Genomic DNA, 115343 nt, shown 5'->3' on the forward strand with positions numbered 1-115343 from the left:
CCCCGTCCTATCGCGAAAAGCCGCCTACTTCCTCGGCAAGGCGATGGCCTTGAGCAAGAGGAAGTCAGCGTCGTTCGTGATACGGACTAAAAGACCAGCTTAGCTTGCGGGACGAAATACTGGTCCATAAGATTATAATGCTGGTTCTCAGTAGTGAGTTTTAGCATGGGAGGCTTATAAACTAAATAACCAGCGGTCTCTACGGGACGAAAACTGCAGATATGCTACCAATAACCAACAATTACCGCAACACCAACTTCATCGTTTTCTTCACTGAACCCTGCGTAATCGTTGCTACATATTTTCCTCCGGCAGCGTCGAAGGATTGAGTATGTGTACCGGGCGTTAGCGTTTTATTATCTACCACTTTAATGGTTGTACCACTAGTGCCCGTGAGTTCAATAGTAACGGGTTGTGTACCGGCCACGGCGAATTCCAGCGGGTATTTACCTGTGTCGCTGTGTCGCATCAGACTCCATTCGCCGGTAGTCGGGTGTGGTTGGTAAGCGTAGAAGCCCGTCGGGTAGGAGGGGTTCTCAATACCCATTTTCTTCAGTCCCGTCTGAATTTCAGTAATGCGTTCGCCCACTTTCCAAATCAGGCCTGTCCGGTAGTTTTCCATCATCACGACGATCGGACCCTGATCAATCGCCAGATACTGATTGGAGTACCAGTTTTTCGACGCATTGTAGGCATCATAAAAACCATATTCACCAAACAGACGATTGCCGTGTTTCAGATATAAATACCGCAGTGCCTGCCAGGATTCGTAAGGCGTATACGGGAAAGCCGATAAAGCCGCCGTGGGCGTAATCGTACCGTTATCGTTGATCGGTGAGTGAGCGTCGTAGAAATTGTAATCGTCGCTGGCGGTTAGGCCCCAGTTTTCTTCGGAATACCCATACACTTTAGGAGCTTTTTCGGCACAGTACGCCCAGTTAATCAGCGTATGAGCCTGATTCATCTGCCAGTAGTTCGTATGCTGATCCTGCATCCGTCGCGGGTCCATACTCAGATACGAGTAATGGCTGAAGAAGAGCGGCCCGCCGTAGGGGAAGCCAATGTCGAGCTTATAACCCATGTACTTGTTGCTATTGGTAAAGTGATTCGACTGTTTCCAGGTGTTTTCGTAGACCTGCGGCGTAATGGCGTGCGTGGGCGAACCCAGAGCCAGCACATACGTAATCAGACATTCATTATAGCCTTCAATGGGCATATTCATGTCCCAGTTGTACTGCTTGGACCAGTGCCAGCGAAGTTTGCCATCGTGCACGTACCAGTCCCACTCGATGCCTTCCCAGAGTTTGGTAATCTGGTTACGAAGTTTCTTTTCGGCGGCAGTATTGCCGTTGAAGTATTCTCGGGCAACGAGTAGACCATTGGTTAGAAAAGCGGTTTCTACCAGATCACCGCCGTTATCTTTTTGTCCAAAAGGAACGACCCGGCCCGTGTTGCCATCAATCCAGTGCGACCAGGCTCCGTGGAAGCGGTCGGCTTTTTCCAGAAAATCGGCAATTTTTTGTACGCGGCTACGGCGGCCTCGCGGGTAATCCACTGCCGTTCGGCGGCTACGACCATTCCCATCAGGCCAAAACCCGTACCGCCCGTCGTGACGATATTGGGCGTGGCTGTACGTTCGGCAGCCATGCCCGAAATGGGATGCCCGAAATCCCAGAAGTAACGGAACGTAGCTTTTTGTACAACGTCCATGTATTCGCTCTTCTCGGAAGGCAATGTCTCAGTAGCAAGCGTTTTAGAATGAGTAGTCGGGACGGACTTGGTACAGGAAACAAACGTCAATGTACAAGCCATGACGCCTGTCAGAAGCGTGGAGTATATTCTCATAAAGCAGAAAGAGTAGGGCGGAAAAGAATACCAAATACACCTTGAAGCGAAAGAGGTAATCAGAAGAACCATTCTTTCTGATTACCTCTCGCCTTGTTTTAGTAGCCGGGGTTTTGTTTTAGCTGACCACCGCTTAAGTCGATTTGCGTTTGCGGAATGGGGAACAGATCGTGTTTAGGACTTACGTAAGGCAGACCCAGAGCCCGCAGTACTGTTGCGGCTCGTCCCTGCCGACGCAGGTCGAACATCCGGTCGTGCTCCATTGCCAATTCTACGCGGCGTTCATTCCAGATTTTCAGGCGTAAGTCACTTTGAGAGCCTGCTTGTGCCGCTTGCAGTCCGGCCCGTACCCGAACTTTATTCAAAGAAATCAGAGCATTACCCGATTGACCCAGTTCGTTAGAGGCTTCCGCGTGCATCAGCAATACTTCCGCGAAGCGTAAAATCCGCATGTTTTTGTTCGTTTGCTCATCGTTACCGTTATACGTTTCAGCTACGCGGCTTACGTACGCTTTCTTGTTGTAACGGGGGTTGGGAGCCGTAGCTAACACCTGCTGACCATCCCAAAGCACTTCACCAGGGTACATGATGGTCGCTGCTTTGCGTTTGTCACCGGGTTCGTACGCTTTTTCCAGATCCGCTGAAGGCGTATTGAAGCCCCAGCCCCACTGACCGCGTACGCCTTGGGTTGCCGAGTAATTATTGATGCCTTTGTTGGGCGTAGTACCCTGAGCTTGTACTTCAAAAATGGATTCGGCGTTGTTTTCACCAACTTCCCGCCAGATCGTTGAGTAATCGTCTACCAGGGAATATTTGCCACCGGTGATTACCGCATTGGTAAGTTCCAGTACTTTGTCCCATTTCTTCTGGTACATCGAAACTTTCGCTAGCAGAGCCTGAGCTGCTCCTTTCGTAGCCCGGCCCGTAGCAATGCTACCTTTTTCTGGCAGATTGGTTACTGCCGTGTTGAGGTCAGCCTCGATTTGAGCGTAAATGGCTTCCGCCGTAGTCCGCGTACGACCCGCCTGTAAATCGGCTTCGTTCGTTGGATTAGGAACCGTCGTAATCAAGGGTACACCCCCGAACGTACGAACCAGATTGAAGTAAAAATACGCCCGCAGGAAGGTGGCTTCACCAATCAGACGATTTTTGGAGGCTTCGTCAATCGTCAGCGTAGGCAAATACGTCAGAGCCTGGTTAGCCCGTGCGATGCCCTGATAATTGCCTTGCCAGATGTCATTAAAGGAACCACTAGTTGCCGAGAACGTAAAGCCGTCCAATTCATTTTTATCTGAACCTGAGTCCCCCGGATCACTACCTTTATCGGCGTCATCGGAAGCAATACTGGTGATACCGATCCAGGAAAAGGAGTGAATATTCCAGTCGAGCATTTTGTTGTAAATGGCCGTAACAATACCTTCAGCCGATTTTGGATCGCTGGATAAATAATCCGGCGTAAGCTCGCCCTGAGGAGCTACATCCAGGTAATCCTTACAGGCGACTCCGCTCAAAGCAAGACCCGTAAAGAGGCCAGCTCTCAGGATATATTTGTTGACTTTCATTGGAACTATATGTTTTGAGATGGGGCCAGTCGTTACCGCCTGACCCGAATCTTGTCGAATTAGAAATTAACCGTTACTCCCATCAGGAACGTACGAGGCGTGGGATACGCATCCAGTTCGATACCCGAAGACAGCGTACCCGCGGTTTGGTCGGTGCTGTTCGCGAGCGTACGACCGGGAAGCTCAGGGGTAAAGCCCGAGAACTTCTGGAACGTCACCAGGTTTTGAGCCGTCACGTACACGCGAATGCCCTGCATTTTCCAGGAATCCGTCAGCGTTTTGGGTAAGTTGTAACCCAGCGAAACGTTATTAATCCGCAGGTACGAGCCTGATTCGATGTAGTAATCAGAAGCCAGAGCTACGTCATTCGACGGACGGGGATTGTTGCTCGTCGTATTGCTGGGTGACCACCAGTTGGTGACGGAAGCTTCGATATTCTCGTTACCAAATCGTTGAGCTTTTTTACCGTTGTAAATCTGGTTGCCCAGGTTACCCGCTGCCGTAACGCTCAAATCGAAGTTGCGGTAGCTAAGACCACCCGTCAGACCAAAGAAGTATTTAGGCTGATACGAACCTTTGTATACGCGGTCGTTACCATTGATGATTCCGTTCCCATCCGTGTCCACGTAACGCAGGTCGCCCACTTTCGCTCCGGAAATGTGCGGATACGCATCCAACTCAGCCTGTGATTTGAAAATACCGTTCGTCTGGTATACGTAGAAGCTACCAATGGGTTGTCCTTCTGCCGTCTGCGTCGTGATTTGACCGTTACCTAAGCTACCGGCCTGGATAGGCAAACCACCGTTTACACGCTCAATTTTATTATTATTGATGGTGAAGTTTACGCCTACATTATAACGGAAATCACCTTTCTTCTCATTCCAGTTCAAACCAAACTCGATACCGCGGTTACGAATGTCGGCGGCGTTGGTCAGATACTGGGAATCGTTATCACCGAAGATGGCATCAATGGGTTTGTAGATCAACGCGTCTTTCGTGAGTTTGTCATAGTAGTTGACTTCCCCGGAGAGACGGTTGTTTAGTAAACCAAATTCCAGACCTAAATCTTTCTCCGTCGTTACTTCCCACCGTAGATTCAAATCCTTAATATCCTGAATCGTGTAACCCGGAGCCAGTTGACCATCAATCTGATAATCCAGGTTCGAAGACAGCGTATAGAGGAACGCGTTCGGTACAATCCGGTCGTTTCCTACCTGACCCCAGCTCGCCCGGAGTTTCAGTGCAGAGAAGAGGTTCTGACCCTTCATGAAATTCTCGTTCGCAATCTGCCAGGCCGCACCCACGGATGGGAATACGCTGGAACGATTGGACGAAGGAAACTTGCTGGATCCATCCTGACGTACGGTAGCCGTCAACAGGTACCGGTCATCGTAGTTATAGTTTACCCGACCGTAGTAGGAGAGGCGTCGCTCCAGACCCATGCTGCTTTCGTTGGTAGCGGTGGCCTGCGTACCCAGATTCAGCGTCCAGTAGTCCGGATTGTTCGGTACATTCAAACGGGAACCTCCGAGGAAGCTCGTTTTGTAGCGTTCACCCGTAACCCCAACCAAAGCATTCAAACTATGTTTTTCACCGAACGTTTTGGTATACGTCAAGGTATTATCCCATACCCAGCGAGAAGCATTATCATCGCGAAGTGTCAGCTGACTGGTATTGTTTTGCTGGTTTCCAGAAACCACGTAGATCGGGTTGTACTTGCGATTATTGAACGAACGGTTTTCCACGGCAAAGTTCGAACGGAACCGCAAATCATTCGTGATATTCCATTCCGCGAACAGTACCCCTTGCAGACGCAGACTCTTCGTATGATCGTTTGTGTAGTTGATCTGTGCCAATGGGTTAGCTACGTTGTTCCGAAGAGTGTAGCCATAACTGCCGTCTTCATTGTACACAGGCACAATCGGAGCCTGTTTGTAAGCACTGGTAAAAGCGGAGTAAGGCTTGTTTTCGTTGTCTTCCTGAGCCAGGTTTAACGAGGCTCCGACTTTAAACGACTTACTGACCTGATAGTCATTGCTAGCCCGCAAGCTCAAACGGCGGTAGCCGTTGCCTTTCAGAATACCGTCGTCGAACATATAACCACCACTCAGGAAATACGTACTTTTCTCAGAACCACCACTCAAGGAAATGTTATGGTTATGAACCAGGGCGTTACGGGTAATGGCGTTGAACCAATTTGTATTCGCCTTGATGTCGCCTGCGGTGAAAACAGGTTGCTGACCCGCCCGTACCAACGCTTCGTTTGAGAAGTCGATGTACTGCTGCGAATCGGCCATTTTCACCCGACGGGAAGCCTGACGGAAACCTACGTAACCATCGTAGGTTACTTTAACCGCTCCGCTTTGTCCACGTTTCGTCGTTACCAGGATAACGCCGTTAGCAGCTCGCATCCCATAAATAGCCGTAGCCGAAGCATCTTTCAGAACGTCCATGGAGGTAATATCCTGCGGATTGATGTTTCGAATATCATCCGTAATAACGCCGTCTACGACGTACAAAGGATCTGCACCGGCCAACAATGTACCCGTACCGCGAATCCGTACCGTCGGTACACTACCCGGTTCACCCGAAGCCGTAATTTGTACCCCAGCTAATTTACCCTGCATGGCTTGCGTAGCCGATACAACGGGCTGATTAACGATGTCCGCCGTTTTTAAGGTAGCTACTGCTCCCGTCAAGTCTTTCTTACGGGCCGTTCCGTAGCCAATCGCGACGACTTCGTTTAACGTAGAAGCATCCGATTCCAGCGTAATGGTAAGCTCTGTAGCCGCCGCAGTTACTGTTACTTCCTGCGGCTTCATTCCCACGAACGTTACGGAAAGTACATCGCCTGTATTCGCCGCAAGAGAGAATCGCCCCTCGGCGTCCGTGTTTGTACCACGCGTGGTACCCTTTATGGCGATCGTTGCTCCGGGCAACGGTTGGTTATCGTCCGCACTGGTTACTCGTCCAGTGACGCGGCGTCCCTCCTGAGCATACACTTGAGTGACGATCAGTGAAAACAACCATAGACACAGCAGATAAGCTTTCTTCATGATAAGAAATTGTATTATTTGGTGGACAAAATTAAAATATCTAAGTAGGTGTAGACAAAAAAACCACTACATCATTACCACATCATTTACAGGATAAGGCTTGTGTGTACTACATCATTCCTACATATTTGTATTAATTGTTGAAAAAATTGTGGGATTGATTTTAACGGTGAAGAAAGTGAGTACCCAGAACAGGATCGGAAGAAGCACAAGAATCGATACTCGTATAAGGTTCGTATTCGTAATAGTTTTAGTGCTTGTCAATAATTTTGCGAAAGCTCAAACGTATACCGATCAGCTACAAAAGCTATGCCTGCCTGAGGTGAGATCGTTCACTATACAGGACTATCAAGCCCAGCGACAGAACTGGAGCATTAGCCAGAGCAAGAACACCCGATTCATCTACGTTGGGAATTCGAAAGGTCTGCTGGAATACGATGGACAAACCTGGAAAAACTTCATTTTGCCGCACCGTCAGATCATTCGCTCCGTTGCTACGGCTGGCGATCGCATCTATACGGGAGCTTTACAGGAATTTGGCTATTGGCAAGCGAATAGTAAGGGCGTTCTTACGTACCATTCGCTGAATTCATTAAATAAGGACCCTCGATTTAAACAGGAAGAAATCTGGAACATTATTACTTTAGGCGAGTCAGTCTATTTCCATTCTTTTGCTTACCTGTTCCGTTATCAGCATAATCAGATAACGACTTTACCTACGCCGGGAAACGTATTTTTTGCCTACCAGGTTGACAATCGGCTCTTTGTGCAGATTATGGATAAAGGCATCTACGAATGGGTGGATGAACAATTTGTGTACTTACCGGGCAGTGACCGTCTCGCTCATGAACGGGTACGCTGTGTATTCCGATCCGGACCCAGTCAGTTACAGATTGGTACGGATCGGATGCTTTTCACTTTTGATGGCAAGGGCTTCACTATTCTGAATACCCCAGCAAGTCGTTTTCTGGCGGACAACCAGCTCAACAAAGCCATTCGGGTAGATGAGCGGACGTATGCGTATGGTTCGGTACAAAATGGGATGATTATTACCGATGAATGGGGCCGTATTCGCTACTACCTCAACCAGAAATCAGGCTTGCAGAATAATACCGTACTGGCCCTGCACGCCGACGCGGACAAAAACGTGTGGGTAGGCACGGATAATGGAATTGATGCCGTCTTGTTAAGTTCGCCCGTTCGCCATTTTCGGGATAAAGACGGGGTACTCGGAAGTGTGTACGATGCTACGCTCTATCAGGGCAAACTGTACGTAGGAACGAACCATGGCGTTTTTCAGGTCAACGAAACGGATGGAAAAACCAGTCTACAGATCGTACCCGGTAGTCAGGGGCAGGTTTGGGATCTGGAAGTAATCGACGGAACCCTGTTTTGCGGTCATAACGAAGGCACTTTCGTACTGGAAGGCTCGGGCTTTCGGCAAATTTCGAAGCTGACCGGAGGACTCGTACTTCACAAACTCCAAAAGCATCCGGATATACTTATTCAGGGCACTTATACGGATCTGGCATTGTATAAACAGGTCAACGGTCGCTGGCAGTTGAGTCACTCACTAGCGGGCGATTTTTCACTAACCGATCAAATTATAGAGCAAGATGCCAATACGCTTTTGCTGCGACGAAAGTACCGGGGAATCACCCAAATTAGACTCGCGGACGATTTGCGGACCATTCAGCATACCACACCACTCAATGGGCTGCAGGGAGCTAACCTGATTCGGGTCCAGGAAAAACCATTGGTGTGTACCGATCAGCAATCGTATTTTCTGGAAGGAACAACCTTGAAAGCCATTCCAGCCCTTGGTAAACAGGGCGTAAGAAACATTTTTCCCATCAACTCCCAGGATTATCTGGTATTACGGATCAACGGAACGCTGGCGTACTGGCGTGGAAATCAATCGATCAGGCTGTTGAATATCAAGCATGTGCAATGGGTGGAAGGCTACGAGAATGTCGTACGGCTCGATGAGCAGACGCTGCTGGTCTGCGGAGACGATGGATTTTCGATAGTACCGGTTTCCTACCTGCGGCAGGGGACGACGGAGACGCAGGCCCACCCGCTAATCCGTCAGATCAGTACTGAAAACTTCGATCAAACGCTGTATCCCGGTCAGCCTCAACCTGAGTTGCAATTCCGATACTGGCAGAACAACCTGACCATTGATTTTACGTCTACCCAATACGAGGCCGATGTCACGTACGAGTACTGGCTGGAAGGAAAAATGCCGGGCTGGACGACGTTGTCGAAAACGCACACCCTGACGACGGGGCCTTTAGACCCAGGTACGTATGTGTTGCATTTACGTTCATCCGTTTCCAGCGAAGAAACGACTCTGTCCTTTGAAATACGGCCACCCTGGTACTGGAATCGCTGGAGTCAGTTTCTATACCTGGTGTTGTTAGTCGTGGGTTTCTGGCTGGCGTATCAGTTTTATCGGCGTCGCATTCGGATGCACCAAAGCCGGATTCAACGAAAAATGCAGGTACAACTGGAAGAGGAGCAACTCCGAAACGCTCAGGTATTGGCAGAATTACGGAACGAGCAATTGCGGAAAGACGTCGAACGCAAGTCGGAAGAACTGGCAAATTCGGCCATGAACCTGCTGCAAAAAAACGAATTGCTGGAAACGATTAAGGGAGAGCTGGAAAAGTTGCGGAAAGAAATTGGTCCGGAAACCGCTGCTACACAGTACCGCTCGCTGGTACAACTCATTAATCGTAATCTAGCCGACGAACACAGCTGGGATATTTTTGAATCCAATTTCAACGACGTGCATGATTACTTTTTCAAAAAGCTGCTCGAATCGTTTCCCAATCTAACGCCTGGTGATTTGAAGTTGGCTGCGTATCTGCGAATGAATTTATCCAGCAAAGAAATTGCTCAGTTACTAAATATTACGGTTCGCAGTGTCGAGTTAAAACGGTACCGCTTACGTACCAAACTCAACTTGCAAACGGAACAGAACCTCAATGAATTTCTGATTAAACTATAAAAAGACCCGGCCTTTCGAGCCGGGTCTTTTTGTTAACGTAGTTTCAGCGTAACCAGGGTAAATACCGCAAGCAGGATACCGATGATGAAGAAACGCATGACAATCTTCGGTTCCGGTATATTGGATTTCTGGTAGTGGTGATGCAGCGGAGACATCTTGAAAAGCCGGTGCAACTGGGCGTATTCGAGTCCTCGTCGTTTTTTCTGGTACTTGAAATAACTCACCTGGAGAATGACAGAAATGGATTCGATGAGGAAAACCCCGCACAAAATCGGAATTAGCAATTCTTTACGTAACACAATGGCCAGCGTGGCAATGACGCTACCCAGCATCAAACTACCCGTATCGCCCATGAAAACCTGAGCGGGGTACGTGTTGTACCAGAGAAAGCCGACGCAGGCTCCGACAAAGGCCCCACAGAAGACCACCAGCTCGCCGGATAAAGGAATGTAGTAAATATTGAGGTACTGCGAGAAGACTTTATTTCCCGATAGATAGGCCAGAATACCTAACGTAAGACCGATGATGATGGACGAACCCGCGGCTAGCCCATCAATCCCATCCGTGATGTTGGCTCCATTGGATACGGCCGTAATAATGAAGATGACAATAACGGTGTATAGAATCCAGGTGTATTCATCGGGCAGAATGGAATCCGGAAGAATCTCCGAATAATCAATTTCGTTGTTTTTAAAGAAAGGGACGTTCGTTAGAAAATCTTTGGTATCCGTAAATTTCCGTAGTTCAGCGAAGCCCGTTGGGGTATTGATGCGAGCTTCTTCGTACACCCGGATTTTGATGTCCGGCGAATAGTGCATCGTCAGCCCAATCAACAGGCCCAGACCGATTTGTCCGACAATCTTGAAGCGACCAGGTAAGCCTTCTTTATTTTTCCGAAATACTTTAATGTAGTCATCCACGAAACCGATCAAACAGGTCCATACCGCCGAAATCAGTAAAAGGACTACGTAAATATTATCCAGCTTGGCGAATAGCAGTACCGGAATAACAATGGCCAGTAAGATAATGAAACCACCCATCGTAGGGGTACCCTTTTTCTGCATCTGTCCTTCCAGGCCCAGATCGCGGATGGTTTCGCCAATTTGCAGGCGTTGCAGGTACCAGATGATGCGTTTACCAAAAACAATACCGATAATCAAGGACGTCACTGTAGCCGCCGCCGTCCGAAACGTAAGAAACTGAAAAACCCCGGCTCCGGGAAAATTGAAGGCTTTATCCAGGTAATCGAAAAGATAGTAGAGCATACTAGGCTACAAAAATTGACAATGCGGGTACTAAGTTCTGCAAAAGCCGGGAAAAGCCGACATCTGAAATGAAAATACCCCGGCTTTAGTAAAAAGGGCACAAAAAAAGCCCGCAATTGCGGGCTTTACAAAGAAGGGGAAATGAATGATTATTCGACTTCCAGCTTCGTAATTTTATATACATTACGGTCGATAGTAAAACGACCGATGCCTTCTTCGCCAATAACGTCGAAGAGTTCAAGGGCCCGACGGGCGTTGATTTCTTCTTCAACTTGCTCTTTCACAAACCATTGCAGGAAGTTTTCGGTAGCGTAATCTTCTACGCGACGGCAAAGACTTACCAGACGGTTGATGGAATGCGTTACGTTGATCTCACTTTGCAGAGCCGTTTCAAATACACTGCGGAAGGAAGGATATTCGTGGGGAACAGCTCCTACTTCAGGTGAATAAGCCATTACACCCTGATCTGCCAGGTAATGGAAGATTTTGAGCATGTGCTCGCGTTCTTCTTCCGATTGTTTGTAGAAATATTTGGCAGAATACAGGAAACCATTCACTTCGCACCAGGAAGCCATGGCTAAATATTTAGAAGAAGCTTCTGCTTCCATTTTAATCTGAGCATTCAAGGCTAATTCAACTTCCTCTTTCAGTGAGGTACGGAGGCGTTGCAAATCTTTCATGTTAATCTTATTTTTTTAATGCGATAGTTCAAAAAAATGTGCTCGTTGCTATCGCCCGGGAATTTAGATCGTTGGTGGGCAATACTTTCTACACCACAAAAGTATAGGCTCTCGCGTAGAATGCAATACTAACGCACTGAAAAAGAGTAATTTAGAAATAATCTCAGTAGCAAAATAAATAAGGGCTCCGTGGTGTGCGTACCAGCGGAGCCCTCAGGTAGGGAAAGAATATTGTTCGTTAGTAAGAGTACGTATACAAAACTTCGTGTAACATCGAGTTGAGATTCAGCGTAAACTGCGTACCCGCCAGTAAGTCACGTAATTGTACCAGATCGCACAGCGTCAGCACCAGTTTCTGATCGGATTTGGGTGCTTCCAGTACTTCAAAATCGTATTCATCGTCGAGATTAAAAATCATCTCGTGAAGATTCACTCGTTCTGCTTTCCGACGAAACAGAACGAAATCTGCCATGCGGAATGCCATCACCTGATCAGCAAAATTGAGAACAATACGATTCGTTAGATCGCATTGGTAAGTCACTCCTTTCGAAGTACGGTACAACTCGTGAAGAGAAACGTTGAGGCTCATGGAACGGGTACGTGAAAATCTCCTCAAAGATAAAGACAGAAGGGTCATAGAAACAAATTATTTAGAATCAATAAAAATTATTTGAAAATTATTTGGAATAAATCTAAATAAACTACTTCCTTTGCAATGTCTAAGATGGACTAATGGTTAGGGGACAGCTTCATCTTAAGCACTCCATCGTTTTTTGCTCGTTGTTATTAGAAAAAAGCCTTCGTCTTGCGAGGGCTTTTTTTATGAGGAGCTATCCTCTCTTCTCTATTGCACCCCTCATTTTATTCCCTTCTTCTCCATGAAAAAAACTATCTACTCTTTCTGATGCTGCTTGGGGCATGCACAAGCCTTTGGGCACAAACGGGCCGTATTCAGGGGACTATCACGAGTTCTGACGGTAAGCCGACCAGTCAGGTAACGATTTCGCTCAAGGGTCGTTCGGCCGGAGCTACTTCCAACGAGTCAGGCCAGTATGCCATCGAAAAAGTAAAAGCTGGTACGTATACCTTACGCGTGAGTTTTGTCGGCCTGAAAAGCCAAGAGCGTGAGCTGGAAGTTCGTGAAAACGAAACCACGCAGGCCGATTTTACGCTGGTAGAGACGGCGGAGCAACTCGAAGAAGTACTGGTGAAAGGCACCAACAAGTTTGGTAATAAAGAAAGTGAATATGTAGCCCGGTTACCCATCAAGAATCTGGAGAATCCGCAGGTATATAATGTTCTTTCCAAAGAGCTTGCTACTGAGCAAATCGCCGTAGACTATAAAAACCTGTTACAAAACGTGCCCGGTGCCGGGGTTGGATTCGGTGGTGTGAACAATGGCGTTACCTACCTGATCCTACGCGGATTCTGGGTAACCAGTCAGATGCGGAATGGCATGGCTTCGCAACAAAGTGCGGGAATTGACCCCATCAATGTGGAGCGGGTAGAAGTACTGAAAGGACCCTCCGGTACGCTTTTCGGTTCCAGTCTAATTTCTTTTGGTGGGTTTTCCAATCTGGTTACGAAAAAGCCATACGCTGATTTTGGCGGTGAGATTTCCTATACGGGCGGCAGTTGGAGCTTGAATCGACTGGCTGCGGATGTCAACACGCCGCTCAATAAAGAGAAAACGGCTCTGTTCCGCCTGAATTTAGCTTCGCACAATGAAAAAAGCTTTCAGACTTACGGCTTCAATCGGAATTATACCGTTGCCCCCAGTTTGTCTTTTAAAGTTAACGATCGCCTTTCCTTACACATTGATGCCGAGTTTTTCCGGACGAACCGTACCACGCTTCCCGCGTATGCCTTTGGCAAAGCAGGATTCAAAAATATTAAGGATACGCCGCTGGGATACGACCAGGCCATCAACAGTAACGATCCGCTCCTGAAAATGGGTACGCACAACGTCTTCGCCAAGGCAGAGTACAAACTTTCGGATCAGTGGACTTCCGCCACGCAGTACGCCTACGGAAACATTCAGTACGATAATGTCAACTATATGTACCCGGCTACCTGGACGAGTGATAGTACCATTGCCCGTAGTCTTTCGGCGGCTCGGAATAGCTACACCCGCTCCATGCAGTTTCAGCAGAATTTCACGGGTGACTTTCAGATCGGCCGTTTCAAAAATCGGATGGTCGTTGGCGTTGACGCGTATTATACTGCCAGCCTGACGCAATCGTACGGGGTCATTACTTACGATGTAATCAATATTCGGAAACCGATTGTACCGATCTCCCTCTCCCGTCTGGAAAACATGGTCGCGAATGCGAACCTTACGAACACCTTCGCTGAGCAGTATCGTTACAGTGCATACGTTTCCGATGTACTGAATCTGACGGATCGCTTGATGGCGATGCTGAGCGTACGGGTCGAAAAATTCGATAACAAGGGCACTTCTGTCAACGGACAACCCGCAGCGGCAGCCGGGGTGTACAGCCAAACGGCCGTTTCTCCCAAGTTCGGTCTGGTGTATCAACCCATCAAAGAGCAACTTTCGGTGTTTGCCAACTACATGAATGGCTTTCAAAACGTAGCTCCCGTTACTCAGCCCGACAATTCAATCCTGACGCCCTTGCCGCAATACGGTAATCAGTGGGAAGTAGGGGTAAAAACGGAGGCTTTGGCCCAGAAACTTACGGCTACGGTGAGTTACTACGAAATTGATCTGAAAAATGCCATACGCACGGATCCAACGCGGCCCGGGTTTTCCATTCAGGATGGTCAGCAAAAAAGTAAAGGGGTTGAGGTAGACATCGTGGCTAATCCCTTACCCGGCTTAAATCTGATTTTGGGTTATGGACACAATGAATACAAATACATCCGGGCCAATGCCAGTCAGGAAGGCTTGAGCAATGGCTTGCCGGCCGATATTGCTAACTTCTGGGCTAGTTATAAATTCACGCAGGGAGCGGCGAAAGGATGGGGGCTAGGCATTGGCGGGAATCACGTTAGTACAATTTATCCCAATAACGTCGGTGGCGGAATCACCATACCCGCGTATACGAAGTTTGATGCGACCCTGTATTACGATCAGCCCCAATGGCGATTGGGAATTAAATGTAATAACCTGACGGACAAACGATACTGGGGACTTAACTATGATCCACAAAACCCCAGACAGTTACTCGTCAGTCTATCTTATAAGTTATAAACGGGCGTTACCACCAACGCTGAATAAAAAACCGAAAGAGATTCCTGAGCTACAGGAATCTCTTTCGGTTTATAAAGGCTGAAGGAAAAATACTTGAATCGGGACTACTTTTTCAAACCAAAGTTTTTGGAGATGCCAAAGTTTACGCCATCTCCAAAGGTTAGTTTAAAATCATTCAGGTTGCTGGACGAGTTTTTAACCTTGGCCGTACTGTAGCTCAGGTTTCCAAAACCAAAGTTCAGGGCGAATCCATTTTTCATGTTCACGCCGATCGCCGGAAAGAATACGCCCTGAAAGCCGTTGTAGCGAGTATCCGCATCCTGCTTTCCGGAGAGGTAAGTAGCATTGAATTGACCATACACAGCGAAGATGTCCGACAAAGCCCAGGCATAACGGACAAACGGACCTACGGTGAATTGAGAAGTTTTCAGATCCGCTCCACTGGCAGTGGTTGATTTCGTAGAACTCGTGCCTAAGACCAGACCACCCGTCCAGTGGTCATCCCATTGGTAACCCACGGCAGGACTAAAGTTGAACGTATTCGATTTCGCACTCGACCCACTTAATTTCTGAGATTCTAAACCTAGCGTCCCGTACACCAGCACGGTGTTTTGTTGAGCAAAGGCTCCGGCCATGCTGAAGGTTAGGAAGCATAGACTGAAAAGTACTTTTTTCATGGATAGGATTTGTAAAAGTATAGATGATTCGTTGGATAGTGATGTAAAGTAAAATGAGTATATAAGCTTAAATACTATTTGTTAGTTGAATAGTTACTAATTGTCGTCGAATGGTTATTTATACTCGTTAAAGAGATAAATACTTAGCCGAGTGAAGTAGATGCAAAAGTGACTGATGCAGTCAAAGCGTAAGAGAGGGGTAGTGGGGATAGTGATAAGCCAGCAAGCTTTTCAGGACACGCTAACGGCGATTTATATACATTGGTAAGAAAAATCTGCCCTTAGGCCATAAATCAGTTGGAGTTTCGTAAAATTCGGAACAAGTTCGCATCGTTCTCTGGTACGGGAGTTTTCCTAAAAACTCTCCAAGCATTTGTAATCTATGTCCATTTCCTGGTCTCGAACCTTTTATCTATCAGTACTAACGACGTCCTTACTGGTATTGACGCAATGCGGCGGCGGTAGCGGGAAACGTGGGAACCAGGTTTCCGAAGAAGCGACCGAACCGTCCACCGCGTCTGCTCCGGTAGCTGAAACCCCTAAGGCCGCTCCTAAAAACCTCAAAGCCAAGCTTTATTTGGAAGCCAGTGGCAGTATGTTTCCCTACGATGCGGCGGGGAGTACGGGAGAATTTGACGAAGCTCTCCAGAAACTGCTAACGGAATTTGAAACCCAGAAGTCGGGTTCGACGGAATTGTTCGTTGTCAATGATAACGTGTACCCAATGGGGGTGAGTTTCCAGCAGTTGGTGGAACAACCCAATATTTTCACGCTAACCAAAGGGAAAGGCGACTCCAAACACACTGATTTCAGCCTTATTTTTAAAACGATTCTTTCCGACCTGAAAGAAGGAGAGGTAGGCGTCCTGTTTTCGGACCTGATCTACTCGACGGAATCAACGACCGCCCAGTCGGCAACGAAAATTCTGGCGGATGTAGAAACACTCATGCAAACGACCTTTGCTCCGCAGACCAAAGGAAAGTCGCTTTTGCTGCTGAAACTCAATGGTCAATTCAAGGGTACGTACTATCCCCACAACGGCGGAGGTAAACCCTATAGTGGTTCGCGGCCGTATTACATTGCCCTGATGGCTACGAACGCCACGATGAAAGCTCTGCTGGCAGATCCTAAATTTGAGTCGCTTTCTCGCTTCTCTGAATTGCCGGGCTTCGACTCTTTCCATTATTTTACCAGTGCTACGGATAACCTTCCTTTTTATACGGTGTTATTAAAAGACGCCGAACAGGCCGGGCAATTTGAGCAAAGTCGTCAGGAACGGAAGGAGCGTTCCAACATCGTGCATACGCTCGAAAATATCAAGGCCGACCGCAAAACGCAGGGGCTGACCATTGCCTTAGGCGTCGATCTGGGCGGTTTTTATCTGCCGGAATCCTACAAGACCGATCCCAAATCCTACGAGATTGAATCGGACGAAGGCTTTAAAATTCAGAAAATTGTAGCGGAGAATGGACCCGAGGGCTATACCCACAAGTTTTTGCTCTCTACGCCGGAACCGCAGGGTGGGGGAAAACGTGAAATTACTATTCGACTCAAACGTAAATTCCCGCCCCGCTGGATTACGCAAACGCATACGCAGGACGATAGTAACCCGAATGCCGAAGCCTTTGCGGAAACCACGTTTGGTTTGCTCAACTTTACCCGGGGTATTGAAAAAGCGTACAATCCCCAAAACGCCGACACCTATTTTGCAATCAGCCTTACTTTGAATAATTAATGGAAAATCTACTGTACGACTTTTACGCTCTCTTTGTTGAGAACTCCCTGCTCAATGATTTATACGACGAAACGCTGCTGACCTCCCTGACGCTCACTATGCTGGTCTTTGTATTGGTAGGAGTAGCGATTTATTACTTCGGGATGAACAAAGTACGTTACGCCAAAGCCTCTACCTGGCTGGCCGTACTGGGCAGCAGTGCCGTACTGACCATGATCGTCGCCATTGTGACCTGCTCGCAGAAGGCGGCTCAGGAAATTCCCCGCCGGAAAGGACACCCCGAGCAGGGCCGGTTTTTCGACCAGGGCGGCAGTATCTTTTTCGGCTTTGGTTTCGAAATGCTGATCCTGGCAGCTATTCTCTTTTTCGTTCTATCGCTGGTTGTAAAAAACGTAAGTACAAACAACCGGAAAATTCCATTTTGATCAGTTTACTGTTGTCGGTTTTCTGTTTTCAGTGGTCGACTCTTGCATCGTAGAATCATTGAAAACTCTAAACCGCAGCGGCGGCCGCTGAAAACTCAAAACTGAAAACTGAAAACTCCCATGTCTCGACTCTTTTTGTTTGCGATTGGAGGTACCGGAGCCCGGGTGGTAAAGTCGCTGACGTATCTACTGGCTTCGGGCGTTAAGCTCCGTAATACCACGCAGGTGATCCCCATTCTGATGGATCCCCACGCGGAAAATAAAGACCTGAAGCGAACCAAGGAGATTCTGAATCAATACCAGAACGTACGGGCTTCGCTGCAAAATCCGCCTTCGTCGGGACTGTTTGGTACTGACATTCAAACCCTGAAACGTCAGCTGCCCAGTGCCTCCATCTCGGATTCGTTTCAGTACGAACTCAAGGGCGTAAGCGACGAAAAATACGGTAATTACATTGGCCACGACTCGCTGGATGAATCCAATCATGCCCTGGCTGATCTGCTGTTTTCCAAAGAACAGCTGGATACCAAAATGGATATTGGCTTTGTGGGAAATCCGAATATTGGTTCGGTCGTACTGAACCAGTTCCGGGAATCGGAAGAGTTCAAAGCCTTTGTCAGCTCGTTCAAAAAAGAAGATAAAGTATTCATCGTCAGTTCCATTTTTGGAGGAACCGGAGCTGCTGGTTTTCCGCTGATTCTCAAGAATATCCGTGGGTACGGTGGCTCGGACGCCAAAGATGTTCGCGAAGCCCGGATCGGAGCTGTGTCGGTTCAGCCCTACTTCGACGTGTACTCGGCTGGTGCCCAGGACAAGGCCATCGATAACGCTACCTTTATTTCCAAGACGAAAGCGGCGTTGGGTTATTATCAGAACAGCCTTTCCAACAAAGAATACCCCAAGCTCAACGCCTTGTATTACCTAGCCGAAAGCTACCGGAGCCCGTACGATTACGATCCCGGAGCGGGTGGGCAACAAAACGATGCTCACTACATCGAAATGGTAGCGGCGTTATCCGTCGTTGACTTCTGCGAACATGCCAGCGAGCTGGAGTGCACGGTACGGGACGGACAGATCATTGCCCGCAATCCACGGTACGCGGAGTTTGGTTTGGGTACGAGTAATAACCGACTGAATTTCGCGGATTTTGTGGATCGTACGCGACAGGTTATCGCTCGACCGCTGAGTCAGTTTGGCATTCTGAGCCAATACCTGAAAACCCGGGTGGAACGCGATGGTATTCTGGGCAGCAACAGTGCTCCCTGGACTAGTAAGGAAGCTCCTAAAATTGGTTCAGATTTCCGTCAGACGAAGTTCTACCGGAATCTGCACGACTTCAACGAGAACTTCCGTACCTGGCTGCTGGAGATGAACGATCACGACCGGAACGTCTTCAATAAACGAACCTTCCGCCCCTTCAATCTGGCGACGGAAGATTTAGGGAAGTTTATTCCCGGTTTCGAGCGTACCAAGAAAAACTTCTTTGGGAAAACCGTAGACGTAGAAATCGAGATGAACAAAGGGGAATTCGATGAATACCTCAATGCGGAATCAAAAGGGAAAACCTACGTCACGCCGGAAGACAAATTCCTGACGCTGATGAATACCTGTACGGATCAATTCCTGCAAAAAGAATATTCACAGCTGTCCGGAAGCTAAGACCGAAGGCATCGTCTTCATTCATTGGAACCTTACGGAGCCATGAATCGGGCATCAGCTCTTTTCATACACTCCTTCATTCATTGAACTTATGTCAGACCAGTCATTAAAACGCGAACTAAACCTGCACGACCGCTCGGCTTCGGTTGATGGGCACTGGTTTACTTCGCAACCCTATACTACCGATCTGATCGAGGCGATTCAGGACAAGGCCAAAGGCGATACGGAGAAAGATCCGACGTCCATTCCCAGTCCGTTTGCCCGCTTTGATCTGGTGAAATCTGCTTTCCGTAATCTGATTTTACGCAGTGACCTGAAAGGATCCTTGAACGACGAACGGCTGGTTTCGGCCTGTTTCGACGTGGGGGAAATCTTCTTCAATTACGATAAATTCAAGTCGCCCCGTGGCCCGATCCGAATCATTACTTGGGATCGGGAACAGGCTCTGCGTACGTTGCAAAACGGCTCGCGTAACCACCAGCGTCTGGGCAGTGCCCTGGATCTGTACCTGCGTGAAGACGCCGCCAGTTACAACTTCGGCGGCTTGCGTAAGCTGTTTATTCTACATTACCAAAGTCGCGAAGGAACGGGCGTGATTGGAGGCACTTCGCCCGCTACGCTGTTTTTTACGGCTCCGAACGCTCTGGATTTCGTGGATATTCACTTCGGAAATCACCGCGTATTTGACCGGAATAATCCCGTCCCGCTGCACGAACGCGACATTGAGTACCAGGTGTTCTGGCACGGATTGAAGCGTTTTATGCCGGGTTTCCGGGAAATGTATCCCGAAGTGTCCGAGTATCTCAGCCGCAGTCTGGAGCTGTTGCATACCCGAAATTACGACACCTGGCAGCGGATCGGAGCCAACGGCCAAAACCTGCGGGAAGAAGCCTGGAATGCCGATTTTCCGGAGCTGGAATTCGATACGAACTACACCGTTGAATTTGCTTCCACGGGACAGGGTCCCGCCTTTAAAATGCGGAAAGCGGCGTCGGGACCGGAAGTCATTCAGGGCCTGAGTCATTTCTTGATTAGTCCGACCGAAGAGCTGGACGAGTATGGCGTCAAAAAACAACGCTACACGGGCAAACCGGCTCCCATGATTCTGTCCAGGGATTTCTTCGAGCCCATTCCGTACACGCGGATTCCCTGGCGGGATACGATTGACGTAAAGCATTTTGTGTCCGAAGACTGGCGTACCAACCAGCGGCAACTGCCCGGTCAGGCGGATTTTTATCCCTACCTGACGACCAGCGATTTCCTGGAACCGCATTTGATTCGGCTGGTCTATCCCATTCATTCCCAACGGTACTTTGACGGTGGTTTGCGGAATGTACAAAAGAGCTATCTGCTACCACTGAAATCGGATTTCTTCGAGTTTTTCTCCGCTCAGGATCTGATGCGGGGTGGGGAAGTCAATATTCAGATGGAAGAACGGGCGGGCGGTTCGGTTCGCGTGACCTTACAGATTCCGCTGGGAAAATGGGACGTTGCTCAGCAAAAAGTAGTACCCACGGGCCGGACACTGAAGCTCTCCCGGATGTACTACGATGATCCGACCAAATCGCCCAACGAGGAGAAAAACGAAGGCGTCATTGCCGAGCACCAATTTGGCATGACGGTATTCCCCTTCGTCAAGATGAAACGTCCGCCGCTGGCTAATTTCAAACCCATGTACCGGGTGCATCTGGTGGATCGGGACGTGTCGGCTCAGACATTCAAGAACGAATACAAACTCAATTTCTTCGATCAGAATAACCAGCTTATTCCCGTGCCTGACAACCGGGTTCGTCCGCGGAGTCAGAAAGATATTGGTACGGGTGCTAAGTCAGAGGTTCACGTCGTAGAAGCTGATTTCGAACGAATTACGGTTGAAGTAGCGGGCCATCGCGGCGTCATTTTACCGAAATTCGAAGTACGCGAGATGAAGGACACGGTCTTTACCTTCGCCGTCGATTTCGGTACCACCAATACACACGTGGAGTTTACTACTTCCGATGATCGGCAACCGCGGCCCTTTACCATCGACGACGATGTACAGATCGCGACCCTGCATGACCCCACTTTCCCCGAGCGGGATGGGTCATTCAACGGTACGCGAGCCATACCCATTGCCGAACTGGTACCGCAGGAAATGATGCCCGAACACCTGGGTGAAGCGTATCTCTGCAAGTTTCCGCAGCGGACGGCTCTGATCGAAAACCGGCCTAATTTTTCGGGTGAAAATCTGTTCGGCTTCGGGGACTTTAATATTGGATTCCTGTACGAAAAGCGGAATATTCCCAAAGATGACTATACCATTTCAACGAATCTGAAGTGGTCCGATTTCAGTAAAAATATCAAGGCTCAGAAGCGGATTGAAGGCTTCCTGCAGTCGCTGTTGCTATTGATCCGCAATAAAGTACTCATCAACGGTGGAAACCTGGCTCATACCGAATTACTCTGGTTTTACCCCTTGAGTATGGTTGAAAACCAGCGTAATTACTTTGAAGGACTTTGGAACAAGCTGTACGCCGAAACCATCAGTCGCGAGCGGATGCCCCGGAAAGTCCCCGAAAGTATTGCCCCTTTTTACTGGTATAGCCGGGGAGGTGGTAGTAGTCAGCCCATTGATTCCAACATTTACCCGACGGCTCTGATTGATATTGGAGGAGGTACGTCCGACATCGTTATTTTCGAAGGAAACCAGCCGAATATGCTGACTTCCGTGCGTTTTGCCGGTAATGCCGTATTCGGCGACGGCTTCGCCCGGGATGGAGCGGCAGCTCGCAATGGCTTCGTCAAGAAATACGATCCGGAAGTAAGCTCGCACCTGTCGGCTAATTTCAGTAACCTGCACCGGGCTTACGAGTCGATCAAGGCGAACAACCGTTCGGAAGATATTGTGGCGTTTTATTTCTCGCTGAAAAACAACCTGGATTTACGGGAAAAAGCAGCCTACGATTTCAACGACCGGCTAGCCAATGACTCCGATCTCAAGATTGTTCCGCTAGTATTCTATACGGCTCAAATCTACCATTTGGCCCGTTTGATGAAGGCGAAAGACAAGAAGATGCCGCGGTATATTGCCTTCAGTGGAACAGGTTCTAAATTGCTCGACATTCTGACACCCCGAAACGTGGCTCTGGCCGATCTGGCTAAGCTAATTTTCGAAAAGGTATACGATGCCCCCTACCACGCCGATGGGCTTGACATTGTACGTGAACGCAATTCGCCCAAGGAATCGACTTGTAAGGGTGGTTTGAAAATGCCCGGCCTGAATTTCTCCCGTGAAGACGACGGTACGCTGGAAGCCCAGATGGACCGTATCAAAACCGTTTTGCTGGGTACGAAGGAAGATCGTATCGTGGTACGTGGCGATACGTATCAGCACATTGACGGGGAGGTACTGCAGGGCGTAGCCGATGAAGTGAAAGCGTTTGTGGATATGCTCTTTAGTCTGGAGATTTCGTTCAGTGGAAAGTTCGGTGTGAACGAGGGCCGACTGGATCAGTACAAGAACATTCTGCTGCGAAACCTACTACAAAATGTGTACAGTGGTTGGGAAATGCGTCGGGAATCACTCGAAAACCTGAACAGTCCGGTTGAAGAAACACTCTTTTTCTATCCTCTGCTGGGAGCTTTAAATCAGTTAGCCTGGGAAGCGGCCAGTTAGAGCCGTTTGGAAATTTTTATCGACGCGGGCCCGTAGTAGGGTCCGCGTTTTAACCAACCTTGAATCTTCGTATGCGTCGAGTCATCATTCTTGTTTTGTGCCTGTTCTGGACGGTTTCCGGATTTGCCCAAACGGCTTTGGCCCGTAAAGAGAGTACGTTTCAGGAAGCTGGCGGTGTGAATACCAAAGCTACCTACGCTGATTTCTTTAAAAAATTGATGGATTTTTTCCTGGACAACAAGGCTACGCCCAGTGTGGCGGCAGTGCTGCGTCAACTGGAGCCGTACCTGAGTCGGCCCCTGACTGATCAGGACAAGACGAAAGTCAATAAGATTCTTACAGAACTCGAGAACCTGAAAGAACCCGATCCGAAAACGGGCGAGAAGGTGTCGATTCTGAAAACCCGGGTGGCTCTGGGCAGTTTTGTGACGAACCTGCGGACCGAAATCATGGAATCTGAAGTCATTGATAGCGGCGATACAACCGTGGCCGATGGTACGGAAGTTATGCCCGATACGGTAGCTCAGGAGGCTCTCGACGGGGTTCCGGTCTTGCCGACGAAATCAGGCGATTCGCCCTGGATTTGGTGGATCATTTCGGGAGTGAGCATCCTGGCCGCTGCCGGACTGGGTTATTTGTACCTGGACGAGAAAAAGAAACGGGAGCGAATCGACCGGCAAATGCTCAATACTTCAAGTCAGGCGAGCCAGAGCTACATCAAAATGCAGCAACTCGAAAAGCAGGTGCCGCAGTTGATTGAAAAAATCAAAGAATACGAGAATGCACTGAAAGAGTACGACAAGGCTCTGAAAGAGGCTCAGCAGAAAAACGATAATGAACGTAACCGCTGGCTACAGGAAATGCAGAATTTGCAGGCGGCCGCTGCGAAGGAACCGGAAATTGTAAAAGAACCGGAACCCGTAGTCGTACCTTCCCAGCCGCCTCAACCACCCGTTGCTCCGGCTCCCGAAGAGCCCGAACCGATTCCGGAACCTGCTGCGGTTCCAGCTCCAGTAACTGTGGGCGGACTTGAGGTTTTCTATCTGTCGACACCCAACAAAGATGGCTCGTTCCGGGACATTCGGGGAGCACAGTTTGATCCTTCTCAGTCGCTGTATCAGGTACGTCTGACGGGCCCGCTGGATGCGGAATTTGAATTCGTGGACGATCCGGGCTTGGTCAGCGAGGCCCTGCGATATCCGGAAACGTTCCTGGATCCCGTGTGTGATTACGGGGGAGGCATTGAGTATGGAGCCCGCCGGATTATCACCGTTGCCAAAGGAAAACTAGCTAAAGCCAGTGTAGATTCGGATCGCTGGGAGTTGCAATACAAGGCAATTATTCGATTCGAAAATTAAAAGCGATGAGGGTTTGGGGTAGTTACGTGTCAGTACCTTCGGGTGCCTACACGTAACTACCCCAAAGCCTAAGTATCAAACGAAAATCCCACATGACCCAACTAATAGAAATCGTCATTATCCTCGGAATTCTGGTAGCTCAGGGCTGGGTATGGCTGGATACACGGGGTAGAATTAGTCGATTTCGCGAATTAATTCCTGAAGGTTCCGTCTTTAGCCTTCGGAGGTACCGGATACTGCGGCAGGATCTGGAACAGTTGTCCACCGCCGAAGTACTCAAACAGATCGAGAGTCTTTCGCAACGTACGCACGTCAATGATCTGCAACTCGAAGAATTGACCCGTCGGGAAGATCAACTGGTCGTACTCCTTTCCAAAGAGCTCCACGAGGTCATGCGGGCGGAAGCAGAGGTGGAGTTACAGCAGATACGCCAGGACCTCTGGAATTTCAAAACCATGAATCCGGGTCGCGAAACGCTGGAGTTGCCTCTGATTGTCTCGACGGATAAAACCGAGGGCATCGGCAAAATTCTTGAAAGCATCAATACCTACCTGATCCGCAATCGTACCTCGTTGGCGGATTTTAATTTGTTACGCGACATTACCGAACGGAATCTGGATGCGGAAGAAGAAGGCATTAATCTGACCATGCCCATTCCCCTGTACCTGGGTCTGATGGGTACCATGGCGGGTATTGTGATCGGTCTGTTTGCCATGCCAGCCGTAGGGTCAGCCAGCTTTTTACAGGGCGAAGGTGTTAATAACCTCATTGGCGGCGTGAAAATTGCCATGTTGGCGAGTTTAGCGGGTCTGCTGCTGACGGTACTTAATTCCTGGACGTTCCGCAATGCCAAAGCTACCTTGGAGAGCCGTAAACAGGGCTTTTTCTCTTTCCTCCAAACGGAGTTATTACCCATTCTTTCCGAAGGCGTGAACGCGGGCATCTTTGCGACGCTTAACCGGAGTATTCAGGACTTCAGTACCACCTTTCGGGACAATGTGCAGGAACTGAGTGGCATGGTGGATAAAAACCACGCGTCATTGATGGCCCAGCAGAAAGCATTGGATATGCTGCAAAAAGTGGATTTGAATCGGGTCGCTAGCTTTAACATTCAGGTGCTGAGTCAGTTGGACAATAGTCTGGATTCGCTGGAGAAATTCGGCTACTACCTCAATCAACTGAATGGACTGGTGGATAATACGCAGAAAATCGTCGAGCGTACGCAAAACGTCGAAGACATTTCCGTGCAGATTTCCAAAAGCCTTCAACAATCGCAGGATCTATATCTGTACCTGACGAGTCATTTCAAGCAACTGGACCAGCATGGGCAGGCCTTTAATAACAAGGTAGGGCAGTACGATGACTTGATCGATCAAAGTCTGCGGGCACTGGATCGTACCATCCACGATCAGTTGAAAAGTATTGAAGACATCAAAATTCGGGAAATCAACGCGACGGATCAGTATTTCACCCAAAATCGCGATAAACTCAGCAAGCTCGATTACCTGGAGCTGCTCGAACGTAATGCCGGACTCTACCAGAAAGAAAATGCCCAACGGCAGGAGCAGATCCGTCAGCAACTCGAAGCTTTAAGCCGTCAGCAGGGCCAAACCCTGCAACTCATCGAACGCATGGTGAAACGGATGGAAAAAGGGGCCTGGGGACGCATGTTCTCAGCGAAGAGTTAAGCTCGCTTACCCCGATTTATAACCGTCATGGAATGATCGCGGCGTAGCTGGCTAAGGGTCTCAGACGCGAAACCAATCCACCCCGATTAAAAATCGGGGCGAGCTTCTTAACGTTATTAGTCAATCAAATCATTGAAAACCAGACATACCGATTTTTTCTGGCCGAGTTATACCGATCTCATGACGAGTCTGTTCTTCGTCATGCTGGTGCTGTATGTGCTGACGGTCGCCATTCTAAAGTCAAAAGAGGAGGGGTATATCAACGATGCCCTGAAATACCAGAAAATTCAGACCATCGAGCGGGCATTGCAGGAGCTGAACGGAACCTATTTTCGCTATGATGAAAACAACAAACGGTTTCGATTGGGGGTGGACGTTAATTTTAAACCCAACCGGGCCGATATGAGCGAACTCGACGCCCGTACCCGTAGCGGCCTGCTCGAAGCGGGTAAAGTACTGTTCCGAAAAATCAAGAACGTAGCCAAAGAAAACCCAGACGTCAGTTATATGGTTGTGGTAGAAGGGAATGCCCAACGGGCAAACGATAACTGGCAGAGCAGTTTCGGGCGTCAGAATGGGTACGAACTCAGTTATCGCCGGGCCTTGGCTCTGGTGGATTTCTGGAAGCAAAACGGCATCAACTTCGATCAGTTCAAGAATTGTGAAGTGCTGATTGTAGGCAGTGGACATTTTGGGAAATCACGCGATCCCCGGAACGAAAACGCCAATCGCCGGTTTACCATACAGATCACTTCAAAAGTGGGTAAATCGCTATGAAATTTTATTGTTTACTGCTCTTACTCGGCCTGGGGCTGATGAGTTGTGCCGGTTGTTCCAAAAGTGGCAATCACCGACATAACCGTGACACGGTTCGGGTAGCCGAAGAACCGAAATCCTAGCCGACTTCGTTTGAAAAACTAGTATGGTTGCTTTTCCCAACGCCAAAATTAACCTTGGCTTATACATTACCGAAAAACGTTCGGATGGGTATCACAACCTGGAGTCCGTGTTTGTACCCGTAGGCTGGAGTGACGTGCTCGAAATTCTGCCTGCTTCGGAAACAAGCTTCCGGAGTACGGGTTTGCCGATTCCGGGCGAAGCCTCGACCAACCTGTGTCTGCGGGCCTATGAACTGCTACGACAGGATTTCGATCTGTCCCCTGTGCGAATCCACCTGCATAAAGTAGTACCCATCGGAGCCGGACTCGGTGGCGGCTCTTCCGACGCCGCGTTTACGCTCAAACTGCTCAATGCACTCTTTAATCTGAAGCTCAGTGAGGAAGCCCTCGAAGCGTACGCTCGTCCGCTGGGCAGTGATTGTGCCTTCTTCATTCGGAACGAAGCAAAATTCTGCTTTGGAAAAGGCGATGAGTTTTCAGAAATCATGCTTAATTTAGCTGGAAAGTCGATTCTATTGGTTTATCCAGACCTTCACAGTTCAACTGCCGAAGCGTACGCGGGCATTCGCCCACGGGCGGCTGAAGCTCACTGGACGCAAGTAGTACAACAACCCCTTTCTACCTGGAAAGCATCCCTAACGAATGATTTTGAGCAGTCGTTATTTCCCAAGTATCCTCAGCTTGCTCAGATCAAAGAACAGCTTTACGAAGCCGGTGCTGCTTATGCCAGTATGTCGGGGTCTGGTTCGACCGTGTATGGTATTTTTGAAGGAGAAGTACCTGAGGCTCTGTTTCCACAGCTCACCACCTGGCAGGGAAAATTTTAAGTGAGTCAACGGTTTTTAGTTGCAGCTAGGCAGTTTTGATACCGCTATTTCTTACATGCCCATGAAAGACGAACGAAAACAGCTAAAAGCCGGGGACCAAAAACGCCCATCTGAATCTATGACCTGGCTTAGTAAACGCCGCGAGCCTTTTGGATTTATGTTACGCCTGGCCATGTTCGGCAGCGTGCTGATCTTCGTTTTTGTTCTGCTGGCTTACATCCTGCGGCGACACGGGGATACGAACTGGGACAATGTCACCCTGCCCCGTATTTTCTGGCTTTCAACGGCTGTGATTCTTGCCAGTAGTGCTACCCTTCATTCGGCCAAATCAGCGTTCAGGAAAGAACATTTTCTGAATTACCGGATTATGCTCGGGCTGACGCTGGCCCTGGGCGTTAGCTTTGTGGTGCTACAAATCATTGGATGGAACGAAATGCTGCAACGGGGTATCTCCATGCAGGGAAGTCCGGCCGGTGCCTTTATCTACATGATTTCCGGATTACACGTACTGCATATTGTGGGTGGACTATTCTTTCTGGCTCGTAGCTTCTGGGAAGCCCTTCGGAATCACAAGTATTTGGACGCTTATGTTTACAGCGTCAACCCGCCCAACCAGCTGAAGCTAAACCTCATGACTTTGTACTGGCATTTCGTTGATATCCTATGGATTCTGCTTTTTGCCTTCATGGTATATAATCATCGTCGCTAGCGAGGACGAGTCCGTTGAAAATCAGGAACGGCGTAGACTGTAGAGGTGTTCGTCAACCAATACCTGATTTTTAATCATAGCTTGTTTTAAAACGGCTTCTTGCTCAAAGCCCACTTTCTCCAGTACCCGCATCGAGGCCGTGTTAAACGCAAAAACGCCCGCCCATAAGCGGTGTACCTCCGGAAACGTCTGCCAGATATGCTTCACCCACAAGTCAAGGGCCGTCGTCATGATGCCCTTTCCCCAGAAAGGTTCGCCCAGCCAGTACCCAATTTCTGCACTTACCCGGTGAATATCTTGTCCCGGAATCAGTCCTACACAGCCGGCAAAACGATCATCGACTGCGATAGCGGCATTTAGCGTCGGCTGACTGCGGCAGTAGTCAATCCAGCCCCGGGCATCTTCTGGGGTATAGGGATGCGGAAAAATATCTCGAACATTATCATAAATCGAACGGTTATTAGCTAGAAATACTAAATCCGTTTCGTCTTCGGGCAAAAGCGTTCGAATGTGAATGGTCATCGCAAGACAAAGACAGGGTGAAAATCAGGCGTAAAAATCAATTAAAAGAATAAAAGTTCGATCCTTTTTCAAAGAATAGCCCGTAATCCTATCGTTTTTATGAGTGATTTACGCTTGTTTACGCCCCTGACGCTGGGAAATTTAAGCCTGAATAATCGCATCGTTATGGCTCCCATGACGCGAAACCGGGCCAGTGTCGACCATATTCCTACCGAACACATGGCTCTATACTATGCTCAGCGGGCATCGGCGGGACTGATTATTACGGAAGGAACCAGCCCTTCCATCAACGGGGAAGGCTATGCCCGTATCCCTGGTATCTGGAACGAAGAGCAGATTTTGGGCTGGCGAAAAGTGACGGAAGCCGTACATGACCGCGGCGGGAAAATCTTCGTACAGCTCATGCATACCGGACGTATTTCGCATAGCCTGAATATGCACGAAGGAGCCTTGATTGTTGCTCCCTCGGAGGTACGGGCCAAGGGTAACATGCGTACGGATCAGGAGGGAGTACAAGCCCATCCCGTACCCTACGCCATGACCGAAGGCGAAGTGCACGATGCCGTTCTGGAGTTTGTACAGGCGGCTACCAATGCCATTACCGCCGGGTTCGACGGCGTCGAACTTCATGCAGCCAACGGGTATCTGATCGAACAGTTCATTCGCCCCACGACCAACCAACGGACAGACGCGTACGGCGGAACCACCGAGAAATACGCTCACTTCACACTGGAAATAGCCCGCCAAGTGGCGGAAGCCATCGGAAAAGACCGCGTGGGCATTCGTTTGTCGCCCTACGGCGAAATGAATGATATGCCTTATCAGCCAGAGTTTGATGAAATTTACAGGTATTTGGCTGAGCAACTGGGCGAGTATGTTACGTACATTCACCTCATTAATGCAAGCGAAGAGGAAGGATACACAGCCCTTCGGCAGTATGTGCGACAGGTTTTTCCAGGTACACTGATTCTCAATCGAGGATATACGAAAGAGGGGGCGGAGAAAGACTTGGAAACCGGAGTGGCGGATTTGATTTCATTTGGAACCCCATTTATCGCGAATCCGGATTTACCCGAACGTTTCAAGCAGGAAGCTCCGCTAGCTGAAGGCGATCCCAGTACTTTTTATTCGCCCGGTGAAAAAGGGTACACGGATTATCCGAAACTGGATGAAGAATAGCGTAGCATCCTTCGGTATAAGGAATTCTATCAAAAAGCCCCGAACCTTTTTCAGTGTTCGGGGCTTTTTCTTGACTACTGAGCCATCTGACTGGCCTGATACGCTAATTCAAGGGAACGTAAGCCGTTTTCTTCCGTACTTTTTCGCTTGGTAACGCGACCCCGCAAATAGTCCGATTGCTCGGTGAAGAAATCCCGGAGCAAATCCCCGTAGAGGTGTTGCTTATTCGTTTCATCCCCGAAATGAAGCTCTATTTTCTGGAACGCTTCAATGTCTTTATGCCGACCCCGCTGTTGCCGTTCCGGACCGCCGTAGGAGGCCGAAATATTCAGCCGGGCCCCCGGGAAGATGTCGAGTAACTGCTGGGTTTGTTCTTCGTTGACAATGCCCCGCAACGTCAGTCGGGTAGGTACCCATTCTTCGAGCGTAATATCTCCGTGCTCAAATACGATTCGTAATTCCTGACGGTCCAAGCGGCCCGGCTGCGTGAAGCCGTGGTAAAAATTAACGAGTATGTCGTTTTCGTATTTCACAATGGCTTGTACCTGTTCTTCAATACCGCTTTCGGGCCGTAAGACCCGTTGGGCGGCCACGACCGTTCCGGCTCCCAGCCAGTATTCAAATAAATCGAAAAAGTGAACGGCGTGTTCGATAAAAATACCGCCACTAATCTCCCGATTCCAGAACCAGTGGGTAGGAGCCAGGCCTTCATCGCTGGCGTAGTTTTCAAAGAAACCGTGAATGGGTTTTCCCAGTAAATTACGCTTGATGATCTGCTGAACCCGGCCAATCATGGGATTGTACCGTTGCATCAGATTGGTAATAATGACTAGACCCCGTTCTTTGGCGAGTGCCAGCATTTCCCTGCCCTGGTCGGGCGTGAGTGCCAGTGGTTTTTCACAAATGACGTGCTTGCCGTTTCGCAGACAAAGCATGGCCTGTTCATAGTGCAGGGAAGGAGGCGTAGCCAGATAAATGACATCTACATCCGTACGGGTTGCTAATTCTTCGGGTGTTTCCAGCAGATCGGCTTTAAACCGGCGAGCGGCCTGTTTTGCCTGTTCGCGGAAGGTGCCGGCAATAGCAATAAGTTGGGTATCAGGAACCTGTAAGAAGTGTTGGGTAGCAAATAGCCCAAATCCGCCCATGCCAATAACGCCGAGGCGGAGAGTTTCGTAGGGAAGCGATTGCATTGACTGGAAGGTTGTTTCAGCTTTACCACCAAAAAACCTGTACCGCTAAACTTCCGGCAGCGTCTCAATTTGTACGATGGCGTCCCGATTGAGCGGACCGTACAGATGAGGGAAGAGTTCGCCCCCGGTAGACGCTTCGTAGCGTAGAGGGGCTGAAAATCGGGTTTCGTCCAGGTGTAGTACTAATAAAGGTCGCACGCCCGCGTAATAGCGTTCCAGTACACCCGCTACCTGTTCCTGTGTACTCAGGTGAATGAACCCTTCTTCCGCAAAGGTTTCGGGGGTGTAGGGATTTGCTTCCTCTAGTGCCGACCAATAGGCTGGCTGAACAACGTGATATAACATGAGCAGTAAAGATGTAAGGCTGGATACCGAAAAAGGTACTAAACCAGCCGATTGTATAAAGTTTTATTTTTTGACGGATGACGTATAGTTTGGCATGGTATTCCTAAGTTTTTATATAACTATTCATTAATTATTATACAGCCTGGAATGCTCGCTTGACGCCTTAAGTAGTTTTTAATGATTCATTAAGCTCAGCCTAAGGCTTCATGCCTACGTTTGTTCAGCACAAAACCAGTTAGACCATGATAGTAGAACCCATTCATGTATTAGCCTGGTCAAGGCTCCGCCGTCGCAAATTACGTCATCTTCGCTTGTTACCGAATTTCGAAAATGCTCCTTTGCTTGGCATTGGTACCTTAGTCGCCGGAATTGCTTACCTGCTTATTATGGGAGGAGTCGCTTAAAGCCTTCCTGCTTTTGCTTCCTGTTTGGTCCGAACTAGACGATTATTTTATCGAAAGGACCCATTTATTTTCTGAAACGAGCCGTTGCGTTCGCGGTTATCTTCCCGTTTTGAGATGCGTATACCTGTTCTTTTGAACGGTTAAGCATGCATTCCTCGGGGAGACTGTCGTCGCTCAATGTCTGGAAAAACTGGAAGTCTATTCCTCGTTTTTCCCCAGCCCAGCCGTTTCTTCACTCCTAGGGCGGGTTTTTGTAAGGAATGCCTATGAATCTGCCACCGAACTCTATGAAACGACTTTTCATAATTTCCAATCGATTACCCATTCAGTTAGTACGGCAGGAATCAACCGTACAATTGCTGGAAAGTGCGGGTGGCTTGGCTACCGCATTAAAAAGCTATCTACAAGCTCAGGACCGCTCTTCCTTTGAACCCGAAGAAGTAGTATGGGTAGGCAATGCTGATTTTAGTCGTGAGCTTTGGGAAGAATTTCAACAGAGCAAACGTTCGACCGGAACATTTAAAATTGAGCCACTCTGGCTTGATGATGATGTGAATGATGGTTTTTACAACGGTCTTTCCAATTCAACCATCTGGCCGCTCTTCCATTATTTTCCATCATTTGCTGAATTTAAAGAACCCAATTGGCAGGCGTATCAACAGGCAAACACTGTGTTTGCGGATCGTCTGGCCGAATTATATCAACCTGACGATGTCCTATGGGTACAGGATTACCACTTGATGTTATTACCGGCCATGTTACGGGAGCGTTGCCCGGAAGCAACCATTGGTTTCTTCCTGCACATTCCTTTTCCCTCGTTTGAGGTTTACCGCATGTTGCCCAACCGCTGGCGGGAAGGGTTACTGCAGGGAATGCTGGGAGCCGACCTCATCGGATTCCATACCAACGATTACGTACAGCATTTCGAAAAATCAGTTCAACGGCTGTTAGGGATTGAAAGCAAACTACGTTTTGTTCAGATTCCCAACCGTCCGGTACGTGTTGATCTCTTTCCCATTAGTATTGACTACGATCGGTTCAACTCCTCTTATCGTCTGCCCGGAGTTGTCGCCGAGCGGGAAGCCATTCATCAGCAGTTACAGGGAAATAAACTTCTCTTTTCGGTGGATCGGCTTGACTATACGAAAGGCGTCTTGAACCGATTACAGGGATACGAGAAATTCCTGGAAAACCACCCGGAATGGCACGGTAAGATCAACTTTGTTATGGTTGTAGTACCCTCCCGTAGCGAAATCACTTCGTACGGGGAACGGAAGCAGATGATCGAAGAAAACATCGGTCGGATCAACGGGCGTTTTGCTACGGTCAGTTGGCAGCCGCTGGTCTATCAGTATCGCAGTCTTTCCTTCGAGCAACTGTGTGCCTACTACACGGCTTGCGATGTGGCATTAATCACCCCAATTCGGGATGGTATGAATCTAGTAGCCAAAGAGTTTATCGCCTCCCGCCAGGACGAACAAGGCGTATTGATTCTCAGTGAAGTAGCCGGAGCCGCCGCTGAATTAGGCGAGGCTTTACTTATTAATCCTACGGATCGGGTAGGGATGGCTTTAGCTATTGAAGAAGCCCTGTCCATGCCCGTTAAAACGCAGGCTGAGCGAATCAAACGCATGCAAACCCGTATTCGGGACTATGACGTGGTCCAGTGGGCGGATGATTTTTTAACCCAATTATTTAATGCTAAAGCCCAGCAAAACCAGTGGGAAGTACGCCTGCTGAATGTGGCATTACGCAAAGAACTTATGGATAATTATCAGAAAGCCCAAAAGCGGCTTTTATTGCTGGACTACGACGGTACGCTAGTTCCCTTCGCTAAGTTTCCCGATTTAGCCCGACCCAGTGAACGAGTGATTGAGTTGTTGAGCGAGTTGGCTAATGTACCCCAGAATCGCATTGTCATCATTAGTGGTCGGGATAAAAAGACGCTGGAAAACTGGTTCGGATCGCTCTCGATTCAACTGGTTGCCGAACACGGAGCGGCGGTACGATTGCCGGATGGAAACTGGCAGGAAAACCCGGAAGCTTTTCTGCCCGAATGGCGAAGCAATATTCAGCAGGCCATGAATCTGGCCGTACAACGTTGTCCGGGAACCTTTGTGGAAGAGAAAACGCACTCTCTAGCCTGGCATTACCGGAATACCGGAGCTGATCTGGGTTTTGCCCAGTCCCGTGAGCTCATTGATACCTTACATGGACTGACGGGCCATCAGCTACAGGTAATTGATGGAAACAAGGTCGTAGAGGTACGGGTGACGGGCGTAGATAAAGGAAGCGTTGCCAGCCGTTTAGCCTCGGATGATCAGTATGATTTTATTTTGGCCATTGGCGATGATCGTACCGATGAAGACATGTTCCGGACACTGGCCGACCGGGCCATTACTATTAAAGTAGGGCAGCAGAAAACGCTGGCTCGCTACAGTCTGCCAGATACGGGAGCTGTCTTAAGTTTCCTGCAACGCTTCACCAGTATGGACACACCGCCCAATGTAGAATTAACACCTAATCCGCATCTGGCTTCTGCTTAAGGCAGCGTCAGTGGGTAGTAAAAATGGGAAGAGCCTAGCTCTTCCCATTTTTTTGTGCTCCCACGTATCGGCTTGAGAGCCCCAGCAGCTACCTATCTAAAATCCCCGGATTGGTCGCAAATACCTATCGAAATTGTATTTTATCTGCTTTATAACTTGAAATTCTAATTAAAATTTAATTCCTTTGAAGTAGTTAATAGCCAGATTTTAGTTAAAGAGAAGTTGACAAACAGAATAATAATGCGAATGTATCTCTGTTTGATGGTATTTTTTCTACTAGGTACCTCCGCCTATGGTTTACCTTTCTGGGTGGAAAATAATTGTACTTTAGAAAGAAATACTTCTACTTTTATGGCAGACAAAGATCCGGATTGTAAGAAAAAAATCCGGTATTGGAAGAGTGACAGTACGCCAGATGACGAACACTGGGATACGAATTCCGGGGAAGAACATAGCCACCATGTTTCCGACTTCCATCACCTCGACGCTGCCCTATTAACTTCTCAGTCCCGGCGTTTCTGGCTGATTCTTCTCAAACAAGCCGGTTTATTTCAGTATTGCAGCCATTATCAATCGATTGATGGCGTTTTGATTAGTCCACCCCCGCAGTTGGACTAATTTCCTCCTTTCCATTTCTCAGCTATTTCTGGCTGGGCCAGTTGCTTATTCTTTACTGAAACCAATGGATACACAGGGTAGTCCTTGTTGTATCCCTGACCGCTATGATCGATAAAATTATCGCATTCAGCGTCCGAAGTCCGTTTACGATTGGACTTCTGGTGCTGGTAATGGCCATTTGGGGTGGCTATTCATTAAAAACACTACCCATTGACGCAGTACCTGATGTAACCAACCAGCAGGTAGATGTAATTACCAATTCTCCGAATTTATCTTCTCTCGAAATTGAACGATACATCACCACGCCCCTGGAAATGGCCATGGCCAATATTCCGGGATTGACGGAAGTGCGTTCCTATTCCAAATTTGGTTCATCCGTGGTAAAACTGATTTTCACGGATGATACGGATATCTACTGGGCTCGTCAGCAAGTCTTTGAACGCCTGACACAGGTACAGGCCGAAATTCCGGAAGGAGCCGGTACGCCCATCCTGGGACCCGTATCGACGGGTTTGGGCGAAATTTTTCAATACGTTATTCGTCCGAAAGACCTCAATAATAGTCCCTATACGCTGACCGAAATCCGTACCATTCAGGATTGGGTCGTACGGCGTAAATTACTCGGTTTGCCCGGCGTGGCCGACGTAAGTGGTTACGGAGGATACGCCAAAGAATATCAGGCTCAGATCAAAACCGACCGCATGCGGGCACTGGGCGTTACGGTAGATGAATTATACGAAGCTCTGAACAAGGGCAACAGCAATACGGGCGGTGCCTACATTGAAAAGGAAAACAAGGCATTTACCATTCGGGGTATTGGTCTGGCTGCTTCACTCGAAGATATTGCCAATGCTGTAGTGAAGAAAAACGGGAGTGTACCCATTCTGGTCAAAGACGTAGCCGATGTAGAATTTGGCCACGCTTTACGTTTTGGAGCTTTGTCCAACAACGGTGAGGGCGAGGTCGTCGGCGGTTCCATTCTGATGATGAAAGGAGCCAACGGAAACGAAGTAATTTCCCGTTTGAAGGAGCGTTTCACCGAAATTCAGAAAGAATTGCCCCCTGGACTCACCATCGAGCCTTTCCTGGATCGTTCGAAGCTGGTGAACGCCGCCATTGCAACAGTAGCAAAAAACCTCGTGGAAGGGGCCATCATCGTCATGATTGTCATTCTGATCTTCCTGGGCAACTGGCGGGCCAGTTTGCTCGCGGCTTCGGTTATTCCGCTGGCCATGCTCTTTGCTTTTATCTGGATGAAGGAATTTGGAGTGGTTGGAAACGTGATGAGTCTGGGAGCGATTGACTTTGGTTTGCTGGTCGATCCCGCGATCATTGTCGTCGAGTCCGCCGTACTTTTCCTGGCCCTACGTATGAGTAAATTCCAAGGCAAGAAAATGACTTTCGCGGATCGGCAGGAAGTTGTTATTTCGGCGGCGGCGGAAGTAAAAAAATCGGTGATTTTCGGTGGACTGATCATCCTCATCGTATACGTTCCCATTCTGACGTTGCAGGGCATCGAGGGTAAGATGTTCTCGCCCATGGCCAAAACGGTAGCCTTTGCCATCATCGGGGCCTTGTTACTGGCGGTTACCTACGTACCGATGATGTGTGCCGTCATGTTACGACCGCCGAAGTCGGCACACCACGATGGCTTCTCGGAAAAAATTGTTCAGTTCTTCCTTAAAGGACTGCGTCCCGTGGTACGGGCGGGCTTACGCGTGAAATGGGCGGTGATTCTGTTTGCCCTGGCTGTACTGACTGCCGGGATTATCGGTTTCGGGAAAATCGGGGGTGAGTTTATGCCGCAGATTCAGGAAGGCGACATGGTCGTGGATATGGATTTGCCCGTGGGTACGCCACTGACGGAATCGATTCGCCAGAGCCAGATTTTTCAGGCGGGGATTATGAAAGAATTTCCGGATGAGGTCGAAGGAGTTGTCTCAAAAATTGGTACGTCCGAAGTGAAAGTCGATCCCTTGCCGCTGGAATCGCAAGAGGTATACGTCGAACTGAAGGATAAAAAGCACTGGACCAAGGCGACCAATCAGCAGGAACTGGCGATCAAGATGAATGAGTATATGTCGCAGTTCCCCGGTCCACTCTACGCCATTTCGCAACCGATCGAAAGCCGGGTCAACGATATGATTTCCGGAGCCCGGACGCAGGTAGTGGTACAGTTATACGGAACGGACCTGGATACGCTGGTAAAGAAAACCAAGCAGATCATTCAGATCGTACGCAATGTACCCGGAGCCGTAGACGTGAAAGGGAGCAAGGTATTTGGTCTGCCGCAGTTGAATATTCACTACGACCGGCAGCGGATGGCGGTATACGGAATCAAGGTTGAACAGGTGAACCGAGCCATTCAGATGGCCTTCGGGGGAGCGACGGCGGGTGTGGTCTACGAAGATGATCGTCGTTTTGACGTAACGCTTCGACTGACGGGCGAAGACCGGACGCGTCCCGAAAACATCGAAAACCTGCTCATTAACGATCAGAATAATAACCCGATTCCATTGCGGGACATTGCCACCATCTCGGAAACCATTGGACCCTCGGAGATTGTACACGAAAATATGAAACGGGTCGTAAACCTGGGCTTCAACGTCCGGGGCCGTGACTTGCAGTCGGTGGTAAGCGACGTGATCAAACAGGTGGACGCCAAAGTAAAACTCCCCAAGGGATACGAGATCAACTACGGAGGCGACTTCGAGAACTTTGGACGGGCGAAAGACCGGCTTTCGATTGTCGTACCGATTGCCCTGCTCGTCATCTTTGGCCTGTTGTATCTGACCTTCCGCAATTTCCGCGACAGCTTCCTGATTTACGCCGTAGTACCCTTGTCGGCGGTGGGAGGGGTATTCTCACTGCTGATTCGGGACATGAACTTCAGTATTTCCGCCGGGGTTGGCTTTATCGCTCTGTTTGGGGTAGCAGTATTGAATGGAATTCTACTGGTCAGTCACTTCAACGCCCTGGGTGATGAAGGGATCGACGACCCCAACGAGCGGGTACTGAAAGGGATTGAAGAACGCTTCCGCCCGGTACTGATGACTTCGTTTGTGGCGGCACTCGGCTTTATGCCCATGGCCTTGTCAACCAGTGTAGGTTCAGAAGTACAGAAGCCCCTGGCAACGGTGGTGATTGGGGGTCTGCTGACGGCTACGGTTCTGACTCTCATTGTCTTACCGATTCTGTACGCCATGTTCGCTGGGAAGCCGAAAAAAGGTGGGTTGACGGGTGGTGTAAAAGCCAAAGCGGTACCGGTTACCACTACCATTGTTCTACTACTCGCTACGGGTCTGCTGGCTGCTACGGCCCAGATCACGCCTAACCAGGCCATTCCTACGAAACCCGAAGTAGGAGCTGTTGAAGATGTACGCGAACTAACGCTGGATCAGGCTTTGAACTTAACCAGACAACACAATCCCCAGACGCGTCTGGCCGATCTGCGAATTGAACGGGAGCAGGTACTCTTGCCCGCAACGCTCAATATTGAGCCACCCCGTATTTACACGCAGGCTCCGAGTGGCGAGAACTATCGGTTGGGTTTTTTCCAGACGATCCAGTTTCCTACCGTTTACAGCAACCAGCGAAGAGCTCAGAAACAACTGGTGAAAGTAAATCAGGCGGAAAAGAACGTGACGTTTAATGAACTCTCGTATCAGGTTCGCTCGGTTTTTAACGACATTCTGTACTACGAACGGGTGATCCAGAACTTCGAAAAGCAGGATAGTCTGCTTTCGAATTTCGTTCGGGTGACGGACGTACGCCTGAATGTCGGACAAATTTCTCGAATTGAACGCCTGAATGCCGAGTCTCAATACCGTGAAAATCAGATTTATCTGAAACAGTCGCGAGCCCGGCTTCGCGGCTCCCGTATCCAGCTCTGGATTCTGACGGGGCTGGCTCCGGATAGTACACGAAAAGTCAGAGGAGATTTTAAACGACTGAACTACGCTTCGACCATTTCAGCGTCGGATACGTCTTTTTCTTCGAACCCTCGGGTAGCGTATTTCGAAGAAAATCGCCGGTACAATGAAAAGTTACTGCAAGTTGAAAAAAGCCGGCAATTACCCGGTATTTCATTAGGCTACATGAATCAGGGCAGCAGGGAAACACCAGCGGTCTACCGTTGGGAGTTTGGTCTGACGGTACCGCTCTGGCAGTGGCAGTACCGTTCCCGTCAGGCGGGGGCCCGTAAGGATATTGAAATTGCCCAGCAACAGATTTCGCTAAGTGGCTACGAGCTACGGGGTGCTTATGATAAAGCGGCGTCGGATTACCGCACCTACCGGGAGTCGCTGGACTATTATGAAACCTTTGCCCTCAATCAGGCAGACGAAATCGTCAAAGCCGCTCAGGATAGTTACCGCCTGGGAAGCATTGGCTACTACAACTTTCTGCTGAACCTGCAGCAGGCGTTCCAGATCCGGGCTGAATACCTGGATGTTGTCCGGAACTACAATAACTCGATCATCACCATTCAATACCTGAAAGGAGAATAACCCATGAAAAAGAACTTTTTGCCCCTGTTGGCCCTGCTGGGCCTGAGTGGCTTCTTAAGTAGTTGTTCGGATAGTGACGCGGAATCCAAGGCGGAAGAAAAACCGGCCCAGGTAAGCGTAAGTGCGGATTCCTTGCAATTATCCATGAAGCAACTTGAATCAGTTAACGTTGATCTGACGGGTTTTGAAGATCGACAACTGCGTCCGGTTATCAACGCCAACGGAAAGATTAAACTGTTCCCGGATAGCAGATCCGAAGTACACAGTGAAGTGGAAGGTCATGTCGACCAGATTTACGTGCGGGAAGGCCAGTTTGTGAAGAAAGGACAACCCTTGATGAAACTGACCAGTGGAGAGTTTCTGGAGCTGAAAAATCAGTACATCACGGCGAAAAGTGAAGCCGACTTCCTGGAAATTGAATTCAAGCGGCAGGCTGAATTGCGGAAAAGTAACGTCGGTGTACTGGCTGATTATCAGGCTACGGAAGCCAAGTTGAATGCGGCCATTGGGCGGGAAAAGGCCTTCAAAGCCAAATTGGCTCTGCTGGACTTCAATGCCACTCAACTCAACGATATTCGCAAAGCCGTCGTCTCACCCGAACTCATCATTCGTGCTCCCATTAGCGGTTCGGTTTATAAAGTACACCAGAATCTGGGTAAGCTGGCGACGCCAACCGATCCGCTGGTTGATATTCTGAATACCGAACAATTACAGGCAAACGTATATGTGTACGAGAAAGACGCGGAGTTAATTCAGGTTGGGCAGAAGGTAGAATTGACCTTCCCAAACTCGGAAATTGGAGCCGTACAGGGAACCGTAGCCAGCGTAGCCCGGGCTCTGGATGCCGAAAATGGAGCAATTACGTTGTACGTGAATTTCAAACGCCCGCATACGAATGACATCATTTTCTCGGATATGAACGTTCGGGCGAAGATTGTAGGAGCCAGCGAGCGGAAAAGTTCGAATACACTGCCGCGTACGGCCATTCTGGATGACGGAGAAGGTACCTACATTTTCGGTACCAGTCAGCCACAAGCCGCCAAGATTCCTTTACGAAAACTGAAGGTAGAAATCCAGAATGAAGGCGAAGAGTATGTGCAGGTGAAAGTGCTGGAAAAGGTACCCAATACGATTAAGGTTGCGTATAAAAATATACTGGCATTGGAAGCCGAACGCAAGAAAAACGAGTAAGGATTTATGTAAGGATGTAGTAAAAAAGCGGCTCTTGTAGGGCCGCTTTTTTAGTGATTGTATCGATTTGTCCAGCAAATCAGGAGAATGAGAGGGAAGATAAGGCAATGAGAGCAATGATGATCAGCAGAAGACCAAAGAAGCCCAGTGATAAACCTGTAATCGCAAACCCACGACCTTTGTATTCAGAGCTATGACGGTTAATCTTGCTTAATCCGACAAACCCGAAAACAATAGCGACAATCGCTCCCAGTAAAAATAAAAGCCCGCTACCGATCAATAAGACGTCCAGCAAAGCCAGGAAGCCAGCGATGAAAGAGACGACAGAAATGGGTTCCGTACGCCGGGAATCAGCCGTACGCTTCGCTTTAGCGTGAAGCTTTTGAACCTTCTTCGTAACCATTTTCGTCAGTAACCGTTGACGAAACCCAACTTTCGTCTGCTGACTGGCAGAGGCCTCGGCTGATGTTACGGCATGGGCTGGGATAGAAGTTGCCAGACTGGGAACTGCTGAAAGAACAGGAATGGCCGAAGCCAGTAATTCTTTTTTAGGAATAAGCGGGATAGAGGTGGTGTCAGGCTTAGTAGCGACTTTCTTACGTTCAATGAGCGGTGGGGTAGATTTGGCGAAGTACGCGTAGTTGGTTTTTTGACACGAGGTTAACGCAACCAGACTTAGTAAAGTCAAGGTAAATAACTGTTTCATACTTGATGGACAATGGTGGATTAATTACTAACAGCGAGCGAAAATGAAAAGAATATTTTTGATTTCCTAATTGAGATTTCATCAAAAATAAAGGGAAGCGAAGCATAAGAAAAATAGCATAGTTAATCCTAATCTTTTGATCAAATTAATTCTTATACAAAGAAAAAATAGTTACAGGTAGATAATTGATAGTAAAAATTAGTTTCACTTTACTAACTATTTAAATCCTTAAAATTAATGATTTAATCTCTGAATCAGAATAAGTTAAGATGTGTAAAAACGTTCTTGTACGGATATTTATTTTGAACCTAGAATATACGTAAGTTTAACTGGGAGCGAGTATGTACTAATTAGATAGTACGTGTGCTTAATGTAGGAAGCTAAAGATAAAAATACGATGTATTCGAGTAGGAGATAAAAACAAAGCAGGCGGCCCGTAAGAGTCGCCTGCTTTGTTTTTAAGGATTTTTCTTGGTTTTGGTTGCCGTTTTGGTGGTGGTCTTCGTATCACCATTGGCTCCTTTCACAGTCGAAGTTTCTACCTTCTTGGAGACGTTTTTGCTACTTCCTTCAGAAGTTGGGCTCGTCGTTTTTTTGCTGGAAACGTGTTCCGTTTTTTTCTTCGTTACCGTTTTTTTGGTTACAACTACGGGCTGTTGAGCGAATGAACCGAAGCTAAGAGCGGTCAGTAACAGAGCAATGCTGAACGTTTTCATGGTATCAGGGTGAAAAATGAATAAAATACGAAAGCTTATTCCACAAGGGATAAAGCTATATCCGTACTCAAAATTTTTGTACCGCTGATTTACAAAACGCTTTATTTGGGGCTTTTTTAATTCCCATTTAATCTTTAGTACAGCGTCAGCATTACTTCAAGGCCTGCTTAATTTCATCCATCGTACTTCGGTATTCAGCCAGTTTCTGAGCCTTCCTGTAATACTCCCGAGCCTGATCTTGCTTGCCGGAACGATCCGCAATACGGGCGAGTCCGCAATAAGCCATGGCGTGGTAATCCTGCGTATACTGTTCGCTTATTTTGTTTTGCAGGGCTTTATGGTAATAAGAAGCAGCAGCGGCATCGTTTTTCTTTCCTTTTTCCAGAATCAATCCCAGAAAAACTTCACCCGATGATTTAAAAACCACTTGTTTTTTCTGGGCTAGTTGCTGAGCCAGTGGTTCGGCGTCAGCGTATCGGCCCGCCAGCGTAAGAGCTTCCGTGTGTCGCGTCAGGTAAACCGGATTGTTTGGATATTCTTTTAGTAAAGGCGTCGAGTAAGTCAGAGCTTTTGCTGGATTACTTTCATGTTTGATCAGGACATACACCAGATAATACGCGGCTTCCGTTTTGGTGAAAATGCCTCTCTGGTAACCCGTTTCCATCTGTTTCAACCCCAGCGTTTTATTGCCATTTTGAAAAAAGACCATGATGGGTTTTACGATGGGGTGATCCTGCGGATACTGTTCGCGGTAATAATTATAGAGGCCCGTTGAAAAGAAAAATTCCGGGTTTTGTTCCGTCAGCTTGAACCCTTTCTTCATGTAGTTATAAGTACGCTTGGCTTCCGAAGCGGCTTTCATAAACTCGCCACGGTCCGATTCCAGCATCGCCAGATAACTATGGGAGGCCAACAGAAAAAACGTCGCTTCTGTATCATGTTTATCAACGGACTTCATCTGTTCCGCCTGTTCCAGCGACTGATTCAGATACGACTGATACCGACTGGCCGCCGAAGCGTTCTCAGACACGGGCAGGTACTGCCAGTAGGTCTGAATCGCCAGTAGTAACGCATTGACCGGGTGATTCGGATATTTGGCTTTGATCTTTTGTTGCAAAGGTTCGGCTTCTTTGAATTCGAAATTGTAAATGTTTTTGAGGGCTTCAATGACTTGCTGCTGGGTTTCGCGATCGTTGAGAATCTGAGACTTAGCGGAAGGGATTTGGAAAATAAAGAACGGAAGCAGCAGAAGAAGGCGTAAATAGGTATGATTTTTCATGACTGGGGTTTACAAATGGGTATGCAAAAAGTGGGGTACTTGCTGGAAATTTTAAAAACATTGAGCCGTTAAAGATAGGGTGCATTTAACCCATAACCGTAGATTTGTCGGAAGGAAACGGATGCGGCGGACTAACCGTTCGCCGAAATACGTCCGGTTGAGGACTATGATTCATTATCAGACTTTTACTCTGGATAACGGCTTGCAGGTATATGTGCTCGAAGATCACACCACGCCCATGGCAGCCGTCAATATTTTGTACAACGTGGGTTCGCGGGATGAAAACCCCGAAAAAACGGGATTTGCCCACCTCTTCGAGCACCTGATGTTTGGCGGCTCGAAACACATTCCCGATTACGATACACCTCTGCAACGGGTAGGTGGGGAGAATAACGCATTTACGTCGCCCGATATTACTAACTATTACATCACCTTACCGGCGACGAATCTGGAAACGGCTTTCTGGCTGGAGTCGGATCGGATGATGTCGCTATCCTTCGATCCGCAGGTGCTGGAAGTACAGCGAAATGTGGTGATTGAAGAATTCAAACAACGCTACCTTAACCAGCCCTACGGTGATGTGTGGCTGAAGCTTCGACCCCTGGCGTACACAAAACACCCGTATAGTTGGGCGACCATCGGCAAGGAAATCAGCCATATCGAAGAAGCAACGCTGGAAGATGTGCGGAACTTCTTTTTCCGGTATTACGTGCCGAGCAATGCCTTGCTGGTGGTAGCCGGAAATGTAACCGTAGAACAGGTAAAAACCCTGAGCAAAAAATGGTTTGAACCCATTGCCGCCGGTCAGCCGTATCAACGGGCTTTGCCTGAGGAGCCCTTACAAACCGAGGCCCGTTTTCAGGAAGTTGAAGCCAAAGTACCCCTGGACGCTCTGTATAAAGTTTATCACATGCCGGGTCGGTACGAGGCCGGGTATTATCCGGCCGATTTGCTGGCGGATATTCTGGGCCGGGGAAAATCGTCACGCCTGTATCGCAAGCTGGTGAAAGAACAGGCTTTGTTTAATTCCATTAATGCGTATCCTACGGGTAGTCTGGAACCTGGCTTATTCGTCATTCAGGGTAACCTGAATCAGGGCGTATCAATTGAAGAAGGCGAAAAGGCCATTCAGGAAATCATTGATGAACTGCTGGCGAAAGGACCCATGGAATCGGAAGTACTTAAAGTAAAAAATCAGGCTGAAGCCACCCTAGCCTTCTCCGAAATTGAGTTACTGAATCGGGCGATGAATCTGGCTTTTGCGGCTAACGCCGGAAACGTCGAATGGGCCAATATGGAAGCAGAACGCATTCAGGCCGTATCGGGCGAACTGATTCAGGCGGCGGCCCGTAACATTCTTCGTCCCGAAAACTGTTCAACCTTGTATTACCGGGCTTCGGCTTAATGTTCAGCGTTTCGGGAAAGATTTGGCCCGGAACGCCCAATCCTTACTATCCATGTTACAGTCGATTATTCAACAGGAATTATCAGAAGCTCAACAAGTACTGGATCGCTTTTTAAACGATCCTAAACATAGTCAGCACATTGAAGACGCTGCCCGCTTACTGGCTGTGGCGATTCAGAACGGCAACAAAATCATTTCCTGCGGAAACGGCGGTTCGCATTGTGATGCCATGCACTTTGCCGAAGAACTCACGGGTCGCTACCGAAACGATCGCCGATCACTACCGGCCATTGCGATTTCCGACGTGAGTCATTTATCCTGCGTATCCAATGACTACGGCTACGATCACGTATTTAGCCGTTTTGTGGAAGGCATGGGCTTTGCCGGGGATGTACTGGTTGGAATCAGTACGTCCGGAAATTCGGCTAATATCATCAAAGCGGTAGAAGCCGCCCGTTCCAAGGGCATGAAGGTATTGATTCTGACCGGAAAAGATGGAGGCAAACTGGCCGGACAGGCCGACGTGGAAATCTGCGTACCGCATTTTGGCTACGCGGATCGTATTCAGGAGATTCACATTAAAGTGATTCACATTTTAATTTTATTGATTGAGAAGTTAGTGGTCGAACAAAACGACTAACGTCCCTTCTTTGCGTCTGTTAAAACACAGTATTTCACTTGTAATGGTGATACTGTGTTTTATTTGTGAATGGGCTTTGGATGGGGACGGATATCCCTGTGGGCAAGGTCAGACATAACCCTCTAAACTGAACACTGAAACATGCAAGAAGAAAAGAAACTCCGTTCACAGGACTGGTTTGGCAAGACGGGCAAAGACGGTTTCATTTACCGGGCCTGGATGAAAAACCAGGGCTTTCCGCACCATGAATTCATGGGCAAGCCCGTTATCGGAATCTGTAATACCTGGTCGGAGTTAACGCCCTGTAATGCCCACTTCCGCGAACTCGCCGAATGTATCAAGCGGGGCGTGTGGGAGGCCGGGGGCTTTCCAGTAGAATTTCCCGTCATGTCTTTGGGCGAAACCCTCATGAAACCTACGGCCATGCTGTATCGCAACCTGGCCAGTATGGACGTGGAGGAATCCATTCGCGGAAATCCCATCGATGGCGTCGTGCTGATGTGCGGTTGTGACAAAACAACGCCCTCCCTGGTGATGGGAGCAGCGAGCGTGGACTTGCCCAGTATCGTCATCTCGGGCGGACCCATGCTGGCGGGGCACTTCAAAGGCCGTAAGATCGGTACGTCGGATGTCTGGCGTTTTGCCGAAGCCTACAAAGTAGGGGAGATGTCGCAGGAAGAATTTATTGCCGCTGAAGGCTGTATGGCCCGTAGTGCCGGGCACTGTGCGGTGATGGGCACGGCCTCCACGATGGCATCCATGGTCGAATCGCTGGGCTTGACTTTGCCCGATAATGCGTCCATTCCAGCGGCGGATTCCCGCCGAAAAACCATGGCCCACATGACGGGTCGCCGGATCGTGGAGATGGTTCGCGAGGACCTGACCATGTCCAAAGTACTAACCCGAAAGGCCTTTGAAAACGCAATCATGGTCAATGCCGCCATCGGGGGCTCTACCAACTTTGTCATTCACTTAATGGCGATTGCGGGTCGGATTGGCGTGGAGCTGGACTTGCAGGATTTTGATCGCTTGTCCGAAAATATTCCTTTCATTGCCAATATTCAGCCTTCAGGCGAGCACTTCTTTGAGGATCTGTATTACGCGGGCGGCTTGCCCGCGGTAATGAAAGAGCTTTCCAATTCGCTCAACCTGGATGCTCTGACCGTAACCGGACAAATGATGGGGGAAAACATTGTTTTATCCAATGCTCATAACCGTGAAATCATTGCTTCCGTCGATAATCCCTTCAAACCCAACACCGGGCTAGCCGTACTGAAAGGCAATCTGGCCGTGAATGGAGCTGTACTTAAGCCCTCGGCGGCCAGTCCGCACCTGATGACGCACACGGGCCGGGCGGTTGTCTTTGAAGACATTGACGATTACAAAGCCCGGATTGACGACCCGGATCTGGACATTGACGAAACCTGTGTCATGGTATTGAAATACGTCGGACCGAAGGGATACCCCGGTATGCCGGAAGTAGGAAATATGGTTTTGCCGAAGAAGCTCCTGGAAAAAGGCATCCACGATATGGTCCGTATTTCCGACGGTCGGATGAGTGGTACCGGTTTCGGTACGGTCGTCCTGCACGTTTCACCCGAAGCGGCCATTGGAGGCACACTGGCTCTGGTACAAAATGGCGATCTAATTACGCTGGATGTACCCAATCGTAGCCTGCACCTGCACGTATCCGATGAGGAACTGGCCGAACGTAAAAAGCTCTGGGAGCCGCTTGAACTGGGTTACGAACGCGGTTATACCAATTTGTATCTGAATCACGTCCAGCAATCGCACCAGGGAGCTGATATGGATTTTCTGGTTGGAAAATCCGGAACCTGGAAATTGCGGGAATCGCATTAGAAACAAAACACCCGCTTGGATTCAAGCCGGGTGTTTTGTTTTCGTACGGATTTAGAGGTTTACTTACAGGCTGTATACGCTTCGGCAACCTCCTGAAGATTGATAGGCGTCTGACTGTTGGCGTACTTGGTGCCGATAGCCGGGCAGTCACTCAAATACTCCAGCATATTTTTCCGGGCATTGAGTAATGTTGAACGTACGCCTTTTTCATCCCCTTTTTTCATCATCAGGTATTCCGTATTTCCCGGAACGAGCGATTGATACACCACCAGTTTTGGCGATTGATACGTATTTTGTAAAAGGTAGTAGGTCGCTCCACCTGTAATCGCTGAACCAAACTTCCGGATCAGGTATTCTTTACCGTTTTCGTCCTGAAAGGATTTGATGGTAGAGCCCCATACCCAGGTTTCAGAGCCATTACCTGTACTGGGCAGACATACTGACAAATCAGTCGTGGAAGGCAGTTCGACCATGCCGTTTTTTTCTTTAGACTGATAGTAGGGTTCACTCCGGAATACCTTGACCAGGCCTTCGTAAGTACCCGCGTTGCGACCGGATTCGATGACAATTTTAGCCTTTGGGATCAGATAGTACTTATAGCGGTCCATCACTTCCGGGGTAGAAAGCACCGCTAGCTGGCTCGCTGTTTCTTCCTGGAGTTCGGGTGTGAAGGCCCGAATCATGGATTCCAGCTCTTCACTATTCTTATAGGAAATCAAACCCATCATTTGCCGGATCGACTTGTCAATGGGTTTATATTGTTCAACGTAAGCCATAGCTTCTTTGTAATTTCCCTGCAACAGGTTCGTAACGGCCAGGTTTTGCAAAGCCGCTCTTCTTACTTCGGAAGCATTTCCTTCTCCCTGGTAATTAGCCAGCGTCTGCCATTGGGAAAGGTAAGGTTTAGCCTGCTCCAGATAGGCTTCAATACCGTTCTTTTTAAGCGTACTTTGCAAGCCATTAATCTGCTCTTTTAACTCCTTCAATTCAGGAAATTTCTTAACCCCATCCAGGTACGCTAAACTTGTACTAAACTTTCCCTGATAACCGTAAATCTTATTCTGTAAAGGCACGAGACTTTCCGTAATTGCCTTCTGGGCAAAAAGGGCTAAACTTGCTCGTTTATTGTTTTTGAAGTCGATGGAAGAAGCGGGTACAGCAACTTGCGAAGATTCGTACGGATTGATAAATACTTTACGTCCGTAGCGATCATAAACGGTGGTATGCACGGCTACCTGAGCAAGGGATTGTTGAGCATTGTAAGGATTAGGTCCAATGAACTTAAAAGCCTGAATGAGAGCAATTACGTGCAGATCACCCTGATCATCTACCTGGATTAATTTGCCAAAATTAATAGCCAGGGTATTCCCCGTGAAAGCCGCTTTTAAATCATCCGCGTGTTCTTTACTGATAAACGCGTTATTGATTTGACTGGTAACAATTCCGCGAACATCATACGTACGGTCTTGCTGAAGGGCTGGTAAGGTAGCGGGAACTTCTCGTGAAAAACCGATGGATTCGTAATTTACTTCCTGAGCTTTGGCGAGTGAAGCAGTAAGCAGAAGAATACTGCCAAGGGTGCAAAAGGATTTTGCACGCCGAAATTTGATGGACATAAAGAAGATGATAGATGGGGTATAAAACTAAATTTCAGCTCAAATATAGATAACAAAATAAAAAAGGGATAAGAGAAAATTACTTTCTCCTATCCCTTTGTAAATCAAAATTATAAACGTTAATAAAGCCGCTAATTCGTATCCCTTTCTTCCTTAGCGGGTAGATGAATTGTTTTCGTCGGCTCGAAAAGTGTATCTCCACGAATGGTATCCGAAGCTACCGTACCGGGAAACATTGTTCGTTTTTTATCTTTTATAAAAATAAGACTACCGCCAATTGCAACGACCATCAGCACCACTACAATAAGCACCGCCCAGCGGATAAGTGAACTGATTCGCCACCATTGTTTCATTTTACTCCATGAATTATTTGTATCGTTCGTTGATTCCATAGCTGTTCCAAATGATTCTACTGCTTATAGGTACAAAAGAATTATCCCTTCTGCTCTGGAGCAGTGACGTGTGGTCTACATGCCCAATCTGCGGACGTTATACCCCTGATTGGTAGGCTTTTCGAAGACATGACTTGAAAATACGCAACAAGTGGTACAGGCTTTTCATACCTTAATGCACTCCCCCGCTTATTGTCCTGATAGTGGGTTATCGTTCCTCTTACTTGTGTAAATACCCACATGAACAGAACCTTAAAGCCCTCACCACTTGCTGTCAAAATACTCGTCGGTGTATTTGCCCTTTGCCTGCTGGTTGTCTTAAGTATATGGGTTGTGGGGACTTTCTTCCTCAAGCCTTTTGCAGGTCAAAAGATTCAGCGTGCCGTTTACGAGAAGTCAGATCAGCTGTATCGGATCCAGTTCAATGAGCTTACTTATAACCCTTTTACGGGTAAAGCCCGCATTACGGACGTCAAGCTACAGGCTGACACCGCACGACGCCGACAATTAGGCAAGGAGGCTCCTGATTTAATTTTTGAAGGGAACATGCCTGAAATCAGCGTACAGGGTTTTCAGCTGTTTTCCTGGTTATGGGGAAAAAAACTGTCCGTGGAAGCAATCGTGCTCAATCAATTCGATCTACGGTTAACCCAGTTTCCGAACACAAAACCGGATGAGCCCGAAGTACAAAAAACGCCTTATGAAATGCTGAACAAGCAATTCGAGCACGTAAAGATTGGTCGGATTCAGGGCAATAACTGGACGGTTAAACAGGTAGACCGTCGAACGAAAAAGGTCCGTACGCTAAGTGTCCAGAAACTTTCCTGGAAAGTAGACGACCTATTGATCGATGAGAAGGGCCATCTGGATACGACCCGCCTCTGGTATGCTAAAGCAATCGAGGTAAACCTGGATTCACTGGTCCTGCCCAATCAGGACTTGAGTGCATCCGTACAGGTGAAGAAAATTCAGTTGTCAACGGCCAACAAACGTCTGCAAATCGAGGGACTGGGCAGCATTCCTTCGTATCCACGTATGGAGTACGTACGACGCACGGGAAACACCAGCTATACAAAGGCTGTCGTGAATCACATTGAACTCGCCGGACTGGACTTATCAAAATACTGGCTTCAGAAAAAAGTAAAAGTGGAAGTAGTGACGGTGGAAGGAGGTCTGGTAAACGCTTTTGAAGTACGGAGCCGATCTTCCAAGATGGATGGACCTCGCAAACCCTTCCCGCACCAGCTGTATCAGCAATTGCCTTTTCAGTTAGACATTGACTCGGTGAAAGTGCGGCAGGTCGATATTGTTTACGATGAGCTAAATCCGAAAACGAACCAGACTGGAAACGTTAATTTCCGACGGATAAAAGGCGTAATCGTTTCGCTGAGTAATGATTCACTCCGGAAGACCAATGTGTGTAAGGCTGATTTTCAGGCTTCGTTTATGGGGGTGAGTTCCTTGCAAACGCATTTTACATTCGACATGCGGTCACCCCGGGGGCAGTATACCTGTGCGGCTGAACTGGCCACCCTGGATTTACGGGTCTTGAAATCCACTTTCAAACCATTGGCCCTCATGGACATAGAAACGGGGATAGTGGATCGGTTTCAGTTCCGTTTTTCCGGCGATCAGGTAAAGACCTCAGGCAGCGGAACGCTTCTGTATCACGACTTGAAAATAAAGATTCTGAAGCCCGACGAGAAGAAAGGGTTTAAAATCCGGGACCTGTTTACGTTTGCTGCCAACAAGGTTTTGATGTACGAAAGTAACCCTATGCCTAAAAAAGAAGTACGGCAGGGAAAAATTTCCTATGAACGCATTCCGGGGGAAAGTTTCTTTGGGATTCTCTGGCGGAGTATCCGCTCGTGCCTTTCTGATTCAGCCTTGAAAACCTAGAAAATGCAGGAATTTTTTCAAAAGTTTTTATATATACAAAAGGGGCCTGCAGCCCTATTAAAAAGTTTATTTCAAAATAGTTAAGCCTATTCAAACCACATACCTCTATAATACGTTTATATGTATGTAATAATTATTGAATACCCGCACCTGTAAACATTTTTCCACCGTTTGGACTTTATTATCTTACGATTCGCTGAGAAAGGCAACTCTTAAAAAGCCCTTAATTTTAGCAATTACTCTATAGAGCGATTAGAGAATATGGCAATTGCCAGTATCTTTGTTTTCCACGCTCATAAAAAATTGTTGAACAATTTTCAAGCCACTTTCATTTTTTAAGTATCTGAAATGACCTTAAGCGTATTGTTTGCTGGCCTGTTGGCCTATTTTTTAGGTTCAGTCCCTACGTCCGTTTGGTACGGACAGGCTTTCTTTGGAATCGATGTTCGTGAGCACGGAAGCGGCAATGCCGGAGCAACCAATACTTTCCGCACTTTAGGCAAAAAAGCAGGTACCATTGTACTGCTAATCGACGTATTGAAGGGATGGTTAGCAGCCAACTTGGCTCTCATTCTTTTCTACCTGAATGAAATTACGCTGGATGAACGGGTACCCATGAAGCTTGCCTTCGGAATTATCGCGGTCATTGGTCACTTATTCCCCGTTTTTGCCAGCTTCAAAGGTGGTAAGGGCGTGGCTACGTTGCTGGGAATGGTACTTAGCATTCACCCGGAAGCGGCTGGCGTTTGTATTCTGGTTTTCATACTGGTAATGCTTTCGTCGCGGTATATTTCGCTGAGTTCCATTGTCGCTACACTGGCATTCCCCCTCATGATGGTGTTCAACCTGTTCGGTCCGGAACACAATCTGCTGGTGATTTTTGGATTTATTCTGTTTGGATTAATTGTGTATACGCACCATAAAAATATTGGTCGATTACTGCGGGGCGAGGAAGCTCGTATCCCCATCGGTCGTCGTCGGAGCCGTTAATACTTCGGTTTTACCCGTACTTTTTTCTCAACCCGGAGCCTCAGGTTCCGGGTTTTTCTTTTGCCTTTGGTTCGCTGCTACGTACAAGCTTTGTTTACTTTTGCAAAATCAGTCAGGACGATCCAGCCGGGTTGGTGTTCGAACCGGACTGGCGGAAAGAGAACAAGTCCTTTCATTCAACATGCTACACTATGCAAGATTACTTAGAGGCTAATAAGGGCCGCTTTCTCGAAGAACTGCTGGAATTGTTACGCATTCCTTCCGTTAGTGCAGATTCAAAATTCAAAGGTGATGTACGACAGGCTGCCGAATACGTTCGGGAAAGTTTAGCCAAAGCCGGAGCGGATGTAGCCGAGCTGCACGAAACCGCCGGCCATCCGATTGTGTACGGAGAAAAGATCGTTGATCCGAGTAAACCAACGGTACTGATTTACGGTCACTACGACGTTCAGCCAGCCGATCCGCTGGAACTTTGGACGTCACCACCGTTTGAACCCGTCATCAAAGACGAGAAAATTTATGCCCGGGGTTCAGCCGATGATAAAGGCCAGTTTTTCATGCACGTGAAAGCGTTTGAAGCCATGATGGCGACGAACTCGCTGCCCTGTAACGTAAAATTCATGATTGAAGGCGAAGAAGAAGTAGGTTCTAACAACCTGGGTACCTTCGTTAGCCAGAACCGTGAAAAACTCAAGGCTGATGTAATTCTGATTTCGGATACGGCAATGATTGCCAACGATACGCCGTCGATTGATACGGGCTTACGTGGACTGAGCTACGTGGAAGTAGAAGTAACCGGACCCAACCGTGACCTCCACTCAGGGGTATACGGAGGAGCCGTAGCGAACCCGATCAATACGCTGGCTAAAATGATTGCCAGTCTGCACGATGAAAACGGTCATATCACGATTCCGAATTTTTACGATGATGTCGTAGAATTATCGGCGGAAGAGCGTGAAATGCTGGAATCTGCTCCGTTCAATCTTGAGGAATACAAGGCTGATCTGGCGATCGACGATGTACAGGGAGAAGCTGGCTTTACAACCCGGGAGCGGGCCAGTATTCGTCCGACGCTCGATTGCAACGGCATTTGGGGTGGTTACATTGGCGAGGGAGCAAAAACGGTACTGCCGTCTAAAGCTTACGCTAAAATTTCCATGCGTTTGGTGCCTAATCAGGACTGGAATAAGATTACGGATTTGTTCGCTGCTCATTTCCAGAGCATTGCTCCCAAGTCAGTGAAAGTGACGGTAACGCCCCACCACGGCGGTCAACCGTACCTGACGCCCCTGGAATCGGCGGCGTATAAAGCAGCCGAGGCCGCTTTGACGGAAAGTTTTGGCAAGAAACCCGTACCGACTCGCGGCGGTGGTAGTATTCCCATTGTGGCTTTGTTTGAAAAAGAACTTGGTCTGAAAACCGTATTAATGGGCTTTGGTCTGGATTCGGATTCCATTCACTCGCCCAACGAGCACTACGGCTTGTTCAACTTCTATAAGGGAATCGAAACCATTCCTTTGTTTTTCAAGCACTTCACGGCTTTATCCTGATCATTCATTCAAAAACCGGAGCTTCTCACTGAACGCTCCGGTTTTTTCATACCGCCATGCGTTCGATCTTTACCCTTCTGGGGCTAGGCTTCCTGCTAATTTCCGGAGTTCAGGCTCAAACCAAAACGGAATTTCTGCCCAAGGGCCATTTATTTGAACCGATCGTGCTCGATCCGCTGGAAGCTAAAACCAGTGCCGCCCTGTTGCGGCGTACGGAAGAATGGGTAAGCAAGGATGGGCTTTTTGCTCCCTTTTCCATTGGTTTTCAGAAAGGCTTTTTTCGCTGGAGTCGGGACGAACGTCGGGCTTCCGAACTGGCTCTGGACGTCGTAGCCAATACCCAGTTTGAGATGTTTCACGATAGTCAGGAAGATAAATTCCGACGCTATCTGTTTAACGTCGATTTTCGTGTAGGGTTGCTTTATAATTTGAAGCGGGGAAATGCCAGCTGGCGATTCCGGGTCTATCACCTCTCGTCGCATTTGGGGGACGATTATCTAGTGCGAAACCAGATCAATTACTTTTTGCCTAACGCCGTCAATTACGAACAGGTGGATGCTTTGTACGCGTATCAGTGGACGAGTGTACGCTTGTACGGAGGCCTGGGCGTCGGACTGCGACCTGCTTCGGAGCGGAAGCGGTTGTATACGCAAATCGGTACGGTCTGGAAGCAACCGAATCGGGAGAAACTTCGCTGGTGGGCGGGCGTAGATGTTCGGATGATCGAACAAACGAACTTTCATCCGGGTGTAACTGCGGCCGTGGGAATTGAATTAGGAGCGATCGAACGAAATCCACTAAGTCTGGCTGTACAGGCCTTTCATGGACCCTTACCCTATAGTACGTTTGAACAGCATATCAACAATTGGGTAGGCGTAGGGTTCTTCCTGAATCCGTTTTAGTTGTTAGTTTGTCGTTTTCAGGTGTAATGAATATATAAATCTGTATTCGGGATCTACTCGCAATTACCCCGCATTGCATACGGGGCTATGTACATTGAACCCCTGCGGTGGTAGATCCAACCCCGCAGGGGTTCAATAACCGTAACCATGGGTACCACCCATGGAATACTTACTCCAATTCCAGCACAAATCCCTGCCAGGGTGTAGGACCTTCTTTTCCTTCCAGAAGCGGACTCTCGCTCAGATGAATTTCATAGTTACTCTCGGGAATCTGAATACTCTTCTCCCAGTAATTTTTTATAAAATTAATCACCTCCGTGAAGAGCTGTTGCGTATGAACTTCGTCCATAGTAGAACGGTCTGGATCGATAATCTGAATATTCCGTTCATGACCGGGATCACCAGACAGACTTTTATAGGTAAAAATCAAGTGTGTGCCTGAGCCTTGGGTATCAACCGGCGTGCAGGCCGTGAATTCGTAACGGGGCATAGTAAATAAATAAGTTAGGAGACGCCAGTTACTGGCTCAATGTTTACGTAATGATCCAGTTTTTTGAGTTCGTAGTCGATTCCATTGACCGTAATCGTCTGAAAGGGAGGACCTGGCTCAACGAGTGGATCGAGTTGGGCCTGTAATTCATTAAAACGGGCATCCAGGGCTTCGGCTACCTCTGGCTTTTTGCCTTCCGGCGTTAAAATTTTTTCCTGAATGCCTAAGATTTCTTCGACCATATTTTGCAGGCTTGCCATACGAAAAGAGAAATAAGGTGATACGTTTCGTTCTGGATGCAATCGAGTAAAACCCTGTGCCTACAAGACTGAATTTCTACTCAAGAGTAAAAGGACTTCTTTACCGAAGAGCAAATACGAAAAGGTCTAAAAACAGAACATCCCGAAAGCCTAAACTTCCGGGATGCGTACTGAATGTCGATACTCAGGGGAATAAATCCGTCGACTACTTAGGAAATTTCATTTTGTAATCTACTCGTACTTCCCCTTTCGTAATGTTAGAAAGTTTCTTCTTAAGCAGGGTACGCTTCAGCGGAGGCAGGTGATCGGTGAACAGGATGCCTTCAATGTGATCGTACTCGTGCTGAATGATCCGGGCGGCAATCCCGTCGTACTCGTCAATGTGCTCGTTCCAGTCCAGATCATAGTATTTAATCTTGACCCGTTCGGGGCGACTGACATCCGAACGAATACCCGGAATGGATAAACAGCCTTCTTCGTAGGCCCATTCTTCGCCATCTTCTTCCAGAATTTCGGGATTGATGAACGCCTTTTTAAAACCTACCAGACTCGGATCAAAATCTTCACTGTCTTCCTCTTCTCCGTCGATGATCGGCGTACCGTCTACGACGAACAAACGCAGGCTCATGCCGACCTGCGGGGCCGCCAGACCGACACCCGAGGCTTTGTACATCGTTTCAAACATATTATCGACCAGTGCTTGCAGGTCGAGATCTGTATCTTTTTGAATGTCGACGGCTTCCTTCCGCAATACCGGATCACCGTAGGCGACGATGGGTAAAATCATAATCTCTGAAAAGTAATCCGCTTACGTTACGCGGTTTGTTGAGAATGAAAATACAAAATTCGTGAAAGCTGGCGGCTTTTCCGAACGCCAGCGTCATTATCCCGTCCGTTGACTTTTTTCTGCTAGTGTTTCCCGTCCGTATCCATCCTTCGACTTAGCTAATACCTGCTGCGTTTTCGTCTGACTGCGTGTATGAACAGTTCATCACACTGTATTGTCAATTCATCCCAACACCGCTGGTACGACAGGGTATAGACGAGCTAATTTTCCATCGTATTTAATCGTTCAACCAATTGTATTCAAGCCAATCATGAAAACCAGTGCTATACTTTTCGTCCTGTTGAGTGGAATCGTTACGTCGTGCGGATGGGTGAGTGCCGCGAAAGAAACCGCAGACGGTTACCAGCAGATGACCCAGGCCGCCCGGAACGTCAGTGAAGGTACGGAAGCGATCAACAAAAAAGTAGAAGAACGCCGGGCCAAAGGAGACACCCTGGCCCTGCCGTTTCGAACTTTAGCCCAGTTTATGCCTACGGAAGTAGCAGGATACGAAACAGATGGCGAACCCTCGGGCCAAACGACCAACAACGAAGGCTTTTCGTATTCCTCTTATGAACTAAAATTTAAAAAGGGCGAGGATTCAGAAGTGAAGATCGAGCTGGCCGACTACAACGCTTCGGCGGCTTTGCTAAGCATGGCTACTGTGGCGATGTCCTCAGGAATGGAGATCGAAAACGAAAATCAGATTACCAAAAGCTGGGCGACGGGAATGGAATCCGTAAGAGGCTACGAAGAATTCTACAAGAAGGGTAAACAGGCTAAAGTAACCGTTAGTGTGGGCGAACGCTTTCTGGTACAGGTTTCCGCGACTAATCAGGAAAACACGGATTTGGTCAAAGAAATAGCCCAGTCTTTAAAATTGAAAGAATTAACGCAGTACTAGCGTTAATTACCCGTCTGTCACCCAAGTAGAGGCCAATGATTGCAAGAAGGACCGACGAAAAGCCAAGTCATTCCATAGACCTCTTTTACATTTCCTTTTTATTCTCCATTGTATAATCTATGAATCGTCGGAAGGCCTTAAGCCATCTTTCGCTAAGCTCCGTTGCTTTATTGGGCGGCTGGGGTTTCACTAAAACCTGGGTAAAAGCTTCGCCGGTTCAGGAGCAAATATTCCCCCTGGTCATTCAGAAAGGATCCGTTTTTACGGAAGGGAAACTAGAACCGCTAAACATAGGAGTTACCGATGCTGGGTTGTTGCATCTAAGTCCACTGGAGCTACAGGGAACGCAGGTGATTGACGCCAGTCACCATATAGTCAGTCCGGGTTTTGTTGATATTTTAGCCGATGGACCGAAAAACCTGACGAACGATTACCACGTCTTCGAACGCTTCAAACTAACCGATGGCGTAACCACCACCTTGCAGTTACACGGCGGACGGGAAAATCCGGAAGAATACCACCGCTTTTTTGATCCTAAACCGCATTATACTAACTACGGCGTAGGCATTTACGTGATGGGCATTCGGCTTGCCGCAGATTTACCGCACCGACTCAAACACGTGGAAAAAATGCTGGCGGAAGGAGCCTTAAGCGTATCGCATAGTCTGGAATATCAGCCTACACCTTATGACGAAGTGAAGGCGTATGCCCAACTCGCCAGGCGGTACGAACGCCCGATGTTTCTGCACTTACGGTATTCGGATAAAGAACATGAACTGGAGGGTGTAAAAGAAACCATTCGCCTGGCCCGAGAAACGGGCGTCCGGATGCATATCGATCACCTGCACTCCACGGGCGGGACCTTTCATATGGCTGAAGCTCTGGATTTGATTCACGAGGCCCGGCAGTCGGGCTTGGATATTACCACCTGCGTATATCCTTATAGTTACTGGGCTACGTATTTGCATTCCAAACGCTTTGACGAAGGCTGGAAAGAACGATATAATCTGGACTACAGCGATCTGCGGCTGGTGGGTACTCAGGAACGAATCAGCAAAAAAACGTTTCAATATTACCGCCAGCATCCCGGCTATCTGGTAGCCGTACCCGAGGGAGCTATGCCCTTTGAGACCACGATTGATCTGGCCTTGCAAACGGATTTCTGTATGATTGGATCAGATGGGGGAATTGCTTCCCTAGAAGCCGCTAACTCGCATCCGCGTGGAGCCGGCTGTTTTGCCACGGCTCTGCAACACGCTCAGGCGATTGGTATACCGCTGGAAAAGATGTTACCGAAGCTGACGAGTATGCCCGCGGATTTGATTCGTCGGGCCGTACAGAACCGGGGTGAAATCAAAGAAGGGGCCATCGCCGATCTGACGATTTTTAATCCGAAAACCGTACAGGGCCTGGCTACCGTTGAAAATCCCAATACCGATTCGGCAGGAATCAAAGCCGTCATTCTAAACGGAAAACTAGCCTATCAGGAAGGAAAGATTCTGGCCGAACAGGGTCTGCCCATTCGGAATTCAGGGCGGAGGGCTTGATATAATTTTGAATGAATGATAGAATGAGTAAATGATTTTTATGATCCTTATTCACTCATTCTATTATTCATTCTATCATTATTATACCGTAAATCCTGACAGTTTTACGAACTCCTGTACGCGAGCATCTACCTCTTCTTTGGAAAGGCCGAGCAGCCGTTCAGTACCAAATTTCTCTACGCAGAAGGAAGCCAGGGCTGACCCGTAAATGATCGCCCGCTTCATGTTTTCAAAGCTGGTGTCATTAGTAGCGGCGAGGTAGCCGATGAAACCACCCGCGAAGGTATCGCCCGCTCCGGTTGGATCGAAGACTTCTTCCAGCGGCAGGGCCGGAGCAAAGAAGATTTCTTCGCCCTGGAACAACAGGGCTCCGTGTTCGCCTTTTTTGATGATCAGCGTACGGGGTCCCATCGCCATAATAATTTTCGCGGCTTTGCGTAGGCTATATTCGCCGGAAAGCTGACGAGCTTCTTCATCGTTGATACTCAGCACGTCTACGCGTTGGAGAACCTTTTTGAGATCATCCATCGCCACGTTCATCCAGAAATTCATGGTATCTAGTACCACAAGTTTCGGACGATTTTTCAGACGGTCCAGTACCGTCATTTGTATCTGAGGCGTCAGGTTGCCCAGCATCAGATATTCGCAATCCTGGTACGATTCGGGAATAATGGGATCAAAGTCAGCCAGTACGTTCAGCTCGGTCACCAGCGTATCGCGGGTGTTCATATCGTTGTGATACTTACCCGACCAGAAGAAGGATTTTTCTCCAGCTTTCACTTGCAAACCTTCCGTATCAACACCCTGATTTTGCAGCAGTTGGATGTACTCCTGAGGAAAATCATCGCCCACTACGGCTACAATATTGATGGGTTTGGTAAAGTAAGATGCCGCTAGAGAAATGAACGTACAGGCTCCGCCAATGATTTTATCCGTTTTGCCGAAAGGGGATTCAATGGCATCGAAAGCCACCGTACCGATTGCTAAAAGACTCATGTATTGATGTTTACAGTTTATTCGGTGTGCTGTTTCTGATGAATAGTTAAAAACAGATATCCTGAAAATCAGGCAAAAATACGGAATGATACGCACATCCACGAAAAAAGCCCCGATTCGCGTCGGGGCTTTTCAAACCTTGGAAAGGTTTCAGCAGGTGTGAAGAAACGGCTGAAGGGCCGAATCCGAAACCCTGCTGGTCTTATTTTTTCTTCGCGGGAGCGTTAAGCGAAACGATCCACTTGGCAATTTTCATGGCATCTTCCTTAGGAACCTGCGTCATCGGAGCCATTGGAGGATAACCGGGCCAGTTCGAAGGCTTCGGTTTGTAGATCAATTCAACGATTTGTTCCGGCTTGTATTTCTTCTTGGCAACATCCGTGTACGCCGGACCTACCAGGCGTTCGTTTACTTTGTGACAGGTAAGGCAGATGTTTTTCTCAAGCAGGGCTTTGATTTCAGCCGGAGGATCAGTTTTACTTTGTGCAGAGGCGTCAGTACCTACGAATAAGGCGGCAACCAGACCCAGCAGGGGAAGAAGCGTTTTGTTCATAGTAAGCTATAAAAAATTTAAGAAAATGCTCGTTTTGTTTAATCGTTAGAACGCAAAAGTACGTAAAATTATACGGACGCTTTGTTAATAATTGCAAAAGAATCGACGGTAATAACTCGCTTTTTTAAGGATTGTTACCAGCTTCTACTGCTTTTCGTACACTTCCATGGCGGGCCAGCAAATCCTCGGCCTTTTCACGAGTAGTATTCAATTCAGCCATAACCATCTGAATGGCCCGATTGACAAGCTTGTAGTTAGACAATTGCATGTCCACCATCCGATTGCCCTTTACCCGCCCCAGTTGAATCATGGTACTCGTTGAAATCATATTCAGAATGAGTTTCTGAGCCGTACCCGATTTCATTCGCGTGCTACCCGTTACAAACTCAGGGCCTACCACCGCTTCTACCGGATATTCGACGGCTGCGGCCAGAGGGCTACCGGCATTACAAACGACGCAACCCGTCAGAATGCCCCGTTCGCGGGCACCTTTACGCCACCAATGACGTAAGGCGTCGTTCCCGAAGCTGCAATACCTACGAGCGAATCCAGTTCGTTGATTTCGTATTCCTGCAAATCTTTCCAGGCCTGTTCGGCGTTGTCTTCGGCATTTTCAACGGCTTTCCGAATGGCGGTATCGCCTCCGGCAATGAGCCCGACGACCAGGCCAAAAGGTACGCCGTAGGTGGGCGGGCATTCCGAAGCATCGAGGATGCCCAAACGGCCACTGGTACCGGCACCGATGTAAAACAGACGTCCGCCCTGCTTCATGCGGGCAACAATCTGCGTAACCAGGGCTTCAATCTGCGGTAGTGCTTTTTCAACGGCCAGCGGTACCGTTTTATCTTCATTATTAATGCCTTCCAGCAACTGCCGGACGGTCATTTCTTCCAGATGATCGTAATGAGAGGAGGATTCGGTTGTAAGCATAATGTATGGATAAATACGAAGGCGTATAGAAAAAGAGTCCCTAAAGGTAACGAGTTTTCGGCGGTATGTCGTCGGACCAACGGCTTTTCAATAGTAGTTCGGATAAAAGAAAAGTCCCGACACAACGCCGGGACTTTTCGCTCCTTCCAGGGAAGGAAATTATTTAAACCAGTAGCCAAAACGAATGACCAGCGGACTACCACTGGAAGAATACGTATTGGGGTTGGAGTTGTAATTGGCGTGGTACAGAAGTGTGATCTGGAAACCAGGTTCGCCCGCCGGTACGCCATAACCGCCTCCAACCAGGAAGCCAGTGTCATATTCGTATCCCGTGATTTTAGCTTGAGAGTTTTTGAGGGACAGTACTTTATACTGCTCGGCTTCACCCCACAGGAACAAACCTGGTACCACGTTCTCCAGGAAACTCAGGTGTTGCTGAATAAAAACTCGCCCGCCCAGAAGGCTCGCCTTTTGACGGCCCTGGCGTCCAGCAGAGTTAATGATACCATCCGGTTGACTGGAATAACTGTAGGTAATTCCCAAACCCGTGGTGGTCGTGGGCGTAACCCGGATACCGGCCATGGGGGAAATATCAAAGCTGAAGAAGCTGCTTCCACCAAAGAAACTTAGCGATGGCGTCGTAATATTCAACCCATACCGCAGCTTATCCTTAAAGGGGCGGGCTTTCCAGGGCATTTCCTGTTCTCGCTGGTAGTTCTCATCAAGGGGCTGTTGCTGAATGATAACGGGCCGCTCGGCGGGCCGGGGAATGGAATCATACTGAGCAGAAGCAAAAGGGGTGACCGCCAGAATAAATAAACAGGTGGCCAGTACAGATCGAATCATGGATGTTATGTTCATGGACAACGTAAAGAAGTCGTGTTAACAAAGAACCGGACGGGCCTGAATTTGGTTATCTCTCTGGCACCAACGTCTGCCTCTTTGCTAACATTTCCCAAAGTAACGGTCTTCGTCGCAAATTCTTGTACAACGGGTTAAATCCAGTGCTGGAATAGCTCTTTTTTAGCGACGTTCAGGGCCAAATGTGAGCATCCTGAAAACATTGGAATCCACCATCTCTTCCAACCCCGAAGCGGGTTATCTTTGTCGAATGAATTCAATTGAAACGCTGGGTCGCCCGTCGGTCGAAACCCTCGATCCGAAGCAATACATCCTTATCAAAGGAGCACGTGTCAATAATCTTAAAAATATAGACGTTTCCATCCCCCGCAATAAGCTGATTGTCATTACGGGATTATCAGGAAGTGGGAAATCATCGCTGGCGTTTGATACGCTCTTCGCGGAAGGTCAGCGGATGTACGTGGAAAGTCTGAGCAGTTACGCCCGGCAGTTTCTGGGCCGGATGGAAAAACCGGAAGTGGACTGGATCAAAGGCGTTTCGCCCGCCATCGCCATTGAACAGAAAGTGAGTACTAAAAATCCCCGCTCGACAGTGGGTACTACTACCGAAATTTACGATTACCTTAAACTGCTCTTCGCCCGTATTGGCCGGACGTATTCACCCGTATCGGGTCAGGAAGTACGGAAAGATACCGTAACGGACGTCGTAGACTATATTCTTTCGCTGGAAGAAAATACCCGCGTACTGATCACCACACCGCTCATTCGTAAAAACAACCGCAGTCTGGCCGAAGAACTGACCATCCTGGTACAGAAAGGCTTTACGCGAATTGTGGCCGAAGACGAGACCATTCAGATTGAAGAAGCCCTGGAAGATGTTGCAACGAGTCAGCGGATTGCGGATCTTCCACTGCATATTCTGATTGACCGGCTGGCGGTAAAGAAAGATGACGAAGAAACGCAGTTCCGTTTAGGCGATTCTGTCCAAACGGCTTTTTTTGAAGGTGAAGGATCCTGCTTCATACAGGTACTGGGAGGCGAACGCCGGGCGTTTTCCGACCGTTTTGAACTCGACGGTATCGCGTTTGAGGAACCCAGCGTCAATCTGTTCAGCTTTAATAACCCGTATGGAGCCTGCAAACGCTGTGAAGGGTTTGGTACCATTCTGGGCATCGATCCCGATCTGGTATTCCCGGATCGTAACCTCTCCGTATTCGAAGGAGCCATCGCTCCCTGGCGTACGGAAAAGATGGGCGAGTGGCTGACCCCGCTGTTACGCAACGGGATCCGCTTTGATTTCCCGATTCACCGGGCTTATAAAGACCTGAGTCAGGCCGAAAAAGACTTACTCTGGAAGGGTAATAAATACTTCGGTGGTCTGGATGATTTCTTCAAAATGCTGGAAGGCGAATCGTACAAGATTCAGTATCGCGTGCTGCTGAGCCGGTATCGAGGTCGTACAGTATGTCCAGAATGTCGGGGTTCTCGATTGCGGAAGGACGCCAGCTACGTAAAAATTGCCGGTAAATCTATCGTTGACATTGTATTACGGCCCATTTCTGAAATCGCTCAGGTATTCCGGGAACTGGAATTGCCGGAATATCAGGAGAAAGTAGCCCGCCGGATTCTGACCGAAATTCAGAACCGACTGGATTACATGGAACGGGTAGGACTGGGCTATTTGACCCTTAACCGACTGACCAACACCCTTTCAGGAGGCGAATTTCAGCGAATTAAACTGGCGACGTCTTTGGGTAGTGCCCTCGTAGGTTCGATGTATATTCTGGACGAACCCAGTATCGGACTCCATCCCCGCGATACCCAGCGACTGATTTCGGTATTGAAGTCTTTGCGTGATCTGGGCAATACAGTGATTGTGGTGGAGCACGAAGAAGAAGTCATGAAAGCCGCCGATGAAATCATTGACATTGGTCCCGAAGCTGGTACCGGCGGTGGACAGGTCGTTTTCCACGGTGACTGGAATACCATTGAAGATTTACGCCTCGAAGGACCAGGTGAAGAAGCCAGTCAGTCGCATACCATTGCTTTCCTGACAGGTCAGGATGTGATTGCCACACCTAAATTCCGTCGTCGACCTTCGGGCTGGCTGGAGTTGAAAGGGGCCCGCGAAAACAACCTGCGGGATGTAAATGTCCGTTTTCCGCTCGGTACGCTGACAGTGATTACGGGCGTGAGTGGCTCCGGAAAATCTACGCTGATCCGGAAGATTCTGTATCCAGCCCTGGGTAAGATGTTAGGAACGTATTCGGACGAATCGGGTAAGTATACCGAACTGGTTGGCGATCTGAAAGGATTGTCAGCGGTGGAAATGGTCGATCAGAATCCGATCGGAAAATCCAGCCGTTCGAACCCGGTTACGTACGTAAAAGCCTACGATCACATTCGTCAGTTGATGAGTGACCAGCAACTGGCCAAAGCCCGTACCTACAAACCGAGTCATTTTTCCTTTAACGTGGATGGCGGTCGTTGCGAGACGTGTCAGGGCGAAGGGCAGGTGAAGATTGAAATGCAATTCATGGCCGACATTTACCTGACCTGCGAGTCCTGCGGCGGTAAACGCTTCAAGCAGGAAATTCTGGAGGTCAAGTACAAGGATAAAGATGTGGCTGAAATTCTGGATATGACCGTTGACGAAGCCGTCACTTTCTTCCGGGATGAACCGAAGATTTATGAAAAGCTGATGCCCTTACAGGAAGTAGGTTTAGGTTACGTAACCCTAGGTCAATCATCCAATTCGCTTTCGGGTGGAGAAGCTCAGCGGGTAAAACTGGCGAGCTTCCTGGGAAAAGGGAATCCGAACGCCGGGAAAACGCTCTTCATTTTTGACGAACCTACGACTGGACTCCACTTCCACGACATCCGCAAGCTGCTGAAATCCATCAACGCCTTGGTAGAACAGGGCGACTCGGTAATCATTATCGAGCACAATACGGAAGTCATCAAGTGTGCCGATTACATCATCGATATTGGACCAGACGGGGGCGAGGCCGGTGGGCAGATCACCTTTACGGGAACGCCGGAAGAGATGATACAGCTGGAAGATGAGAATTATACGGCTCAGTTTTTGAAAGAAAAAATGGCCGAGTAAGCAGATAAGTGATTGCAGTATAAGGGGTCCGTTCAGCGACGGGCCCTTTTTGCTTTTGGCCCAGCTTGTTTTGGGCTGAGTGACAGGGCTGATCGGAAAGAAAATACTTGATTTTTCTGGAAAATAGGGAGTAAGCCTTTGAATTTCAGTAATAAACCCGCTATATTTGCACTCCCTTTTTCAGCTATGATGCCCAAAAGTATCTGAAAATCAAGAGGAAACATTCAAAGATAATTAATCGTGGACCAGTTAAGCTACAAAACTGTTTCAGCCAATCCAGCGACCGTAACTAAGGAGTGGGTCATTGTTGACGCTGAAAACGCGATCTTGGGTCGTCTGACCAGCCAGATCGCCGCTATCCTGCGGGGTAAGCACAAAACCAACTACACGCCTCATATCGATTGTGGGGATAACGTGATCGTAATCAACGCCGACAAGATTCGTCTGACGGGTAACAAAATGACTGACAAGCAGTACGTGCGTCACACGGGTCACCCCGGTGGACAGCGTTTTGCTACGCCTCGGGAAGTTTTGGAAAAAATTCCTGCTCGGGTTATCGAATATGCCGTAAAAGGTATGTTGCCGAAAACGCGTCTGGGTCGTCGCCTGTTTACGAACCTGCACGTGTATGCTGGCCCTAACCATCCGCACGAAGCTCAACAACCGAAGAAAATCGAATTGTAATCTTTCGTTGCTCGTGAATGGTTCGTGGGGGTTCAGTACAGATGTACACTGAGGTTCCAGAAACTAGGTTACGATTAACGGTAAATGAATACCAAACCAATGGCAGAAGTAATTAATACGCTCGGCCGCCGGAAAACTGCCGTAGCTCGCGTTTATTTGACGCCGGGTAACGGTACGATCACGGTAAACGGCCGCGATTTCAAGGAGTACTTCCCTTCTGAAGTTCTCCAAATTGTTGTAAACCAGCCTTTTACTACTACCAACACCCTGGGTGCTTATGACATTAAAGCAAACCTGGATGGCGGTGGAGTAGCCGGTCAAGCCGAAGCTCTTCGCATGGGTATCTCTCGTGCGTTGGATCAGGTGAACCCTGAATTCCACACGGCTCTGAAGAAAGTTGGCTTCCTGACGCGTGATGATCGTATGGTGGAACGTAAGAAACCAGGTCGTCGCAAAGCTCGTCGTCGCTTCCAGTTCAGCAAGCGTTAATTTTCTCAGTCTGCCGTTTTCAGTTCCCAGTGTATGGATTTTCCAGAACTGTAAACTGAAAACCGACAACTGAAAACTCATTCGCCTCTGATTCAGGCTTGCAGTGTCCGACGCCGAATCATGCTTTTTTTACATCCTTTTTGACTTAACAACAAAATGGCACAAGTAAGCTATAAAGAACTCCTCGATGCCGGTGTACACTTTGGTCACTTGACCCGTAAGTGGGACCCGAAGATGGCTCCTTACATCTTCATGGAGAAAAACGGCATCCACATTATCGATTTGAACAAAACGGTAACCCTTCTCGATGAAGCGTCTACCGCCCTCAAATCAATCGTTCGTTCAGGCCGCAAAATCATGTTCGTAGCTACGAAAAAGCAGGCTCAGGAGATCGTTTCGGAAGAAGCTCGTCGCCTGAAAATGCCTTACGTAACCGACCGTTGGTTAGGTGGTATGCTGACTAACTTCGCGACGATTCGCAAGTCGTTGAAGAAAATGACTCAACTTGAGAAAATGCTTAAGGATGAGACGACGTCAGCGAACCTGAACAAAAAAGAAAAACTGGTCCTTACTCGCGAAAAAGATAAATTGGAGCGTGTACTTGGTGGTATTGCTGACCTGACTCGTCTGCCCGCAGCTCTGTTTGTGATTGACGTGAAGCGTGAGCATATCGCTGTGGCTGAAGCTCAGCGTTTAGGTATTCCGGTATTCGCCATGTGCGATACCAACTCTAACCCCGAATTGGTTGATTTCCCGATTCCTGCCAATGACGATGCCTACAAATCAATCAGCCTGATTACCCTGGCGATTGGTAAGGCTATCGAAGAAGGTCTGATGGAGCGTAAGCAAGATAAAGACGATGCTCGCGTTCAGGAAGAAGAAGAAGCCAAACGGGCCGTTGATTCAGGTGCTGACGTAGCTGAAGCTCCTGCGGCAACGACGGAGGAAGAAGCCTAATCTTAGGTTAGATCTTTGATCCCTGTGAATAGCCCGGAGCTTTAGCTTTGGGCTATTCCGTTTAGAAGTTTGAAGAATGGTTGGATGGGTAGGAGGGTTTGAAAAGGTTTAAAGCGAGGTCTCATACGCGGGTCAACGTTAAACTTCAAACCACTGAAACGCATTCAAACCAGATACGCTTCGCTCTTCTTAACAAAAGCTTAATTTCATAATCTGGGACAATCGTCCCTACTTCACGGTAAAAACAAACTCACTACAATGGCTGCAATTACCGCTGCTGACGTGAACAAACTCCGCCAAATGACTGGTGCGGGGATGATGGATTGCAAAAAGGCTCTGTCTGAAGCCGATGGCGATTTCGAAAAAGCGATTGAAATTCTTCGTAAAGCGGGCCAGAAAGTGGCTGCGAAACGGGCTGACAACGCTACTTCTGAAGGACTTATCCTGGTTAAACTGAGCGAAGACGGTACCAACGGTAAACTGGTTGCTCTGGCTTGCGAAACGGAACCCGTTTCTAAAGTAGAAGACTTCCGGAACCTGGCTAACGCCATCATCGAAACAGCCGTTGAGAAAAACCCTGCTACGATCGAAGAATTATCAGCTTATACCCTAGCGGATGGTCGTACGATCCAGGAAACGATTACGGAACTGGTTGGTAAAATCGGCGAGAAAATCGTTATCGGTGCTTACGAAAACGTAAATGCTGAACAAGTAGTTAGCTACATTCACTCAAACGGTAAATTAGGCGTACTGCTGGCTTTCAATAACGTTCAGGGTGCTGAAGTACAGGAAGTAGGCAAAGACATCGCGATGCAAATTGCTGCGATGAAACCCGTAGCCGTAAGCAAAGACGAAGTAGATCCTACGTTGGCTGAGAAAGAACTGGAAATCGGTCGCGAGCAGGCTCGTGCCGAAGGAAAACCCGAAGCCATCCTCGATCGGATCGCTCAGGGTCGTCTGGAGAAATTCTACAAAGAAAACACGCTGCTTTCGCAGGAGTTCGTAAAAGATAGCTCAATCACGATTGCCCAGTTACTGGAAAAAACGCAAAAAGGATTGACCGTAAAAGAATTCAAGCGTATTGCTTTAGCTTAATTCTGTAGCGTATCGTTTTAACGGCTTACGGGGTGATCCGTAAGCCGTTTTTTTATATAGTTTTTAGAGTAATCATAAGTATTTATAAGCATAAACGTGGGCTTATTTAAGAATTATAAATATTTTTGCTCATATCCTATCTAATGTTTTCCTAATCCATGGTATCTAGAAAAGTAATCTATCTTCTACTACTATTAAGCTCATTTTCTTTCTTCGCTCAAGCCCAAACAGAGCCCATCCCCGTAAAAAAAGATACGACGTACTGGCGAAAGAAAAAAGAATTCGGTCTGAATTTTAACCAGGGTTCGTTTAGCAATAACTGGCAGGGTGGGGGCGTCAATAACCTGGGTTTAGGGGCTTTTTTTAATGCCAAAGCCGAATACCGCAAAGAGCGGGATAGCTGGGTGAACGATTTTCAGAGTCAGTTTGGCTTTCAGAAAATCAAGGATCAGGAGTTTCGAAAGAGCATTGATCGTTTGTTTTTTGACTCAAAATACGGCCGGAAATTAGGGCAGGATACCATTTGGGCTTTTGTCGCTAACCTCAACGTACTGACCCAGTTTGCCAATGGTTTTGACTTCAATTACGCTTACGCCAATCAAACGTATCCACACATATCAGGTCTGATTACGCCTTTCTTTTTAACGGAAGCGATTGGTATTGAGTGGCGACCCACTTCATTTTTCAATTTGAACTTTTTACCGGGCTCCGTACGCCATACCATTCTGGCTGATAAAGATTTGTACCGGGAAATTGACGCTCGCAATGCTACCGAAGTAGAAGCGGGCGGCACACCTTATGAGTTCAAAAACTACGGCGTCAAGCGGGGCAACCGAGCCTTAACGGAAGTAGCCTGATGCAGCTGGTAGCTAACTTCGATAAAGACATTTTCAAAAACGTAAACCTGAAGTTCCGTTACCAGGCCTTTGCCAGCTTCAAAGATCTGGCGGCAATCGATAACCGACTGGATGCAAAGATTACGGCTAAGATCAACCGTTTCCTCAATTTTAACTTCGATCTGATTGCCCTATACGATCAGGATCAGGTTACCAAAATTCAATATGCTCAATCCATGGGATTAGGATTTTTGTATACCTTTAAGTAATCTTCTGGTAATCTACTCAGTTATCGTTTGCACCTTAAAACCTTACCGTCATGCTAAAGGAATTTAGAGAATTTATTGCCAAAGGAAATGTTCTGGACCTGGCCATCGGGGTAGTCATTGGAGCGGCCTTTGGAAAAATTACTACAGCTTTGGTAAATGATATTCTGATGCCACCCATCGGCTTATTGTTAGCGGGAGTTGATTTAAAGGATGCCAAATGGGTATTGAAAGCAGCCAATGAAGCGGCCAAGCAACCCGAGGTAGCTATTACTTACGGTTCTTTTCTACAGGTGGTGATTGAATTCATGATTATCGCCTGGGTATTATTTTTAGTAGTAAAAGCAGCCAACCATACGGGTTTGATGCAGAAGAAGGAGGAGTAAGTGGATTGCCTTACTACCAAAAAATAGTCTGATCTTCGGGTCAGACTATTTTTTGGTAGTAAGGCAATCCTTTTCGAATGTGATCCGGATACTCATCATGTGAAATACAGGATTCAGCCCTTAAATTCGCCTCAATAGATCGTATACAGACATCATGGCAAAAAAGATTGTGGTTTTGGGCGGCGGCGAAAGTGGGGTAGGTGCCGCTTTACTCGCTCAGGCTAAAGGGTACGACGTTTTTCTATCCGATAAAAGTGAACTCGGTGAAGCGTATCGCAACCAACTACTTGAACACGGCATTCCATTCGAGGAAAAACAACATACGGAAACTCGAATTTTCGAGGCGGATGAAGTCATCAAAAGCCCCGGCATTCCTGATCATATTCCTTTAATCAAAAGCCTGCGGGAAAAACAAATTCCGGTCATTGGGGAAATTGAGTTTGCCGCTCGCTTCACGAAGGCCCGTCTCATTGCGATTACGGGCTCGAATGGAAAAACCACCACTACGCTGTTGACGTACCACCTCCTAAAAACGGCAGGACTGAACGTAGGTCTGGCCGGAAACATTGGGGATAGCTTTGCCAAACAGGTCATTACGGATTCCTTTGACTATTATGTGTTGGAAATCAGTAGCTTTATGCTCGATTCAATGGTTGAGTTCAAGCTGATATTGCCATTCTGACCAATATCACGCCCGATCACCTTGACCGCTATCAGTACGATTTTCAGCAGTATATCGATTCTAAGTTTCGTATTCTACAGAACATGGGTCCGGCGGATACGTTCATTTACTGGCAGGAAAGCGAAGCAATCGCTCAGGAATTGGGCAAACGCACTATTATTCCCCAAACCTTGCCTGTTTCGACCCATACACAGCTAGCTAAGGGAGTGTCTATCACTGATACTCAGCTCATCGCTCGTACGGCGACGCAGGAGTTTGAAATAGCATTAGCGGATTTGCCCATTGCGGGTACCCACAATGCGTTGAATGCAAGTTGTGCTGTTTTGGCCGCTCTTTCGCTGGAGGTCTCCAATGAAGCAATTCGCGAAGGCCTGCGGACGTTTCAAAATGCTCCACACCGCCTGGAGCCCGTAGGAGAATTGAAAGGTATCCGTTTCATAAATGATTCGAAAGCGACCAATGTTGATTCCGTATTCTTTGCTTTGGGCAGTTATGCGGAACCGCTGATTCTAATCATGGGAGGTGTCGATAAAGGCAACGATTACACGCAAATTGAAAGTCTGGTGGTCGAAAAAGTTAAAGTGCTGATTTGTCTGGGTACCGACAATACGAAACTCCAGACATTCTTTAACGGGAAAATACCCTTCATTCTGGAGACGCAACACATCGAACAGGCCGTTGCGTGGGGATATGAATACGGCACTGCTGGCGATGTGGTACTCTTATCACCCGCCTGTGCCAGTTTCGACTTATTTAAAAATTACGAAGATCGGGGTAACCAGTTCCGCTCGCAGGTACAGCAACTGATTCAGAAAAATAGCTAGAAACAATGAAAACATACGGCTGGATTTTCGCCTGCATTTGGGCTGTCCCGGTCTGGGGGCAGGTAAACACCAATCAATTCGGAACTAATCAAATTGAAGGCGGTAACCAGATTGCGGTGGGAGCCTATACCGAGTACGAAAATCAGCCGTATCTACTGGAAGACTGGTCCAAAGGCTACCTGAAGGCAACGACAGGAAAGTGGTATGCGGCTGAAAAGCTGAATTATAATGTATCTACCAATCAGCCGGAGTTTCAGCAGGGAGAAAAGCGGTTCAATCCTAAACTTGATTTAGCCGCTTTTACGCTCGGAGATACCGCCAGTGGCGTATACTTTCAGAATGGCTTTCCAGCCATCGACCAGCAGACAGCGAAGAGTTTCTATCAGGTATTAAGCAAAGGCTCCGTAAAGCTGCTGAAATACACCAAAGCTGCGTTGCTAGACGTAACGAGCTTTAATTCAGCTACAAAAAAGAAACGCTTTGATTTTAATGAGGCGTACTACGTGTACCGACCCGACCAGAAAATCATACGCGTTAAGAAAGATAAAAAATCAGTACTGGAAGCCTTGCCTGAGCAGGCCACCCGAATTGAGGAAATAGCTGGTCAGCGAAAATTGAAACTGAAAAACTGGGAAGAGATTCGGCAGGTGCTGGCCGAACTGTAAACCTGCGTTCGTATCAATAAAATAAACCCCGGCTTGATAAGGCCGGGGTTTTCTATGTAAAGCATACGGGTGTTGTTACAAATTCTTTACCTGAACGACGTAAGCTCCAAATACACCCAGACCATTCTTGATGTTGGAATAAACGGGTACCGCTTCAGCAAACGGATTATCGCCTACTTCTCGCTGTAACTTAACGGTACGGAAGAATTCGTAGTAGTTACGATCTACGTGGTATACAAACGAGTACATAGGGGCCGGACTCGTGATCTTTGGATCAGTTTTGCTGGTGGATTTACCGAGCAGGAAACGCATTGTGCCCGTCGTAAAGTGCTGATCGGTGGTCTTTGAATCATCCAGAAACGCAATGACAGCGGCATTTTTCAAACGAACGCAGGTAGAGTCACCTGCAAGTGTTTTAATTTTAACGTTGGTGCCTTCGCCACTACCCACCATGTAATAATTCGTCTTGTTAGCTTCCGTATTGGTCCAGCTTAAGCTTCTTTTACGATAAACATTATACGTTGAAGCGTCAGCCCGTTCATAACTCAGGTCGCTGTCTGTTGCATCCAGCGTACGGATCATCTTCGGGATTGTGCAGGTAGCTTCCGTTGCAGGCAGTCCCGGAGCCGTTACTTTTAACGTGTATGTACGTCCAGCGACCAGCATAAAGTCTTTAGCCTGAATCTTATACGTACTATTTTTATTATTCGTAAGCTTTACTTCCCTGTTTCCATCGGATAGCAGAACCGTAGCATCCAGTACAGGATTGCTGATACTGCGACTGCCGCTACCTTCACCCGTAATCGGACGATTTTCATTCACAATAGCCGTAATCTCAGTATCTGTAGGGTTTAGGTAGCATTCTACGATCAATTTGGGATCGCTCGTAATCGTAATATCGTCAGATTGTTTAACGCAGGAGGTAAGTCCGAAGACAAGTAGAAGGGCGGACAGGACGGAGAAAGCTTTCATGATTCTGTTTCGACAAATCGTTAACAATGAGCGGTTAGGCACTAGTATTCCTGACAGACTTGTAGGGGAAGTCTGGAGAGTTTTAAATGATTATGAATGACTTGGCGGAATACGCGATCAGCTTCAGTGGTCAGACTGAGGCCGAAACACAACTAGTAGCGAGAGCGTAGCGGTCTCTGGCAGGTAGCAGTTGTTTTTAATCGAAATAAAGCATGGGCATGACTCGCACCGAGACCGTCAGGTCCATCAGGGGAATCATCACTTGGCGGAGTGTTTGTCGCTTAGTTGGGTGGGATCACCCTGGCGGAGAAAAAAGCGAACGATTTCAAATAATGTGACGCTTCATACTATAGTCTTGAAACGTCCTGACATGGCATCGGTACTGTAGCGGTTACCGATTATCTACTTTAAAAATAGTTGTTGTCGTTTGACATTACAAATATGGCAGATTGTTATGTTTTATATTTTTCAATTCGATCAAGTGTAAAATATAGTCTGTATTTGGTAAATGTATAAGGTTGTTTGAACTTGATATTTATCAAAACTGCCCTGAATGGCTTCAAATGCCCTTTTTTTAACAGGAAAGGAGTAGTGAAAAGTAGAAGTAATACTACACGAGAATTCAAGTATTACTACAAAACTGAGCTATGTTAAGATCGGATTTGGAGAAGCAGCGAAAAGGTACTACTCGTACCTGCGAGTGCTGGATACGTATAAAAACAAAAAAAGAGAGTGGAATATCCTCTCCCTTTTCCGTAATCTGCTCTATTATTATGAAACTGCTTTTATTAGAATTTGAAGTTGTAGGAAACGCTCGGCAATGCCGGGAACAGCGTAACCTGCTTCAGTGTGTTTACCGTTTTCTTCGCCCCGCCTACGGTAGATGTATTCGTAGCGTCGAAGTAGTAGAAAAAAGGGTTTTGGTGGTTTGTAGCGTTGTACAGGCTAATTTCCCAGATACGCTCGTGGCCGTTTTTAGCTTTATGAAATTGTACGCCTACGTCTAAACGCTGGTAGGCAGCTGCCCGAAAATTATTCCGTTGACCGTATTCATTAAACACCCGTCCGGTGTAGTAATTTTTTGTATCGCCTAACGTTTTCACCGACGAATTTCCCTGAATCCAGTACTGCCCCTGAGGCAACGTCAGAGCCTGACCGGTTCCATAAACGTAGGTAGCGGATACAGTTACCTTACTGTTCAGGTGATAAATTCCTACCAGCGAAACGTCGTGGCGGCGGTCATAGCGAGCCCAGAATTTTTTGCCAAAATTGAGTTCGTCAAATTGCTGCTGCGTCCACGAGAGGGTATATCCTGCCCAGCCCGTAAAACGTCCGGTTTTTTCTGCAGTAAAAACTCAGCACCGTAGCTCCAGCCTTTTCCCTGGGTAATCTGATTTGCCCAGTTTCCTGCATTTGCTGTACCGAACGAAAGCGAGCTGGCTCCTTCTTTGTACGCAACCATATGATCCATGGTTTTATAAAAGCCTTCGGCCGTAAAGCTCAGACCTGAACGCATATCTTTCGCCACACCCAAAGCAACCTGTTGCGAAAACTGAGGAGCGATGTGATCGGAAGCCGGAACCCACAAATCCGTGGGAAGTCCAATGCCTGAGTTTGTCAGCAAATGAACATACTGACTCATGCTGGCGTAGGAGGCTTTTACCGCCCAGTTACGGGGCATGGTATAGGCAATGGCCAGACGGGGTTCGGGCTGTACGTACGTTTTACTTTCACCCTGGAAGCCGCTTACGCGTAACCCTGCATTTATTCTCAGTGCTGGAATGGGGCTGTAGGTGTCTTCTACATAAACGGCCCCTTCTGTACCATTTAGCTGGACGGCGTTTCCAATGATGGGGTCATTTTGGGTGCCTACCGTCGTTTTACTGGAGGGCGTAAACAGGTGGGAAGTCGCCGTTATTCCCGTTTTGATTACGTGTTGAGCACTGGGAATCCAGGTTAGGTCCGATTTAAAAATCAGATCCCGAATATCAGACTGATTATTGAGGTGGTACGTCGTGGTTTCCTCGTCATTGACTAGATCCCGATTCATGCGGGCCAGTGAACGGTACTGGGAGTATACCGCCGATGTCGTCAGGGAAAGACCTGGATTGAACCGGTGTTTCCAGCGTAAGGTAGCTGCGGTGTTGCCCCAGTTCAGGCTTCCGCTTTCGTTAGAAAGCTTGCTGTTGGTTTTGTATTTGAAATGATCGTTTCCAGTGTAAGCACTGATGCTTACGTAATCATCGGGCGTTACGTCGAAACTGGCTTTCAGGTTTAGATCGTAGAAATAACCCGTATTGTTTTTCATTTCACTAATGAACGGGCTCAGCACCAGGTCCGCGTAGGTACGGCGTCCGGATACCAGAAAAGAAGATTTTCCTTTTTTGATTGGTCCGTCGAGGGTAAATCGGCTGGAAATCAAACCAATGCCGCCTTCACCGTGTAACTTATGCTGATCACCATCTTTCATTTCCATTTCAATGATGGAAGATAACCGACCGCCCTGATGAGCGGCAAATCCACCTTTGGTCAGGTTAACGGATTTAATGGCATCGCCGTTAAACAGCGAGAAAAAACCAAACAAGTGGGAAGTGTTGTAAATCGGAGCGTCGTCGAGCAAAATCAGATTTTGATCGGGTCCGCCACCGCGTACATACATACCCGTCGAACCCTCCGCACCTTTCTGTACACCCGGCATTAATTGCAGGGTTTTAATAATATCTTTTTCGCCTAAAAGCGTAGGAATCTCTTTGATCTGCTGAATGGGTACGGAAACGGAGGACATTTGTACCGATTCAGAAATTTTGCCTGAAGTGCCGGATTGGCTTTTTACAACTACTTCCTTCAAAGTGGTATTTTGAGGTTGCATTTCAATGTTCAAATCCACGTTGGAAGTAATATCGGTAGCCATGCTTTCGGTTTTGTAACCAATAAAGGAGAAAGCGATTTTTACGAACGGCCGACCGGGTAAGGCGATGGAATAATAACCATTCATGTCCGTAATGGTACCGAGGCCTAAGTTGGCAATGGATACCGTTACGCCGGGTAAAGCCGATCCTGTTTGAGCTTCCCGCACGTAGCCCCGAAGCGTCCGCATGTTTCTATCGGTTGAGGCTAATTGCTGTGCGTAAGCAACTCCCATACCGATCCATACAAATAGAGCTATACTTCCAATATGAATAATTGATTGCAGCGGTTTCATAAAAACGATAGAGCAAATGAGCGGTAAAAACGATTGCGTGACTCGTATTTTGACCTTGCGGCCCGGAACGATTTAGCCTGTAAAAGCCGGTGGGGTTCTTGCCGTTTGACTGTACAAAGATGAAGGCAAAATGAAGGGTAGGGGGGCGTAATTCGATCAACCGTACTAAACAGCGGCTGACCTGCAAAAGCAGCGGGATTTTGAAGAAACGGCGTTCGGGAAAGTATTTCTGGACGTTTCTATTTTACGTTTTTTCGGAAAAAAGGCGGAACAGATCTACGAAGAATGAGCGTAAACGGTACCGGTTCAAAACGGAAGATGGGAAAGGAATGGAGAAAAAAAAAGAGGAGCCTTTCAAGGCTCCTCTGGGAGTGGTTAGCAAGCTTTGTGTTTACACATCACAAATCAGGACACCCTGCTTGAGGGACTCCAGCATGCCGGCTTTATCCTTCGGTGTTGGAACGAATTCCTGACCAATATATCCTTTATAACCCGTCGCCACGAGTGCTTTGACGATGGCGGGGTAATAAATTTCCTGTCGATCATCAATTTCCGTACGGTTGGGCATGCCACCCGTGTGGTAATGGCTAATGTACTGTCCGTACCGCTGAATGTTACGAATGTGATCACCGTGCATGGATTGCATGTGGAAGATATCGTAGAGCAGTTTAAAACGCTCGGAACCTACGGCTTCGCATAAGGCCGAACCCCACTGGACGGTATCGCACTGGTAATCCGGGTGGGAGTGGCGGGAACTGAGCAACTCCATGGTAAGGGTGACCCCATTTTTTTCCGCCGTCGGCATGATCCGCTTGAGTACTTTCTGGCAATTCAGAATGCCCTGGTAATCATCCAGACCATTCCGGTTTCCTGAAAAACAGATCAGGTTGGTAACGCCAGCCGCCTTTGCTTCGGGAATAAGCTTTTCGTACAAATCAACCAGCTTATCGTGGTTTCTGAGGTTATTAAAAAAGCTCGTCAGTCCTGTACCGTCGGGCCATTTGTCGGCTTGGCCTAAGGCAGAAGTCAAGCCGTATTTGGCCAGTGTAGGCCATTCACTTGGGCCAGTCAGTTCAATGGATTCAATACCAATGTTTTTACAGGCCTGAGCGAATTCATCGAGTGGAATGGAGCCAAAGCACCACCGCGATACCGAATGTTTAATATTGCCTTTTAACTTAAGCAGGGGTGAGGCCGCTGCCTCCAGAGAAGTACCCAAAGTAGGAAGGGCTGCTACCGTGGCTGCTGAAGCCGTTTTCTTCAGCATGGAACGTCTATTCATAAACAGGTTTTATACAAGAGAGACGACGAATATACAGAAAACCCTAAACAGACCATAGGGTAAGGTAGAAACGATTAGACATCGGCTTGCCGGAAGGGTTTAATTTCAACCCGATCCCAGACTTTCTCCAGTAGGTAAGGTTCAGTTTCCAGCCATTTCATCAACATGAATTCTTCCGGGAAGTCCATAATTACCACCGATCCGATCATTTGCCCGGCATCGGATAAAATGGCTCCACCCATAATGAAGTGACCCGCTTGTTTTAATTCCCGCATGCGTTGCAAATGGGCCGGCCGGGCCTGCATGCGGCGATTGAGGGCGTTTTCGTCCGTAAAGTCATACGCCTGAATGTAGTACTGCATAGCTCACACATTAGCTCTGATGCGACTGGCCGTAGCAGCCAGTTCATCCGGGGAGAACTGTAGTTTGGGGTTCGAAAAATTCATGTCCCGCATGGACTGCATGGGAATCAGGTGGACGTGGGTATGCGGCACTTCCAGCCCAATGACGCTTACGCCAATCCGCAGACAGGGACAGGCTTTCTGAATGGCTGGAGCGAGTTTTTTAGCAACCAGCATCAGGCCCGTCAGTGTGTCATCGTCCAGGTCAAAAATGTAATCCACTTCTTTCTTGGGTACCACCAGGGTATGTCCTTCGGTGAGCGGCGAAATATCCAGAAAGGCCAGATACTGATCGTCTTCGTATACTTTATGAGCGGGAATTTCGCCCTGAATGATTCGCGTGAAGATAGAAGCCATGGTAACGAGGTTTACGTAAAATAGAATAGGTATGCCGTTCAAAAATAAACAGAACAGCGTAAACTAGCCAAAGGTGACGGTTTGACAAGGGGCGAAGGGCATAAAAAAACGAGGTTTGATACCAGATCAAACCTCGTTTGCAGTAAAAATCAAGTTTTACCTAGCGGGAAATTTCGAGTACTTCAAATTCCGCTTTTCCATTGGGTAATACTACTTCGGCCATTTCGCCCACTTGTTTACCCAGCAAGCCTTTGCCAATCGGTGATTGTACGGAAATCTTACCCGTTTTCACGTCAGCTTCTGTTTCAGCTACTAATGTATAGGTTGCAATCATGTTGTTCCGCTTGTTTTTAATTTTCACAGTTGACATAATCGCTACTTTCGAGCTATCAATAATAGACTCGTCGAGAATACGGGCATTAGCCAGCAATTGCTCAAGTTTTGCAATTTTCAATTCGTGCAAACCCTGAGCTTCTTTCGCTGCGTCATATTCTGCATTTTCGGACAAATCACCCTTATCACGGGCTTCCGCAATCTGATGAGCAATATGCGAACGGCCTTTGGTTTTCAGTTCGTGTAATTCGGCTTTCAGCTTATTGAGACCTTCTTCCGTGTAATAGGCTATATTTCCCATAATCAGTAATCTAATTTTATAGGTTTAACGTTTTTTACTAGCTCTCTGCCAAGAGGCTACTGGTTGAGTTAGAACGAGTAAGCACAGGATAAAAATCAGGCAGTGTAGTGAATAACGGCCTGATCTTCAGTATGCCTGTGCTTGTGACTTCTAACGTAACGACAAAAAAAAAGAACGGTGACAAGATCGTTCTGCTGACAAACCCCCTGGGTTTACTTTACAGAGTCAATCTTCTCGCCGAAGTTCCAACAGCAACCGCTTCTATCTACTACCTAGCAGCTGCTTTGTTATTGGATGAACAAAATTAGCACTTTTATCGCCAAAAGCAAGTGAAATCGTAAGTCTTTTCGGAAGAGGAAGCGGCCCAATAGCGATGCGAAAGCCTGAAGCGGTCCGTTTAAAAGTGCTTATGTTTGTGCAGAAAAAAAGTGTTTTATGCCGACAGGATACCGATTGTCGGGCACTCTTTTAGCTTTTTTGTACTTAGACTTTAAAGACGTACGCACGCATGAGAATTATATTTTTGGGAACGCCCGAATTTGCCGTCGAAAGCTTACGCACCCTGGTGGAAAACCAGTGCGAAGTAGTGGCGGTCGTGACGGCTCCCGACAAGCCCGCCGGACGGGGTCAGCAATTACAGCAGTCGCCCGTGAAGCAATACGCCGTATCGATGGGATTACCCGTATTACAACCCGAGAAACTGAAAAACCCGGATTTTCTGGAAGAACTCAAAAGCTATCAGGCCGACCTTCAGGTCATCGTTGCTTTTCGGATGTTACCCGAAGTGGTATGGAATATGCCGCCGAAAGGTACGTTTAACCTACATGCCTCGTTATTACCGCAATACCGCGGAGCCGCTCCGATTAACTGGGCGTTGATGAACGGTGAAACGGAAACGGGCGTAACGACGTTCTTCCTGCAACACGAAATCGATACGGGGCCACTGATTTTTCAGGAAAAAGAACCCATTAGCGAGGATGATACGGTAGGAGCAGTGTACGAGCGACTGATGAAACGGGGAGGTCAACTGGTATTGAAGACCGTTCGAGCCATTGAAGCGGGCGAGTATCCGCAGATTCCACAGCCGGAAGTCGAAGAAATCAAGATGGCTCCGAAGATATTTAAGGAAACCTGCGAGATCAACTGGCAGCAATCCGCCGCTTCCGTTCGGAATCACATCCGGGGTTTGTCGCCGTACCCGGCGGCTTGGACTACGCTTCTCGGCAAAAACTGTAAAGTATACCGGGCTTCCTTTGCTGAACCAACGGAAGAAGCCGAACTCGGCAGCTACCGTACCGACCACAAAACGTATTTGCAATTCCGGTGCAGCGATGGCTGGCTGGCGATCGACGAGCTACAACTGGAAGGCAAAAAACGCATGGGCATTGAAGAGTTTCTCCGGGGGATGCAGGGCAAGCTTTAGTTTCGGATTCGTACGCAGTTTTACACGTTCTATACTACTTCATCGACATACCTGACGGTATATATGATTACCACCTCTGTATTTGACCTATTTAAAGTAGGACCGGGCCCTTCGAGTTCGCACACGATTGGTCCCATGAAAGCAGCGTACGATTTTCTTCAGGAAATCCGGAAAGAAGAACAGTCCGGAACTTCCGTAGAAATTCATTTATACGGGTCCCTCTCGGCGACGGGCAAAGGACACGGTACGGATCGGGCCATTCTGGGCGGATTGCTGGGCTGGCTGCCCGATACCTGCGATCCGAAAGCCCTGCTGGAACTGATGACCAAGCCGGACCAGACGTATACTTTGCCCGTACCCGGCGAAATTCGGGTAGGGGAAGCCGACTTTATTTACCACCGGGGAAAAACGGACTTTCCGCACCCGAATACGATGATCCTTAAACTGACGGATGCTTCACAGCTGGTGTTGCTGGAACATGAGTACTATTCGGTGGGCGGGGGCTTTATTCAGCGAAAAGGGCAGCCGATGGAAGGGACGCGGGAAACCGAAGCCCGTTTTCCCTACGAGCATATGGAAGGCTTGAAAGCACACCTTCGTACGTCGGGATTAACGCTGGCATCGCTGATGATTCAGAATGAAAAATCACTGACGGGTCTAACCGAAAAGGAAATCAATAGAAAGCTGGATTTCATTATTGAAGCGATGGAAAAGGCCGTGAAACGCGGCTTACGGGCGAAAGGAACGCTACCCGGAAAAATCAAACTTCAGCGGAAAGCTCCACTGGTGTACGAACAAGCCAAAAAACACTCCCTGACTTCCGATAGTTTTCTGATGTTTCTGAACGCCTATTGCCTGGCGGCTTCGGAGGAGAATGCGGCGGGTAGTATCGTCGTCACGGCTCCTACGTCGGGAGCTTCCGGCGTATTTCCGGGATTGACGTATCTGATGAAACACCACTTTCATTACTCGCCCCAGAAAATGCGGGAAGGCTTACTGGCCGCCGCCGCCATTGGCTTTCTGGTGAAACACAATGCGAGTATCTCCGGAGCAGAAATGGGTTGTATGGGCGAAATCGGGACGGCTTCGGCGATGGGTGCGGCCATGCTGGTCTACGCGGCGGGCGGCAGTATCGGTCAGGTAGAAGCCGCCGCCGAAATTGGGATCGAACACCACCTGGGCATGACCTGCGACCCGATTGGCGGGTACGTGCAAATTCCCTGCATCGAACGCAACGCGATGGGAGCCGTAAAGGCTTACAATGCGTACTTGCTAGCGATGGCCAGTGATCCTTCGTACCAGAAAATATCTCTGGATAGCGTACTAAAAGTCATGCGGGCCACGGGCCGCGACATGTCGCAGAAATACAAGGAAACTTCAGAAGCCGGTCTGGCCCTGAGTATGACGGAATGCTGAGAATAGTTTTAGTTGTTGGTTGTATTGTTGTTGGAGCGAAGGACAGGGGTATTACAAACTAAAACCAACAACTAAAAACCAACAACTAAAAAATGATACACCTCGTCGTAGCGGTGGCTGAAAATGGAGCCATTGGAAAAGATAACCAACTGTTATGGCATCTGCCGGATGACCTGAAGCAATTTAAAAAACTCACTTCGGGCCATACTGTGGTGATGGGTCGGAAAACCTATGAATCCATTGGAAAACCGTTGCCCAATCGTACCAATGTGATCATTACGCGTAATGAAAACTACGAGGCACCGGGCTGTATCGTCGTCTCTTCTCTGGAGGAGGCCATTCGAACCGAGTCCGATGTGTACATCATTGGCGGAGCGAAATCTATCAGCAGGCGTTACCGTTCACCGATCGGATTCATTTGACGGAAGTACAGGCATCGGTTGAAGGTGATACCTTCTTCCCTAAACTGGATTCAGCGGAATGGCATGAACTCAGCCGGGAGACGCATCCCACGGATGAAAAACATACATACGCCTTTGATTTCGTTGAACTGGAACGGAGTACCATCGAAAAAATAGAGGCTTAGCCAAGCGGCTATTCCCGGAATAAGGCAAAAGCAAATCAACCTTTGTCCCGGAGAATGTCTACTTTTGCAGGCGTACAAATTTCCCCGAAAAAGGGAAGTTTGCTGAACAGTGAAAAACCGTAAAAACAGAAAACAATAGATTATGCCAGGTACCGAACTATACGGAGCAGAAGAACGCCAGGAAATTAATGATGTACTGGAAACCGGAATGTTCTTCCGTTACAACCACGACGCTCAACGCAATAACATCTGGAAAGCCCGCGAATTTGAAGCGGAGGTTTGTAAACTCGTCGGAGCCAGGTACGCTCATGCCGTATCTTCCGGTTCAACGGCCGTACAATGTGCCCTGGCGGCGGCGGGTATCGGTGCGGGTGACGAAGTAATCGTTCCGCCCTTTACGTACATCGCCACGGTGGAAGCCGTACTGATTGCCGGAGCTATTCCCGTGTTCGCTGAGGTGGATGAAACGCTGTGTATGAGTGCAGAAGGCATCCGTAAGGCTCTGACGCCGAATACGAAAGCCATCTGTCTGGTACACATGTGTGGCCAGATGGCCGATATGGATTCCATTATGGAAGTGGTAAAAGAGCACAACCTGATTCTGGTGGAAGACGCCGGACAGGCCATGGCCGCCAGCTACAAAGGTGTATCGACGGGCCTATGGGGGGTAGCCGGAGCCTATTCCTACGACTTCTTCAAAATCGCGACGGCCGCCGAAGGTGGCGTGATGGTCACGAACGATGAGCGAATTTATAAGCTGGCCGACAGCTACTCCGACCATGGTCACGATCACATTGGTAACAACCGGGGGATGGAACAACATCCCGTGATTGGTTTCAACTTCCGCATTTCGGAATTACACGCCGCCATCGGAAAAGTACAAACCCAGCGGGTACCTTACGTACGCGAAAAAAATAACGAGTACAAAAAATACCTGATGGAGAAACTGGGGCAAGTGCCCGGTGTATCCTTCGCCACCATTCCGGACCCATCGGGCGATTCAGCGACGTTCCTGAACCTGCTGCTGCCCGATACGGAAACGGCGGGTAAAGTAGTGGCTGAACTGAACGCCGCGGGCGTGGGAGGCTTTAACTACTGGTATACCAATATGTACCACTTTATCAACCAGTGGGATCACCTGAAAGAAATGCGTACGGCGGCTCGTCTGGGCGTGGAGAAATTCGGTGCTCCGCAGGACTACGCAAATCTGGACATTCCCAAATCACAGGAAGTCATTGGTCGGCTGATTTCGTTCGGAATCCGCGTTACCTGGACTTACGCAGAAATCGACACGCTGATTGAAAAGGTGTCTGCAGCGGTACAAAAAGTACAGCAGGTAGAAGCCTAAGCAGTGAAGAGTTAGCCACGGAAAGGCATTTAAAGCATATTACGATGTTAAGTACAACCTTGTTATCCGAAATCCGATCCCTCAGTCCTGAATTACAGCAGGAGGTGGAGCACTTTGTCCAGTTTTTGAAAACGAAAATGGACCGGGAGTCTACGCTAAACGAACGGGAGTATGGTTATGCGAAAGGTAAAGTACACCTGAGTAACGACTTTGATGACCCCTTGGAAGCGTTCGAAGAATATCGCTAAAAATGGATGTATTACTGGATACGCATGCTTTACTCTGGTTTTATGGCGGTGATGAATCGTTGCCAGTAAAACTGAGAGAACAAATCAAAAGCTTTGACAACCGATGCTATTTGAGTGTAGCGAGCCTCTGGGAAATTAGTATTAAGGTGAGTTTGGGAAAGCTTGAGTTAGGCACCAGTCTACGGGAATTTTTCGATTTCATCGACCGGAATAATTTTCAGATCATTCCCATCGAATTTGAACATTTGCTGACTCTTCAACAACTGCCTCTTTTTCATAAAGACCCTTTCGACCGCATCATTATTGCTCAGGCGTTGACTGAACAGCTAACGATAGCTTCGAAAGATCGTTTTTTCCAGGATTATGCTTTACCTATGGTTTGGGAATAACTTCCCTGAAGCCAGTCCTGAATGATAATTGAACAATAGTACCATGCATAAGAATTTCAAAGGAATTGAAAAAACCGTTTACGGACGGGGCAGTTTCAGTCAGCTGGGAGATATTCTGGCACCCAAGCGGACCGAAAATAATCAGTATTTCGTCTTCATTGTGGATCAGTACTTCAAAGGGAAGGATCTCGAAAACCGCATCCCCGCGGAAGCCAAAGATCTGGTGTACTTCATCGACGTAGACGTTCACGAACCGACTACCGAGCAGATTGATACACTGCGGGACGAAATTCTGGCGAAACAGGGTCTTCCTTCGGGTGTCGTCGGGATTGGCGGTGGTTCGGTCATGGACATTGCCAAAGCTCTGTCGCTGATGCTGACCAACGAAGGTTCTTCGACGCTGTATCAGGGTCTGAATCTGGTGAAAGTACCGGGCGTGTATCACGTCGGAGTACCGACGATTTCGGGTACCGGAGCCGAGGTTTCAATGACGGCGGTACTAACGGGCCCGGTTAAAAAACTGGGTTTGAAGTGTGAGTGGACCGTATTTAACCAGGTGGTACTCGATCCCGAACTGATCGCTACGGTACCAACCGACTGGTGGTTTTATACCGGGATGGATACGTACATTCACTGTATCGAATCCGAAAACGGACACTTCAACAACGCCTACTCACACGCCTACGCCGAGCAGGCCATGAAACTTTGCCGGGATATTTACTTAGGCGAAAATGCCGGACAAACGCCCGAAAACGACGACAAACTAATGGTAGCTTCCCTCATGGGCGGCCTGAGTCTGACGTATTCGGAAGTAGGCGTTTGCCATGCCCTGAGTTATGGCCTGTCGAAAATTCTGGGTACGCGTCACTGCTACGCCAACTGTCTGATCATGAATCACCTGGAGGATTACTATCCCGAGGGGGTTGCCGAGTTTAAGCAGATGGTGAAACGTTTTAACGTAACTTTACCGCAGGGACTGGCCAAGGAATGGGACGACGAAACCATTACCAAAATGGCTCACGTATCCTACAATCTGCCCCACATGTGGCTGCACGCCATTGGTGAAAACTGGCAGGAAGTGATTACCATTGATGTACTGAAGGATTTATTCAAGCGGCTCTAGTAGTCGTTACCCCTTAAAAATTAAGATTATGTCGCAGAAAATCGTACGGGTTGGCGATATCGAATGTGGATCCGATGAGTTGTTTCTCATCTCAGGTCCCTGCGTTATCGAAGACGAAAAAATCATGATGACCGTTGCCGAAAAACTCAAAGAGATTTCGGAACGTCTCAATATCAAGATGATTTATAAATCATCATTTCAGAAGGATAACCGCTCGAGTCTGGATTACTATTCTGGCCCCGGTCTGGATAAAGGAATCAAGATTCTGGCGAAAGTGAAGGAACAGTTTGGTTTTCCTCTGCTGACGGACATCCACTACCCCGATCAGGCAGCTCCCGTAGCTGAAGTAGTGGACGTACTCCAAATTCCGGCTTACCTGTGTATGCAAACCATGCTGGTAACGGCAGCGGCCCAGACGGGTCGGGTCGTAAACGTGAAGCACGGTCAGTTCCTGGCTCCGGAAAACATGAAACATCCGGTGAAGAAAATTGAAGATTCCGGCAACGATCAGATCATTCTGACCGAACGGGGGTACACCTTCGGCTACAACGATCTCGTGGTCGATCCGCGTAGCTTCTACCACATGGCTCGTACGAATTATCCCGTGGTGTTCGACGTAACGCACGCCATCCGGAAGTATGGTATTCCTTCCAAAGATTCCAAAGGCGGTGCTCGCGAGTATCTGCCCGTACTGGCTCGGGCTGGTGTGGCTGCGGGTGTAGACGGTCTGTTTGTGGAAGCTCATACCTGCCCCAGCGAAGCTCTGTGCGACGCGGCCAGCCAGCTGGATATTAGCTTACTGGAAGAATTCCTGAAACCCTTACTGGAACTCCACGCCGTAGAAGTGAAGTACCGGAATACGTTAAAGGAGCTGGCTTAAAATCTGGCATAAGAATTTTGGAGAATGGTTGACTTCGAGTCCTGAAGTCAAACTCAGCAAAGCCCTCGGAGCATTCTCCGGGGGCTTTTTCTTTTTTGTCCAGCCAGAGAAATAGACGGAAACGTTACATTTTCTCCAAAAATTGATCAAATTTATGGCTCAACAATCAACCCAACGGCCGGTTATGGAGGAAATCTCCCGCAACCTTACCCCCAATTTTTACATTACGAATAATGACGTTGAAATCATTGATGCCTTAGTTGACAATGGGGAAATGTTCAAAGATTTTTCGCGTAGCCAGGTTACTTCATTTTTGTGGGGAGAAGATTTTGCTCTGGTGTTATTTTTCGCTGACGATTACGATCGCGGCTTTACCATGTACGTAGTGAGGGATTTTTCCGTGAATGTGCGGGACATGGCTCAACTCATCTTTGCTATTGACGAAATTCTAAACCAGGGTTATAACTACCGCCTATTTCACGCGGCCCGTAGTAAAGTAGAAGAAATGCTGTACATGGCCCCGACTTTCCGGGCGATGTGGGATAAAGCCGATCCGGAGGAAGAGGAAGATCAGCAGTATGGGTACTAAAAGCAAAGGTCAGTCGAAACTCGACTGACCTTTGCTGCCTCTATTACTACCGGGAAATCAACCCCACTTGGCCTTTTGAATATTGTCGATACTGGTTTTGATACATTCCATGGGTGGGCGTTTGCAAACATCCTGTTCCACAAAGTACTGCTTGAGTCCGGCTTGTTTCGCGTGCTTGAATAAGTCCGCGAAATCGATACTTCCCGTACCTACTTCCGCAAATTCCTGCTGGGGCGTTTTCGCCATGTCCTTGACGTGCCAGAGCGGAAAACGACCGGGATATTTCGCAAAATACTCGGCGGGTTTCTCGCCCGCTTTTTCCACCCAGTACAGGTCCATTTCCATTACTACGGGTGTATTCTTGAGTAACAAATCGTAGGGCTTTTCGCCGTCCACTTTTTGCGTAAATTCAAAATCGTGGTTATGGTAACCCAGTGTTAACCCGGATTTTTTCGCCGTTTCGGAGCTTTTCGTCAGTAGACCGAATAACTGCTTGTAATCGTCCGCCGAGCGTTCGTCGTCCACCAGATAGGCTAGTACTACGTATTTTTGTCCGATCGCCGCTGCATCTTCAACGGCTTTCTCCCAATTGCGGGTCAAACCGTCGCCCGTACCAAACTTCGTGGATCGACCCGTGGTATAGTGTCCACTGACGGCTTTCAGTCCGTTGTCCTTCAGAATTTTGTTATACTCAGCGGGCGTTTTACCAAAAAACTTACCCTGATTATAGCTAAAGTTCTCTACCTGTTTGTACCCTAGCTTGGCTACCTGTTCGAGTACCCGCTCAATGCCCTGCTTCTGAATATCATCGCGAACCGTATAGAGTTGTAACCCAACGGATTTCGCCTGTGTAGCAGCCAGAGCTTCGAGTCCGACTGCGGAAAGAGCACCTATTCCTAAAGATGCCTGAATAAAATTTCTACGGTTCATAAAAAGCAGTGAATAGCTTTCTGTATTAAGTCGAAAAGTAAACGTCTTCAGTGTGTAGACTGAATAAACGAACGAGCTAATGTATGAATCCGTACGTGAAAAATGGAATATGGTAATAATTAATTTGGTTTTAATGCGAAACAGAAGCTCGCTTAAACCTGACCCAGGAGCCGTTTGACGTACTTGCCCACAATGTCGAATTCCAGATTGACCGTATCGCCTTCGGCGAGCGAGTGAAACGTCGTATGGTCATAGGTATAGGGAATGATGGCTACGCGAAATGTATTAACGCCGGAATTAAAAACCGTCAGACTGATTCCGTTGATACAAATGGATCCCTTTTCTACAGTTACGTTCCCCAGTGAAGCGTCGTACTCGAAATCAAACAGCCAGCTACCGTTTTCATCCTGCACCCGCGTACACACGGCCGTCTGGTCTACGTGCCCCTGAACAATGTGCCCATCGAAACGGCCATTCGCCTGCATGCAACGCTCCAGATTGACCGTGGATCCGGCCTGTAGACGTCCCAGATTACTTTTTTTCAACGTTTCATCAATCGCCGTCACCTGATGGTAGCCGTCGCCTACGGCAATGACCGTCAGACAAACACCATTGTGTGAAACGCTCTGATCTATTTTCAGCTCCTGAGAAATCGGAGACTTGATGCTGAAGGTAACGTTAGTACCTTCAGTGGTAAGTTCGGTGACCGTTCCCAGGGCTTCAATGATTCCAGTAAACATATTATTATTGGCTTTTGCCGTTAAGTTGTAGATTTTTGCACTGCTGAGATACAGCAAAGTTGCAATACAATTGGTTCCGAATAGAACGGAGCCTTGAAAGATTGAAACTTTCATTGTCTAAACGCTAACATTCAGCGTACCGATCGTACTATGTCAGGAAGAAAAATACTCTTATTCGTTGTTGCTGCCGCCATTCTGGGGATTGTGGTCTATTCCTTCAGTAGTAAGAAAAAAGGTTCATACGCCGATGATTTGCGGATGGAGCGGCTGGAGAAGGACCAGAATTACCGGACTTCCAGCGAATCACCCATCAAAGACAAAGCCGGGTTTCAGGGGCTGAAATATTTCCCGGCGGATTCTACGTATGAAGTATTTGCGAAGCTGGAAGAAACTGAAAGCACGAAAACTTTTGCCGTACAAATGACGGGCGGGCAGACCGAGACGTATACGTTATACGGAAAAGTCCGGTTTGAGCTACAGGGAAAAACCTGCGAATTGCTCGTCTTTGAAAGCACGGAGGCGGGTACGCTTTTCATCCCTTTCAAAGATCAGACTTCGGGCAAGGAAAGTTACGGCGGGGGTCGTTACCTGGATATTCCCGAAAGCGACATCACTGGTAATCGGGTTACGATTGATTTTAACAAAGCCTACAACCCGTATTGTGCGTATTCGCCGGAGTATACGTGTCCCATTCCTCCGAAAGAGAATAATCTGCCGATTGCCATACGGGCGGGAGAACTGGCGTACCATGAGTAGTGATTGATTTTAGGAAACTGTTAATGCCTGTATGCGATGAGTTATTTAATTAAGTCAGTGGAATCAGGGTTTGAAATCTACTCGGAGGCTGAAAATCCTGAAGTAACGTTTACCTATGATAGTTGGTTTTCGAGTGTAGGTCAGGCAGAAGTGAACCAGCGGAAATTGAAGATTAAATCCAAAAATGCCTGGGCTTCCAAATTCGACGTGTTTATTGACGGTGTCGATCAGGGGGATATTGTGTTTAACTGGATGGGACAAATCATCATCCGTTTGTCCGTAGATGGTCCCGAAAAGGTATACTTACTCAAAAGCCGGGGGGTGTGGAATCATCACTTTATTCTGGAAGATACTGAAGGAATTACGCTCATGCTCATCATTCCGAAGTACAACTGGAGTAATCTGAATTACGAGTACCAACTAAAGATTGAAGGTAACCAAACCGTACCGCTTGAACTGGTGACGGCCTGTCAGTACGCCATTAATTTGTACATGACGATGCTAACCACGGCAGCAGCGACCTAGCAGGATAAGTTGGAAATCGGGCAAAGTAAACCGTTCAAACTTGTTACTTCTCTATAAACTTTAAACCAAAAAAGCGGCCCTAGAAGAGCCGCTTTTTCCATATGCGATAACGTACTTAGACTAATATTTAAAAACTTTAGTACCAGCTATTACTTCCTGGTTTTTCTCATCAAAGGTTACCCGCAGACCTGTACGGTACGCGGCATTCGACATGATCGTGGCAATCGAGTGCTGGTAACCCGCTTCGATGGGGGCGTTAGGCGTTTTACGGCTGCGTACGCACTCCATCCAGTTTTTGATGTGATTGAACGTCAGGGGATCGCCACCGGTATTCGCTCCCGTTTCGACGCGGGGACCTTCCAGTTTGCCCGAAGCCAACAGATTCGCCTGCATGTTCATTTCAGCGGCTTCGCGGGCCGTTAGGCCTCCGGTGGGCGAAATGTTATTGGTATCCAGATTCAACTCTCCGCCGTTCGAATAATAGATTTCCTTGGTACCGCCGGCTGAGTTACTGAAACGGCTGGCAAAAGATACCTGGAATCCCGTGGTCGGATCATTTAGTGGACCGTAATCGAAGACCACGGTGAGCGTATCGGCGTTTTTACGACCGTCTTTCCACTGATAAATGCCTCCGTTGGCGACGGCCGAACGGGGGTGGGGCAGGCCCGAGAACCAGTGTACCGTATCAATCTGGTGGCTCATCCACTGACCCGGAATTCCTGAGGAGTAGGGCCAGAATAAACGGTATTCGAGGTATTTACGTGGATCAAATGCTTCGTGCGGACGATTGAGCAGGTAGCGTTTCCAGTCCAGATCCTCCTCTTTACACTGAGCGACCAGGGCCGGACGACGCCAGCGACCCGGCTGGTTTACGTTCCACATCAGTTCTACCATCGTAATCGGACCGAACTTGCCCGATTTAATGAATTCTTCGGCGGCGTGGTAGTTGGCACCACTGCGGCGTTGCGAGCCAATCTGAACAATCTTTCCGGATTGTTTAACCGCTTTCAGTACCGCACGGGCGTCTTCCATGGTTTCGGCCAGGGGCTTTTCCGTGTAGGTATCGCAACCGGCTTTTACCGCGTCGATGGTGTGAATCGCGTGCTGAAAATCGGCTGTGCTGATGAAAACGGCGTCTACCGATTTGGAATCGTAGAGCTCATCATTATTGCGGTAATCTTTAATGGTACCACCTAATTGCTTCTCCAGAAATGCTTTACCTTCTTCGCGACGGCGTTTCCAGATGTCGGATACGGCCACCATTTCGAAGTTCATTTCCTTGGCCAAAGCCTTGAAGGGAGGTACGTGGGAAGCCCGGAAACGGTCAGAGTAACCCACGCAGGCCACGCGTACCCGGTCATTCGCACCTACGATTTTGCGGTAGCTGGCTGCCGACATGGCATTCACGCTCAGCATCGATCCGGCTGTAGCCAGCGAAAGTTTACGAAGAAAATCCCTACGGTTTTCCATGAGTTAGAGTTCAGCGGTCCGCCGCTGCGGTTTAGAGTTTGAAACGTTTTCAGTTTGAAGTTTACTGTTTTCAATTCAGAAAATGGATTATTGCTAATTCAGCTACAATGGGTCAAAGCTTTATCGATTCAACCCAACTGAAAACAGACAACCGTAAACTGAAAACTACTTTAGTTCACGAATTTTTATACTGCGGAAACTAACGACATCGCCGTGATCCTGAATAAGGATGGGACCTTTTTCGGCCATGCCAAAACCTTTGTAAGAAGCGTATTTCGAGCGTTCCACCAAAGCCTTGAATAAGGGAGAGCCTCGATCATACTCCACTACTTTAAAGCCATTGAGCCAGTGTTCAACGTGATGGTTGGGATACACAATGACCCGGCCTTCATTCCATTCACCAATCGGCTTCACGGCTGCTTTGTTCGCTCCCGTTTTATCCGCCGGAATCAGGTCATACAAAGAACCAATAGTACGATTGCCAGCCGCTCCGAGTTTGGCGTCGGGGTGGCGGGCATCATCCAGTACCTGAAATTCCAGGCCAATGGCGGATCCTTTCTTTACGTAACCATCGGGTACAGTCATCGGTTGACCGGGTTTGAATTCGTGCGTATAGGGTAACCATTCTTTTACGAAGTACTTCATTCCCGAGTTGGCTCCTTCCGTAAGTTTAAATTGGAAGGTCAGTTCAAAAGCTCCGTAGGAATCATTGGTCACGATGTCGCCTCCGTTGGTACTTTCAGCTCCGTCGCCTTTATCTACGCTCAGTACGCCATCCTTAATCGTCCAGCCCTTTTCGGGGAAGGCCGTTTTATACGCACCTCGCCAGCCCGTACTTGTTTTTCCGTCAAAAAGCAGTTTGAAGCCCTGAGCTTTTTCCTGTTCCGTCAGCGTATTGGGAACCAGATTCACGACCGGAGCCTGATCGACGGGAGAAGGTTGAAGGTTTTCGGTTTGAATACGAATATTTTTCCACTGAATGGTTTTTCCTTCCTTACTGGCGTCTTTGCCAATGCTGTGTACCTGTAGAGCAATGTACCCTTTCAGCGTTTGGTCATCGAAGACGTTTGAAACGGGAATGCCATTAACGAATGTGCGTAATGAATTGCCAATCGCTTCAATGCGGTACTTATTCCATTCGCCCCGTTTAAAGGCCTTTTTTCCCGCTTCGTAATTCGTGGGCATGGCCAGCCAGCCCCGACGGGCTTCATCGTAAATGCCGCCACTCCAGCTACGATCCGAGGGATCAATTTCCATCTGATAGCCGTATACGCGACCATCGTTTTCGCGTTGCAGGCTGCGGAACTGAATACCAGAATTTAGGGAGTTGTCTACCTTAACGTCGCACTCAAAAATAAAATCTCCGTATTGCTGCTCGGTGAGTAAGAAGGTATTGGCGGTATTGGTTTGTGAAATGCCGATAATCTCACCGTTTTTAATTTCATACCGGGCTTTTCCGGAAGCAGAGCCTTCGGCCACTTTCCAGCCCTTCAGGCTTTTACCGTCGAAAAGACTCTTCCAGGAGCCTTTCCCTTGCGGTGGTGTGGCACTGGTAAGCCCGGCAAAAGAGCAGACGACCAGTAGTAAAGGTAATCGTTTCATACAGACTTGTTTAATGATTAGTAAGGCAGAAATACTTTTCGTGTATCCAGTTTACGAAGAGCTTCCAGTAAAAGACCTCTTTTTTAAGCATTACCCTGTAAAAGCGAAAGGATTCCTTCGAAACGTGTCGTACGGCCCGAATCAGCTCATCAGGATTTTCTGATCGAGAAGAAATTTCTTGCTGGTTTCCGCACAGGATAGAGCCGTTTTGCCCGTATCAGGTACGCCGTCAAGTTCAATAATTCCCCAGCCTTTAAACTTGATGTCGTCGAGGGCTTTGAATACGGCGGGTAAGTTGACGTTGCCCTGACCAAGCTCGACAAACTTGTACGATTTGGGATTCGTGTTGTCGGGGAGGGGACTGCGAACGTCTTTTAAATGCAGGGCGTGAATTCGGTCTTTGTACTGATGGATGGCCTTGGCCGGATCGCCACCGCCCTGGTGGTAATGGGCCACGTCGAGCAATAGCTTCACATACTTGGGGTTCATCTCCTGAACAATGATATCCACTTCTTCCGGTGTTTCCCCGAGTTGGTGCATATGGTTATGATAGGCGGTTTGAATGCCTAAACCGGCCGTTTGCTTCCCAATTTCGTTCATCACCTGAGCCAGTCGCTTAAGTTCTTCCGGCGTGGGTTGCCGATCTTTCGGCCGAACATTATTCGTCAGCTGAATGCTCGTTCCGCCCAGAGCTTTCACAAAACTGGCGTGAGCTACGTGCATATTGATGGTACTCTCTTCCTTATCCGGGTCGATTTCTACGTTTCCGCTCGAAAACATAACCAGTTTGAGATGATTGTCATCCAGTAATGCTTTGAGTTCGGAAGGTTTGTTGCGGTACGGACCAAACGCGTTCGCCCGGAGTTGAATGCCTTTAAAGCCCAGCGAAGCAATATCACGGATGGCATCGGTATCTTTTCCGCCCCAGGTAATGGCGGAATAACCAATCTGTAAGCCTGATTTTTTAGCCGCCCAAAGCTCCGTACTACTTAAAAGTGTAGCCGAAGTGAGCAAGCCTGCCTGCTGGATAAAAGCCCGGCGGGAGAGTGAAGATTTCATACGGTTCAGAGTTTAGAAAGAGACGGTAAAAGCCCCTTTTTCCCCTGAAAGGTAATCCGGTTTTAACGAAGATCTACCGTTTCGTTACCCAGTTGCTGACGTTTGGCTTTGCGTTGCCGTACTTTCTGTCCTAGATCCAGCCGAATTTTGGTCTCATTTCCTTCGTCTTTCGCCCGCAGATTGAGCGTCCAGCCCTGAGCTTCTTTGGTGTTCAGACGGGCCAGTTCGTAATCCTTATCCCGTTTCCGAAGGTTAGCGAGCGGAATTTGTACGTACAGGTCCGTTTGATTACCAAAGCTATACGTACCCCCTACAAAGAGCGTCAGAGCGGTCGATTCGATACCCATTTTGTCCATTTCAATTTCACGTCCTTTGAAGCGGAACTGATTGGAGAGGGTGGCAAAACGGATATGATCAAAGTTTCGATTCCTGAATATGAATCGCTGAATACCTTTAATGGGTTTAAAATCAATGAGCTCGCCGTTTCGCAAATTGAAGTTTAAGTAGCCGTCGAACGTACCGGGAATCAGTGTGTAATCGGGTCGCAACCTGACGCTGATTTTTCCTTCGGAGTTCAACAGGCCGCGAAGATTCTGGTGCGTAATTGTCGTTTGCTGAAAATCATCAAAAGCCCGGAAAAGCTCTGGGACATTGGTGTTTTTGAGTACATACGATACATTGACTCGGGAAGGGTTACTGCGGAGATAATCCACCTGACCCGAGAAATTGAAATTGCCCTGGAAGGCATTCATGGCCAGATTCCTGATTTGTAATTTTCGTTGCGTAATTAACATTTCGCCTTTCACCTGCGAGGCTTTGAAATGGCGGTACTGAAATTTGTCGAAGCGTACGGTTACATCGGTTTCCAACTGGTCAATCACCCGATCTACTTTGGCAATCAGGTCCCGACGAGCTTTTTCCCGTAAACGGGGCGACGATTTACGCGAACGCGGCATAAACTGGGTCGCGTTGAAATTCAGATTAGGTGAAGAAATTTCGGCCTTGGCGTACAAACGCGTATTCGGAGAAGTCAGAAAAGGAATTAACTTTTTGATGGTTCCGCGGATCGTAATGGGGCTGGTATTCAACCGGGTCTGGATTTGCTTTACCACCAAATCCCGTTCATTAAACACCGCGTGGACGTTTAACTGGTCAAAATTGAGATGTCTGGTAAGGTATCGGAACTGACCATCTTCTACAATCAGGTTGCCGCGTAGCAAACCCGCCAGTTCGCCCGTTTTGGGGTCAAAGACATTCACAACCCGTCCCCGGTACTGTGCGTTTAATCGCAGTTTGCCGCCGTTCAAAGTATAGCTGGTCGCATTGAGCGTTTCGTTGAGCGTAGACAAATCCGTATCTACCGTAGTGGTTAGAAAGGCTCGCGTGTGCTGCAGGTTATGCAGTACCATCCGGCCGCTGACGGGCAAAGCATCGTCCCAGTCGGCGGAATAATGGCTAAATAGTATTCGGGAGTTGGCATCGCCCGCTGCTAGTTTTGGGTCAAGATGGTTGGTAAAATAGCCTTCTACCCGCAGGTTCGTCAATAAACCCAGTACCGATTCCATCCGGGCGGGACCAGAAGCAAAACGAATATCAAGATGAGGCTCCGAACCGGGAGCCGTTGAACCGCTGATGCGTATGTTCGCTTTTTTGATATCAGGATAGTACTTAAATTTCCCCAGGGCAACGGCTAGCTTCCGAGGCATTAAATCCAGTGTCTTGGAAAAGGCCAGCCCCTGTACCCGCAGGAACAGATTAAGGTCCGGGGGCCGTCGGGTATGGAATTGGAAATGCCCGTGGGCGTGTAACGTATCTTTCTTTTCGAAAACCAGGCGAGAAGGTTGCAGTGTAAGCAGTTTCCGGGCCGTATCAAGCTGAACGTTGAGTTTAAGATCCGTTTCCTGATTCGTACCAAAACTCCCTCTGGAGGAGTTGAAGGCGAGCCCATCCAAATGCAGCGGACCCCGGATGCGGGCTTTGATGCGATTGCCATCCCGGGAGATTTGACATTCTACGTCCCGAAATAAACCGCCGTACCATTTATGACGTAGGGAATCACTGAAATGTACCTGAACATTTTCCAGCCGGACTTTCTTGATGTCCACTAAAAATCCATTCGGGTTTTTCTTTTTGCGAATGGAGCGGGTGAGGCTATCCGATTCAAACAAACTCCAGTTGGCGTATCCGGTCTCATCCCGGAAGGCCGTCACGGATCCGTCAATTACCCGGATGTGTTTAATCTGTACTTGTCGGCGGAACAAATCAATCAGACTCAGTCGAACCCGTACTTCTCTAACATTCAGAAAATCAGTATGGTGCTGGTCGTGACGGTCATCTTCCAATCGTACATTCTGAAGAATGATCGTCAAGCCCGGAGTGGCTTCTTCCCAGAAAATAACCCGAAAGTTATCCGCCTGAAAATTACCCCGAATCTGGTTACTGATCTGCTGATTGATCTGCCGGAAAAGCCGATCCCGGTACGCATAAATCACAGCCATCAATCCCACTCCCAGCAACAGGCAAAGAATAAGCAAGCGTAAGGATAAGCGTCGGAAGTGATGGAAATTCATACGTAACAAAGATAAAATCGGCGGAAAATGGGGTTATCCAAGCTTCTAAAGATAGCTTAAAAAACGAACTAATTGCTAACCTGGTATGCCCAGTGAATCAGCCGTATAAAGAAAAACGGCAGCAGGATAGTAAAGCTACTGGCGAGGTCGCTGAGAAAACCCGTTTCTGGGCTCTCGTCGCTAAGAATTCACAGAAGATAATTGGAAAAAGACCTTGCCAGTGAAGGAGCACTGAATAAAAAACTTAGAGGAAGGGATGAAGGTTGAGGAAGCTTAAACGTAGGAAGCTTGCCGGGTAAGATTGATAAAATCGGTAGTTTAGTTAAACAAGGGGGTAATTACTCTAGGTGTTTAAAAAGAGGCCGTACGCTGCTTTTTAGTTACGAACGAAGACTGCTTTATTCTTCCCGAAACATTTCATCCAGAATACGGGGAACGTTAGACTCGTGTACTTCGCCCAGCCAGAGGTTACTTGGTTGGATAGCCACGATGGGGCCTTGCTTACAGCGGCTGGTACAGTCCATCTCGACCAGCTCTATGTGTTTTTTCAATCCCCGTTCTTTCAATTCATGCTTGAAGGTTCTGCGTAAATCATCCTGGCGACGACTGCATTTGCTACCTTCGCAGATCAAAATCACCCAGGGACATGTATCGTGTAGTGGTTTCATTACTTATAAGTGCTAAAAAACAAAAGTACAATATAGGGGTTCTCCCAGTAATGGATGCCGCCAACTTTTTAAAAGAATCAGGGCGAAGCGTCTTTTGTTTTAAAAACTAAAATTGTACCAAACGTTAACTGCGTTTCCAACGCTTTTTTAACGTTCCAATTGTACTCGCTCAGGTCGTATGACTACCGAAGTAATAATTATGCTGGCCATTGGCATTGTGGCTTTTTTGTATGCCTCCGTTGGGCATGGTGGGGCGAGTGGATACCTGGCCGTACTGGCTATCTTCGGCACGCAGCCCGAATTGATGAAATCTTCCGCACTGGTACTGAATCTGTTTGTATCGATGTCTTCTTTCCTGCAATTCTATCGAGGTGGGCACTTTAGCTGGCCGAAATTCTGGCCGTTTGCTCTGGCGAGTGTACCGATGGCCTTTGTGGGGGCGGGCATACCCCTGAGTGCCGGATTGTACAAACAGTTACTGGGGGTATGTCTGATTCTGGCCATTGGCCGTATCCTCTGGCGGCCCAAAACCACGGAAGATCCGACAGCACCTGTTCCCTTACTCGGTGGATTAGCTGTAGGAGCGGTGATTGGATTGCTCTCAGGGATGCTCGGTATTGGCGGGGGCATCATCCTGAGTCCGGTATTATTGCTGATGAACTGGGCCAAGCTAAAGGAAACCGCGGCGATCTCGGCTTTATTCATTTTTGTGAATTCCGTATCGGGACTGTCGAAGTTACTGACGAAAGGTTACGTACCTGATCAGCAGACCTTGTATTGGCTGGCTTTTGCTTTTGTGGGGGGCTTGCTGGGCGGTTACGCCGGAGCCCGTCGTTTCAACGTGCCCACCTTGCGTTATGCCCTGGCTTTGGGTTTGTTCATTGCTACGCTGAAATTATTGTTTACGTAATCGATACTCTTAAACAAAAACGACCCGTAGCATCTACGGGTCGTTTTTGTTGGGAAAATCGTTTATCCACCGATTGTCGTCATGGATTCATGCACCAGCGACTGGCGGTTGTTTTCGGCTTCGTAGCCGTCTTTCGGTCGTTTCTGGAAGACGTGGATGAATTCCTGTTGTAAGGCTTCGTCGCTGATTCCGCTGCGGATTAAATCCCGAACGTTTAGAACTCCATCGTCGTACAGGCAGGTTTTGAGCGTACCCTGAGCGGTCATTCGAATGCGGTTGCACGTGCCGCAGAAGGTCCGCGAGAAGGCGGCAATGATGCCAATATTTCCCAGAAAGCCGGGAATCTGGTAATGATAAGCAGTAGAGTTAAGCGGATCAATTTGCTTCTGAATGTCGGGAAATTCCGTCTGTAAGTGTTCCAGAATCCGGCGGTACGTCCAGTGAAGGGTGGGGTAATGCGAACCTTCCCCATTAAAGGGCATCTCTTCAATAAAACGCACGGATACCGGATACTTGTCCGTGAGTCGGGCCAGCGGAATGAGATCTTCAATATTACGGCCTTCCATCACTACTGCATTCAGCTTCACTTCAAAACCGGCGTCGAGCAGTTCGTAAAGACAGGCTTCCACTTTGGGAAATTCATCCCGCCGCGTAATTTCATAAAACCGCTGCCGATCCAGCGAATCCAGACTTAAATTGATGGTTTTGACACCAATTTTCTTCAAATCCGGGATGTATTTCTGCGTTAAAACGCCGTTCGTCGTAATCGCGATTTCGTCAATGCCCTCAATAGCGGCGAGCTGGTACAGAAAATTAGGGAGTTGATGCCGTACGAAAGGTTCGCCCCCGGTAATACGCACTTTCCGTACGCCCAGCCCTGCCAACACCGACGTGATGCGAAGCATTTCTTCGTAGGTTAGCAATTGCTTTTTCGGCAGATAGGCAATGCCTTCTTCGGGCATGCAGTAAAAGCAGCGAAGGTTACAGCGATCCGTAACGGCCAATCGCATATACTGGATGGGCCGTCCGTGATTGTCATAGATTTGTGGGCGATCAATTGGCATGATAAACAAATAAACGAAAAATTTGAACACTTGTTCCGCAAGCTTTATCAACTTTGAAGAATGGAATTAACAATTCATCTGTACGGAATCACCCGTGATATCATCGGGCAGTCGCGATACGTCGTGCAGTTGCCCCCCGGAGCCCGGGTACAGCAACTGCTGGAGTCCGTCCGCACGAGCTATCCGGAATTGGCGGGGTTAAAATCCTTGCTCGTAGCTGTCAATGAAGAATATGCCGAGGCCGAAACACCCTTGAGCGAACGGGATGAAATTGCCCTGATTCCGCCCGTGAGTGGCGGTTAATTTTCAACCAAACTTTTACGTATGATTGCTGTCACGGATCAGCCCATTGCTATTGCTGCCTGTATCGACGCAGTACAGGCCGAACGAGCCGGAGCGGTGGACGTTTTTATTGGAACGGTTCGAAATCATAACCAGTCCAAGGACGTGGTACGACTGGAATTCGAGACGTTTGACTCGATGGCTGTTAAGAAAATGAAAGAACTGGCGGAAGAGGCCTCACGTCGCTGGCCCGTCGAAAAAGTGGCGATGGTACACCGCAAGGGCGTCCTGTCGATCGGTGAGGTGGCCGTAGTCATTGCTGTTTCGACGCCGCACCGGAATGATGCTTTTGAAGCCTGCCGCTGGTTGATTGATACCTTAAAACAGGTGGTACCCATCTGGAAGAAAGAAATCTACGAAAACGGCGAGGAATGGCTGGAAGCCCATCCCTAAGTCAGCTTGAAAAAGAATGAGTAACAGGCGTTTTACGCCCTGTGTTTTCTGATGGAAAGTTTATGGATTACCAAGACCGCCCGAAGGCGGTCTTTTTTGGTTTGAAGCCGATCAAAATTTTCGGGGAAAGGCTTGCGGGTTCCGAATCATTTTTACCTTTGTGATTAATTAGATTAAATCTAAATAAATATAACGAAACAGAATTACCTCGTGGCTGTCTTTCGAACCATTAGTGTCACACTGGCTTTTAGCTTGATTACGAGTTTGTTATGGGCTCAAACGGGTCAGGTGATGGGCAAAGTGACGGATGAACAGGGAGAAGGCGTAGAAGCTGCTTCGTTAGTGATCAAAGGCACAACTTACGGGGTAGCATCGGATCAACAGGGTCTCTATCGCTTTAAAGAACTAAAAGCGGGTACGTACCAGATTCGGGTGAGTCGGGTAGGAATGAGTAGTCAGGAACTTGCCCTGAACGTAAAGGAAAATGAAACCACAACCCTGAATATTCAGCTTCGGAGTGAAAACAAGGATTTTCAGGAAGTAGTCGTGACGGGTCAGTTTGAACCGCAGTCCCTACGACAATCCGTTTTTCAGGTACGGACGATTGAACTCGAACGCATTCAGGCCCGGGCCGCGACCTCGCTGGTGGGCGTATTGAATACGGAATTAGGCATCCGCTTTTCCAATGATCCCGCTCTGGGGACCTCCGACATTCAACTCATGGGGATGGCGGGTCGCAACGTAAAAATTCTGCTTGACGGCGTACCCATGCTCGACCGCGGTGATACCCGCGAAAGCCTTAATCAGATCGACATTAATACCATTGCCCGCATTGAAATTGTGGAAGGCCCCATGTCCGTTTCCTACGGCTCGGATGCTCTGGCGGGCGTCATCAACATCATCACGAAGAAACCCGGTACCGAACGACTTTCCGTCATGGCTCGTGTACAGGAAGAAAGCGTAGGGGAGGAATATGCTCCTTTTACCGGGAAAGGCTCTCACATCGAAAGTGCTAACCTGACCTGGCAGAAGAAAGGCTGGTTCCTCTCAGCGGGAGGTACTCGTAACGATTTTGGTGGCTGGCAGGGGTACTCGGCTACCCGCACGCGGGACTGGCACGGAAAGGCTCAGGGTTTAGGAAATGGCACCGTAGGGTATACGGGGAAAACCTTCAACATTCGGTATCGGCTTGATGGGCTACACGAAAAAATCAATGCGTTAGGAGCGGTCAATGCCAATACCAATCGGGCTCTGGATCAGAATTTCATTACGCGTCGACTGATGCATCAGGGGCAGGCTGAATGGAAAGCAAATGAGCGATTCAGTCTGAATGCGGTAGCCGCGTATACGGACTACAGTCGTCGCACCCAGTCGACGGTTATTGATTTGAATACCGGTCGCCGAACGCTTTCGACGGATCAGGGCCAGCAGGATCTTTCGCGTTTCGAAAATGTGATGTTCCGTACGACGGCCCAGTACAAACTTTCATCTGCCGTATCGCTACAACCCGGTCTGGAACTGAACCGCGATCACGCCAGTGGAGCCCGGATCAGCGGAACGCCTTCCATTACGGACATGGCCCTGTACGTATCATCCGAAATCCGGCCCGTCTCTGGCCTGGTGCTGCGTCCTGGCTTACGCTTTATTCGAAATTCGGCTTATGATGCCCCGCCCGTTATTCCTTCGTTAAATACCAAGTTTTCACTGACGAAAAGACTCGATGTACGACTCGCGTACGCCCGGGGTTTTCGTTCGCCGGCGTTGCGGGAACTATACTTCAGTTTTTTCGATGCGAGTCACTCCATTGCGGGGAACCCCAATCTGAAAGCCGAGTACTCCAACAGTTTCAATGGGTCCTTAGCCTGGCTGGCCTTGCAGGAGAAAACCGTCTACCTCAGTTCAACGCTTACGGGCTTTTACAACGATTTCCATGATCTGATCGGGTACGGAAACGACCCAACGGACTCCAAGATCATGCGTACCGTCAACATTGATCGGTTCAAAACGGCAGGTTTAACGCTCAACAATGTGCTGCAATGGAAGAACCTTAAAACCAATTTTGGGTATTCCTACATTGGACGCTTTAATCAATTGTCAAGCTCTCGGGATTTGCCGGAATTTGTCTGGTCTTCGGAAATCAATGCCAACGTCATCTATACCGTTAAGCCATCGGGTACGCAGGTCAACCTCTTCTATAAATACGCCGGCAAACGCACTTCGTATCAAACGACGGCTGATTTACAAACGCAGCTCGCCGAAACGGCGGCCTACCACTGGCTTGATTTGTCGTTGTCTCAACCCGTATTCAAAATCCTGACCTTACAGGGCGGCGTAAAAAATCTGCTCAACGTAACCCGATTGAACAATACGGCTACCGAGAGCGGCAGTGCCCACAGTACCAATGGCCCGATTCCGATGAGTTACGGACGTTCGTATTTCCTGGGACTCACCTTTAACTGGAGTCAACACTAATTCTTTTCCCAATAACCCAATCAAGCAAATCCATGAGTACGCAAAAACTACGCTCTATTTTTCTGCTGTTAAGCTTGACGGCCCTGGTGCCGGCCTGTAAAGACGATGATCCGCCGCTACCCGATAATACGGTACAATTTGAAGCCAGTGAAGTTGGATTTACGGCGAATCAGACCGAGTTAGAGGTGAAAGTAAATCTGGACCGTACGGTGACAGCGGCGACCAATGTTACCGTCGAACTGACCCCCACGGGCGTTGCCTACGGTACGCACTTTACGACGACGCCCGCGGCCACCAACAATACGCTTACGCTGACGGTGCCGGCTAACACCAAGACTACTTCATTCAAAGTAACCAAGGCGGCGAACATCGTACTCAATGGGTCGGAAACGATTGATTTCACGATCAAATCCGTTGGTACGGGACTTGTCGTCGGACAAACGGCCAAGGAAAAACTGAAGTTTTCTTCCATTATTTCCAGCGGTTCTGCCCTGAAACTCAATGGTGGGGCTGGCGGATCGAGTGCTCTGAACTCGGTATTCGTGGATTTCAGCAGCAACAGCCAGACGGCCATTGCCCGGAACAGCTGGGAGTTAGGCTTTTTTGGAGGAAGCGACTTCCGCGTAATCATCAATGCAACGACGGGAGCGGCCGTAAAAGCCCTTACAAAAACGGATCTGGCTCAGGTGACGGCAGCGGATACGGTAGCTCTGGCAAACACGCTGGTTTTGGGTCAGGGTCAGGGAACGTTCGACATTATTGATAATGTCGATGGTGATTTAACCAAGACGGCCATTAAGGAAATCTCAGCAACAGACGCTAACAACCCTGTATACATCCTGAACCCGGGAGCATCGGGTACGGGTCAGAAACCCTGGTACAAAATCCGGATTTTACGCAAGGGAACGGGCTACACTGTACAGTATGCCCGGATTACTGAAACTACGTTTAAAACGCTGGATGTAACCAAAGATGGAAACGTCAATTTCAGCTACGTTTCGCTGCCGCAGGGTAAAGTCGTAGCAGGAGAACCCGCGAAAGCCAGTTGGGACATCGTTTGGGGATTGACGACGTATAAAGCCACCGAAACGATTCCGTATCCATACGCTGACTTTGTACAAATCAACCATTGGGCGGGTGTACAGGCGGCCGAAATGCTAACCAGTACCGTTAGTTACGACGCTTACGCCGAAAGCAACGTGGCGACTACGCCTTTCAAAAGCGATCGTAACGTGATTGGAGGCAACTGGCGTACGTCGCCGGACCGAATGGAACGCCGGCCGGTGTGAAAACGGATCGTTTCTACGTGATTAAAGACGCTGCCGGCAACGTGTACAAACTCAAGTTTATCAACTATACGTCAACGGACGGTGGTGAACGGGGCTATCCAAATATTGAGTATAAGCTAGTGAAGAAAGGAAGCTAATACGATTCTATCCAAGCGAAAGGCCCGGCTGATCCATCAGCCGGGCCTTTCGCTTAAAGGAATATTCTAATATTCGTAAAGGACCTGTACCGGAAAGTGATCCGATCCCTTAACCTCGCGATGCACCTGGTGACGCAGTACCTTAAAATGATTGCTATGGAACTGATTATCAATGCGAATGAACCAAGGGCTGCGATTGAGCGTGAAACCAAACCCGTTTCCGGCTTCTTCGAAGCTGTTTTTAAGGTACTGACGGGTTTTCCCGTAAGCGATACCCGTGGGTACTTCATTGTAATCACCACAAAGAATAACCGGATACGGACTATTCTTTACTTCTTTCTGTAGTACTTCTTCAATTTCTTCGTTATGAGCGATAAAACCGGCTTTCAATTGTTGGATAATACTACGCGTTTCAGCCTTGGCGGATTTTGAATTGGCCGCTTTTACCACTTTTCCGACGCGTACTCCCATTGAAAATAAATGGACGCTAATGACTCGGATCGTATCTGCTCCTTTTTTAATGTCGGCTCGTACATAGCCGTTATGCCCTCCAGCATTTTCAAAAACACTGTAACTCTGATTAATGATGGGATACTTGGAAAAAAGCACAGGTCCCAGATAGCCCGCTTCGCCTGTGCGGGCTTCACCCGTATACCAGTTCAGGTTTTTCAACTGAGCTTTGTATATGAAGCCAGCTTTTTGCAAAAGAGCCGTCGATTTAAACAGATCTGGTAAAGCAGGGTTGTCCCAATTATAGTATTCCTGCATACACAGTAGATCGGAATCGCTGCGTTGAAGCCAGTTCAGCATCGTTTGGGGTAAGCTACGATTTTTAGTATGCCAGTAGGTAGATACAGTAAAAAATGTTGTATTAAAAGTAGTGACGTTGAGTGTTTTATGATTTTCTGAGGCGGCAATAGGGGGCTTAGTGGAAAAGCCAATGGTACGCTGCCAGAAGGGCCAGCCCAGAATCAGGACGAAAAGCGGAAGCCAGGCACGGCGTACGTTTTTAAAAAACCAGAAAAGCGTAAACAGAGCTACCAGAATCATTACCTCGGGCATTCCAATCAGCCAGAATCCTGTAAGCCAGTGCGTCCACCACAGGGTATATCCAAAGAGATAACCAATCAGTAGGAAGGCACACAACACATAGGTAGCTAATGCCAGTAATTTGGTAAAAAATCCTTCAGTGGGATATTGGGAAGCCATTTGGAACTAGACAGGTGTGGGGATGATTCCGTAAAAGACGCAAAATTGTTTCATTTCGCCCAAGCAAAAGCCCTTATTCGGTGAAATACGCGGGGCTGAAGCAACATTATATTGTTTATTATGCGAAAAAAGCTTTATTTTGCATCGGATTTTAACGGAAAGAAGAGGGGCAATAAACTCCTCTTCTTTGTTTATAGACCGTAAGCGAAAATTCCGTACCGCGGTAGTCGTTGATAATTAGGGATTTATCATTAATTTTCAACGCAACTCCTGAAGAGTCGTATGAATGTGAAGGCAAAAATAACAGAGCTGGCTACGGCCTTACTGCCCGATGAAAGTTATTTTCTGGTAGAAGTACAGGTAAGTGAATCCCGTATCAAATCAAAAGTGACTATTTTACTGGACAGCGATGCCGGAATTAGTATTGATGAATGTGCCGTATTGAGTCGGGAATTAGGCCGACAGTTAGAGGAACTGAATTTGTTCGAAAACGCTTATACATTAGAAGTATCCTCTCCTGGTGTCGATTTTCCACTCACTCAAACCCGTCAATACCAACGAAATGCCGGTCGTAAGCTACGAGTTCAGTTTCTGGATGGTGGGGAAAAAATAGGTACACTGCAGGCAGTAACCGATTCCACCATCACCCTGACTACGGATGGAACCAAAAAGGAACCTTCGGTAGACCTCGTAATACCTTATTCCGAAATTAAGAAGGCACAAGTGCTGGTTTCATTTAAATGATCGCGTAACCGGGCGTTTTTAGCTGACGAGGCAAAGCCTAGCTCCGCAAGTAACCGGATGCCGTGGGCTGGAAAACAACAAAACCAATGACGAACCGATGAACAGTGCAGAACTGATTGCTTCCTTCGCTGATTTCGCGAGAGAGAAGAACATTGACCGTCCGACGATGATCAAAATTCTGGAAGATGTCTTCCGGACCATGATTCGTAAGAAATACGGTACTGACGAGAACTTTGACGTAATTATCAACCCTGATAACGGGGATCTGGAAATGTTCCGGACCCGCGAGATCGTGGATGATGATTCAGAAGATATTTGGGATTACGATAAAATTCCGCTGGCTGACGCTAAAAAAATCGAAAAGGATTTTGAAGTAGGCGAAGAAGTAGTGGAAGAAGTAAAGCTGGAAGATTTTGGCCGTCGGGTTGTACAAACGGCTCGCCAGACCCTGATTCAGAAAGTAAAGGATATGGAGAAGGAATTGCTCTATTATCGCTACAAAGATCAGGTAGGAGAGTTGCTGACGGTAGAAGTGTATCAGGTACTGGGACGGGAAATTATCTGTCTGGATGCTCAGGGAAATGAGTTAAGTTTGCCCCGCGATCAGCAGATTCCCCGGGATCGCTTCAAAAAAGGCGACTCGACCAAGGCCGTGATTCACAAAGTAGAAATGAACAACGGTACGCCGAAAATCACGCTTTCCCGAACGTCTCCAGTATTCCTGGAACGTTTGTTTGAGCAGGAAATTCCTGAAGTAACCGATGGATTGATCATGGTACGCCGCGTGGTTCGTGAACCAGGGGAGCGGGCCAAGGTAGCCGTAGAATCTTACGACGACCGGATTGATCCCGTAGGTGCTTGCGTAGGGATGAAAGGTAGTCGGATTCATACGATTGTACGGGAAATGAACAATGAGAATATTGACGTGATTAACTTTACGGATAATATCGAGTTGTTGATTGCCCGGGCCCTAAGTCCAGCTAAAATTAGCCGCATGAGTATCCATAAGGATGACAAGCGGGTATCGGCCTGGCTTAAGCCCGATCAGATTTCACTGGCTATCGGAAAAGGTGGTCAGAATATTAAGCTGGCAGGAAAATTAGTAGGGATGGAAATCGACGTCTTCCGCGAAACCGAAGGGCCCGTGGACGACGACGACGTAGAACTCAACGAGTTTTCCGACGAAATTGAACAGTGGGTCATTGATGAATTCCACCGCGTAGGTCTCGATACGGCCAAGAGTGTTCTTGCCATGGGTAAGGAAGACTTGGTACGCCGGACGGAGTTGGAGGAGGAAACCATCGATGAAGTACTGGACATTCTGCGACAGGAATTCGATTAATGCAAACGGAGGTTTAACGGTTACGAGCTATGGGATATATAGTGCGTAACCATCTGAACAAGATCCGTTACGCACTATACCGTATTCAAAACACCCTAAACTCTTACTTATAAACCACTCGTTTTGACGAATTCAGACAGTAACATGGCAGAAGAGATCCAAACAATGCGTTTAAATGTGGCGGCACGAAAGATCAACGTGGGCATGGGAACCATTGTGGATCGACTATCGGCCAAAGGATTTAAAATTGACAACAATCCCAATACCAAACTAACCGGAGAACAACTCCAGGTATTGGCGAAAGAATTTAGTGCTCCTGACTTGCTTAAGGAAGGGACTAAGCCTGCTGAACCCGCCGCGACGGCTCGTCCCAAGGCTGATGATGATTTGCCCCTGTATTTCCGTCAGAAGTCGGAAGAAGCGGCCGCTGCTCCCGTAGCTGAAGAAAAGAAGCCTCAGGAGCAGGAGCCAGCCAAAGAAGAACCTCGGCTACAAGGATTAAAAGTGCTGGGTAAGATTGACCTGAGCACGGGTAAACCCGTTGTTCCGGGAGCTTCACCTGCGGAACCTGCGGCACCCGCCGTACCTCCTGCACCCAAGGTGGAAACACCTGCGGCAGAAAAGGTACCGGTCGTAAAACCCGAGGAACCCAAACCACAGCCCGTAGCTGAAAAACCGGTCGTACCTGCCCCCGAACCTGTGGTTGAAAAACCCGTCGTGGCAGAGCCCGTTAAGCCGGAACCTAAAGTGGAAGCAAAGGTGGAAACGCCAGCCCCACAGCCCGTAGTAACTCCTCAACCTGTCGCTGAAATAAAGCCTGAACCTACTGTTGTAGCAACGCCCCCGGTGGCTACGGTGGTAGAGCCTGCCCCTGCTCCCAAGCAGGAGCCTGAAAAGAAAGCTCAAACGCCCGAACGTACCAACACCCCGGCCGGAACGCCTCCGCAAAACCCTCGGTTTGGTGGCGGAAATGAGCGTAAAGATTTTCAGAAGCAAAGGCCAGAAACCAAACAAGAACCAAAGCCAGAGCCAAAACCGGAAGTGAAGACAGAAACACCTCCCGCCACACCGCCCGAATTGATTGAAGCAAAAGCCGATCGATTGAAAGGGTTGACCGTGCTGGGTAAAATCGAATTACCAACGAAACAGGATAACCGCGGCAATAACAACCGTGGCGGCAATTCGAACAACGAGAAAAAGAAACGCAAGCGGATTAAACCCGTCGAGCAGGATCGTAACCAGGCTCGTGGTAATAATACTAATCCGAATGACCCCAACAACCGCCAGAATACTAATCAGAACCGGCAAGGGGGAGGACAAGGCAACCAGAATACCAACAACCAGGATCGGAATCAGGGACAGGATCGCAACAACAATAACAACAACGCTGCGAACAACAACCAGTCTCAGAATAACAACCAGGGCGGAGGTAACAACAACAATAACAATAATCGCAACAACAACAACCGGAATAATAACAACCGGGGTGGTAACCGTCGCGATGAGCCTTCGAAAACGGAAGTACGTGATAATGTAAAGAACACGATGGCCCAGATGGGCGGTGGTGGTGCCAAAAAGCAAAACTTTGGTGCAGACCGTCGTCGGGAACGTCGCCAGGATCGGGCCCGTCGCCGGGAAGAAGCCGAACAGCACGAACTCGAACAGGAAAAAATCCTGAAAGTAACCGAATTCGTATCGGCCAGCGACTTGGCGTCTTTGATGGACGTTTCGATCAACGACATCATTCAGACGTGTATGAACATGGGGATGTTCGTATCCATCAACCAGCGTCTGGATGCAGAAGCCATCGCGATCATTGCGGATGAATTTGGATTCGATGTTCAGTTCATCTCTGCCGAAGAAGAGGTTGAATCAGCTCTGATTGAAGAAGAAGATGCTCCGGAAAGCTTAGTACCCCGTGCTCCGGTAGTTACGATCATGGGTCACGTTGACCACGGTAAGACCTCCTTACTGGATTATATCCGTAAAACGAAAGTGGCTTCGGGTGAGGCCGGTGGTATTACCCAGCACATTGGTTCGTACAAAGTAAAAACAAACGACGGTCGCGAAATCGCGTTCTTGGATACCCCAGGTCACGAAGCTTTTACCGCTATGCGTGCTCGGGGAGCCAAACTGACGGACGTTGCCATTATCGTAATTGCAGCGGACGACAGCGTAATGCCCCAAACCCGGGAAGCCATCAACCACGCCCAGAATGCGGGTGTTCCGATGGTATTTGCTTTCTCGAAGGTAGATAAGCCCGGTGCGAATACGGAGAAAATCCGTGAAGGCCTGTCGCAAATGAATATTCTGGTTGAAGAGTGGGGTGGACGTTTCCAGACCCAGGAAATCTCTTCGAAAAGCGGTTTAGGTATTGACGAACTGCTGGAAAAAGTATTGCTTGAAGCCGAGTTACTTGATCTGAAAGCCAATCCTAACAAACGTGGCGTAGGTACAGTAGTAGAAGCTTCCCTGGATAAAGGTCGCGGTTATGTCGCAAACATTCTGGTACAGAATGGTACAATGAGTGTGGGTGACGTGATGTTGGCTGGACCGTTCTTCGGTAAAGTGAAGGCCATGTTCGACGACAAAGGCCAACGCGTCAAATCGGTAGGGCCTTCTACACCTGTACAGGTTTTAGGTTTGAGCGGTGCTCCCACGGCTGGTGATAAAGTAAATATGATGGAAACGGAGCGTGACGCCCGTGAAATTGCGAACAAACGTGAGCAATTGCTGCGTGAACAATCCCTCCGTACCCGTAAACACATTACCCTGGAAGAAATTGGTCGCCGGAAAGCGATTGGAAACTTCAAAGAGCTTAACGTCATCGTTAAAGGGGACGTGGATGGTTCTGTGGAAGCACTTTCCGATTCGCTGCTTAAACTCTCGACGGCTGAAGTTAATGTTAACATCATCCATAAGGGCGTAGGTCAGGTAACTGAATCCGACGTAATGTTAGCCTCGGCTGGGGACGCTGTAGTTGTAGCCTTCCAGGTTCGTCCTTCGCTCAACGCTCGTCGTTTGGCCGATCAGGAACAAATCGAAATTCGGAATTACTCCATCATCTACCAGGCAATCGAGGACATCAAGAAAGCCATGGAAGGTCTGCTGGAACCCGAATTCCAGGAAGTGGTTACGGCCAACATCGACATTCGCGAAGTATTCCGGATTTCCAAAATCGGTACCGTTGCGGGTTGCTATGTAACCGAAGGTACGGTGAAACGGAACAACAAAATCCGCGTAATCCGCGACTTCATCGTGATCCACGAAGGAGAGATTCAGGCACTAAAACGTTTCAAAGACGATGTATCCGAAGTGAAATTTGGTTACGAATGTGGTCTGAGTATCAAAAACTTCAACGACCTGGAAGTAGGCGATACCATCGAATGCTTCGAAATGCAGGAAGTAAAACGGAAGTTATAAGGAATCGTTGAGGGTTGTAAGTGATTAGAGGATTCGTCAAAAATCTTCGATCAAAGAAAACAAACAACTGAAAACTAGTAACAAAATAAAAGCCTTCATCCAACTTGGGTGAAGGCTTTTTCGTTTATACGCTATATTTTTAGTTATTTCAGGAATCCGACTCTAGGACCTAACATTTCACGGAAGCATCCTGCCCGATCGCCTTCCATAGCTGACACGTCGTATTTATGCAGTTTTTGTATCCCGCTTTTCTTTGGGGACTCTTGGCCGCCGCTATTCCGGTACTGATTCACCTGTTTAATTTCCGGCGAGTCAAGCGAGTATATTTTACGAATGTCAGCTTCCTCAAGCAGATCAATACGACGACCAGTAGCTTTCGACGCCTGAAACACTGGCTGATCATGGCGGCTCGTATATTGGCCTTAGTGTGCCTGGCTCTGGCCTTTGCCCAACCCTTTATTCCTGCCAGCCAAACCACGGGCGTGAGCCGGGATGGCATCACCAGCATTTACCTGGATAACTCCTTATCGATGCAGAATTTGGTAGATAACCGACGGCTGCTCGATGTGGCGGCTACCAAAGTGGAGGAGTTACTGGGAAATTTCCCGAATGCTCCCACCTTACAACTAGTGACCAATGCGTTTGGGGCGGAAGAACATGCCCTGCAGGGAAGTCAGAAGTTACGGGATCGATTGGCTTCCGTTGATTTTGCTCCGGCGGGTCGCTCGCTCGAAAGCGTGTACCGACGGCAACAGCAACTAGCCTCCGCCCATAGTACGGGTAAAAATCAACTATTCTGGTTCTCGGACTTTCAGAAATCAACGACGGGGGATTTACAAAAACTAGTACCTGATTCCAGTACCCAGCTTTTTCTGGTACCCGTGCAGGGAACCGCTACCCAAAACGTCTTTGTAGATACGCTGTGGCTGAATACGCCCTTCATTCGGGAAATGCAGTCTAACGTAGTCACCGTACGCCTGCGTAACTCGGGTACCAGGCCGGTTGAAAATCTGGGTGTTAAACTGTTGCTCGATGAAACGCAGGTAGCTACGCAAATTGTCTCCATTCCGGCTGAAAACTACGTACAGACTACGTTCAATTTTACTGTACGCGGGAAGGGTTTCAAACGGGGGCGAATCACCTTTGAAGATTCACCCGTGTTGTTTGACAACGATTACTACTTCGTACTCAATGCGGCTCCCCGGATCAATGTGGTTCAGGTATATGGGCAGAAATCAGGCAATTTTGTTGAGAATGTTTTTGCGAACGATAGCCTCTTTCAGCAACAGAATTTTTCCGTAAGCAACGTTGATGTGGGTAAATTTCAGGCCGCCAATGTCATCGTACTCGAAGGCGTAGATCGCGTAGAGGGAAGTCTGCTAACGGAATTGCAGCGGTTTATACAGGGAGGCGGAAGTTTGGTCATTGTACCACCCACCCGGGTCAGCGATGGCTCCTGGCTGAATGGGCTGGGTATTCAGAATGTGGCTTCAATTCAGGGGCAGCCTTCCCTGCCTACTTACCTGGCAGAACCATCCCGGCAGAATCCCTTCTTTAGCGACATTTTTGACGAAACAACCCGCAAGGAACAATTGACCATGCCCACGGCCTCGGCAGTATGGTCCTGGCAAGCAGTAGGAGATAAGCTGCTTAGTTTTAAATCCGGGGAGCCTTTCCTGACGTCTTCCAAATCCGGCAATGGGCACGTGTACGTCCTGGCCGCTCCTCTGGAAGCAACGTATGGCGATTTCGCTCAACATGCTCTGTTTTTACCTGTTCTTTACAAAATAGCAGCCTTAAGTGTACGTCAGGAACCCATTGCCTATTCTTTTGAATCGAAAGATCTTGTACTGGATGTAACCGGCAGCCCCAAGAATGCAGTGTATCAGTTGCGTAAAGACAAACTGGAACTCATTCCGGTACAACGAATGATCGGGACACGAATGCACCTGGAGTTACCGCAGTCGAGCCAAAGTAGTACACCGCTGGAATCAGGCTATTATGAATTGCGACTAAATAATCAACTGGTACGTTTGCTGGCCCTCAACCACGGCCATGAAGAATCGCGGATGCAGGTATATACGCCGGATGAACTGCGAGCCATTTTCAAGAATAGAAAAAATGTACAAGTATTCGACAACGTTACCAGGACCGATGTCGCTACCGCCTATAAAGAGCAACACGTAGGAAAAGACCTGTGGAAGTGGTTTATTATTGCGGCTTTAGGTTTCTTACTCACCGAAATTGCTTTAGTACGCTGGATGAAAGGCTAGTAAAGCTCTGATAGCTAGTGAATTAAAGACCTGTATAGATTTATATTTTTCCCATACAGAAGGCCTTAATCTGCGGATTGAGGCCTTTTTAATTGTATTATTTTAGCTATTAATTTATTTGATAAGTATTAATATTAAATTTTTTCTTTGAATAGTTTAAAAAATAAGGGTTTATATAGACAAAAGCGGTCATTTTAGCGATGTAAAGCATCACAGAACCCTTAAACGATAACCTCTACTTTCGTATGAAGAACCTATTACTAAGTCTATTCTTGCTCGGACTTGGTTGGAATGTATTTGCTCAGGATCGTCCCATTAGCGGTCGGGTTACCGGAGACGATACGCAACCCATTCCCGGAGCCAGCGTTTCAGTCAAAGGAACCACGCGGGGAGTCGTAACGAACGCCGAGGGGAGATTCACCCTGAGCGTACCTGAGAATGCTATTCTGGTGGTTTCTTCCGTAGGGTATCTCACGCGGGAGTTTCCGGTGGGAAATCAGAATTCACTGGAACTAGTCATTCCGTCTTCGTCCGCTGAATTATCGGAAGTGGTCGTCGTCGGTTACGGAACCCAGAAAAAGAGCCAGTTGACCGGAGCCATTTCCTCCGTAAGTTCCAAGGAAATTGCTGAACTGCCCATCACTAACGCCCGGCAGGCCTTACAGGGTCGGGCCGCGGGGGTTGATGTCGTGCAATCGGGTAGCCGACCCGGAGCGGGCGTAACGGTACGAATTCGCGGACGTCGTTCGATTAACGCTTCCAATGACCCCCTGTACGTAGTCGATGGAATTCCGTTGGCGGGAGGTATTGACGACCTGAACCCGAACGATATTCAATCGATGGAAGTATTGAAAGATGCGTCGGCAACTGCCATCTACGGGTCTCGGGGAGCCAATGGCGTTGTGATTGTTTCTACCCGTCGGGGAACTACTGGCAAAACCATCGTGAGTTACGATGGGTATTACGGCATTTCACAGGTACTGGGCAAGATCGATGTCATGAATGGTGCTGAGTTTGCCGAGTACAAACGCGAATCGCGGCGGACCTCAGGTCGCTACAATGACTCGGACCCGGCAGCCGATAGTAAAATCTTTGAAGCCGTAGAATTGGATGGCATTGCCAACAATCGCACGACCGATTACCAGTCGTATATTTTCCGTACGGGGCAAATTCAGAGTCACCAGTTGGGAGTACAGGGCGGCAGCGAAAAAACGCAGTTGCTATTTCGGGTAACTTCTTTCAGGATAAAGGAATCATTAAAACCCAGGATTTTACGCGGTATTCCTTCCGGATCAATCTGGATCACCAGATAACGAAACGGATTAAAGTGGGTACATCTACTTTCGCCGTATACAGCGTTGCGAACGGAAACGATACGTTCTATCCGGGTGGTGGCAATGGCTTTAACCCCCTGGGATTAACCTTACGGGAAAATCCGCTGGGAAAACCCTACGACGAGAACGGTAATCTGATTTTCCTTCCAACGTCCGATGGTTTACAGTCAAACCCGGCGGCGGAAGTAGTACCCGGATCAAACATTGCCGAAACGAAAACGATCCGTATTTTCAACAGCCTTTACGGGGAATGGAACATCATTGACGGACTTAAATACCGACTCAATTTCGGACCAGACTTTACGAACCGTCGCTTTGGCCGTTTCTGGGGTACTTACACGAGTGATCGACGGGGTGGTGATCCCCGGGGTCTGACCGATTACTCGCAGGGCTTTAACTATACGCTGGAAAATATCCTGACGTATCAGAAACAGTTCCGCGAAGTACACGATCTGAATATTACGGCTCTGCACTCCATTCAGCGGGATAACTACGAAACAGCTCGGATCAACGTGAATGGTATTCCCGCTTCTACGCAGGAATTCTACAGTCTGGGCCAGGCATCGACCATTGCCGGCGTGGGTACCGGATTGACTCAGTGGACTTTACTATCGTTCATGGGGCGGGTCAATTATAGTTATAATGATAAATACCTGATTACACTGACGGGTCGGTACGATGGATCTTCGCGTTTTGGTAGAAACAATAAATTCGGGTTTTTTCCCTCGTTGGCCGTGGGTTGGAATATGAGTAACGAAGCGTTCCTGAAAGGCGTAAGCTGGCTCGATCAGTTGAAACTTCGGGGTAGTTGGGGTTCCATTGGTAATACGGCCATTGATCCTTACCAAACGCAAAACCTCCTGTCCCGTACCGTCTACGCCTGGAATACGATCGGGGCGTACGGCTACCGACCTAACGTACTGGGGAACCCCAACTTACGCTGGGAAACGACTACAACGGCAAACGTCGGTTTGGACTACAGTTTCTTCCGGGGACGAATCGCCGGTTCACTCGAAGTCTATCAGGCTGATACCAAGGATTTACTACTCGCCGATCAGTTGCCGTTCACGAGCGGATACGGAAGCGTATTGCGGAACGTAGGCAAAACCCGTAACCAGGGTCTGGAAATTACGCTGTCAACGATCAACATTGA

The 115343-nt window shown here is 48.2% G+C and carries 96 protein-coding genes and 3 pseudogenes (1 of these 99 running past the window's edge); 60 read left to right on the forward strand and 39 right to left on the reverse strand.

The window, feature by feature from the left end:
* Nucleotides 1-241: 241 nt before the first annotated feature.
* The 4 genes from BWI93_RS06300 to BWI93_RS06310 all read right to left on the reverse strand — a co-directional run bounded on the left by BWI93_RS06300 (nt 242) and on the right by BWI93_RS06310 (nt 6463).
* Nucleotides 242-1222: a glucoamylase family protein gene (locus BWI93_RS06300; RefSeq protein ID WP_369679114.1), complete on the reverse strand. Its 981-nt coding sequence runs from the start codon at nt 1220-1222 to the stop codon at nt 242-244.
* 176 nt (nt 1223-1398) lie between these two features.
* On the reverse strand, nt 1399-1845 hold the full coding sequence (locus BWI93_RS28580) for a hypothetical protein (RefSeq protein WP_255157746.1): 447 nt from the start codon (nt 1843-1845) through the stop codon (nt 1399-1401).
* Nucleotides 1846-1943: 98 nt separating this feature from the next.
* Nucleotides 1944-3407 (reverse strand): RagB/SusD family nutrient uptake outer membrane protein, encoded by a 1464-nt coding sequence (locus BWI93_RS06305; RefSeq protein ID WP_094809296.1) that lies wholly within the window; start codon nt 3405-3407, stop codon nt 1944-1946.
* Between the two features lie 59 nt (nt 3408-3466).
* A complete protein-coding gene (locus BWI93_RS06310; RefSeq protein ID WP_094809298.1) occupies nt 3467-6463 on the reverse strand; it encodes a TonB-dependent receptor in 2997 nt (998 codons plus the stop codon).
* Between the two features lie 322 nt (nt 6464-6785).
* Here BWI93_RS06310 and BWI93_RS06315 point away from each other — a divergent pair, with 322 nt between their 5' ends.
* Nucleotides 6786-9476 carry a triple tyrosine motif-containing protein gene (locus BWI93_RS06315; protein WP_141217374.1) on the forward strand — a complete coding sequence of 897 codons (2691 nt, stop codon included), beginning with the start codon at nt 6786-6788 and terminating at the stop codon, nt 9474-9476.
* Nucleotides 9477-9508: 32 nt separating this feature from the next.
* On the opposite strand, the gene mraY is transcribed toward BWI93_RS06315, so the two are convergent.
* The 3 genes from mraY to BWI93_RS06330 all read right to left on the reverse strand — a co-directional run bounded on the left by mraY (nt 9509) and on the right by BWI93_RS06330 (nt 12010).
* The gene (gene mraY / locus BWI93_RS06320; RefSeq protein ID WP_094809302.1) at nt 9509-10741 is read right to left on the reverse strand and encodes a phospho-N-acetylmuramoyl-pentapeptide-transferase; all 1233 of its coding nucleotides are present in this window, start codon (nt 10739-10741) and stop codon (nt 9509-9511) included.
* 149 nt (nt 10742-10890) lie between these two features.
* Nucleotides 10891-11421, reverse strand: coding sequence for a ferritin (locus BWI93_RS06325; protein ID WP_094809304.1), 531 nt, complete (start codon nt 11419-11421; stop codon nt 10891-10893).
* A 238-nt stretch (nt 11422-11659) separates the two neighbouring features.
* Nucleotides 11660-12010 (reverse strand): hypothetical protein, encoded by a 351-nt coding sequence (locus tag BWI93_RS06330; protein ID WP_094809306.1) that lies wholly within the window; start codon nt 12008-12010, stop codon nt 11660-11662.
* A 315-nt stretch (nt 12011-12325) separates the two neighbouring features.
* On the opposite strand from BWI93_RS06330, the gene BWI93_RS06335 reads away from it, so the two are divergent.
* Entirely contained in the window at nt 12326-14635 is a 2310-nt protein-coding gene (locus BWI93_RS06335; protein WP_094809308.1) for a TonB-dependent receptor, read from the forward strand.
* Between the two features lie 104 nt (nt 14636-14739).
* On the opposite strand, the gene BWI93_RS06340 is transcribed toward BWI93_RS06335, so the two are convergent.
* On the reverse strand, nt 14740-15312 hold the full coding sequence (locus BWI93_RS06340; protein ID WP_094809310.1) for an outer membrane beta-barrel protein: 573 nt from the start codon (nt 15310-15312) through the stop codon (nt 14740-14742).
* 382 nt (nt 15313-15694) lie between these two features.
* Between BWI93_RS06340 and BWI93_RS06345 the strand changes: the two genes are divergently transcribed.
* From BWI93_RS06345 to BWI93_RS06385, 10 genes are all read left to right on the forward strand, one after another.
* On the forward strand, nt 15695-17047 hold the full coding sequence (locus BWI93_RS06345) for a hypothetical protein (protein WP_094809313.1): 1353 nt from the start codon (nt 15695-15697) through the stop codon (nt 17045-17047).
* Nucleotides 17047-17472, forward strand: coding sequence for a hypothetical protein (locus tag BWI93_RS06350; RefSeq protein WP_094809315.1), 426 nt, complete (start codon nt 17047-17049; stop codon nt 17470-17472). Before BWI93_RS06345 ends, BWI93_RS06350 begins: the two co-directional genes overlap by 1 nt.
* Nucleotides 17473-17592: 120 nt before the next feature.
* Nucleotides 17593-19131 (forward strand): hypothetical protein, encoded by a 1539-nt coding sequence (locus BWI93_RS06355; RefSeq protein WP_094809317.1) that lies wholly within the window; start codon nt 17593-17595, stop codon nt 19129-19131.
* Nucleotides 19132-19222: 91 nt separating this feature from the next.
* Nucleotides 19223-22786, forward strand: coding sequence for a cell division protein FtsA (locus BWI93_RS06360; protein ID WP_094809319.1), 3564 nt, complete (start codon nt 19223-19225; stop codon nt 22784-22786).
* A 71-nt stretch (nt 22787-22857) separates the two neighbouring features.
* Nucleotides 22858-24144, forward strand: coding sequence for a hypothetical protein (locus BWI93_RS06365; protein ID WP_094809321.1), 1287 nt, complete (start codon nt 22858-22860; stop codon nt 24142-24144).
* Between the two features lie 92 nt (nt 24145-24236).
* A complete protein-coding gene (locus BWI93_RS06370; RefSeq protein WP_094809323.1) occupies nt 24237-25832 on the forward strand; it encodes a hypothetical protein in 1596 nt (531 codons plus the stop codon).
* A 132-nt stretch (nt 25833-25964) separates the two neighbouring features.
* Nucleotides 25965-26609, forward strand: a complete 645-nt coding sequence (locus BWI93_RS06375; RefSeq protein ID WP_255157747.1) for a hypothetical protein — start codon at nt 25965-25967, stop codon at nt 26607-26609.
* Entirely contained in the window at nt 26606-26731 is a 126-nt protein-coding gene (locus BWI93_RS28585) for a hypothetical protein (protein WP_255157748.1), read from the forward strand. The genes BWI93_RS06375 and BWI93_RS28585 overlap by 4 nt, the downstream gene beginning before the upstream one ends.
* A 23-nt stretch (nt 26732-26754) precedes the next feature.
* Nucleotides 26755-27558, forward strand: coding sequence for a 4-(cytidine 5'-diphospho)-2-C-methyl-D-erythritol kinase (gene ispE / locus BWI93_RS06380; RefSeq protein ID WP_094809325.1), 804 nt, complete (start codon nt 26755-26757; stop codon nt 27556-27558).
* 118 nt (nt 27559-27676) lie between these two features.
* Nucleotides 27677-28267, forward strand: a complete 591-nt coding sequence (locus tag BWI93_RS06385) for a cytochrome c oxidase subunit 3 (protein WP_255157749.1) — start codon at nt 27677-27679, stop codon at nt 28265-28267.
* A 21-nt stretch (nt 28268-28288) separates the two neighbouring features.
* On the opposite strand, the gene BWI93_RS06390 is transcribed toward BWI93_RS06385, so the two are convergent.
* Nucleotides 28289-28789, reverse strand: a complete 501-nt coding sequence (locus tag BWI93_RS06390) for a GNAT family N-acetyltransferase (RefSeq protein ID WP_094809327.1) — start codon at nt 28787-28789, stop codon at nt 28289-28291.
* A 99-nt stretch (nt 28790-28888) separates the two neighbouring features.
* On the opposite strand from BWI93_RS06390, the gene BWI93_RS06395 reads away from it, so the two are divergent.
* A complete protein-coding gene (locus BWI93_RS06395) occupies nt 28889-29968 on the forward strand; it encodes an alkene reductase (protein ID WP_094809329.1) in 1080 nt (359 codons plus the stop codon).
* A 74-nt stretch (nt 29969-30042) separates the two neighbouring features.
* On the opposite strand, the gene BWI93_RS06400 is transcribed toward BWI93_RS06395, so the two are convergent.
* Both BWI93_RS06400 and BWI93_RS06405 read right to left on the reverse strand, forming a co-directional pair.
* Complete coding sequence (locus tag BWI93_RS06400) at nt 30043-31161, reverse strand: Gfo/Idh/MocA family protein (RefSeq protein WP_094809331.1); 1119 nt, start codon at nt 31159-31161, stop codon at nt 30043-30045.
* Nucleotides 31162-31206: 45 nt separating this feature from the next.
* Complete coding sequence (locus BWI93_RS06405) at nt 31207-31506, reverse strand: DUF952 domain-containing protein (RefSeq protein WP_094809333.1); 300 nt, start codon at nt 31504-31506, stop codon at nt 31207-31209.
* A gap of 691 nt (nt 31507-32197) precedes the next feature.
* On the opposite strand from BWI93_RS06405, the gene BWI93_RS06410 reads away from it, so the two are divergent.
* The 4 genes from BWI93_RS06410 (at nt 32198) to BWI93_RS06425 (ending at nt 40773) form a co-directional block, all read left to right on the forward strand.
* Nucleotides 32198-34456 carry a bifunctional alpha,alpha-trehalose-phosphate synthase (UDP-forming)/trehalose-phosphatase gene (locus BWI93_RS06410; protein ID WP_176454152.1) on the forward strand — a complete coding sequence of 753 codons (2259 nt, stop codon included), beginning with the start codon at nt 32198-32200 and terminating at the stop codon, nt 34454-34456.
* A 351-nt stretch (nt 34457-34807) separates the two neighbouring features.
* Nucleotides 34808-35074 (forward strand): hypothetical protein, encoded by a 267-nt coding sequence (locus BWI93_RS06415; RefSeq protein ID WP_141217375.1) that lies wholly within the window; start codon nt 34808-34810, stop codon nt 35072-35074.
* A gap of 104 nt (nt 35075-35178) precedes the next feature.
* Nucleotides 35179-39582, forward strand: coding sequence for a CusA/CzcA family heavy metal efflux RND transporter (locus BWI93_RS06420; protein WP_094809339.1), 4404 nt, complete (start codon nt 35179-35181; stop codon nt 39580-39582).
* A gap of 3 nt (nt 39583-39585) precedes the next feature.
* Nucleotides 39586-40773 carry an efflux RND transporter periplasmic adaptor subunit gene (locus BWI93_RS06425; protein ID WP_094809341.1) on the forward strand — a complete coding sequence of 396 codons (1188 nt, stop codon included), beginning with the start codon at nt 39586-39588 and terminating at the stop codon, nt 40771-40773.
* 79 nt (nt 40774-40852) lie between these two features.
* Here the strand turns inward: BWI93_RS06425 and BWI93_RS06430 are convergent, their stop codons facing one another.
* The 3 genes from BWI93_RS06430 to BWI93_RS06440 all read right to left on the reverse strand — a co-directional run bounded on the left by BWI93_RS06430 (nt 40853) and on the right by BWI93_RS06440 (nt 43474).
* Nucleotides 40853-41479: a DUF4190 domain-containing protein gene (locus BWI93_RS06430; RefSeq protein ID WP_094809343.1), complete on the reverse strand. Its 627-nt coding sequence runs from the start codon at nt 41477-41479 to the stop codon at nt 40853-40855.
* A gap of 458 nt (nt 41480-41937) precedes the next feature.
* Nucleotides 41938-42195, reverse strand: a complete 258-nt coding sequence (locus BWI93_RS06435; protein WP_094809345.1) for a hypothetical protein — start codon at nt 42193-42195, stop codon at nt 41938-41940.
* 151 nt (nt 42196-42346) lie between these two features.
* Nucleotides 42347-43474: a hypothetical protein gene (locus BWI93_RS06440; RefSeq protein ID WP_094809347.1), complete on the reverse strand. Its 1128-nt coding sequence runs from the start codon at nt 43472-43474 to the stop codon at nt 42347-42349.
* Nucleotides 43475-43640: 166 nt separating this feature from the next.
* Between BWI93_RS06440 and BWI93_RS06445 the strand changes: the two genes are divergently transcribed.
* The 3 genes from BWI93_RS06445 (at nt 43641) to BWI93_RS06455 (ending at nt 47379) form a co-directional block, all read left to right on the forward strand.
* Nucleotides 43641-44879, forward strand: coding sequence for a pitrilysin family protein (locus BWI93_RS06445; protein ID WP_094809349.1), 1239 nt, complete (start codon nt 43641-43643; stop codon nt 44877-44879).
* A 52-nt stretch (nt 44880-44931) separates the two neighbouring features.
* Nucleotides 44932-45519, forward strand: a complete 588-nt coding sequence (gene lpcA, locus BWI93_RS06450) for a D-sedoheptulose 7-phosphate isomerase (RefSeq protein ID WP_094809351.1) — start codon at nt 44932-44934, stop codon at nt 45517-45519.
* Between the two features lie 141 nt (nt 45520-45660).
* Nucleotides 45661-47379 (forward strand): IlvD/Edd family dehydratase, encoded by a 1719-nt coding sequence (locus BWI93_RS06455; RefSeq protein ID WP_094809353.1) that lies wholly within the window; start codon nt 45661-45663, stop codon nt 47377-47379.
* A 59-nt stretch (nt 47380-47438) separates the two neighbouring features.
* On the opposite strand, the gene BWI93_RS06460 is transcribed toward BWI93_RS06455, so the two are convergent.
* Together BWI93_RS06460 and BWI93_RS06465 are read right to left on the reverse strand one after the other, a co-directional pair.
* On the reverse strand, nt 47439-48995 hold the full coding sequence (locus BWI93_RS06460) for a hypothetical protein (RefSeq protein ID WP_094809355.1): 1557 nt from the start codon (nt 48993-48995) through the stop codon (nt 47439-47441).
* A 131-nt stretch (nt 48996-49126) separates the two neighbouring features.
* Entirely contained in the window at nt 49127-49387 is a 261-nt protein-coding gene (locus BWI93_RS06465; RefSeq protein ID WP_094809357.1) for a hypothetical protein, read from the reverse strand.
* A gap of 240 nt (nt 49388-49627) precedes the next feature.
* Here BWI93_RS06465 and BWI93_RS06470 point away from each other — a divergent pair, with 240 nt between their 5' ends.
* The 4 genes from BWI93_RS06470 (at nt 49628) to BWI93_RS06485 (ending at nt 54728) form a co-directional block, all read left to right on the forward strand.
* The gene (locus tag BWI93_RS06470) at nt 49628-51286 is read left to right on the forward strand and encodes a hypothetical protein (RefSeq protein WP_141217376.1); all 1659 of its coding nucleotides are present in this window, start codon (nt 49628-49630) and stop codon (nt 51284-51286) included.
* A gap of 348 nt (nt 51287-51634) precedes the next feature.
* Entirely contained in the window at nt 51635-52276 is a 642-nt protein-coding gene (gene plsY, locus BWI93_RS06475; protein WP_094809361.1) for a glycerol-3-phosphate 1-O-acyltransferase PlsY, read from the forward strand.
* Between the two features lie 191 nt (nt 52277-52467).
* A complete protein-coding gene (locus tag BWI93_RS06480; RefSeq protein ID WP_094809363.1) occupies nt 52468-53826 on the forward strand; it encodes a dipeptidase in 1359 nt (452 codons plus the stop codon).
* Between the two features lie 56 nt (nt 53827-53882).
* The gene (locus BWI93_RS06485) at nt 53883-54728 is read left to right on the forward strand and encodes a DUF1207 domain-containing protein (protein WP_094809365.1); all 846 of its coding nucleotides are present in this window, start codon (nt 53883-53885) and stop codon (nt 54726-54728) included.
* Between the two features lie 169 nt (nt 54729-54897).
* On the opposite strand, the gene BWI93_RS06490 is transcribed toward BWI93_RS06485, so the two are convergent.
* From BWI93_RS06490 to def, 3 genes are all read right to left on the reverse strand, one after another.
* Nucleotides 54898-55218 carry a hypothetical protein gene (locus tag BWI93_RS06490; RefSeq protein WP_094809367.1) on the reverse strand — a complete coding sequence of 107 codons (321 nt, stop codon included), beginning with the start codon at nt 55216-55218 and terminating at the stop codon, nt 54898-54900.
* Between the two features lie 14 nt (nt 55219-55232).
* Nucleotides 55233-55478, reverse strand: coding sequence for a hypothetical protein (locus BWI93_RS06495; protein WP_094809369.1), 246 nt, complete (start codon nt 55476-55478; stop codon nt 55233-55235).
* Between the two features lie 205 nt (nt 55479-55683).
* Entirely contained in the window at nt 55684-56265 is a 582-nt protein-coding gene (gene def / locus BWI93_RS06500; RefSeq protein ID WP_094809371.1) for a peptide deformylase, read from the reverse strand.
* A gap of 310 nt (nt 56266-56575) precedes the next feature.
* Between def and BWI93_RS06505 the strand changes: the two genes are divergently transcribed.
* Entirely contained in the window at nt 56576-57208 is a 633-nt protein-coding gene (locus BWI93_RS06505; protein WP_094809373.1) for a hypothetical protein, read from the forward strand.
* A gap of 119 nt (nt 57209-57327) precedes the next feature.
* Nucleotides 57328-58755 (forward strand): amidohydrolase family protein, encoded by a 1428-nt coding sequence (locus BWI93_RS06510; RefSeq protein ID WP_141217378.1) that lies wholly within the window; start codon nt 57328-57330, stop codon nt 58753-58755.
* Between the two features lie 81 nt (nt 58756-58836).
* On the opposite strand, the gene BWI93_RS06515 is transcribed toward BWI93_RS06510, so the two are convergent.
* The 4 genes and pseudogenes from BWI93_RS06515 to BWI93_RS06530 all read right to left on the reverse strand — a co-directional run bounded on the left by BWI93_RS06515 (nt 58837) and on the right by BWI93_RS06530 (nt 62080).
* Complete coding sequence (locus BWI93_RS06515; RefSeq protein ID WP_094809377.1) at nt 58837-59751, reverse strand: PfkB family carbohydrate kinase; 915 nt, start codon at nt 59749-59751, stop codon at nt 58837-58839.
* A gap of 202 nt (nt 59752-59953) precedes the next feature.
* A complete protein-coding gene (locus BWI93_RS06520) occupies nt 59954-60304 on the reverse strand; it encodes a c-type cytochrome (protein WP_094809379.1) in 351 nt (116 codons plus the stop codon).
* 124 nt (nt 60305-60428) lie between these two features.
* A pseudogene (gene murQ, locus BWI93_RS06525) lies at nt 60429-61234 on the reverse strand (N-acetylmuramic acid 6-phosphate etherase).
* Nucleotides 61235-61393: 159 nt separating this feature from the next.
* Complete coding sequence (locus BWI93_RS06530) at nt 61394-62080, reverse strand: hypothetical protein (RefSeq protein WP_094809381.1); 687 nt, start codon at nt 62078-62080, stop codon at nt 61394-61396.
* Nucleotides 62081-62345: 265 nt separating this feature from the next.
* On the opposite strand from BWI93_RS06530, the gene uvrA reads away from it, so the two are divergent.
* The 11 genes from uvrA (at nt 62346) to BWI93_RS06580 (ending at nt 72088) form a co-directional block, all read left to right on the forward strand.
* Complete coding sequence (gene uvrA, locus BWI93_RS06535) at nt 62346-65204, forward strand: excinuclease ABC subunit UvrA (protein WP_094809383.1); 2859 nt, start codon at nt 62346-62348, stop codon at nt 65202-65204.
* A 240-nt stretch (nt 65205-65444) separates the two neighbouring features.
* Nucleotides 65445-65888, forward strand: a complete 444-nt coding sequence (gene rplM / locus BWI93_RS06540; protein WP_094809385.1) for a 50S ribosomal protein L13 — start codon at nt 65445-65447, stop codon at nt 65886-65888.
* A gap of 99 nt (nt 65889-65987) precedes the next feature.
* Nucleotides 65988-66377, forward strand: a complete 390-nt coding sequence (gene rpsI / locus BWI93_RS06545) for a 30S ribosomal protein S9 (RefSeq protein WP_094809387.1) — start codon at nt 65988-65990, stop codon at nt 66375-66377.
* A gap of 156 nt (nt 66378-66533) precedes the next feature.
* The gene (gene rpsB / locus BWI93_RS06550; protein WP_094809389.1) at nt 66534-67334 is read left to right on the forward strand and encodes a 30S ribosomal protein S2; all 801 of its coding nucleotides are present in this window, start codon (nt 66534-66536) and stop codon (nt 67332-67334) included.
* 258 nt (nt 67335-67592) lie between these two features.
* Nucleotides 67593-68429 carry a translation elongation factor Ts gene (gene tsf, locus BWI93_RS06555; RefSeq protein ID WP_094809391.1) on the forward strand — a complete coding sequence of 279 codons (837 nt, stop codon included), beginning with the start codon at nt 67593-67595 and terminating at the stop codon, nt 68427-68429.
* A 158-nt stretch (nt 68430-68587) separates the two neighbouring features.
* Nucleotides 68588-69286, forward strand: coding sequence for a DUF3078 domain-containing protein (locus tag BWI93_RS06560; RefSeq protein WP_094809393.1), 699 nt, complete (start codon nt 68588-68590; stop codon nt 69284-69286).
* Entirely contained in the window at nt 69286-69534 is a 249-nt protein-coding gene (locus tag BWI93_RS06565; protein WP_094809395.1) for a hypothetical protein, read from the forward strand. The genes BWI93_RS06560 and BWI93_RS06565 overlap by 1 nt, the downstream gene beginning before the upstream one ends.
* Before the next feature lie 50 nt (nt 69535-69584).
* Nucleotides 69585-69917, forward strand: coding sequence for a large conductance mechanosensitive channel protein MscL (mscL, locus tag BWI93_RS06570; protein WP_094809396.1), 333 nt, complete (start codon nt 69585-69587; stop codon nt 69915-69917).
* Between the two features lie 154 nt (nt 69918-70071).
* Nucleotides 70072-70599 carry a Mur ligase family protein gene (locus tag BWI93_RS29440; protein ID WP_369679108.1) on the forward strand — a complete coding sequence of 176 codons (528 nt, stop codon included), beginning with the start codon at nt 70072-70074 and terminating at the stop codon, nt 70597-70599.
* Nucleotides 70600-70604: 5 nt separating this feature from the next.
* Complete coding sequence (murD, locus tag BWI93_RS29445; RefSeq protein WP_369679115.1) at nt 70605-71423, forward strand: UDP-N-acetylmuramoyl-L-alanine--D-glutamate ligase; 819 nt, start codon at nt 70605-70607, stop codon at nt 71421-71423.
* Between the two features lie 5 nt (nt 71424-71428).
* Nucleotides 71429-72088 (forward strand): hypothetical protein, encoded by a 660-nt coding sequence (locus BWI93_RS06580; protein ID WP_094809398.1) that lies wholly within the window; start codon nt 71429-71431, stop codon nt 72086-72088.
* 75 nt (nt 72089-72163) lie between these two features.
* On the opposite strand, the gene BWI93_RS06585 is transcribed toward BWI93_RS06580, so the two are convergent.
* The 7 genes from BWI93_RS06585 to greA form a co-directional block, all read right to left on the reverse strand.
* Entirely contained in the window at nt 72164-73060 is an 897-nt protein-coding gene (locus tag BWI93_RS06585) for a DUF4249 domain-containing protein (protein WP_094809400.1), read from the reverse strand.
* Between the two features lie 788 nt (nt 73061-73848).
* Nucleotides 73849-74202: a hypothetical protein gene (locus tag BWI93_RS28590; protein ID WP_255157750.1), complete on the reverse strand. Its 354-nt coding sequence runs from the start codon at nt 74200-74202 to the stop codon at nt 73849-73851.
* Between the two features lie 71 nt (nt 74203-74273).
* On the reverse strand, nt 74274-76157 hold the full coding sequence (locus BWI93_RS06590; RefSeq protein WP_255157751.1) for a TonB-dependent receptor: 1884 nt from the start codon (nt 76155-76157) through the stop codon (nt 74274-74276).
* 496 nt (nt 76158-76653) lie between these two features.
* Nucleotides 76654-77544, reverse strand: coding sequence for a hydroxypyruvate isomerase family protein (locus BWI93_RS06595; RefSeq protein WP_094809402.1), 891 nt, complete (start codon nt 77542-77544; stop codon nt 76654-76656).
* Nucleotides 77545-77618: 74 nt separating this feature from the next.
* Nucleotides 77619-77906, reverse strand: coding sequence for a YciI family protein (locus tag BWI93_RS06600; protein ID WP_094809404.1), 288 nt, complete (start codon nt 77904-77906; stop codon nt 77619-77621).
* A 3-nt stretch (nt 77907-77909) separates the two neighbouring features.
* On the reverse strand, nt 77910-78302 hold the full coding sequence (locus BWI93_RS06605; RefSeq protein ID WP_094809406.1) for an HIT family protein: 393 nt from the start codon (nt 78300-78302) through the stop codon (nt 77910-77912).
* 160 nt (nt 78303-78462) lie between these two features.
* Entirely contained in the window at nt 78463-78936 is a 474-nt protein-coding gene (greA, locus tag BWI93_RS06610) for a transcription elongation factor GreA (RefSeq protein WP_094809408.1), read from the reverse strand.
* Between the two features lie 508 nt (nt 78937-79444).
* Between greA and fmt the strand changes: the two genes are divergently transcribed.
* The 9 genes and pseudogenes from fmt to BWI93_RS06660 all read left to right on the forward strand — a co-directional run bounded on the left by fmt (nt 79445) and on the right by BWI93_RS06660 (nt 86938).
* The gene (gene fmt / locus BWI93_RS06620; RefSeq protein ID WP_176454153.1) at nt 79445-80359 is read left to right on the forward strand and encodes a methionyl-tRNA formyltransferase; all 915 of its coding nucleotides are present in this window, start codon (nt 79445-79447) and stop codon (nt 80357-80359) included.
* Between the two features lie 63 nt (nt 80360-80422).
* A complete protein-coding gene (locus BWI93_RS06625; RefSeq protein ID WP_094809414.1) occupies nt 80423-81775 on the forward strand; it encodes an L-serine ammonia-lyase in 1353 nt (450 codons plus the stop codon).
* 92 nt (nt 81776-81867) lie between these two features.
* Nucleotides 81868-82361: pseudogene (locus BWI93_RS06630) on the forward strand (dihydrofolate reductase).
* A 142-nt stretch (nt 82362-82503) separates the two neighbouring features.
* On the forward strand, nt 82504-83709 hold the full coding sequence (locus tag BWI93_RS06635; protein WP_094809416.1) for a DegT/DnrJ/EryC1/StrS aminotransferase family protein: 1206 nt from the start codon (nt 82504-82506) through the stop codon (nt 83707-83709).
* A 44-nt stretch (nt 83710-83753) separates the two neighbouring features.
* Nucleotides 83754-83957 carry a DUF2281 domain-containing protein gene (locus tag BWI93_RS06640; protein ID WP_094809418.1) on the forward strand — a complete coding sequence of 68 codons (204 nt, stop codon included), beginning with the start codon at nt 83754-83756 and terminating at the stop codon, nt 83955-83957.
* Between the two features lie 2 nt (nt 83958-83959).
* On the forward strand, nt 83960-84346 hold the full coding sequence (locus tag BWI93_RS06645) for a type II toxin-antitoxin system VapC family toxin (RefSeq protein WP_094809420.1): 387 nt from the start codon (nt 83960-83962) through the stop codon (nt 84344-84346).
* Between the two features lie 43 nt (nt 84347-84389).
* On the forward strand, nt 84390-85469 hold the full coding sequence (locus BWI93_RS06650) for an iron-containing alcohol dehydrogenase family protein (RefSeq protein ID WP_094809422.1): 1080 nt from the start codon (nt 84390-84392) through the stop codon (nt 85467-85469).
* A 28-nt stretch (nt 85470-85497) separates the two neighbouring features.
* Nucleotides 85498-86349, forward strand: coding sequence for a 3-deoxy-8-phosphooctulonate synthase (gene kdsA, locus BWI93_RS06655; RefSeq protein ID WP_094809424.1), 852 nt, complete (start codon nt 85498-85500; stop codon nt 86347-86349).
* A gap of 154 nt (nt 86350-86503) precedes the next feature.
* Nucleotides 86504-86938, forward strand: a complete 435-nt coding sequence (locus tag BWI93_RS06660; RefSeq protein WP_141217379.1) for a hypothetical protein — start codon at nt 86504-86506, stop codon at nt 86936-86938.
* A gap of 57 nt (nt 86939-86995) precedes the next feature.
* Here the strand turns inward: BWI93_RS06660 and BWI93_RS06665 are convergent, their stop codons facing one another.
* Entirely contained in the window at nt 86996-87868 is an 873-nt protein-coding gene (locus tag BWI93_RS06665) for a sugar phosphate isomerase/epimerase (RefSeq protein WP_094809428.1), read from the reverse strand.
* A 152-nt stretch (nt 87869-88020) separates the two neighbouring features.
* Complete coding sequence (locus BWI93_RS06670) at nt 88021-88608, reverse strand: riboflavin synthase (protein WP_094809584.1); 588 nt, start codon at nt 88606-88608, stop codon at nt 88021-88023.
* A 150-nt stretch (nt 88609-88758) separates the two neighbouring features.
* On the opposite strand from BWI93_RS06670, the gene BWI93_RS06675 reads away from it, so the two are divergent.
* A complete protein-coding gene (locus BWI93_RS06675) occupies nt 88759-89364 on the forward strand; it encodes a DUF1684 domain-containing protein (protein ID WP_094809430.1) in 606 nt (201 codons plus the stop codon).
* Between the two features lie 36 nt (nt 89365-89400).
* Nucleotides 89401-89889: a hypothetical protein gene (locus tag BWI93_RS06680; RefSeq protein WP_094809432.1), complete on the forward strand. Its 489-nt coding sequence runs from the start codon at nt 89401-89403 to the stop codon at nt 89887-89889.
* 120 nt (nt 89890-90009) lie between these two features.
* Here the strand turns inward: BWI93_RS06680 and BWI93_RS06685 are convergent, their stop codons facing one another.
* The 5 genes from BWI93_RS06685 to BWI93_RS06705 form a co-directional block, all read right to left on the reverse strand.
* Complete coding sequence (locus tag BWI93_RS06685) at nt 90010-91359, reverse strand: Gfo/Idh/MocA family protein (RefSeq protein WP_094809434.1); 1350 nt, start codon at nt 91357-91359, stop codon at nt 90010-90012.
* 165 nt (nt 91360-91524) lie between these two features.
* Nucleotides 91525-92961, reverse strand: a complete 1437-nt coding sequence (locus BWI93_RS06690) for a DUF1080 domain-containing protein (protein WP_094809436.1) — start codon at nt 92959-92961, stop codon at nt 91525-91527.
* A 141-nt stretch (nt 92962-93102) separates the two neighbouring features.
* Nucleotides 93103-94020 (reverse strand): sugar phosphate isomerase/epimerase, encoded by a 918-nt coding sequence (locus BWI93_RS06695; RefSeq protein WP_094809438.1) that lies wholly within the window; start codon nt 94018-94020, stop codon nt 93103-93105.
* A gap of 62 nt (nt 94021-94082) precedes the next feature.
* Complete coding sequence (locus tag BWI93_RS06700; RefSeq protein WP_094809440.1) at nt 94083-96590, reverse strand: AsmA family protein; 2508 nt, start codon at nt 96588-96590, stop codon at nt 94083-94085.
* A 398-nt stretch (nt 96591-96988) separates the two neighbouring features.
* Nucleotides 96989-97258, reverse strand: coding sequence for a ferredoxin (locus tag BWI93_RS06705; protein WP_141217380.1), 270 nt, complete (start codon nt 97256-97258; stop codon nt 96989-96991).
* A 178-nt stretch (nt 97259-97436) separates the two neighbouring features.
* On the opposite strand from BWI93_RS06705, the gene BWI93_RS06710 reads away from it, so the two are divergent.
* On the forward strand, nt 97437-98168 hold the full coding sequence (locus tag BWI93_RS06710; RefSeq protein WP_094809444.1) for a sulfite exporter TauE/SafE family protein: 732 nt from the start codon (nt 97437-97439) through the stop codon (nt 98166-98168).
* 62 nt (nt 98169-98230) lie between these two features.
* On the opposite strand, the gene moaA is transcribed toward BWI93_RS06710, so the two are convergent.
* Complete coding sequence (gene moaA / locus BWI93_RS06715; protein ID WP_094809586.1) at nt 98231-99232, reverse strand: GTP 3',8-cyclase MoaA; 1002 nt, start codon at nt 99230-99232, stop codon at nt 98231-98233.
* Nucleotides 99233-99292: 60 nt separating this feature from the next.
* Between moaA and BWI93_RS06720 the strand changes: the two genes are divergently transcribed.
* The 5 genes from BWI93_RS06720 to BWI93_RS28595 all read left to right on the forward strand — a co-directional run bounded on the left by BWI93_RS06720 (nt 99293) and on the right by BWI93_RS28595 (nt 103865).
* Nucleotides 99293-99535: a MoaD/ThiS family protein gene (locus tag BWI93_RS06720; protein WP_094809446.1), complete on the forward strand. Its 243-nt coding sequence runs from the start codon at nt 99293-99295 to the stop codon at nt 99533-99535.
* A 21-nt stretch (nt 99536-99556) separates the two neighbouring features.
* On the forward strand, nt 99557-99967 hold the full coding sequence (locus BWI93_RS06725) for a molybdenum cofactor biosynthesis protein MoaE (RefSeq protein WP_094809448.1): 411 nt from the start codon (nt 99557-99559) through the stop codon (nt 99965-99967).
* A gap of 210 nt (nt 99968-100177) precedes the next feature.
* A complete protein-coding gene (locus BWI93_RS06730) occupies nt 100178-102439 on the forward strand; it encodes a TonB-dependent receptor (protein ID WP_094809450.1) in 2262 nt (753 codons plus the stop codon).
* Between the two features lie 32 nt (nt 102440-102471).
* Complete coding sequence (locus BWI93_RS06735; protein ID WP_255157752.1) at nt 102472-103728, forward strand: HmuY family protein; 1257 nt, start codon at nt 102472-102474, stop codon at nt 103726-103728.
* Entirely contained in the window at nt 103725-103865 is a 141-nt protein-coding gene (locus BWI93_RS28595; RefSeq protein WP_255157753.1) for an HmuY family protein, read from the forward strand. Before BWI93_RS06735 ends, BWI93_RS28595 begins: the two co-directional genes overlap by 4 nt.
* Before the next feature lie 66 nt (nt 103866-103931).
* Here BWI93_RS28595 and BWI93_RS06740 read toward each other — a convergent pair whose 3' ends face one another.
* Entirely contained in the window at nt 103932-105074 is a 1143-nt protein-coding gene (locus BWI93_RS06740; RefSeq protein WP_094809452.1) for an endonuclease/exonuclease/phosphatase family protein, read from the reverse strand.
* A gap of 282 nt (nt 105075-105356) precedes the next feature.
* Here BWI93_RS06740 and rimP point away from each other — a divergent pair, with 282 nt between their 5' ends.
* The 6 genes and pseudogenes from rimP to BWI93_RS06765 form a co-directional block, all read left to right on the forward strand.
* Nucleotides 105357-105818 (forward strand): ribosome maturation factor RimP, encoded by a 462-nt coding sequence (gene rimP, locus BWI93_RS06745; protein WP_094809454.1) that lies wholly within the window; start codon nt 105357-105359, stop codon nt 105816-105818.
* Nucleotides 105819-105915: 97 nt separating this feature from the next.
* Nucleotides 105916-107160 (forward strand): transcription termination factor NusA, encoded by a 1245-nt coding sequence (gene nusA, locus BWI93_RS06750; RefSeq protein ID WP_094809456.1) that lies wholly within the window; start codon nt 105916-105918, stop codon nt 107158-107160.
* 165 nt (nt 107161-107325) lie between these two features.
* The gene (infB, locus tag BWI93_RS06755; RefSeq protein WP_255157754.1) at nt 107326-110583 is read left to right on the forward strand and encodes a translation initiation factor IF-2; all 3258 of its coding nucleotides are present in this window, start codon (nt 107326-107328) and stop codon (nt 110581-110583) included.
* Nucleotides 110584-110810: 227 nt separating this feature from the next.
* On the forward strand, nt 110811-112856 hold the full coding sequence (locus BWI93_RS06760; protein ID WP_094809460.1) for a BatA domain-containing protein: 2046 nt from the start codon (nt 110811-110813) through the stop codon (nt 112854-112856).
* 245 nt (nt 112857-113101) lie between these two features.
* Nucleotides 113102-113734, forward strand: a pseudogene (locus BWI93_RS28600) (carboxypeptidase-like regulatory domain-containing protein); the annotation flags it as partial.
* A 227-nt stretch (nt 113735-113961) separates the two neighbouring features.
* Nucleotides 113962-115343, forward strand: the 5' portion of a protein-coding gene (locus tag BWI93_RS06765) for a SusC/RagA family TonB-linked outer membrane protein (protein ID WP_255157759.1). It continues 781 nt past the right edge of the window; only the first 1382 of its 2163 coding nucleotides appear in the window; the start codon lies at nt 113962-113964; the stop codon falls past the right edge of the window.

It is taken from the genome of Siphonobacter sp. BAB-5385 (assembly GCF_002261125.1).
Taxonomy (GTDB): domain Bacteria; phylum Bacteroidota; class Bacteroidia; order Cytophagales; family Spirosomataceae; genus Siphonobacter.

Coding starts and splice junctions, on each gene's coding strand:
- BWI93_RS06520 (WP_094809379.1), bottom strand. CDS start 60,304: ATGAACAAAACGCTTCTTCCCCTGCTGGGTCTGGTTGCCGCCTTATTC.
- BWI93_RS29440 (WP_369679108.1), top strand. CDS start 70,072: ATGGCAAAAAAGATTGTGGTTTTGGGCGGCGGCGAAAGTGGGGTAGGT.
- BWI93_RS06465 (WP_094809357.1), bottom strand. CDS start 49,387: ATGGAATCAACGAACGATACAAATAATTCATGGAGTAAAATGAAACAA.
- lpcA (WP_094809351.1), top strand. CDS start 44,932: ATGTTACAGTCGATTATTCAACAGGAATTATCAGAAGCTCAACAAGTA.
- BWI93_RS06635 (WP_094809416.1), top strand. CDS start 82,504: ATGCCAGGTACCGAACTATACGGAGCAGAAGAACGCCAGGAAATTAAT.
- BWI93_RS06325 (WP_094809304.1), bottom strand. CDS start 11,421: ATGAAAGATTTGCAACGCCTCCGTACCTCACTGAAAGAGGAAGTTGAA.
- moaA (WP_094809586.1), bottom strand. CDS start 99,232: ATGCCAATTGATCGCCCACAAATCTATGACAATCACGGACGGCCCATC.
- BWI93_RS06720 (WP_094809446.1), top strand. CDS start 99,293: ATGGAATTAACAATTCATCTGTACGGAATCACCCGTGATATCATCGGG.
- mraY (WP_094809302.1), bottom strand. CDS start 10,741: ATGCTCTACTATCTTTTCGATTACCTGGATAAAGCCTTCAATTTTCCC.
- BWI93_RS06405 (WP_094809333.1), bottom strand. CDS start 31,506: ATGTTATATCACGTTGTTCAGCCAGCCTATTGGTCGGCACTAGAGGAA.
- BWI93_RS06580 (WP_094809398.1), top strand. CDS start 71,429: ATGAAAACATACGGCTGGATTTTCGCCTGCATTTGGGCTGTCCCGGTC.
- BWI93_RS06430 (WP_094809343.1), bottom strand. CDS start 41,479: ATGAAACAGTTATTTACCTTGACTTTACTAAGTCTGGTTGCGTTAACC.
- tsf (WP_094809391.1), top strand. CDS start 67,593: ATGGCTGCAATTACCGCTGCTGACGTGAACAAACTCCGCCAAATGACT.
- BWI93_RS06700 (WP_094809440.1), bottom strand. CDS start 96,590: ATGAATTTCCATCACTTCCGACGCTTATCCTTACGCTTGCTTATTCTT.
- infB (WP_255157754.1), top strand. CDS start 107,326: ATGCGTTTAAATGTGGCGGCACGAAAGATCAACGTGGGCATGGGAACC.
- uvrA (WP_094809383.1), top strand. CDS start 62,346: ATGAATTCAATTGAAACGCTGGGTCGCCCGTCGGTCGAAACCCTCGAT.
- BWI93_RS06645 (WP_094809420.1), top strand. CDS start 83,960: ATGGATGTATTACTGGATACGCATGCTTTACTCTGGTTTTATGGCGGT.
- BWI93_RS06490 (WP_094809367.1), bottom strand. CDS start 55,218: ATGCCCCGTTACGAATTCACGGCCTGCACGCCGGTTGATACCCAAGGC.
- BWI93_RS06440 (WP_094809347.1), bottom strand. CDS start 43,474: ATGAAAAATCATACCTATTTACGCCTTCTTCTGCTGCTTCCGTTCTTT.
- rimP (WP_094809454.1), top strand. CDS start 105,357: ATGAATGTGAAGGCAAAAATAACAGAGCTGGCTACGGCCTTACTGCCC.
- BWI93_RS06400 (WP_094809331.1), bottom strand. CDS start 31,161: ATGCAATCGCTTCCCTACGAAACTCTCCGCCTCGGCGTTATTGGCATG.
- BWI93_RS28585 (WP_255157748.1), top strand. CDS start 26,606: ATGAAATTTTATTGTTTACTGCTCTTACTCGGCCTGGGGCTGATGAGT.
- BWI93_RS06560 (WP_094809393.1), top strand. CDS start 68,588: ATGGTATCTAGAAAAGTAATCTATCTTCTACTACTATTAAGCTCATTT.
- greA (WP_094809408.1), bottom strand. CDS start 78,936: ATGGGAAATATAGCCTATTACACGGAAGAAGGTCTCAATAAGCTGAAA.
- BWI93_RS06305 (WP_094809296.1), bottom strand. CDS start 3,407: ATGAAAGTCAACAAATATATCCTGAGAGCTGGCCTCTTTACGGGTCTT.
- BWI93_RS28580 (WP_255157746.1), bottom strand. CDS start 1,845: ATGAGAATATACTCCACGCTTCTGACAGGCGTCATGGCTTGTACATTG.
- BWI93_RS06350 (WP_094809315.1), top strand. CDS start 17,047: ATGGAAAATCTACTGTACGACTTTTACGCTCTCTTTGTTGAGAACTCC.
- BWI93_RS06340 (WP_094809310.1), bottom strand. CDS start 15,312: ATGAAAAAAGTACTTTTCAGTCTATGCTTCCTAACCTTCAGCATGGCC.
- BWI93_RS06725 (WP_094809448.1), top strand. CDS start 99,557: ATGATTGCTGTCACGGATCAGCCCATTGCTATTGCTGCCTGTATCGAC.
- BWI93_RS06705 (WP_141217380.1), bottom strand. CDS start 97,258: ATGAAACCACTACACGATACATGTCCCTGGGTGATTTTGATCTGCGAA.
- BWI93_RS06515 (WP_094809377.1), bottom strand. CDS start 59,751: ATGAGTCTTTTAGCAATCGGTACGGTGGCTTTCGATGCCATTGAATCC.
- BWI93_RS06510 (WP_141217378.1), top strand. CDS start 57,328: ATGAATCGTCGGAAGGCCTTAAGCCATCTTTCGCTAAGCTCCGTTGCT.
- BWI93_RS06660 (WP_141217379.1), top strand. CDS start 86,504: ATGGCTCAACAATCAACCCAACGGCCGGTTATGGAGGAAATCTCCCGC.
- BWI93_RS06390 (WP_094809327.1), bottom strand. CDS start 28,789: ATGACCATTCACATTCGAACGCTTTTGCCCGAAGACGAAACGGATTTA.
- BWI93_RS06640 (WP_094809418.1), top strand. CDS start 83,754: ATGTTAAGTACAACCTTGTTATCCGAAATCCGATCCCTCAGTCCTGAA.
- BWI93_RS06760 (WP_094809460.1), top strand. CDS start 110,811: ATGCAGTTTTTGTATCCCGCTTTTCTTTGGGGACTCTTGGCCGCCGCT.
- BWI93_RS06480 (WP_094809363.1), top strand. CDS start 52,468: ATGCAAGATTACTTAGAGGCTAATAAGGGCCGCTTTCTCGAAGAACTG.
- BWI93_RS06485 (WP_094809365.1), top strand. CDS start 53,883: ATGCGTTCGATCTTTACCCTTCTGGGGCTAGGCTTCCTGCTAATTTCC.
- BWI93_RS06505 (WP_094809373.1), top strand. CDS start 56,576: ATGAAAACCAGTGCTATACTTTTCGTCCTGTTGAGTGGAATCGTTACG.
- BWI93_RS06370 (WP_094809323.1), top strand. CDS start 24,237: ATGACCCAACTAATAGAAATCGTCATTATCCTCGGAATTCTGGTAGCT.
- rpsB (WP_094809389.1), top strand. CDS start 66,534: ATGGCACAAGTAAGCTATAAAGAACTCCTCGATGCCGGTGTACACTTT.
- BWI93_RS06650 (WP_094809422.1), top strand. CDS start 84,390: ATGCATAAGAATTTCAAAGGAATTGAAAAAACCGTTTACGGACGGGGC.
- BWI93_RS06355 (WP_094809317.1), top strand. CDS start 17,593: ATGTCTCGACTCTTTTTGTTTGCGATTGGAGGTACCGGAGCCCGGGTG.
- BWI93_RS06365 (WP_094809321.1), top strand. CDS start 22,858: ATGCGTCGAGTCATCATTCTTGTTTTGTGCCTGTTCTGGACGGTTTCC.
- BWI93_RS06415 (WP_141217375.1), top strand. CDS start 34,808: ATGGCAGACAAAGATCCGGATTGTAAGAAAAAAATCCGGTATTGGAAG.
- ispE (WP_094809325.1), top strand. CDS start 26,755: ATGGTTGCTTTTCCCAACGCCAAAATTAACCTTGGCTTATACATTACC.
- kdsA (WP_094809424.1), top strand. CDS start 85,498: ATGTCGCAGAAAATCGTACGGGTTGGCGATATCGAATGTGGATCCGAT.
- rpsI (WP_094809387.1), top strand. CDS start 65,988: ATGGCAGAAGTAATTAATACGCTCGGCCGCCGGAAAACTGCCGTAGCT.
- BWI93_RS06670 (WP_094809584.1), bottom strand. CDS start 88,608: ATGTTTACTGGAATCATTGAAGCCCTGGGAACGGTCACCGAACTTACC.
- BWI93_RS06455 (WP_094809353.1), top strand. CDS start 45,661: ATGCAAGAAGAAAAGAAACTCCGTTCACAGGACTGGTTTGGCAAGACG.
- BWI93_RS06600 (WP_094809404.1), bottom strand. CDS start 77,906: ATGCAGTACTACATTCAGGCGTATGACTTTACGGACGAAAACGCCCTC.
- BWI93_RS06735 (WP_255157752.1), top strand. CDS start 102,472: ATGAGTACGCAAAAACTACGCTCTATTTTTCTGCTGTTAAGCTTGACG.
- def (WP_094809371.1), bottom strand. CDS start 56,265: ATGATTTTACCCATCGTCGCCTACGGTGATCCGGTATTGCGGAAGGAA.
- BWI93_RS06445 (WP_094809349.1), top strand. CDS start 43,641: ATGATTCATTATCAGACTTTTACTCTGGATAACGGCTTGCAGGTATAT.
- BWI93_RS06565 (WP_094809395.1), top strand. CDS start 69,286: ATGCAGCTGGTAGCTAACTTCGATAAAGACATTTTCAAAAACGTAAAC.
- BWI93_RS06680 (WP_094809432.1), top strand. CDS start 89,401: ATGAGTTATTTAATTAAGTCAGTGGAATCAGGGTTTGAAATCTACTCG.
- mscL (WP_094809396.1), top strand. CDS start 69,585: ATGCTAAAGGAATTTAGAGAATTTATTGCCAAAGGAAATGTTCTGGAC.
- BWI93_RS06495 (WP_094809369.1), bottom strand. CDS start 55,478: ATGGCAAGCCTGCAAAATATGGTCGAAGAAATCTTAGGCATTCAGGAA.
- BWI93_RS06410 (WP_176454152.1), top strand. CDS start 32,198: ATGAAACGACTTTTCATAATTTCCAATCGATTACCCATTCAGTTAGTA.
- BWI93_RS06425 (WP_094809341.1), top strand. CDS start 39,586: ATGAAAAAGAACTTTTTGCCCCTGTTGGCCCTGCTGGGCCTGAGTGGC.
- BWI93_RS06740 (WP_094809452.1), bottom strand. CDS start 105,074: ATGGCTTCCCAATATCCCACTGAAGGATTTTTTACCAAATTACTGGCA.
- BWI93_RS06590 (WP_255157751.1), bottom strand. CDS start 76,157: ATGCGGACGCTTCGGGGCTACGTGCGGGAAGCTCAAACAGGATCGGCT.
- BWI93_RS06595 (WP_094809402.1), bottom strand. CDS start 77,544: ATGAATAGACGTTCCATGCTGAAGAAAACGGCTTCAGCAGCCACGGTA.
- fmt (WP_176454153.1), top strand. CDS start 79,445: ATGAGAATTATATTTTTGGGAACGCCCGAATTTGCCGTCGAAAGCTTA.
- BWI93_RS06360 (WP_094809319.1), top strand. CDS start 19,223: ATGTCAGACCAGTCATTAAAACGCGAACTAAACCTGCACGACCGCTCG.
- BWI93_RS06335 (WP_094809308.1), top strand. CDS start 12,326: ATGCTGCTTGGGGCATGCACAAGCCTTTGGGCACAAACGGGCCGTATT.
- plsY (WP_094809361.1), top strand. CDS start 51,635: ATGACCTTAAGCGTATTGTTTGCTGGCCTGTTGGCCTATTTTTTAGGT.
- BWI93_RS06300 (WP_369679114.1), bottom strand. CDS start 1,222: ATGAATATGCCCATTGAAGGCTATAATGAATGTCTGATTACGTATGTG.
- BWI93_RS06690 (WP_094809436.1), bottom strand. CDS start 92,961: ATGAAACGATTACCTTTACTACTGGTCGTCTGCTCTTTTGCCGGGCTT.
- BWI93_RS06330 (WP_094809306.1), bottom strand. CDS start 12,010: ATGAGCCTCAACGTTTCTCTTCACGAGTTGTACCGTACTTCGAAAGGA.
- BWI93_RS06605 (WP_094809406.1), bottom strand. CDS start 78,302: ATGGCTTCTATCTTCACGCGAATCATTCAGGGCGAAATTCCCGCTCAT.
- BWI93_RS06470 (WP_141217376.1), top strand. CDS start 49,628: ATGAACAGAACCTTAAAGCCCTCACCACTTGCTGTCAAAATACTCGTC.
- BWI93_RS06625 (WP_094809414.1), top strand. CDS start 80,423: ATGATTACCACCTCTGTATTTGACCTATTTAAAGTAGGACCGGGCCCT.
- BWI93_RS06685 (WP_094809434.1), bottom strand. CDS start 91,359: ATGGAAAACCGTAGGGATTTTCTTCGTAAACTTTCGCTGGCTACAGCC.
- BWI93_RS06385 (WP_255157749.1), top strand. CDS start 27,677: ATGACCTGGCTTAGTAAACGCCGCGAGCCTTTTGGATTTATGTTACGC.
- BWI93_RS06435 (WP_094809345.1), bottom strand. CDS start 42,195: ATGAAAACGTTCAGCATTGCTCTGTTACTGACCGCTCTTAGCTTCGGT.
- BWI93_RS06695 (WP_094809438.1), bottom strand. CDS start 94,020: ATGAAATCTTCACTCTCCCGCCGGGCTTTTATCCAGCAGGCAGGCTTG.
- BWI93_RS06420 (WP_094809339.1), top strand. CDS start 35,179: ATGATCGATAAAATTATCGCATTCAGCGTCCGAAGTCCGTTTACGATT.
- BWI93_RS06585 (WP_094809400.1), bottom strand. CDS start 73,060: ATGAAAGCTTTCTCCGTCCTGTCCGCCCTTCTACTTGTCTTCGGACTT.
- BWI93_RS06530 (WP_094809381.1), bottom strand. CDS start 62,080: ATGATTCGATCTGTACTGGCCACCTGTTTATTTATTCTGGCGGTCACC.
- BWI93_RS06345 (WP_094809313.1), top strand. CDS start 15,695: ATGTCCATTTCCTGGTCTCGAACCTTTTATCTATCAGTACTAACGACG.
- BWI93_RS06710 (WP_094809444.1), top strand. CDS start 97,437: ATGACTACCGAAGTAATAATTATGCTGGCCATTGGCATTGTGGCTTTT.
- BWI93_RS06665 (WP_094809428.1), bottom strand. CDS start 87,868: ATGAACCGTAGAAATTTTATTCAGGCATCTTTAGGAATAGGTGCTCTT.
- BWI93_RS06395 (WP_094809329.1), top strand. CDS start 28,889: ATGAGTGATTTACGCTTGTTTACGCCCCTGACGCTGGGAAATTTAAGC.
- nusA (WP_094809456.1), top strand. CDS start 105,916: ATGAACAGTGCAGAACTGATTGCTTCCTTCGCTGATTTCGCGAGAGAG.
- BWI93_RS06310 (WP_094809298.1), bottom strand. CDS start 6,463: ATGAAGAAAGCTTATCTGCTGTGTCTATGGTTGTTTTCACTGATCGTC.
- BWI93_RS06460 (WP_094809355.1), bottom strand. CDS start 48,995: ATGTCCATCAAATTTCGGCGTGCAAAATCCTTTTGCACCCTTGGCAGT.
- BWI93_RS06675 (WP_094809430.1), top strand. CDS start 88,759: ATGTCAGGAAGAAAAATACTCTTATTCGTTGTTGCTGCCGCCATTCTG.